95 protein-coding genes and 1 tRNA gene (1 of these 96 cut by a window edge) are annotated in these 115,343 nt (G+C 55.2%); 34 read left to right on the top strand and 62 right to left on the bottom strand.

Annotation, left to right across the window (positions count from 1 at the left end):
* A protein-coding gene (locus tag C5Y96_RS06905; RefSeq protein WP_105351302.1) for a sigma-70 family RNA polymerase sigma factor crosses the window boundary here: on the top strand, positions 1–543 show its 3' portion. The gene continues 87 nt to the left of window position 1, outside the view; the window shows 543 of its 630 coding nt (coding positions 88–630); its start codon lies off the left edge, out of view; the stop codon is at positions 541–543.
* Positions 544–568: 25 nt separating this feature from the next.
* Complete coding sequence (locus C5Y96_RS06900) at positions 569–2,257, top strand: serine/threonine-protein kinase (protein ID WP_105351299.1); 1,689 nt, start codon at positions 569–571, stop codon at positions 2,255–2,257.
* On the opposite strand, the gene hemP is transcribed toward C5Y96_RS06900, so the two are convergent.
* Positions 2,241–2,423, bottom strand: coding sequence for a hemin uptake protein HemP (gene hemP, locus C5Y96_RS06895; RefSeq protein ID WP_105351297.1), 183 nt, complete (start codon positions 2,421–2,423; stop codon positions 2,241–2,243). The genes C5Y96_RS06900 and hemP overlap by 17 nt on opposite strands.
* Positions 2,424–2,797: 374 nt before the next feature.
* On the opposite strand from hemP, the gene C5Y96_RS06885 reads away from it, so the two are divergent.
* Positions 2,798–3,259 carry a hypothetical protein gene (locus C5Y96_RS06885; protein WP_105351292.1) on the top strand — a complete coding sequence of 154 codons (462 nt, stop codon included), beginning with the start codon at positions 2,798–2,800 and terminating at the stop codon, positions 3,257–3,259.
* Between the two features lie 109 nt (positions 3,260–3,368).
* On the opposite strand, the gene C5Y96_RS06880 is transcribed toward C5Y96_RS06885, so the two are convergent.
* The 5 genes from C5Y96_RS06880 to C5Y96_RS06860 are packed head-to-tail and all read right to left on the bottom strand — an operon-like array spanning position 3,369 to position 10,684.
* On the bottom strand, positions 3,369–4,133 hold the full coding sequence (locus tag C5Y96_RS06880; RefSeq protein ID WP_105351290.1) for a DUF695 domain-containing protein: 765 nt from the start codon (positions 4,131–4,133) through the stop codon (positions 3,369–3,371).
* A 55-nt stretch (positions 4,134–4,188) separates the two neighbouring features.
* A complete protein-coding gene (locus tag C5Y96_RS06875; protein ID WP_105351288.1) occupies positions 4,189–6,456 on the bottom strand; it encodes a glutamine amidotransferase in 2,268 nt (755 codons plus the stop codon).
* A 19-nt stretch (positions 6,457–6,475) separates the two neighbouring features.
* Entirely contained in the window at positions 6,476–8,830 is a 2,355-nt protein-coding gene (locus C5Y96_RS06870) for a BatA domain-containing protein (protein ID WP_105351286.1), read from the bottom strand.
* Between the two features lie 4 nt (positions 8,831–8,834).
* Positions 8,835–9,731 (bottom strand): DUF58 domain-containing protein, encoded by an 897-nt coding sequence (locus C5Y96_RS06865; RefSeq protein ID WP_105351284.1) that lies wholly within the window; start codon positions 9,729–9,731, stop codon positions 8,835–8,837.
* Entirely contained in the window at positions 9,728–10,684 is a 957-nt protein-coding gene (locus C5Y96_RS06860; RefSeq protein ID WP_105351824.1) for an AAA family ATPase, read from the bottom strand. The genes C5Y96_RS06865 and C5Y96_RS06860 overlap by 4 nt, the downstream gene beginning before the upstream one ends.
* Before the next feature lie 433 nt (positions 10,685–11,117).
* On the opposite strand from C5Y96_RS06860, the gene C5Y96_RS06855 reads away from it, so the two are divergent.
* Together C5Y96_RS06855 and C5Y96_RS06850 are read left to right on the top strand one after the other, a co-directional pair.
* Positions 11,118–13,481 carry a DUF4159 domain-containing protein gene (locus C5Y96_RS06855; RefSeq protein ID WP_158261124.1) on the top strand — a complete coding sequence of 788 codons (2,364 nt, stop codon included), beginning with the start codon at positions 11,118–11,120 and terminating at the stop codon, positions 13,479–13,481.
* A gap of 181 nt (positions 13,482–13,662) precedes the next feature.
* On the top strand, positions 13,663–16,020 hold the full coding sequence (locus C5Y96_RS06850) for an arylsulfatase (RefSeq protein WP_105351279.1): 2,358 nt from the start codon (positions 13,663–13,665) through the stop codon (positions 16,018–16,020).
* A gap of 79 nt (positions 16,021–16,099) precedes the next feature.
* Here C5Y96_RS06850 and pilM read toward each other — a convergent pair whose 3' ends face one another.
* From pilM to C5Y96_RS27275, 4 genes are all read right to left on the bottom strand, one after another.
* Entirely contained in the window at positions 16,100–18,694 is a 2,595-nt protein-coding gene (gene pilM / locus C5Y96_RS06845) for a pilus assembly protein PilM (RefSeq protein WP_158261123.1), read from the bottom strand.
* Positions 18,695–18,753: 59 nt separating this feature from the next.
* Positions 18,754–20,070, bottom strand: coding sequence for a DUF1573 domain-containing protein (locus C5Y96_RS06840; RefSeq protein WP_158261122.1), 1,317 nt, complete (start codon positions 20,068–20,070; stop codon positions 18,754–18,756).
* Positions 20,071–20,179: 109 nt separating this feature from the next.
* Entirely contained in the window at positions 20,180–21,502 is a 1,323-nt protein-coding gene (locus C5Y96_RS06835; protein ID WP_105351274.1) for a DUF1559 domain-containing protein, read from the bottom strand.
* 344 nt (positions 21,503–21,846) lie between these two features.
* Positions 21,847–23,073: a DUF1559 domain-containing protein gene (locus tag C5Y96_RS27275; protein WP_105351821.1), complete on the bottom strand. Its 1,227-nt coding sequence runs from the start codon at positions 23,071–23,073 to the stop codon at positions 21,847–21,849.
* Between the two features lie 685 nt (positions 23,074–23,758).
* On the opposite strand from C5Y96_RS27275, the gene C5Y96_RS06825 reads away from it, so the two are divergent.
* On the top strand, positions 23,759–24,445 hold the full coding sequence (locus tag C5Y96_RS06825) for an MOSC domain-containing protein (RefSeq protein ID WP_233198844.1): 687 nt from the start codon (positions 23,759–23,761) through the stop codon (positions 24,443–24,445).
* 429 nt (positions 24,446–24,874) lie between these two features.
* Entirely contained in the window at positions 24,875–25,390 is a 516-nt protein-coding gene (locus tag C5Y96_RS06820) for a hypothetical protein (protein WP_105351272.1), read from the top strand.
* Here the strand turns inward: C5Y96_RS06820 and rlmN are convergent.
* Positions 25,387–26,448, bottom strand: coding sequence for a 23S rRNA (adenine(2503)-C(2))-methyltransferase RlmN (gene rlmN, locus C5Y96_RS06815; protein ID WP_233198843.1), 1,062 nt, complete (start codon positions 26,446–26,448; stop codon positions 25,387–25,389). The genes C5Y96_RS06820 and rlmN overlap by 4 nt on opposite strands.
* A gap of 194 nt (positions 26,449–26,642) precedes the next feature.
* On the opposite strand from rlmN, the gene C5Y96_RS06810 reads away from it, so the two are divergent.
* From C5Y96_RS06810 to C5Y96_RS06795, 4 genes are all read left to right on the top strand, one after another.
* Positions 26,643–26,951 carry a hypothetical protein gene (locus C5Y96_RS06810; RefSeq protein WP_105351268.1) on the top strand — a complete coding sequence of 103 codons (309 nt, stop codon included), beginning with the start codon at positions 26,643–26,645 and terminating at the stop codon, positions 26,949–26,951.
* Positions 26,952–27,056: 105 nt separating this feature from the next.
* Positions 27,057–27,782, top strand: coding sequence for a hypothetical protein (locus C5Y96_RS06805; RefSeq protein ID WP_146115550.1), 726 nt, complete (start codon positions 27,057–27,059; stop codon positions 27,780–27,782).
* Between the two features lie 289 nt (positions 27,783–28,071).
* On the top strand, positions 28,072–29,490 hold the full coding sequence (locus C5Y96_RS06800; protein WP_146115549.1) for a tetratricopeptide repeat protein: 1,419 nt from the start codon (positions 28,072–28,074) through the stop codon (positions 29,488–29,490).
* 140 nt (positions 29,491–29,630) lie between these two features.
* Positions 29,631–30,305, top strand: coding sequence for a family 16 glycoside hydrolase (locus tag C5Y96_RS06795; protein ID WP_146115548.1), 675 nt, complete (start codon positions 29,631–29,633; stop codon positions 30,303–30,305).
* An 84-nt stretch (positions 30,306–30,389) separates the two neighbouring features.
* Here C5Y96_RS06795 and C5Y96_RS06790 read toward each other — a convergent pair whose 3' ends face one another.
* Complete coding sequence (locus tag C5Y96_RS06790; RefSeq protein ID WP_105351259.1) at positions 30,390–31,829, bottom strand: nicotinate-nucleotide adenylyltransferase; 1,440 nt, start codon at positions 31,827–31,829, stop codon at positions 30,390–30,392.
* A 512-nt stretch (positions 31,830–32,341) separates the two neighbouring features.
* Between C5Y96_RS06790 and katG the strand changes: the two genes are divergently transcribed.
* Entirely contained in the window at positions 32,342–34,729 is a 2,388-nt protein-coding gene (gene katG, locus C5Y96_RS06785; protein WP_105351257.1) for a catalase/peroxidase HPI, read from the top strand.
* Positions 34,730–34,907: 178 nt separating this feature from the next.
* On the opposite strand, the gene C5Y96_RS06780 is transcribed toward katG, so the two are convergent.
* Positions 34,908–36,383: a DUF1501 domain-containing protein gene (locus tag C5Y96_RS06780; RefSeq protein WP_105351254.1), complete on the bottom strand. Its 1,476-nt coding sequence runs from the start codon at positions 36,381–36,383 to the stop codon at positions 34,908–34,910.
* 397 nt (positions 36,384–36,780) lie between these two features.
* On the opposite strand from C5Y96_RS06780, the gene C5Y96_RS06775 reads away from it, so the two are divergent.
* Positions 36,781–37,113, top strand: coding sequence for a hypothetical protein (locus C5Y96_RS06775; protein WP_146115547.1), 333 nt, complete (start codon positions 36,781–36,783; stop codon positions 37,111–37,113).
* A gap of 920 nt (positions 37,114–38,033) precedes the next feature.
* Here the strand turns inward: C5Y96_RS06775 and C5Y96_RS06765 are convergent.
* The 4 genes from C5Y96_RS06765 to C5Y96_RS06750 all read right to left on the bottom strand — a co-directional run bounded on the left by C5Y96_RS06765 (position 38,034) and on the right by C5Y96_RS06750 (position 41,668).
* A complete protein-coding gene (locus C5Y96_RS06765; RefSeq protein WP_105351247.1) occupies positions 38,034–38,639 on the bottom strand; it encodes a lactate utilization protein C in 606 nt (201 codons plus the stop codon).
* Positions 38,639–40,033: a lactate utilization protein B gene (locus C5Y96_RS06760; RefSeq protein WP_105351245.1), complete on the bottom strand. Its 1,395-nt coding sequence runs from the start codon at positions 40,031–40,033 to the stop codon at positions 38,639–38,641. Before C5Y96_RS06760 ends, C5Y96_RS06765 begins: the two co-directional genes overlap by 1 nt.
* Entirely contained in the window at positions 40,030–40,779 is a 750-nt protein-coding gene (locus C5Y96_RS06755; protein ID WP_105351243.1) for a (Fe-S)-binding protein, read from the bottom strand. The genes C5Y96_RS06760 and C5Y96_RS06755 overlap by 4 nt, the downstream gene beginning before the upstream one ends.
* A 91-nt stretch (positions 40,780–40,870) precedes the next feature.
* Entirely contained in the window at positions 40,871–41,668 is a 798-nt protein-coding gene (locus C5Y96_RS06750) for a sensor histidine kinase (protein WP_105351240.1), read from the bottom strand.
* 597 nt (positions 41,669–42,265) lie between these two features.
* Between C5Y96_RS06750 and C5Y96_RS06745 the strand changes: the two genes are divergently transcribed.
* Complete coding sequence (locus tag C5Y96_RS06745) at positions 42,266–43,687, top strand: hypothetical protein (RefSeq protein WP_158261121.1); 1,422 nt, start codon at positions 42,266–42,268, stop codon at positions 43,685–43,687.
* Positions 43,688–43,807: 120 nt separating this feature from the next.
* Here C5Y96_RS06745 and C5Y96_RS06740 read toward each other — a convergent pair whose 3' ends face one another.
* From C5Y96_RS06740 to C5Y96_RS06720, 5 genes are all read right to left on the bottom strand, one after another.
* Positions 43,808–44,047 (bottom strand): DUF1653 domain-containing protein, encoded by a 240-nt coding sequence (locus tag C5Y96_RS06740; RefSeq protein WP_105351236.1) that lies wholly within the window; start codon positions 44,045–44,047, stop codon positions 43,808–43,810.
* A 67-nt stretch (positions 44,048–44,114) separates the two neighbouring features.
* A tRNA-His gene (locus tag C5Y96_RS06735) sits at positions 44,115–44,188 on the bottom strand.
* A 97-nt stretch (positions 44,189–44,285) separates the two neighbouring features.
* The gene (locus C5Y96_RS06730) at positions 44,286–45,089 is read right to left on the bottom strand and encodes a creatininase family protein (RefSeq protein WP_105351234.1); all 804 of its coding nucleotides are present in this window, start codon (positions 45,087–45,089) and stop codon (positions 44,286–44,288) included.
* A 59-nt stretch (positions 45,090–45,148) separates the two neighbouring features.
* Complete coding sequence (locus tag C5Y96_RS06725; protein WP_105351231.1) at positions 45,149–46,969, bottom strand: leucine-rich repeat domain-containing protein; 1,821 nt, start codon at positions 46,967–46,969, stop codon at positions 45,149–45,151.
* A 238-nt stretch (positions 46,970–47,207) separates the two neighbouring features.
* Positions 47,208–48,212 carry a sugar phosphate isomerase/epimerase family protein gene (locus C5Y96_RS06720; RefSeq protein ID WP_105351229.1) on the bottom strand — a complete coding sequence of 335 codons (1,005 nt, stop codon included), beginning with the start codon at positions 48,210–48,212 and terminating at the stop codon, positions 47,208–47,210.
* Positions 48,213–48,434: 222 nt separating this feature from the next.
* On the opposite strand from C5Y96_RS06720, the gene C5Y96_RS06715 reads away from it, so the two are divergent.
* Together C5Y96_RS06715 and C5Y96_RS06710 are read left to right on the top strand one after the other, a co-directional pair.
* Complete coding sequence (locus tag C5Y96_RS06715; RefSeq protein ID WP_105351226.1) at positions 48,435–49,463, top strand: hypothetical protein; 1,029 nt, start codon at positions 48,435–48,437, stop codon at positions 49,461–49,463.
* 138 nt (positions 49,464–49,601) lie between these two features.
* Entirely contained in the window at positions 49,602–51,014 is a 1,413-nt protein-coding gene (locus C5Y96_RS06710; protein WP_158261120.1) for a hypothetical protein, read from the top strand.
* Here C5Y96_RS06710 and C5Y96_RS27035 read toward each other — a convergent pair whose 3' ends face one another.
* From C5Y96_RS27035 to C5Y96_RS06665, 11 genes are all read right to left on the bottom strand, one after another.
* Positions 51,015–51,260: a hypothetical protein gene (locus C5Y96_RS27035; RefSeq protein ID WP_146115545.1), complete on the bottom strand. Its 246-nt coding sequence runs from the start codon at positions 51,258–51,260 to the stop codon at positions 51,015–51,017.
* Positions 51,261–51,356: 96 nt separating this feature from the next.
* On the bottom strand, positions 51,357–51,689 hold the full coding sequence (locus tag C5Y96_RS06705) for a hypothetical protein (protein ID WP_105351222.1): 333 nt from the start codon (positions 51,687–51,689) through the stop codon (positions 51,357–51,359).
* 181 nt (positions 51,690–51,870) lie between these two features.
* Positions 51,871–52,122 carry a hypothetical protein gene (locus C5Y96_RS27030; protein WP_146115544.1) on the bottom strand — a complete coding sequence of 84 codons (252 nt, stop codon included), beginning with the start codon at positions 52,120–52,122 and terminating at the stop codon, positions 51,871–51,873.
* A gap of 237 nt (positions 52,123–52,359) precedes the next feature.
* Positions 52,360–52,863 carry a hypothetical protein gene (locus tag C5Y96_RS06700; RefSeq protein WP_105351219.1) on the bottom strand — a complete coding sequence of 168 codons (504 nt, stop codon included), beginning with the start codon at positions 52,861–52,863 and terminating at the stop codon, positions 52,360–52,362.
* A 55-nt stretch (positions 52,864–52,918) separates the two neighbouring features.
* Positions 52,919–53,827, bottom strand: coding sequence for a M28 family peptidase (locus tag C5Y96_RS06695; protein WP_409994412.1), 909 nt, complete (start codon positions 53,825–53,827; stop codon positions 52,919–52,921).
* Positions 53,828–54,403 carry a hypothetical protein gene (locus tag C5Y96_RS06690; RefSeq protein ID WP_105351217.1) on the bottom strand — a complete coding sequence of 192 codons (576 nt, stop codon included), beginning with the start codon at positions 54,401–54,403 and terminating at the stop codon, positions 53,828–53,830.
* A 92-nt stretch (positions 54,404–54,495) separates the two neighbouring features.
* On the bottom strand, positions 54,496–55,269 hold the full coding sequence (locus C5Y96_RS06685; RefSeq protein WP_105351214.1) for a hypothetical protein: 774 nt from the start codon (positions 55,267–55,269) through the stop codon (positions 54,496–54,498).
* 21 nt (positions 55,270–55,290) lie between these two features.
* On the bottom strand, positions 55,291–55,797 hold the full coding sequence (locus C5Y96_RS06680; protein WP_105351212.1) for a hypothetical protein: 507 nt from the start codon (positions 55,795–55,797) through the stop codon (positions 55,291–55,293).
* A 19-nt stretch (positions 55,798–55,816) separates the two neighbouring features.
* Complete coding sequence (pepF, locus tag C5Y96_RS06675) at positions 55,817–57,646, bottom strand: oligoendopeptidase F (protein ID WP_105351209.1); 1,830 nt, start codon at positions 57,644–57,646, stop codon at positions 55,817–55,819.
* Positions 57,647–57,905: 259 nt separating this feature from the next.
* Positions 57,906–58,964, bottom strand: a complete 1,059-nt coding sequence (locus C5Y96_RS06670; RefSeq protein ID WP_105351207.1) for a beta-ketoacyl-ACP synthase III — start codon at positions 58,962–58,964, stop codon at positions 57,906–57,908.
* Positions 58,965–59,085: 121 nt separating this feature from the next.
* Complete coding sequence (locus C5Y96_RS06665) at positions 59,086–59,445, bottom strand: DUF2750 domain-containing protein (RefSeq protein ID WP_158261119.1); 360 nt, start codon at positions 59,443–59,445, stop codon at positions 59,086–59,088.
* 838 nt (positions 59,446–60,283) lie between these two features.
* Between C5Y96_RS06665 and C5Y96_RS06660 the strand changes: the two genes are divergently transcribed.
* Together C5Y96_RS06660 and epmA are read left to right on the top strand one after the other, a co-directional pair.
* Positions 60,284–61,060, top strand: coding sequence for an NRDE family protein (locus C5Y96_RS06660; protein WP_105351202.1), 777 nt, complete (start codon positions 60,284–60,286; stop codon positions 61,058–61,060).
* Positions 61,061–61,162: 102 nt separating this feature from the next.
* Positions 61,163–62,146, top strand: a complete 984-nt coding sequence (gene epmA / locus C5Y96_RS06655) for an EF-P lysine aminoacylase EpmA (protein ID WP_105351200.1) — start codon at positions 61,163–61,165, stop codon at positions 62,144–62,146.
* A gap of 42 nt (positions 62,147–62,188) precedes the next feature.
* Here the strand turns inward: epmA and C5Y96_RS06650 are convergent, their stop codons facing one another.
* The gene (locus C5Y96_RS06650) at positions 62,189–63,679 is read right to left on the bottom strand and encodes a WD40 repeat domain-containing protein (protein WP_105351198.1); all 1,491 of its coding nucleotides are present in this window, start codon (positions 63,677–63,679) and stop codon (positions 62,189–62,191) included.
* 18 nt (positions 63,680–63,697) lie between these two features.
* Here C5Y96_RS06650 and C5Y96_RS27270 point away from each other — a divergent pair, with 18 nt between their 5' ends.
* Positions 63,698–63,946: a hypothetical protein gene (locus C5Y96_RS27270; protein ID WP_105351196.1), complete on the top strand. Its 249-nt coding sequence runs from the start codon at positions 63,698–63,700 to the stop codon at positions 63,944–63,946.
* A 33-nt stretch (positions 63,947–63,979) separates the two neighbouring features.
* Positions 63,980–64,492: a hypothetical protein gene (locus C5Y96_RS06640; RefSeq protein ID WP_105351194.1), complete on the top strand. Its 513-nt coding sequence runs from the start codon at positions 63,980–63,982 to the stop codon at positions 64,490–64,492.
* A gap of 20 nt (positions 64,493–64,512) precedes the next feature.
* Here the strand turns inward: C5Y96_RS06640 and C5Y96_RS06635 are convergent, their stop codons facing one another.
* The 12 genes from C5Y96_RS06635 to C5Y96_RS06580 form a co-directional block, all read right to left on the bottom strand.
* Complete coding sequence (locus tag C5Y96_RS06635; protein ID WP_105351192.1) at positions 64,513–65,409, bottom strand: hypothetical protein; 897 nt, start codon at positions 65,407–65,409, stop codon at positions 64,513–64,515.
* A complete protein-coding gene (locus C5Y96_RS06630; protein ID WP_105351190.1) occupies positions 65,399–66,310 on the bottom strand; it encodes a hypothetical protein in 912 nt (303 codons plus the stop codon). Before C5Y96_RS06630 ends, C5Y96_RS06635 begins: the two co-directional genes overlap by 11 nt.
* 391 nt (positions 66,311–66,701) lie before the next feature.
* On the bottom strand, positions 66,702–67,196 hold the full coding sequence (locus C5Y96_RS06625; RefSeq protein ID WP_105351188.1) for a hypothetical protein: 495 nt from the start codon (positions 67,194–67,196) through the stop codon (positions 66,702–66,704).
* Between the two features lie 57 nt (positions 67,197–67,253).
* Positions 67,254–68,210, bottom strand: coding sequence for a DUF1559 domain-containing protein (locus C5Y96_RS06620; protein WP_105351186.1), 957 nt, complete (start codon positions 68,208–68,210; stop codon positions 67,254–67,256).
* Positions 68,211–68,641: 431 nt separating this feature from the next.
* The gene (locus C5Y96_RS06615; RefSeq protein ID WP_105351184.1) at positions 68,642–69,649 is read right to left on the bottom strand and encodes a Gfo/Idh/MocA family protein; all 1,008 of its coding nucleotides are present in this window, start codon (positions 69,647–69,649) and stop codon (positions 68,642–68,644) included.
* A 172-nt stretch (positions 69,650–69,821) separates the two neighbouring features.
* Entirely contained in the window at positions 69,822–71,027 is a 1,206-nt protein-coding gene (locus C5Y96_RS06610; protein WP_105351182.1) for an FG-GAP repeat domain-containing protein, read from the bottom strand.
* Between the two features lie 74 nt (positions 71,028–71,101).
* Complete coding sequence (locus C5Y96_RS06605; protein WP_105351180.1) at positions 71,102–71,491, bottom strand: VOC family protein; 390 nt, start codon at positions 71,489–71,491, stop codon at positions 71,102–71,104.
* Positions 71,492–71,521: 30 nt separating this feature from the next.
* Positions 71,522–72,463, bottom strand: coding sequence for a hypothetical protein (locus C5Y96_RS06600; RefSeq protein ID WP_105351178.1), 942 nt, complete (start codon positions 72,461–72,463; stop codon positions 71,522–71,524).
* A 138-nt stretch (positions 72,464–72,601) separates the two neighbouring features.
* Positions 72,602–73,798, bottom strand: coding sequence for a Gfo/Idh/MocA family protein (locus C5Y96_RS06595; RefSeq protein ID WP_199188642.1), 1,197 nt, complete (start codon positions 73,796–73,798; stop codon positions 72,602–72,604).
* A gap of 90 nt (positions 73,799–73,888) precedes the next feature.
* On the bottom strand, positions 73,889–74,623 hold the full coding sequence (locus C5Y96_RS06590; RefSeq protein ID WP_105351175.1) for a hypothetical protein: 735 nt from the start codon (positions 74,621–74,623) through the stop codon (positions 73,889–73,891).
* A gap of 32 nt (positions 74,624–74,655) precedes the next feature.
* A complete protein-coding gene (locus C5Y96_RS06585) occupies positions 74,656–75,378 on the bottom strand; it encodes a hypothetical protein (protein WP_105351173.1) in 723 nt (240 codons plus the stop codon).
* A gap of 62 nt (positions 75,379–75,440) precedes the next feature.
* Complete coding sequence (locus C5Y96_RS06580) at positions 75,441–76,130, bottom strand: hypothetical protein (RefSeq protein ID WP_105351171.1); 690 nt, start codon at positions 76,128–76,130, stop codon at positions 75,441–75,443.
* 201 nt (positions 76,131–76,331) lie between these two features.
* Between C5Y96_RS06580 and C5Y96_RS06575 the strand changes: the two genes are divergently transcribed.
* The gene (locus C5Y96_RS06575) at positions 76,332–78,356 is read left to right on the top strand and encodes an ATP-dependent DNA helicase (RefSeq protein ID WP_233198842.1); all 2,025 of its coding nucleotides are present in this window, start codon (positions 76,332–76,334) and stop codon (positions 78,354–78,356) included.
* A gap of 10 nt (positions 78,357–78,366) precedes the next feature.
* On the opposite strand, the gene C5Y96_RS06570 is transcribed toward C5Y96_RS06575, so the two are convergent.
* Positions 78,367–78,720: a hypothetical protein gene (locus C5Y96_RS06570; protein ID WP_105351169.1), complete on the bottom strand. Its 354-nt coding sequence runs from the start codon at positions 78,718–78,720 to the stop codon at positions 78,367–78,369.
* A gap of 481 nt (positions 78,721–79,201) precedes the next feature.
* Here C5Y96_RS06570 and hisF point away from each other — a divergent pair, with 481 nt between their 5' ends.
* From hisF to C5Y96_RS06535, 5 genes are all read left to right on the top strand, one after another.
* Entirely contained in the window at positions 79,202–79,969 is a 768-nt protein-coding gene (hisF, locus tag C5Y96_RS06560) for an imidazole glycerol phosphate synthase subunit HisF (RefSeq protein ID WP_105351165.1), read from the top strand.
* A 70-nt stretch (positions 79,970–80,039) separates the two neighbouring features.
* The gene (locus C5Y96_RS06555) at positions 80,040–81,188 is read left to right on the top strand and encodes a type IV pilus twitching motility protein PilT (RefSeq protein WP_105351163.1); all 1,149 of its coding nucleotides are present in this window, start codon (positions 80,040–80,042) and stop codon (positions 81,186–81,188) included.
* Positions 81,188–83,002, top strand: a complete 1,815-nt coding sequence (locus tag C5Y96_RS06550; RefSeq protein ID WP_105351160.1) for a GspE/PulE family protein — start codon at positions 81,188–81,190, stop codon at positions 83,000–83,002. The genes C5Y96_RS06555 and C5Y96_RS06550 overlap by 1 nt, the downstream gene beginning before the upstream one ends.
* A 276-nt stretch (positions 83,003–83,278) precedes the next feature.
* Positions 83,279–83,635: a hypothetical protein gene (locus tag C5Y96_RS06540; RefSeq protein ID WP_105351155.1), complete on the top strand. Its 357-nt coding sequence runs from the start codon at positions 83,279–83,281 to the stop codon at positions 83,633–83,635.
* Between the two features lie 49 nt (positions 83,636–83,684).
* Positions 83,685–84,434, top strand: a complete 750-nt coding sequence (locus tag C5Y96_RS06535) for a DUF4190 domain-containing protein (protein WP_105351152.1) — start codon at positions 83,685–83,687, stop codon at positions 84,432–84,434.
* On the opposite strand, the gene C5Y96_RS06530 is transcribed toward C5Y96_RS06535, so the two are convergent.
* Positions 84,431–85,384: a sugar phosphate isomerase/epimerase family protein gene (locus C5Y96_RS06530; protein ID WP_105351149.1), complete on the bottom strand. Its 954-nt coding sequence runs from the start codon at positions 85,382–85,384 to the stop codon at positions 84,431–84,433. The two genes, C5Y96_RS06535 and C5Y96_RS06530, sit on opposite strands and share 4 nt — an antisense overlap.
* A gap of 213 nt (positions 85,385–85,597) precedes the next feature.
* On the opposite strand from C5Y96_RS06530, the gene C5Y96_RS06525 reads away from it, so the two are divergent.
* From C5Y96_RS06525 to C5Y96_RS06510, 4 genes are all read left to right on the top strand, one after another.
* Positions 85,598–86,428, top strand: coding sequence for a TerC family protein (locus tag C5Y96_RS06525; protein WP_105351147.1), 831 nt, complete (start codon positions 85,598–85,600; stop codon positions 86,426–86,428).
* 155 nt (positions 86,429–86,583) lie between these two features.
* On the top strand, positions 86,584–89,352 hold the full coding sequence (locus C5Y96_RS06520) for a PSD1 and planctomycete cytochrome C domain-containing protein (protein ID WP_105351144.1): 2,769 nt from the start codon (positions 86,584–86,586) through the stop codon (positions 89,350–89,352).
* Between the two features lie 85 nt (positions 89,353–89,437).
* A complete protein-coding gene (locus C5Y96_RS06515) occupies positions 89,438–90,871 on the top strand; it encodes a DUF1501 domain-containing protein (RefSeq protein ID WP_233198841.1) in 1,434 nt (477 codons plus the stop codon).
* A 69-nt stretch (positions 90,872–90,940) separates the two neighbouring features.
* Positions 90,941–91,213, top strand: coding sequence for a hypothetical protein (locus C5Y96_RS06510; RefSeq protein WP_105351142.1), 273 nt, complete (start codon positions 90,941–90,943; stop codon positions 91,211–91,213).
* Positions 91,214–91,265: 52 nt separating this feature from the next.
* On the opposite strand, the gene C5Y96_RS06505 is transcribed toward C5Y96_RS06510, so the two are convergent.
* From C5Y96_RS06505 to C5Y96_RS06450, 12 genes are all read right to left on the bottom strand, one after another.
* Positions 91,266–92,468: a TlpA family protein disulfide reductase gene (locus tag C5Y96_RS06505; protein ID WP_105351139.1), complete on the bottom strand. Its 1,203-nt coding sequence runs from the start codon at positions 92,466–92,468 to the stop codon at positions 91,266–91,268.
* Positions 92,469–92,706: 238 nt separating this feature from the next.
* Entirely contained in the window at positions 92,707–94,881 is a 2,175-nt protein-coding gene (locus C5Y96_RS06500; protein WP_105351137.1) for an alpha-amylase/4-alpha-glucanotransferase domain-containing protein, read from the bottom strand.
* A 164-nt stretch (positions 94,882–95,045) separates the two neighbouring features.
* Complete coding sequence (locus C5Y96_RS06495; protein ID WP_105351135.1) at positions 95,046–96,065, bottom strand: DUF4921 family protein; 1,020 nt, start codon at positions 96,063–96,065, stop codon at positions 95,046–95,048.
* A gap of 30 nt (positions 96,066–96,095) precedes the next feature.
* A complete protein-coding gene (gene glgA, locus C5Y96_RS06490; protein ID WP_105351133.1) occupies positions 96,096–97,577 on the bottom strand; it encodes a glycogen synthase GlgA in 1,482 nt (493 codons plus the stop codon).
* 407 nt (positions 97,578–97,984) lie between these two features.
* Positions 97,985–98,650 carry a potassium channel family protein gene (locus C5Y96_RS06485; RefSeq protein WP_105351130.1) on the bottom strand — a complete coding sequence of 222 codons (666 nt, stop codon included), beginning with the start codon at positions 98,648–98,650 and terminating at the stop codon, positions 97,985–97,987.
* Between the two features lie 5 nt (positions 98,651–98,655).
* On the bottom strand, positions 98,656–100,032 hold the full coding sequence (locus C5Y96_RS06480) for a TrkH family potassium uptake protein (protein WP_105351128.1): 1,377 nt from the start codon (positions 100,030–100,032) through the stop codon (positions 98,656–98,658).
* 101 nt (positions 100,033–100,133) lie between these two features.
* Positions 100,134–100,790 carry a DUF6580 family putative transport protein gene (locus C5Y96_RS06475; RefSeq protein ID WP_105351125.1) on the bottom strand — a complete coding sequence of 219 codons (657 nt, stop codon included), beginning with the start codon at positions 100,788–100,790 and terminating at the stop codon, positions 100,134–100,136.
* A 95-nt stretch (positions 100,791–100,885) separates the two neighbouring features.
* The gene (gene pgsW, locus C5Y96_RS06470; RefSeq protein ID WP_158261118.1) at positions 100,886–102,028 is read right to left on the bottom strand and encodes a poly-gamma-glutamate system protein; all 1,143 of its coding nucleotides are present in this window, start codon (positions 102,026–102,028) and stop codon (positions 100,886–100,888) included.
* On the bottom strand, positions 102,025–102,516 hold the full coding sequence (gene pgsC / locus C5Y96_RS06465; protein WP_105351120.1) for a poly-gamma-glutamate biosynthesis protein PgsC: 492 nt from the start codon (positions 102,514–102,516) through the stop codon (positions 102,025–102,027). Before pgsC ends, pgsW begins: the two co-directional genes overlap by 4 nt.
* The gene (gene pgsB / locus C5Y96_RS06460; RefSeq protein WP_105351118.1) at positions 102,513–103,706 is read right to left on the bottom strand and encodes a poly-gamma-glutamate synthase PgsB; all 1,194 of its coding nucleotides are present in this window, start codon (positions 103,704–103,706) and stop codon (positions 102,513–102,515) included. The genes pgsC and pgsB overlap by 4 nt, the downstream gene beginning before the upstream one ends.
* Positions 103,707–104,080: 374 nt before the next feature.
* On the bottom strand, positions 104,081–106,423 hold the full coding sequence (locus C5Y96_RS06455; protein WP_105351116.1) for a VIT domain-containing protein: 2,343 nt from the start codon (positions 106,421–106,423) through the stop codon (positions 104,081–104,083).
* Positions 106,424–106,514: 91 nt separating this feature from the next.
* On the bottom strand, positions 106,515–107,204 hold the full coding sequence (locus C5Y96_RS06450; RefSeq protein WP_105351114.1) for a hypothetical protein: 690 nt from the start codon (positions 107,202–107,204) through the stop codon (positions 106,515–106,517).
* Between the two features lie 139 nt (positions 107,205–107,343).
* On the opposite strand from C5Y96_RS06450, the gene C5Y96_RS06445 reads away from it, so the two are divergent.
* Positions 107,344–109,266, top strand: coding sequence for a P-loop NTPase fold protein (locus tag C5Y96_RS06445; protein WP_158261117.1), 1,923 nt, complete (start codon positions 107,344–107,346; stop codon positions 109,264–109,266).
* 241 nt (positions 109,267–109,507) lie between these two features.
* Here C5Y96_RS06445 and C5Y96_RS06440 read toward each other — a convergent pair whose 3' ends face one another.
* Together C5Y96_RS06440 and C5Y96_RS06435 are read right to left on the bottom strand one after the other, a co-directional pair.
* A complete protein-coding gene (locus C5Y96_RS06440; RefSeq protein ID WP_105351109.1) occupies positions 109,508–110,293 on the bottom strand; it encodes a hypothetical protein in 786 nt (261 codons plus the stop codon).
* 74 nt (positions 110,294–110,367) lie between these two features.
* Positions 110,368–112,377: a tetratricopeptide repeat protein gene (locus C5Y96_RS06435; RefSeq protein WP_146115542.1), complete on the bottom strand. Its 2,010-nt coding sequence runs from the start codon at positions 112,375–112,377 to the stop codon at positions 110,368–110,370.
* Between the two features lie 312 nt (positions 112,378–112,689).
* Between C5Y96_RS06435 and C5Y96_RS06430 the strand changes: the two genes are divergently transcribed.
* The 3 genes from C5Y96_RS06430 to C5Y96_RS06420 all read left to right on the top strand — a co-directional run bounded on the left by C5Y96_RS06430 (position 112,690) and on the right by C5Y96_RS06420 (position 115,177).
* Positions 112,690–113,211, top strand: a complete 522-nt coding sequence (locus tag C5Y96_RS06430) for a hypothetical protein (RefSeq protein WP_105351103.1) — start codon at positions 112,690–112,692, stop codon at positions 113,209–113,211.
* A gap of 398 nt (positions 113,212–113,609) precedes the next feature.
* A complete protein-coding gene (locus C5Y96_RS06425; RefSeq protein WP_105351101.1) occupies positions 113,610–114,608 on the top strand; it encodes a DUF1559 domain-containing protein in 999 nt (332 codons plus the stop codon).
* 116 nt (positions 114,609–114,724) lie between these two features.
* Positions 114,725–115,177: a carboxypeptidase regulatory-like domain-containing protein gene (locus tag C5Y96_RS06420; protein ID WP_105351099.1), complete on the top strand. Its 453-nt coding sequence runs from the start codon at positions 114,725–114,727 to the stop codon at positions 115,175–115,177.
* Positions 115,178–115,343: the final 166 nt, after the last annotated feature.

The following is a 115,343-nucleotide window of genomic DNA, read 5'->3' as shown; positions in this document are numbered from 1 at the left end:
CATCGCGACTCGCTGCGGCGCATGATTGAAATGCGTCTGGATAAGCGTATTCAACAGCGTGTCGACGCTAGTGATATTGTCCAAGAGGTTCTGGTCGATGCCAATCGCCGCTTGGCCGATTATCTCGAAAACCCGAAAATGCCATTTCATTTATGGCTGCGACACATGGCGAAAGATCGAATTATCGACGCCCATCGCCGTCATCGGGTCAGTGGAAAACGAAGTGTCGACCGCGAACAGAACATGAACGTCGGATTCAATATGGATCAGTCGTCGGTCGATCTGGCTGCCCAGTTGTGCGATCAGAATACAACGCCGGGGGCGGCCGCTACCATGCAGGAGCTGCACATACGCTTTCAAGCGGCCATCGATCAGTTGGACGAGCAAGACCGTGAAGTCGTCATCATGCGACACTTCGAGCAGCTCTCGAATCAGGACGTCGCTGCGGCGCTCGAACTGACTCCGGCAGCGGCCAGTATGCGTTACTTGCGGGCCATTCGCCGCCTGCGATCACTATTGGGTCCGACGGCTGTCGATGAGTAATTCTTTCTGAAGTCAACGCTTAAGCATGGCCACCGACCGAGATGAAATCGACGAACAACTGGCCGAGCTTCTGGATGATTTGACCCAGCGCGTGCAGCGCGGCGAAGCGGTGAATCTGGAAGAAGTCACCCAGGAATATCCTCACCTGGCAGAAGATCTGAAGGAAGTATGGGGCGCAGTGATGCTGGCCGACGCGGTCGCGCTCAACATTTCGATTACCAGCCCCGGCTCTGGCGAAGCGCCCATTCCTGAAAAGCTCTCGCAGCTGAAACTGCCGCTGCGCTTTGGCGATTACGAACTATTGGAGGAGATCGGCCGCGGCGGTATGGGGGTCGTTTACCGGGCTCGACAGGTGAGCCTGAACCGCATTGTGGCGGTGAAGATGATCCTCAAGGCACAGCTTGCTTCCGAGGACGAACTGAGCCGCTTTCTCGCCGAAGCGGAATCGGCCGCGCGACTGAGCCACCCGGGAATTGTTCCGGTGTACGAAGTGGGGCAGCGCGACGGACGGTATTACTTCAGCATGAAGTACGTCGAAGGAGAGACACTTTCGCAGCGACTGGCCCGCGGCCCGATGCCGGCGAAGGAAGCCGCACGGATGATGCAAATCATCTCGAGCGCCGTTCACGAAGCGCATCAGCACGGCATTTTGCACCGCGATTTGAAGCCTTCGAACATCTTGATCGACAAGAACGGTAGCCCTGTCGTGACCGACTTTGGCCTGGCCAAGCAGGTTACCAGCGATGTCGACAGCATCACGCGGAGCGGGGCTATTATCGGGACGCCTGCGTTTATGGCCCCAGAGCAGGCCAGCGGCGATCGTGGGGCGGTTGGCATTTGTAGCGACGTATATGGCCTGGGCACGATTCTGTTTGCCATGATCACCGGACAGCCTCCTTTTCAGGGAAGGACGCCGGTCGACGTGCTGCTGAAGGTCTTGGAACAAGATCCGCCGCTACCGCACGAAGTGAACCCGAAAGTTGATCGCGACCTGGAGATGATTACGCTGCGTTGCTTGCAGAAGCCGATGGATCTGCGTTATCCCAGTGCCGATATGCTTTGCCAGGACTTTGAAGCGTACTTGAACGACGAAGCGATCTCGGCTCGCAGTGGCCAGTTCTTTCAAGTCGTCTCGCGCTTGTTTCGCGAAACGCATAACGCCCAGGTGCTGGAAAACTGGGGACTGTTATGGATGTGGCACAGCCTGGTGTTGTTTATCTGCTGTGTGATGACGCAGTTTCTGCAGTGGAACAATGACGGCCATCGCTGGCATTACATCGCCATCTGGACGGTGATTTCAGGAATCTGGGCCGCGTGCTTCTGGTACTTACGCCGTCGTATGGGGCCGGTCACGTTCGTCGAGCGCCAGATCGCGCATGTGTGGGGGGCAGGCATGATCGGCGTGGCATGTCTCTTTCCGATAGAATGGTTGCTAGGGCTAAAACCGCTCGAGTTGTCGCCATTGCTGGCGGTCATCTCGGGAATGGTCTTCCTCATCAAGGGCGGCATTCTGACCGGCTGGTTTTACTTTCAGGCGATGGCCCTTTTTGCGTGCAGTGTGCCCATGGCGTTGTACCCAAGTGCTGCCCATTTAATTTTTGGCGTCGTCTCGGCCGCCAGTTTCTTCATCCCAGGTCTGCAGTATTACCGGCAACGGTTACGCGTGCAGCGAGAACTTCCTTACCGCCCCGCAGGCTCTACTTTTGGAGAATGAGCTTGCCAGATTTGGTCTCGCACAAGCGATAGATCGCGTCGCCATGCTGAATCCAGACTTCTTTCTCCCCGGCTAAGATCTCTTCGGACGGGATGGTGCGTTTCAACATGTTGATTGGGTCGCTGGTCGGCGCAGGTGTCTTTTGTTCTTGATCCGAGGTATTCATGCGAAAGCTTTTCGAGGCATACGAAGCGGGGAGGGTACCGAAGGAAATTCGCTGATGTCGTTGACACTGGCTAACGCTCTGTTAGGTTATAGCGATATTGATACTCGGTATCAACCTCTGGGTGTGAAAACGCTCATATGCGAACTGTTTGCCCTATTGTCCGCCAGCGACTTCCGTCGGCCAGCTGTCATTGCACCACTTCAAGCGGAAGTAATTCCGCAATGCGAGGGGATTTTGGCTGGAAAAAGATGTGGGTTAGCTGCGGCCTTTAACTTCCTGTTAAGGGGGACGGCGATTGGTCCTCGTGACACCGTCGCAATTCTAAAATCGATTCCTGGATCGCGGCACTTGGCCGTGAATGAGGTGACTCAGCCATGATCGATCGAGGATTGCAACTGATGACGCGGAACCCGGTGGAAGCGAGTGTGGTGTTGGCGCTGGGGATGGCCCTGACACTGATGTTGTGTTCGGGTTGCGGCGGTTCGGTCGGCGAAATCACGGGACGAGTGACGCTGGATGGACGTCCGCTGGACGGTGCGATGATCACGTTCAAGCCTGTGGGAAATCCCGAGGCGAAGGAATTCTCGACCGAGGTGAACCGTGGCTCGTTTACGATTGCCAGCGGCCGTATCGCTCCGGGAGACTATTACGTGATGTTGGAATCGCAGCAGCCAGGGGCTGGTGCGATGATTGAAGGGGTGCAGCGTGGCGAAGGAATCCCACCACCGAGTGCTTTCGTTCCCAAGATATACGAGAAGAAGGGTGCGCTGAGAGCCAAGATATCTGCCAACGGCGAAAACTACTTGACGTTTCAGCTGACCTCAGGCGGCTATTAGCCGTACCAAGTTTAAGAATCCAAGCGATGTGCGCATCGTCACCAATTCTCTCCAGCAGAAGCCGTGAGCGGACTGCTTGTCGCAGAGCAGTCCGCCGCGGTTATTTGCCTTACTCTTCATCACTTCTGACGACAAACGTTTCCCAGCCGTCGTAGGTTCCTTCGAGCGACTGAGCCAATTCAAATAATTCGATCGTGATCTGATCGATCGAGGCCTGGTCGACATGATCGACGCGATCGATCTGAACGCCAAAGGGATTGGGTGGTTCTGCGTTGGTGTCTAAGCTCTCCTGATCGACCTCGTACCCTTTTTCCTGAACCGAGACGATGAACTGAGCTCGCGCTTGTTCACTCGGGAAATAGGCCCAGTGCGAAACGACTCGCTCTTGCTCTAAGCTATCTCCCGCTTCAAGTAGGCCTTGCAGCACTGAGCTGTTGGACATCGACTGCATCTCGTACGGCGATGGGAACATGATTTCAAAGTAGAACCCCCATTCCGCATCTTCCTGGCAGCTACTTCTCAACTCGTAGGTGGAATATGCTTGCATGACTGGGCCTAAAGCGACATCAACCCCTTCAAAGGTCGGGCTGTAGAAAACCACGGCGCGTTGCCCGTCGTGCGTCATGCAGCCAACATGGACGGCATCTAATCCTTGTTCGATCGCCTCGACGATGGCTTCTTCAAGGGGATTGATGGCGTCGAACTCTTCATTGGTCGTCATCCCGTATTCATCAGGGTTTTGCAGTGCAATGGATACCCTGACAAGCCATGTCCGCTGTGGGTCAGGTGCATCGTCGACAATGCCCATGTCCAAAAGAATGGAGGTGATCGAATCTTCGATTCGCGTGATGTAAGCATTCCAATCGTCTGACACGTTCTTGCCTCCTGACGGCGAAAGAAAAGGGTGGAGGCCACAATATAACCGTGCGTCAGACCATGCTCCACCGTTTTCTTAGATACCATTCCCAGCCCAACAGGCCCACGATCAGTAGCAGGTTGATCCAGCTATCACGGCTCGATTCGGGCCAGGTCCATTTGGTTTGCACTTCGACTTCCGTTTCGGGAGGGCGGTTCTTGATTTGGTCGAGCAGTTGTGGAAGTTCTTCCGGCGTCCATGTTCGCCCGCCAACGTCTTTGGTAATTGCCGAGAGCGCCGCTAACTGGGAAGGCCGGGCTGATGGGTCGCTCAATTCCAGGTCCTGATCGTAGACAAAGAAGCGTCCCAGGCCGGTGCCGACGCTGGTGCCGTTTTGCTTAGCGACCACTTCGATCGTGTAGTCTCCCATCGCCTGGCCAGCGTCGAGTGTTCCTTCGATGACGTCATTGCCAGGCAGCGTACGCAGCAGGGTTCGGCTTCCATCCGGGGCGATCAGCGTCGATTCGAAGGTCACGCCTCGCAGGGGATCGCCACTTTGTGAGTTCGCCCCGGCTGTGAAGGTGATCGGTGCACCAGGTACATAACGTCGCTGTCCCAGTTGAACCCAGACATCACGCGTTTCAATGCCATCCTTCTTGGCCAGCCATAAGAGGATTTGCCGCCAGAAGCGTTTGTGGATGTCGCTCTTGCCGGCCATGACCCAACGCCAGGTGCTATCGGCGGTGAAGGCCAGCGTTCGGCCGAGACCATATTCGCCAGCCACCAGCAGCGGCTGGCCATTTTGCGTTTCCAGGATCGTCATACCGCGCTGCGTCGGTCCGGTGACTTTGTTCGCCCCGGATAGACCCGGTACGGCGGTGAGTGCCGGGACGCCTTCGCTGTCGGTGCCGAGGGAAGAGAGAAAATGGTTTTCGCTGGCCACGATGGTGATCGGTCCGGGCACGTGCATATCGGTGCGGATCGGGGCATCGAAGTCCTGGCGATCGAAACGGCTCATTTCAACCGGTAACACGTTTTGGAAGATGGTCGTTTGATAGCCACCGGCACCGAAGGAATGAAAGCCGCCGAGCATGATCAGGCCTTTGCCATCTTCGACCTGCTTGGCCAGTAGTTCGAGCGTATCGGGGCTGAGTGCGGAGGAATCTACGTCGCCGATGATGAAAACGTCGTACTTTCCCTTTTCGATCACTTCGGTCAGGTTCACCGGCCATTGATCGCGGCGGCGGCGGTCGATCCAGCGGAAGTCGAGTTCCATGTCGGCCGACTCGGCCACGACCTGTCGCAGCCATTTTTGCTCGGGACGGTCGACCGTGCGTCCTTCCAGGTACAGCAGCTTCAATCCCCCTTCAAGGACATTCAGGTAGGCACTCAGCACGTTGTTCTTGGTGACCAGTTCCCCTTCCTGGTCCGGTACCACAACACTCAGCTTGAACTGCCCCGACGTTTGCGGTGTGTAGCGGAAGATGACGTCGAGCGTTTCCTGAACCTTCGGCGTGGTGATCTCTTGGGTTTCGACAATCGTCTTTTGTCCCTGAGCATCTTCCACGATCAGTTGCACCGGTACCGGCAGGTTGGCCATCCCTTGAATGCGAACCGATGTCTTGACCGCCAGTTCGTTCTTGACGAAGACGGTGTAATGATCGGCTAACGTTTCGACGGCAACGTCGCGGGCCTGAGAAGGATCGATCGCCTTGCCGTAGGTAACGGTGTGCAAGGGGGTCTCGAGCCGGGCCAGGTCTCGCGCCGCTTGCTGCATTTCAACCTGAGGAGAATAAACCCGCTGTGCACCGTCGGAAAGCAGAATCACGCCGGCCAGCTTCTTACCGATGTTCTGCTGCATGACCTCGGCAATCGAGGTGCCGATATCGGTAAAACGACCTTCCGGCGTGTGGGGCAATTGCACTTGTCCGTCGACCGATTCGAGACGCTTGGCGTTTTCGTCAAACTGGTAGATGGCAACGTCAATGTTGTTGCCGAGTGAATTCAATTCCGGAGCCAGTCGTTGGAGCGTTTGTTTCTGGGCTTCGTAGCGTTGGATACCGTCGCCTGCGTCGGGGACCGTCATGCTGCGGCTTGTGTCGAACATGAGCACCAGTAGCGACTTCTGCGTCTCTTTGATCGAACGAACCCAAGTCGGGCGAAGCAGCGTTAGAGCAATCAGCAGAATCACCGCAAAGCGAAGCCCAGTGAGGATCCAATGCCGCTGGGGGGTTAACCCTTGAAACTGAGGCCGCAGTACCAGCAGCGCAACGAGCGCGAAGACCAATATCCCCACCAGGAGATAGCTCTCGCCCAAAGGTTGCAGGTACCAGTAAGACAACGTTTGTTCTCTCTACGAGTTAAGTTTCACTAGGTGCTTGTCGGTAAAAACGATTGGCCAATACATTTTCCAGGCCAAAGACGATCACCACGATCAGCATCAGCCAGGGGAACAGCGGGACGCCGAGGCGGGCCTTGCCTTGTTCGCGAACGATCTGTTCCTGCTGACGAGCCAAGCGGTAACGTCCGGGGCCGAGGATATCGTCCAGGTCGGCTTCGGTCAGCTTGTCCATGCGGGTGGCATATGGGGGAAGGTTGACGCTGAAACCCATCGACTTGCCGCCACCCAAGGGACGCACGCGATATGTTCCCAGGCTGCTGGTAAAGGGAATGGTGATTGTGCCGGCGTCGGGAACGACTTCCTGCGGATCGATGCCATTGGGCGTGAACAGCAAGTGCGTTGCCGTCTCGTTGCCAGGCTCGGTCTTCAAGGTCGCCACGTCGCCAGCGGTGTAGTTGAAGTGATCGTCACCCCCTTGCACGACGTACCTCGCCATCTGATTCCACAGCACAAAGAAGGGCCACGTATCGAGCCCGGTGAACAGCTTGTTCCACGAATCGCCGCGCGGGTCAGAGACCGATGTCGTCAGCGTCAGCACGAGGCCATCGCCGATACGTTGTTCGATCAACGCAGGCACAGCGTTGTTGTAGGGGACAATCGTGTTAGTGTCTTGGTCCATGTCGTCGAACGACCAGAAACGATCGATCGGGTAGTCTCGCCACGGGACCGATGCACCGGTACCGCGGAAGGGGGACAGGACCGAATGTTGATAGTCCGTCGGTGCCAGGAACCACTCGCGATTGCCGGCTCGCCATTGTCGCGATAGTTTCCCGGGCAGAACGCTTTGGGCGGCTTCGGTGTTGAAGTCGTCTTTGATGGCAGCACGGCCTAGTAGCAGCATCAATCCACCGCCACGGTTGACGTAGCTGGAAAGTGCCTGCCAGGTGGCATCAGGCATGGGGGCCGGATCCAACATGGCAATCGCTTGATACTCTTCCATCTTGGCGGGCGTTAGTTCGCTTTGCGAGATGACGTCGATCTTGAACGCTGCTCGGCCAGAGTCGCGGTAGCTAGGTGGTGCCAAGGCATCGACTAGCCGATCGCTGACCGCTTTATCTGACTTGACGACTAACAACGACCATGGCGTGCGGGCCTGGATCGTGAACCAGCGTTTGTTATCGGCACCCAAGCCATCTTCGCCGAGCATTTGAATCCAGCCATGATGCGTGCCGGCTTCGAGCCCTGTGAGGCGAAAGCTGACACTGCGAGGCTGGTCATCGGCTAGTTCGATCGTCTGGCGATTTCGGCGTTCTGCTTTGGGGACGATCAGCTCGCCGTTCTCGACGATCGGCAGCTTGTCGTCGATCTGTTCGACGAATAATTCCAGCGTTTGCGGCTGACTGCTTCCGTCGGAGACGACTTCGACTTGCAGCGTGACGTCGTGGTTCTCTGGCGTGCTCTCGGCGGAAAGGACCAGGTCGCTGATGGCTACGTTCTGCACGTCGTCGGCACCGACGTCGACGATATACAGGGGAATGTCCGGCTGCTCGGCGAGAGCTGTTTTCAGTCGTTGGGCATCGGTGGCATCCCAGGCTGGGGCTGCCAGGTCGGTCAGGATGTAGATCTCTTTGCGAGCAAGCTCATTGCTTTCGAGCATCTTGAGCGCGTTCTGTGTCAGTTCGATCAGCGACTGTCCACCGACAGCGATCTCCAAACGCTGCAATGCCTGACGAGCGGCTCCGCGGTCCGGAGCGAAGATGGTCGATTGGGTGCGCTGATCGAGTATGGCCATCTGGCTGTCTTCGGGCAGCTGCGAAGTAAGCCACATTCCCAGCTCTTGGGCTTTCTCCAGTCGCGTTTGATTTTGATGGCGATAGAGCATGCGGGGAGACGTATCGCAGATGATCACCGCGGCAACAGGGGCTTCCTGTTCTCCTACGATCGGTCCGGAACTGCTGGACATGGCCATCAACGCCGAGACGAGCGCGCCAACGCCTACCAACGCCGTAACGCCGGTCAAAATGTAAGCCAGCGTGCGGCTACTGCCGGCCAGCCAGGCCGCCAAGGAAACGAAGACCCCAATCAGCAGAATAACACCCAGCGAACCGGAGAGAACCCACCGCCCAAGTGCCGCCGACGCAACGCCAGGGCGGGCCAGTGCGGCGACCAACGCCAACACGGCCAGACACCTAAGGGCCAGCAGGACCCAGTGCTTTAGTTGCAGGCGGCGCGTATTCTGAACGCTGCGTTGTCGTACGAAACGCAGGGCAGGGAATTCCAGTTGTTTCGGCTGCTGCCGCATCACCAAGTGCAAGATGATCGGCACGGCTACGAGCAGGCCTCCCAGCAGCAGGCCGACGTTGGCGAACTGCATGAAATCAGAACCTTGATTGGCGGCTGATGAGGTACTCGGTCAGGGCCTTGTCGAACTGCATACTGGTGTCGAGTTCCACATAGTCGACCCCGGCCTGAAAACAATCTTGGCGATACTTGTCGCGAAAGGCCTTGATCTCTTTTTCGTAATCTTTGCGGTAGTTACTGGCGTCGACCTTCATCCGCTCCTTGGTTTCCGGGTCTTCCAACTCGACCATCCCATCGAACGGAAACGTCACTTCCGCTTCATCGAGAATATGAAAAAGGATGACGTCGTGGTTTCGGTGACGCAGTTGATAGATCGCTCGCATCACTTCTTCCGAATCGGCGAGCAAATCGGAGAAGATCATCACCACGCTGCGGTGCTTGAGCATGGCAGCCAACTGCGAAAGGCTGTGCGCGATGTCCGTCTCACCGGTAGGCTTTAAGTTAGCCAGCAGCGAAAGGACATCCCCCAGTTGCTTGCGTTTTGACTTGGGAGGAAGACTGGCGCGGATCTTGGTATCGAACGTTACCAGGCCGACGGGATCTTGCTGGTGAACCATCAAGTAGCACAGCGCCGCAGCCAGGCTGATCGCATAGTCGAACTTGGTCATCTCCTGACGATAGGTGTACGCCATCGAACGACTCAGGTCCATTGCCAGATAGCCGGTGATGTTCGTTTCCGCTTCAAACTTCTTGATGTAATAGCGATCAGTTTTGGCGTAAACCAGCCAGTCGATGTCCTTCGGATCGTCTCCTTGTTCGTAGCGACGATGCTCGCTGAACTCGACGGAGAACCCATGGTAGGGACTGGCGTGCAAGCCTTGCAGGAACCCTTTGACCACGAACTGAGCGCGCAGATCCAACCGCGAGATCTGGCGGATCACCTCAGGCTTCAAATAACTTTCGGCAGTGGTCAACGTTCAAACTTTTCGATCTTGGGTTCTGGGACTTCTTTGAGCAGACGTTCGATGATATCGACGTTGGTCATCCCTTCGGCCTGGGCCTGGAAGTTGGTGCCGATACGATGCCGCAGCACCGGGATGGCAATCTTCTTGACGTCCTCAATCGCCACCGAGAAGCGGCCTTCCATGGCGGCAATCGCTTTGCCACCGTTGATCAGGTTCTGACCGGCACGCGGACCCGCACCCCAGTCGACCAGTTCCTTGATGAACTGCGGAGCTTCGGCATCGCGCGGACGTGTCGCACGTACGAGTCGCGCCACATACTTGATGACGTATTCGCTGACGGCGACCGACTGCACGAGCTTTTGAATGTTGAGGATGGCTCGGCTGCTGAACACCTTGCGAACTTCGACCTTCTCTTGCCGCGTAGTGGCCATGAGGATCTTCTCTTCCTCGTCCAGCGAAGGGTAGTCGATGATGATGTTGAACATGAATCGGTCGAGCTGGGCTTCCGGCAGTGGGTAGGTCCCTTCCTGCTCGATCGGGTTTTGCGTGGCGATTGTGAAGAAGGGCTCTGGCAGGTCCATCGTTTCGCGGCCGACGGTTACTTCACGTTCCTGCATTGCTTGTAGCAGCGAGGCTTGTGTTTTAGGTGGCGTTCGGTTGATTTCGTCTGCCAGCAGAATGTTGGTGAAGACCGGCCCTTCGACAAAGCGGAAGTTGCGGCGGCCATCTTCGTCTTCTTCCAACACGTTGGTACCGGTGATGTCCGACGGCATCAAGTCTGGTGTGAACTGAATACGTTTGAACTGCATGTCGAGCACTTTGGCCAGCGTGCTGACCATCAGCGTTTTTGCCAGGCCTGGCACCCCTTCCAGCAAGCAGTGCCCGCGCGTAAAAATGGCCGCGAACAATTGTTCGATGACTTCGTCCTGGCCGACGATCACCTTCTGCAGTTCCTGCTGCATGACGATGCGTTGTTGTTTAAATTCTTGTAGAACTTCGCCCAGGTTTCTGGTTTTGCCCACAATAGACGCCTTGTCTCAGAGGGGAATCGTCGATGGTGAATGAGTGACGCTAAGTTTGGTATCGGCATTTTTTCCTGTTCCCTCGCCCCTGCGGGGAGAGGGTTAGGGTGAGGGGGCGAACCGAGAACACGCTTCACCAACCCTCACCCCAGCCCTCGCGAAGGGAGAGGGGACAGAAAAAAGATTAGCCGCATAATTGTAAGTTACGCAGGGGAAAAGGTTTGGTTCCTTCCAACGAAAACCTGTTGCCTTGCCAAGTGATTGTAGAAACGTGCTTCGATGGAAACAACGCACCCGCATTTCGCTTGTGTCCACCGCAGGCAGACCTAAGATGAAAAGAAGCGAACGCGACGTGTCCCGAAGGAACCTCCGCTTGTTCCCACTGAGAATCACTAGCTGCTGTACGCTAATTGTAGCGATCTTTCTGATTGCGCCCCCTGCGATGGCGCAGCGTGCGGCTACGCGCGGTGGGGTTACTCCGCAAAATGTCCGCGACGCGATGGACAAAGCGGTGCGATATCTGAAAGCGGCCCAGCGCCAGGATGGAAGCTGGCAAGATTACGCAGAGTTTAAGGGTGGGGTAACTTCGCTAGTCACCTTGGCACTTCTCGAAGCTGGCGTCCCGAAGGATGATCCAGCGATTCAAAAAGCACTGACTTCGCTTCGCAGTACCCGGGCCGACAAGACCTACGCACTTGCCCTGCAAACGATGGTCTTCTGTGCTGTCGATCCGCAAAAAGATTTGCAGTTGATCAAGTCGAATGCGGCACTTTTAGAAAGTTATCAGATCGAGAGCGGCGAACGCGCCGGGCTTTGGTCGTATGGTTCCCCACGAGAAGGGGGCGGTGGTGGCGACAACAGTAACAGCCAGTTTGCGCTGCTGGCGCTGGATGAAGCGGCCGAGCATGGTGCCACCATCAAAGAGCAAACCTGGCGACGGGCATTCCTCCGCTGGGACTCGATGCAAAACGGAAGCGGCTCGTGGGGGTATCTGCCCAATGCGCCCGGTACGGGAAGCATGACGTGCGCCGGCATCACGTCGATGATCATCACGACCAAACGCCTGGAAAATGGTGACGCCGAAATCAACGGCGACAACGTCAACTGCTGTGTGCCGTTGAAGCAAGACAGTTCGGTCGATCGCGGTTTCGATTGGCTCACGCGGAACATGACCCTGCGTACGAATCCTTCAGAAGGGGGCGGCGGTGGGAACTCGCTGCTCTATTACTTGTATGGTATCGAACGCGTCGGGCGATTGAGTGGTCGTCGCTTTATGGGAACGCACGATTGGTATCGCGAAGGGGCTGAACTGCTGGTCGCCTGGCAGGACTCGCTCGATGGAACCTGGAAGGGTACCGGCGTGGTCGAGCAGAGCAATCCGCTTGTCTCGACTAGCTTCGCGCTGCTGTTTCTGGCCAAGGGCCGCCGCCCGGTACTGGTCTCGAAACTAAGATACACAGCCAACCAAGATTGGAATCCGCATCGGCATGACCTCAACAATTTGAATCGTCACGTCGAGAGTCTCTGGCAGCAGAAGATGACGTGGCAGGTTGTTGATGTGAGTGCGGTTAAGTCGGCCGAAGACTTGCTACAGACGCCGGTCATCTGGATCAGCGGGAAAGATGGTTTTCAGATTACGCCGAAGCAGGAAGAGTTGCTGCGACAGTATATAGAAGGGGGCGGTTTTATCTTCGCGGAAGCTGGCTGCGGTGGTCAGAAGTTCGACACCGATTTCCGCGCGATGTTGAAACGGATTCTGCCCGACAGTTCTTTCCGCCTGCTGCCGCCTGATCATCCGGTGTGGTTCGCTGAACAGGCCGTCAATCCTGACTTCACCGTGCCGCTGTGGGGACTCGATGCGTGCTGCCGCACGAGCGTCGTTTACACGCCTGAGGACTTAAGCTGCTACTGGGAACTATATGGCAGTCGCAGCTTTCTGGACGACGACAAAATCTCGATCAAAGTTCGCAACCAGGTCAAAGCAGCCAATGCGATGGGGGCCAACGTGTTGGCCTACGCCACCGGACGGCAACTGAAAGACAAGCTCGAACGCGTCGAACTGACCACTGACGGCGGCGTGGAGGACGAACTGGGACGCAACGTACTGAAGGTCGCCAAGATCCAGCACCTGGGTGGCTCGGACGATGCTCCAGCAGCGCTAGCCAACATGGTTCGCGTTGCCGGCGAACAGCTTGACCTGCGGTTCGATATCGAAAAGCCGATGGTCACATTGCAGGACGACACTCATCAGTTCTATCCAATTATGTTTATGCATGGCCGTCGCGATTTTGGATTCAACTCCGAGCAGCGGAAGAATCTGAAAGAGTATCTTGAGCGGGGAGGGTTTCTCTTCGCCGACTCGATCTGTGCCAGCAAGCCGTTTACCGTGGCGTTTCGCCGCGAACTGGCAGCGATCTTCCCCGACGCCAAACTGGAGGCGATTCCAATCGACCATCCGCTGTTGTCGACCGGCTACGGTGGTTTCGATATCACGACGGTCACGCTCAACGACCCGCAGACCCGCAACAGCAATGAAGAGGGACTCAAGTCGGTTCGGCGCGAGTCGAGCCCTGAGTTGGAAGGCCTATTCATCAACAATCGCCTGGCGGTGGTTTTCAGCCCGAATGACTTGAGCTGCGCGATGGAAAGCGGAGCCTCTTTACAGTGCAAGGGTTACGTCAAAGAAGATGCTGCCCGGATCGCCACGAACATTCTTCTCTACGCGATGCAGCAGTGAGTAGTCCCGCTTAGCAATACAGCCCAAAGTGCGCCTGGACTCTGGGTTGCGAATCCTTGAAGTTCTCGCGAATGTGCTTTCTTCGCCGCTGAAATAGTACTACCCTGACTCATAGGTCAGTATTGCTTCTCATGCATTCTTAGTCGCGTTTCTGCGTTTCTATCACACGGAGTTCCACGCCATGTTTTCTGGAATGCTGGTTGTACGAGTGACTCGTGCATGTTGTTTCCTGGCGGTAGTCTGGTATGCCGGTTCGGTGATTGCTCAAGAAGTGTTGCCTCGACCAGAAGAGCCCTTTGCGGGAAAGATTGGCCTGACCTACAAAGACTCGGTTGCCGTGAAGCCCAAACTGGATGTTCCGCAAACGTTTGGCTTGGAAGACCCACCGAACGTCTTGATCGTCCTGATCGACGATTGTGGTTTCGGCCAATGCAGTACGTTTGGTGGCGCGGCTCCGACTCCCACGCTTGATCGGATCGCCAAGAATGGAGTCATCTACAATCGCTTTCATACTACGGCACTCTGTTCGCCCACTCGGGCTGCACTGCTTACCGGTCGCAATCATCACTCGGTTGGTTCCGGTGTGATTGGTGAAGCTGGGACTGGCTTCCCCGGGTATACCGGCATCATTCCAGCCTCGGCCGGAACGGTTGCGGAAGTGCTGCGAGAGAACGGTTATATGAACGCCTGGTTCGGCAAGAACCATAACGTGCCTGACTGGGAAACGAGCATCGTTGGTCCGTTTGATCGTTGGGCCGATGGTTTGGGTTTTGATTATTTCTACGGCTTTGTCGGCGGAGATACAGATCAATACACGCCTGCTCTCGTCGAGAACAAGCGACGCATGGAAGCCCCCAAAACCAACGAGGATGGCTCGCTGTATCACCTGACCACCGACTTGGCAGACCATGCGATCCGTACTATTCGTGCATCACAGGCAGTCGCTCCCCAGCGACCGTTCTTTGTTTACTTCGCCCCAGGAGCCACGCATGCTCCGCATCAGGTTCCAGAAGAATGGATCGCCAAGTTCAAAGACAAATTTGATGGCGGTTGGGACAAATACCGCGAAGATACATTCGCTCGACAAAAGAAGCTGGGGATTATTCCAGCAGATACGAAGTTGACACCACGACCAGACTCGCTGCCAGCATGGGATTCGCTGCCGGAAGACCAGCGTAAGGTTTATGCCCGCATGATGGAGATTTTCGCGGCATTTACCGCCCACACCGATAACGAGGTGGGTCGTATTGTCGATGCCATCGACGAGATGGGCGAACTCGAAAACACAATGGTGATCTACATTGCCGGCGACAACGGTTCCAGTGCAGAAGGGGGAATGAGTGGTCTGCTCAATGAAATGACCTTCTTCAACGGCATCGAAGAACCCCTGGAAGCCAAGCTGAAGGCCATCGATACGTTGGGAAGTGCCGAGCACTTTAATCACTTTCCGGCTGCCTGGGCCTGGGCGATGGATACCCCGTTTCAATGGACGAAGCAAATTGCCAGTCACTTTGGAGGAACTCGAAATGGTGTTGCGATTTCGTGGCCGAAAGGGATCAAGGCCCGTGGCGAGGTGCGCGACCAGTTCCATCACGTGATCGATATTTATCCAACGATCCTGGAAGTCGTCGGGGTGCCGTCTCCGGCTCAGTTGAACGGAATCGCCCAGAAACCGGTCGAAGGGGTAAGCATGGTCTATTCGTTTGATGATGCCAATGCCGAAGACCGACGTACCACCCAGTACTTCGAAATGATGGGCAATCAAGGCATCTACCACGACGGCTGGATGGCCAGCGCCCTGCGAGGTGTTCCTTGGGTTTCGGAAAACCCACCGGCGAACCTTCTTGACATGCCGTGGGAGCTTTATCACGTGGACGAAGACTTTAGTCAGGCCAATGATCTTGCGAAACAGGAACCTGAGAAACTGCAAGCGTTGGTCAAGTTATTCTTCGCCGAAGCTTCGCGCTATAACGTGTTGCCGCTGGATGATCGCAAGACAGCGAGACTGGCAGTCGAAAACCGACCTAGCCTGACCGAGGGACGCAATAAGTTCGTCTATCCGAATCTGCTTCGCTTGACCGAAGGTTCGTCTCCGGACCTTAAGTACAAAAGCCATACGATCACCGCGAACGTGGTTGTTCCCGAGGGAGGTGCCGATGGCGTGCTGTTTACGCAGGGAGGAAATTTCTGTGGATACGGCTTCTACGTGAAGGAGGGCAAGCTGACGTACCATTACAACCTGGCTGGGGTCAATCGCTACACGATCGAGTCGGAAGACAAGATCCCGACCGGCAACGTCAAGTTGAAGATGGAATACGTTACCGATGCAGATAAGCCGCTGGCTGGGGCCAATGTCACACTGTACGCGAATGATAAGGTCGTTGGCAAAGGACGCGTCGAGAAGAGTATTCCGAACCGGGTCACGCTCGACGAAACGATGGATATCGGTTTCGATACCGGTACGCCAATCAATGATCAGTACGAGGTGCCGTTCAAGTTCGAGGGGCAATTAAAGACCGTCGTCATTGAACTGAATTAATCAATCGTTGCAATGATTAAAGCGAAAGGCCATCGTTCTGATCGAGCGATGGCCTTTTTTGTTCAACGATGATTTGTTGTTAGACGTCCAGGAACTTTCCGTACTGCAGAAACGTGAGCAGCCCGTGCAGGTACGATCCTCCACCAACCAGCTTGATCTCGGCGAGCTTCAGCTTGTCGAGCCCTGCGTAAGTGTTTACCGAATAGGACGTTTCCTTCGAGATGTTCTTCAGTACCGGTTCGATCACGTCGTACAGCTTGAAGATCTCGTCCGCTGTATCTGGCTTCTTCTTTAGTTCTTCAGCCTTGGTGAACGTGAGGCTCATCTGACGCACGAGGATACGTGTGAAGTTTTCGCCTCCAACTTCCAGGCTGCGGAACCAGATGGCATTGGGGCCGCAGATGATCAGGTGACTCGCATCCGATCCGACATCGAGAATGCCGACGGCTTGCTGGGTCTCTTCCATTTGTTCTCGATACGACTGGTCGGAGAAGAGGTCGAAATCGAAGAAGTTGTAGATCGCCATCTGATCGGTCTGAACCAGGCTCGGTGTGATGCCCAGTCCGCGGAGGAATGCCAGCCGCTCTTGCAGTTTGGTCAACCGGGTAGCGACGACCACGCACGTTCGCTTGGCATCGCTTTCCAGGCTCATCTCTTCCGGTTCGAAGTTGTCATCCCAAACGTGGTAGTCCCACGACAACTCTTCGATCGGGAAGGGGATCTGGTGGCGTACTTCGTATTGAACGGTTTTCGGGATCTTCTTGTCTTCCACCGGTGGCAAGTTCAGGAAGCGTCCCAAAACCTCGGTGGCTGGCAAACTCAAGCATACGACCGGCTTGCCTCGCTTGTCGTTGAAGACATCTCGGCCGACCGTATTGAAAAACTGTTCGACAGCGTCTTGAATCAGGCCGCGACGATCGGCGTCGTCTGCTCGAGAAAGAGGACGCTTGAATTCGATCTTCACCATCTGTTCGATATGGACGATCGTTTCGCCGTCTTTCTTGTCTCCCAGGCGTTCCTTTCGCAGCAACACAGCCTTCATGCCCGAGTTGCTGAGATCGATACCCCACGCAAGATCGCCGGCGGCAGCTTTCTTGCCTGCCCCAATCAAGCCAAACACGCTGCTTGCTTTGTTCGGTAGCAGGTTCGTTTCGATCTTCGCCACGCCGATGCCTTGAAGCGCAAGCCCCACGGCGACAATAAAACCAGAGGAGAAATGGTCGAAGTGTTCGTTGTCGTTGACTGCGGCCGTGTTGAACTTACGGAAGCGGGGATAAAGATCGACCGGAATGCCCAGCGTGGTGTTTTTAGGTGGTTCATTCCAGTAAGAGATCGGAGCATCGCGATTCCGGCGAGCCTGCTCCAGACGCTGGGTAATCTTGTGCAGCCGATCGATGGAATGCTTGTCTTTCGGCATCATCTTGACCAGGCGGCTCGCCATGCCGACCAGAATCGAGTCGGTATACGAGCTTCGACGCAGGTCAGTCGATAGAAAGGCCAGCTCCGAAACTTGATCGAAGAACTTCAGGAAGTTCTCGGTGCGAACCGACTCCGGTACTTCGGAGAGAACCTGGTGAGCCCGCTCGTAGCGAAACTGCTTGATGTACTGCTTGGCCTTTTCGACCAGCTTCTCGCGTTTCAAGCGATCGGCCTGGTCTTGCGACTTGCGGAGCTTCTCGGCTAAACGCTGGGCTGAGATGTCATGCGGCTTGAGTTCGAGTAGTCGTTCGACCTTGGGAAGCAGTCGCGACGTGCGACGCTCTTGAATGGCCGTCTTGATTTCCTGAGCAAGTCGCTTGATTTGTTTCTTGGTCTCGCTGACTTCGTCGTAGAGTTCTCGCAGGGATTCAGGCCACAGGATCTTTGGAATCTCGCGAATCAAAGCGACCGCCTTCTCCGCGTGCTTTCCGTCGCGAAGCTGCTTGGCCTCGGCTTCCACATCCGGCGCGCGATCTATCAGGCGTTCTTTCTCGAGCGTGATCTGCGTGATCATTGTGGCGGCACGCTTGGCGAATTCGACTTCTCCTTCGTGCTGGGCCTTGGTAAGGGTACGCAAGACATCGCAGGCACGATCGTGACGGCCATCTTTGAGCAATGCTTCCGCTTCGTCGAACTTTGATTCGAGCGCCTCTCGTTGAGCGTTGGCCGAAGCTTGCAGGTTCACACCACATTGCCCACAGAACTTTTCGTGAACGGTGTTCATCCCACCGCATTCAGGGCAGGCCAGAAAGAGGGCATCGCCACAGGCAGAGCAAAATCGGCGCGAAGGAGGATTGTGCGTCGAGCACTTGCGGCACGCAATACGATCGCCGGCCTCGGCCGATTTCGCGGCATGATTATGGCTGCTGCCGTTGGTGCCGGCAGCCATCTGGACCGAAGTGCCCGTCTTTTGGATATCCAGCTTTCGGTCGTATTCGGCCTTCTTGTCGTTGTCGGTCAGCGTGGCAATGGCGTCCTCGACATGGTTGAAAACCTGCCGCCATAGACCAGGATCGATTTCGCCGAATTTCGAGTGGAGCTGCTTGCGTGCCTTTTCCCCATAGTTGCGGATGTAATTGATGTCGTCCTCAAAATCTTCGAGTTTAAGTACCTCGTAGAAATTAAGTGACTTCCCTTCGGTTTTTATCCGAAGCAGACGGTCGTACGGATCGATGCTCGATTGAGTGGATGACATTGCATCATTGTATTTGCGAATCATGAAGGATTTGTGAAGGTCAGTCGTGGGTGGGGGTGTTATTCAACATGGAAATCCAGCCATAGGCCTGTTTGTTTGCTCGGAATGCGCGGCAAGAGAGGGTGGTCGCTTGTGATGACGATACGTCCAATCTCCTGACCGTAATAATTGCCGGGTGGAGCGCCTGGGGGAATTTGAATTTGCAGCTGAAACAGACCAATCTCTTGGTCAAGCGTGACGACTTTGGCGTCAACAAATTCGGGCCATGCGTAAATGTCCTTTACCTTCCAAGGCGTGTCCCCTTGGTCGACACGAAAATTGATCAGCAAGGGTTCGCTGCCATCCTTTGAGCTAACAGATCCAAGTTTTACGGCACCAAAGCCATCGATTCGAGGCGAGAAGAACTTGACGCCTGGTTTCTTCACCATGGCTTGGATGTTCAAGCGGGCGACCGCTGAATTCTCAGCTTGCTGAGTCTCGTCGCCTGAAGTGTGAGATTCAGCTGAAGTGGACTTTAGGGCAATTTGCCCGGTGTAATTGCCTTTTTCTAATCCGGCCGGGATGGTAACGATAACTTTCTTGCCGCACCTGGCCTCAAGTGAATCGAGTTCCTCCTGGCTGGCCGGCTCAAGTTCGATGGTCATGCCTGGAATGTCGGCAATGGTTTCCAACTCGATATGATCCATCTCTTTCAGCGTGCGCGAGTAGACAATCGTCTCTTGCGACATGGCTTCTTTGATCGGGGCTAGTCCGTTGAATGTGATCGTGTCGTTGACCAGGGTAAACCGGTTTTCGGTTAACCCTTTCACCACGAATTCCAGTTCTTTGTGGTCGGGATCATTCGTGAGGACCACCGCGGACTGGCGGAAGGGGCCTTCTTTGAACTTCAAGGTCCATTCCAAGCGGATCTCAGCCTTGCCGCCGGGGGGAACTTCCGATTTCTCGAGACCAATGAGCGTGCAGCTGCACGAACTGGGGCCTTGTTCGATCTTAAGCGGAGCGGTCCCTTCGTTGTGAATCACAAACGTGTGATCACCGGTGGTGAACCGTGGAAGCGTCCCGAAATCGAAGACGGTTTCGTCAACGCGGACTTTGGGAATCACGGTACTACCAGGGCGTTCCTCGGATCGGTTTGCTTTGGGAGTTGAAGCCTGGGGCGAAGGCTTTGCGGCAGAGGTACTTTCTCCCTTGGAATCATTCGGCTCCTGGGCCGGAGAGTGATTTGTTTGGCTTGAGGTAAGGGTCAAGTCAACCTTTTCGCCTGGGATGTTGGTGGTGCCCGATTCAGGTACGTTCGATGGCTGGGCGTACCAAATCGAAGCGGCCACGACAAGAATCAGCAGCACAACGGTGAGGGGGGCGAAACGGCTCATCATTAGACTCAGATACTGGTGGGGAAGAATAAGAAAGCGAGCCTTGGAGTTTCCTCCAAGGCTCGACTTTCGAAGGCATTCGTAGTTTTCGGCTCCCATTCAAAGAACGACATTAGTCGTCTTCGAAGGTACCCTTCTGTTGACGCTGCGATTCCAGCGTAACACCGCAGTAGACGTCGAACCAATCGAGTTCAACATCGTTGCTGGTGTAACCGTTGCCGGAAAGCAGAGCTTCTTCGGATTCGCTGGTGTTGTCGACGTCGAAACCTGGGTTGAAGAAGCCGTCACCGTTGACATCGTACAGCGACTTGACCGAACCGTCGGCCATCAGCACGTTGGCGCTACCGCCGGACTTGCCAGTGGAGTGCCAAGCGAACCAGTCGCGAGTGTCCTGAGCCCACTGGAAGGTCTGCGAAGCGTTTTGACCCAGGACAGCAGCCATACGCTGTTCCAGAGTGTTGAACTTCGTTTCAATGTTACCGATAATGGTATCGGTAGGATCGTTCGAGAGTTCTGGGTTCGCGAAAGCTTGTGGATTGTCGTAACCATCCCAAGCACCCGTGCCGGAACCGGAGAAGATAACACCGAAGTCCAGCGAGCTGGTGTTCTTAGGAATCTTCACGCGGTTGTTGTTGAAGTAAGCTGGACCGTCGTTGAACGATTCAGCCAGACGAGCACCGGAGGTCAGGGATGCGTCTTCGCTGATGGTGGTGCCGAGAACGGCTTCGTCAGCGTCGCCAGGAGCAGCACAACCCAGCATTGGAACGGCTTGCGAAGGAACGATGGCCGTACCCAGTTGACGTTGGGTCAGAGGACCGGTCGTACCGCCGAGACCCTTGGTAACGTAGTTGTTGCCGCTGTCGGTGTACAGAGCACGATTATTACCGGTCTTCACGTACTTGACATTGCCACGAGCAGCGAACCAGCTTTGAGCGTAGTTCGTGTTGTAGCCCTGATCGATCAACTGAACTTTCAGGTATTCAGCACGCCCAACCGAGTTGATGCCCGTACCGCTGAAACTACCTTTGCAGGCACCAGCCGTGAGGCGACCGGTTGGAGCACCTTCTTTAGGCGAGGTAGTATCTTGACCACCGAGAAGGTCGTTCAGCTTTTCCAGACCACGCAGTGGCGAGGTTGGGCAGAGCATTTCAGCCGGAGCGGCAGCACCCGTGTTAACAAGGTCAGCAACCCAACCGTAGCTGTCTGGGCAACCATCGCGCTTGTAGTCGTAAGCACCGCTGGTCAGAGCAGCCTTCTTGTTGGCATCGGAGTAGATGTACATACCGATACCGAACTGACGCAGGTTGTTTTTGCATTCTGCGTTACGAGCAGCTTCACGAGCACGCGAAACGGCAGGCAACAGCAGGGCAACGAGGATACCGATGATGGCGATAACCACCAGCAGTTCGATCAACGTGAAACCACGTTTCTTCATTGAAAATCTCCAAGGATTTAGTTACAAGCAATTGTGGAAAGAGTGTCGAAAGACGCTTTTCAGAGGGGGCCGAGGCACGGAGTTCCAAATCTAGTGCTTCGGTCTCTCTTTTTTTGTGCTGTGATGTTCCATCTGGGGTGGAGGTTTTGAAGACGCTGGGCGTGATCAAAACAGGTTGGCAAAACTACGATTGGGAACCGACTTACTACTACGACCTCCCTTCAATAAAGTGATTTGGCTAGATTGTCGCTTTGAATTATCAACGTAATGTGAATCTAGGGGCGAATTTTCGATTAAGGTTGAATCCACTGCTTTTGGCCGGACATGGCCCTCACTAGTGGCATTTATTTGAACTTCAAGGGCTTCAGGTCCCAACGCGAGTAACACTCGGTCTCAGGGACTTCTGCCTCGGTATTGCGGTCGTAGCCGATAAGGTAGTCCTGGCCGGCAATGAAGCCGGGGTTGAGGAAACCATCGCCATCGCTATCGGTGAGTGACCGAACGCTTCCGTCGGCCATCAGGACATTGCAAATGTCGCCGTGATTTACGCCGAACTGACGTAGATCCTGGCGGCATCCTTCCCACCAGGCTTCCTTCCAGACCGGTTCAGGGGCACCTGAGAAAGTAGGGGGCTGCAACAAGGTGGTGGGTGTCCAGCCGGCGATGGAGTCCGCACTACTTGCCGAAACCCGAGGGCCCCACGTGCAGAAGGGAACCATCGGTTCACCTGCCTGAACGTTGCCTGACAATCCGCGAGAAAGCAGACCACCCCCGCCCCCCAAGCCGTCTCCCAACAGGGGAATCAAGCTCGATGAAGTGGCCGAATTGTCGACTATGGCGGTCGTCATCGGACCAAGGGTTGCGGCCAGTGATACCAGCGGGTTCGATGTAGTCGTTGACACCAGGTTGCCAGTGGGGCGACGTGTGGAACTGTCGTACGACATCCGCACTCGTGACCGAATCAGGAACCAGTGAGCCGTATAGTTGGTGTTATAGAGCTTGTCGTAGATTCTTGTTTTGACGTGTTCGTCTCGTAGACTGCCTGGGGTTTGCAGGCCACTGGTTTCACAGATTTCACGGCAAGGGTTCTTACCGGCGAGTCCACTTTCCAGGGCGACGGTTACAGATCCAAGCGAGTCTCCCTGAGGATCAGCAAACGCAGCGTAGTCGTTGGGTGCGGTGCCTGCTTTAGCGACGCTTGTTTCGGAAAGCAAATCTTCATAGGTGTCAGAGAGTTGAGCATTGTTCGACGCACAGAGCATGTCGCCAACACCGATGCCGGAGTTGACCATGTCAGCGACCCAGCCCACCTCGGTAACGGCACCGTCTCGCCGCCAGCTAAATCCGCCGGAATTCAGGCGACGGCCCTTGTCGATGCTGGCGAAGTTGACCATGCCAATGCCGATCTGCTTGAGGTTAGACTGGCATTCCATCCGCCGTGCCGAAGCACGGGCCGTGGCAACCGCTGGCAAGACCAGACCAACAAGAATCCCAATGATCGCGATCACGACCAGCAATTCGACGAGCGTAAACGCAAGCCGTGGTTTAGCAAGCAATTGGTTCGTTGTCATGGAATCTCTGCGTTGCGAGTGGCAATTGGGAAGTGTCGCACTCTGCTGGCGCAAGGCGACCAAGGTGTTGCGTTGCATGAGGTGAATGTCCTCTGACGCGGGTTAGCAACGTTCTGTGAGTAAGTGTTGCGACCAGCACTTACTCACTTGCTGGTCCGCCTTGCCGTTTACATTTCGCGACATTGTCAGGCGGACATGTTAAGAACGGATTTAGCCCTCGTTGTCTTCGCTTAAAGAGAAGCGTGCGGAAGCCCGCAAGAACATACGAAGCCGCGCGGTCGCGTGAGAGACAAGACGCGATTGTTAAGAATTGGTCAGTGAGTGGGTGGTTTGCGAAGTGGAATTCGAAAAGGCAAAAGGCCACCCAAAATCGCTCGTTTTTGAACGAACGTTATTGGATGGCCTTTTCCTGGAACTCACACTTGCTTCGTAACATTCTTGGAGGGAAATGTCTCGATAGGCTTGTTACGATCTCTTAATACTAATGGTTCGTCACCGTAAAAAAAATACCGAGAAATCTCCGCTCGATTTTTCCAGCCGTGGGGAAAACCAGTCGAACGGTTGTTGGATCTTTTGAGTCAAAGAGGCATCTAAACCGAACTCAGGCGTTGGGGTTACCCGATGGGAATGCTTTCGTAGGTCATTGCTAGTTAAGGAGTAAGTGTTGTCTGTTAAAGGAGTTATCGTGCAACTAGCTGTCGGCGTGCCGCAGCAATACGGCAGCGAGGAAGCGACCGATCCGATGGACAAGCCTTGGCAGACCGGCTTCTTTAAGCAGCCTGTTGCTGGTTCGGTTCAATTACATCGCCTAGGTTTCGAGGGAGACGGCGTCGCCGATTTAGTCCATCATGGGGGGGTAGATAAAGCGGTTCTATGCTACTCCGCCCAGCACTACCCCATTTGGCGGAACGAATTCCAGCAGATGGACGCGCTGGCCGAGAGTTTCCCTATCGAGAGCTTTGGCCCAGGGGCATTTGGTGAGAACCTGACCGTCAGCGGGCTTGCGGAAGAGACCGTTTGCCTGGGGGATGTCTACGAGGTAGGAACCGCGAGAATCGAAGTTTCTCAGCCGCGGCAGCCTTGCTGGAAGTTGGGGCGTCGTTGGCGTCTGAAGCAACTCACGGCCCTGGCTGTTTCTACCGGTCGAATGGGCTGGTACGTGCGGATCCTTGAAGAAGGGGTTGTTTCGGCTGATCAAGACATGGTGTTAGTAGATAGAACGCTCCCAGAGTGGCCGATCACCCGCCTGAACGAGTTGTTCTACCACGATCGCAGCAATCTAGAGGACGCCCAGACGATGGCCCAGTGCAAGGTTTTGGCGGAAGCCTGGCGCGGTGAATTTCGAAAGCGGGTCGAAAAAGGGGCGGGCTAGCAAACATTTCTCCTGCGGTATCACCGAAAGAGTTTCTTCGCAAATGAAAATGTCACAGGGATTTAGTGAACCAGATCGGGGTTAGTGGTCGAACTTATTCTTCGTGTTTCCGACCTATCCTCATCGTTGTTATGAGGTAAAATGGGGGAAGCATCATGAACAAAGGATATAAACCTTCGGCCCACATCGGCTGAGGGACCATTTTTTTGCGATTGCCCGTTTCATCAACGGCTAGTGCAAGTGCACGCTCAGAAATGCGCAATTCTCGCAGCGACTCCACTCGTCGCATCTGGCCGAAGGTTTACTTTCAGAAAACGCTCCGCTGACTAAGCGGGGCGTTTTTTTGTTTCTTGGCAATTGAAGGAATCGCAGTGCAAAATAAGGGCGAACGGTTTCCTGGTTGAATCACGAGCTCTCGTTAGGTTCGCTATGTCATACGATGTCTTGTCTTGGCTTACGCCTGGTCTGCTTCTCGTCCTCGTGTTGGTTTCCCAAGGTCGCGCTGATGAGAAACTCACGTGGGACGATCCTCCCTTTCAAGCATTCTCGGAGAACCTGGGGGGCGTCATCGGGAAGTACTACCCAGATGCCAGGCTCGAGCGACCGAAGGCTTCGAGCAAGTCACTTGAGTGGTCTTACAAGACTCGAAAATTCATGGTTCACTTGCCCACGCTGACTGGCCAGTGGCAAGAAGCATCTGAGATGCTTGGGCCTGATCGCAAGGGGATTCTCTGCACGGCAGAAATTCACGAAGGGCCTTATGTGGGGATGGCCGTGGTGCCGCAGACGTTTGATCGACACTATTTCAAAGTGTTGATGATGGCTCCCAACCGTAAAGATGTCGGTGCCCATCTGATCGTGCGTCTCTTTTATCCTTCGGATATCGACAAGGCTGTGGTCTCGGAAATCGCTGAACTGGTACAGCAATTTGATTCCGAGCGTTAGGATGACATCCCTTCCAGTGGCACAAGATTCTCTTTCGAGAGTCGTCGCAACTGCCCGCACGCTGCGTTAATCTTGTCTCCTTTGCGATGCCGGAACTTCACGGTAATCCCGTGGCTTTCCAGGATCTCGCGAAAGCGCTGCTGGGCTTGGACCGTGGGCGTTTCGTACGGCAGGCCAGGCACTGGGTTGTAGGGAATCACGTTCAACAGGGCAGGGCGACCCTTGAGGAGCTTGGCCAATTGCTGGGCGTGCTCTGGGCGGTCGTTCAGCTCGGAAAGCAGCACGTATTCAAAGGTCAGTCGTCGCCCGCTGACCTCGAAGTAGTGATCGGCCGCGTCAAGAATCTTTTGAATGCCGATGGTCTTATTGACCGGCACAATCTGGGTCCGCAACTCGTCGTTGGGGGCGTGTAGTGATACGGCCAGGTGATACCGCGTGTCGAGCTTCGAGAGCTTGTCGATCGCCGGTGGGAGGCCAACCGTGCTGATGGTGATTCGCCGAGCACTGATGCCCAGACCATCTTCCGACGATGCCAGGTCGAGCGCCGGCAGCAGCCGATCGATATTCGCGAGTGGTTCTCCCATGCCCATCACTACGATGTGACTTAAGCGTTCCCCTTCAGGCAGAAGCATCTGCAGCCGCAGCATCTGCTCAGCGATCTCGCCGGCGGTTAGATTGCGTTCGACCCCATCCAGGCCCGAAGCACAGAAGACGCAGCCCATCGCGCAGCCAACCTGCGAGCTGATACAGATCGTCCGTCGGTCCCCATCCCGTAGCAGCACGCACTCGATGCGGCCGCCGTCGTGCAACTGGACCAACAGCTTCTCGGTGCCGTCATCAGCTGTGGTGTGCTTGGCGATGGTGGTTGTCCAAATCCGGCAAGACTCGGCCAGCTTCTCGCGAAAGGCCTTGGGCAGGTTGGTCATTTCTTCGAAGGAATCGACCCGTTTCTGCACGATCCACTCGCGCAGTTGTTTGGCCCGGAATTTGGGTTGCCCCAGTTCTTTGACGGTCTCTTCCAGTTGATGACGGACGATTTGCTCTACAAGATCGATCATGAGTAAGGTCTGCCTAAGAGACCCTATGGCTATTTCGAGGGAAAACGGTCTGCCCATGGTGATTGGCAACGGAATCCGTTATATTAGCTAAATTCAACCCATTGCGAGGGTAGGCCCACTAGGGAACTCGTCTTTTATTAGATTCTCGCCTTCGCAAGTAATTGGTCAACTTCCCACAACGGCAAGATTGCACTATGGCTCGAAAAGTCGCTAATCGTAAAGAGTTGCGCGCTCAAGTGGAGGCTGCAGAAGCCGCCGAAGCTCAGGACGAAGGAGCACCCAAGAAGAAAAAGGCAAAGCGCAAGTCCCGCAGTAAGAAAACCACTGAAGTCCGGATGAAGATGTTCTGGGGGGTTTTCAATCAGTCGATGAAGCGGGTCGCACTTTACGAATTCGATCAGAAGGAAGAGGCCGAAGCCAAAGCTGCCGATCTGAGCAAGTCCGGTAAGCCGCCGCACTTCGTTCAGAAGGTCAAGGAAACGATCGAAGAAACGATCGAGTAACGGCCCCGCTACACCCCAACCCTGGGTGCCGTTTTCGTAGTTGCCTCTTCCTAGTACCAACAACTCACCTGTTTGAGTGCGGGAGTCCCCACGATGATGCTGCGAATGAGTCTAGTAAGTTGCGCCGTACTTCTACTTGCGGCGCTGGGATGCACCAGCGAGCCCGCTCCGGCTCCTGCGGCTGGAGGTGGCAGCGCTACTTCCCCTCAGCCGGCTGCAGGCACGGCCAAGCCAGCGAAGGTATCGCTCGCTCCGGCTGGTGAGGCAACTCCTCCGCTGGACGGTGGGCGTGTTCAATCGAATATGCCAGAGGGCTGGAAGTTCCTGCCGCGATCCAACGATTATCTCTTTGCGGCCTACTACGAAGACAAAGGGGGCATTCCCCGGCTCGTGCTGCGCGAGTCGGATGCTGGTGGTCTGCCAGAAACCACTTCGGCCGAATCTGCCAAGCAGTTGGTTAGCAAGATTACCGAAGAAGTCGGTGCCGACAAAGACGCGGCCATGACGGTGGTCAACATCGGCAATGCCTGGTTCGTCCGTTACGAGAAAGCCATGAAGTTCCGCAGTCTTGCGGCCAGTGGTGTCTTCCTGGAAACGGTTCGCTCGGGCAAGCGGTACTCGATCGAGCTGTTGACTTACAGCGTCGACAAAGAAAAGTTCCTGCCAGGGCTTTATCGGTTTGCTGCGGATCTGAAGGTGGAAGCCTCCGAGCAGTCGGAAGTGAAAGAAGAGCCGAGCGAGTCGGAAGAAGCAAAGCCAGAAGAAGCACCTGCTTCTGAGGAGGCCCCTGCTGCGGAAGAATCGGCAGAGAAGCCGGCTGAAGAAGAGTAGTGGCCCCACCCCGCGACTCAGGCGGGACAGAAGGTTGCGAAAAAGGACTTTGGAAGCCCGTGTCAGAAATGTTACTCTTAGGATGCAAACTTTACCCACTTGGTAGCCTTTGCTGACTCGGAGCAAATCATTGAGTTCTTCCTCGTTCAATCCTGTTTATTCGTGCTTGCTAGTCTTTTCCCTTGTTTTGCTGCCGTTCGCTTCCGGCACCCTACATGCATGTCTCGACGAAATTGAGCCACAGGCTTAGGACCGAGTTGCCTTTCTTCCTGATCGCAGTAGTCTGGATTTGCCCAAGATTGATCGAACCGAGATGCGGCAGGCTCGCATCAAAGCTAAGATCGTCGATCTGACCAAAAAAATCGCGACCGAAGGGAAAACGGCTGAACGCTTCGCTGAGCGGGCCGAGTTACACGTGCTGCTGGATCAGAAGCACTGGGCCGTGGTCGACTACGACGACGCCATCAAGCTAGAGCCAAAGAATTATGCTTTGCGAGATCGACGGCTGGAATTGAATCGGGAGTTGGAGAATGTTGACCTGATAGAGGTCGATCTGACTGCCTTGATCGAGCTTGATAAAAGTGCGATCCGGTATTTCGAACGGGGCAAATTCTATGTCGAGCAGCGCGAGAACAAGAAGGCTATCAAGGATTTTACATCGGCCATTCAATTGGATCCGAAGTTGGCAGAAGCTTACGTGGGGCGGGGACGCCTTATCCATGATCGGCCATCGCAAATCAAAGCAATCTATGGCATTGACCGAGAGTTGATCGCCGAAGCAGCTGTCGACTTCGCTAAAGCAGTCCAGTTAAAGCCTGAACTGATTGAGCCGAGACGAACCTTGATCATTACTTATTTGAATTTGGAAAGGTACGCGGATGCTGTTGATCAAGCAACTGCGATTCTCGAGCGAATTCCGGACGACCCATGCGCCAAGTACTACCGAGCCAAGTCGTACAAACAACAGAAAAAGTATGATCTCGCTCTAGCGGATATCAATGAGTTGATCGAGCAGAGGCCGAAAGCCTCGAAGTTCGTTGGATTGCGTGCTGAAATATATCGCGAAACCAATCAAGTTGATAAAGCGATTGCCGACTATCGACACAACATTGATATCGACGGTGACAACTACGCGACACATGGCAATCTTGCTCGATACCTGGTCAATAGCAAGCGTTTTGAGGAAGCCATCGAGGCGTATTCCAAGGCTATCGAGCTAAATAAGTACGACCAAGAAATTCAGTCAGTGTTCTATGGTGACCGAGCCACGGCCTACCTTGAGCTTGAAAAGCATGATAACGCCCTAAAGGATTTCGGTAAGGCTGCGGAACTTGCCAAGTATCCAAGTTACTACAAGCGTCAATTGGCTAGGGGCCTTGCGCATGCCAAACGGTATGAAGAAGCAAACGCCGTTTACGAAGACATGATGGATGACAATCCCAGGGACAACAGTTGCTTTGAAGAGCGGGCTCGCATGTTCATTGTCATGGGGAAATATGACAAGGCCATGCAGGACATTAACACCTACCTAAAGCATGGCAAGCATGACCAGCAGGGATTCATGCTGCGGGCAGTCATTTGGGCTAGATTGGGGAACGAAGACGAGGTCCAGGAAGACCTGAGACGGGCAAGGGAAGCAAAGAAGTACTGGGAAGACATCCGGCAGAAGCACCAGGCCGAACAACGAGAGAAAGAGAAGCAAAACTAGGGTCCGCCTAACTCAGGAATTCTATGGGCATGCTACTAGAGCAAACGGCTATCGCTTGTGCTATTCTAAAGTTACCCATTCAAGGCGGTTGAATTTCGCGGCCGCCTTTTCTCCGATCCCTGTATAGGTAGTCCCACCCCGTGAAACGTCTTCTAGTTCTCTTGGCTGTCGTTGGTTTTGCTCGCACGGTACTGGCCGAGGCACCGGTTGCTCCGGAAACCAAGATCTGTAAGGTCGGCAAGTTGGTCGCGTTCGAGAAGTTCGACAAGCCGGATGTCATGGTGGCCAAAGGAAAGGTCGAGGCCGGCCAGTGGCGCGATGGGCTGGGTGATTGGAAGACCATCGACGGCGCTGCTTACGCCATTCAGGAAGCACCCAGCGAGCAGCGTCCCAACGGCCACGAAGCCGTTTGCGAGTACGTGACCGACATGGGTGACTTTGTCCTAACGGCCGAGTTCAAGATGAACCAGTCGCCACAGGTTGCTTTCGTCTTTCGCGATACCAATCAGCCGAATCTGCACCAGGGCCGCGTAATGATCAAGCCTGATGCGTTTTGGATTCAGAAGATGAGCGGCATCTCGAAGGAAACCCGCCGTGAAGAACTGAAACGCATCAAGCAGGACACCGACCCCGAGAAGTGGCACAAGATCACCATCGAAGTGTGCGGCGATCGCATGCGGGCAACGCTCGATGGCCAGGAAATCGAAGCGTCTCACGAACGCTTCCTGGAACACAAGGGCCGCATTGGCTTCGTGGCTCGCGGCGAAGGAGCCCTGTTCCGCAACGTTGCCATCTGGGAAGCCTCGGCCAAGTAAGCCTGGCTGGATGATCGACTAGCGCAAAAAAGCTCCTTGCATTGGCAAGGAGCTTTTTTTGTATCTCGGTTGTGCGGATGACGGTTACGAAACCGCACACGAATCGTCGTCGGGACATTGGTAGTCGAAGAACTTCCGTTCCTTGATCACCTTGGCCACCGATGCCGGCACCATCGCTTCCCACGACGAATCGCATTCGCCGATCTTTTTGAGCACGTCGCGAGAGAAGATACCCAGGCAATCGGGATTGTAATTGTCGAGATCGCTGATCCCGTCCCGCTCAAGCAGGTAGCGGTACAGCTTCTGAAGTTCCGGCTTGATGTTTAGTGTTTCGCAGGTCAAAAGCTCGTCGGAGTCGCGATCTCTCAGCGGATAGCAATAGATCTTCAGATCGTTCTTGAACAGTCGTCCGAACGATTCCAGAATGCCGCCATCGAGCGTCGTGTAGTACTTTTCGTCAAACAGTTCGCGCAGGCTCGCTGCTCCCATCACCACGCCGATATGCTCGTTCGTGCAGCGGGCCAGATAAGCACCCAGGCGATAGTACTCGAAGTAATCGGAAATCAGCACGTTCATACCGCAAGCCGCCATAATGTCGGCACGTGCCAGGAAGTCGCGGCGGTCGATCTCACCTTCAGCCTTCAGGTTCCGCATGGTGATCTCCATGATCTGAGCCACCTCTTTCCCTTTGACGTCGGGAAGCTGCGAGAACTTCTCGTGGGCGCAGTTGAGCATGTCCAGGTTGACGTTGCAAACCGGACGGAAGCTACCTCGCTCGACCAGGATTGGTTTCTTATAGAGGAACTCGGATGGCTGCAGCACTTCGCCGTTGGCTGCGAACATGGCTGCGCCGCTGAGCCCCAGTTCGACCAGCTTCAGGCTCATCAGACGGTTGTCGACTCGGCGGAACGCGATTCCGGAGAACTCAATCATGTCGATCTCGATACGCGAGGTCGAAAGACCATCCAGCAGCGAATCGACCAGCAGTTCCGGTTCGTGATGGTAGTTGAACGCGGCATAGACCAGGTTCACGCCCACGATGCCCAGCGCTTCCTGTTGCAAGGCCATCTCGTTGTCCAGCATGCGGACGTGGATGATGATCTGGCTGTCGTCATCGCGGGGGTGGGCTTGGAACTTGATGCCCATCCAGCCGTGGCATTCCGAGCCCCCTTTGTAGCCGCGGGCCTTCACCGTATCGGCGAACGCGAAGAAAGTGCTCGTCTCACCTCGCATATCGGTCAAGCGTTCCAGGTTCAACGCATGCTCTTGATCAAGCATCGCTTGCAGGCGTTCGCGGCAGACGTAGCGTTTCGCACGCCCGTAGATCGCGTCGCTGACCTGCATGTCGTAGGCCGACATGCTTTTGGCGATCGTTCCGGCTGCACCCCCAACGCGGAAGAACCAACGGACAACTTCCTGTCCGGCACCAATCTCGGCAAACGTGCCGTATCGGCGATTGTCCAAGTTGATGCTGAGCGCCTTCTGGTGAGTATCCAGGGGCTTTCCGGATGAATTTTGGAGCATGCGACTTCCGCTCGGTAAACGTTGAATTGGTTGAAAGAACTACGCGGCGTGTTACCTGTCGCACGCCGACATTTCGCCACGCGTGTTTCATGACGCACTCGAACAAACGTTTCGAATGCGCCTCTAGCGATCAAGATAACAATTGGCGCAGTTCGTGCCACAGTCATCTATCGGGCAAGTGTCGACGCGAGTCGAGCGGGAGGGGCAACTTTTCTGTGTTTAGGGGATATGAGCACGCTAACGGCTGTTAGGGGCGACTCTCATTCCCCTGAGTATCTACGAGAATTTGTCGTATTCTCGCTCCTCCAATCCGGAAAATTGTTGTGACCCGACCATTTCGGCTCTAGATTCCCAGGTAGGGTGTCAGAAGTTGTCTATGCGTTTTGTGCATGGTAGCCATAGAGAGAATTCATTGGATGAATTACTCTCCATACGGCAGAATCTAGTGAAGTTGACTGGCCGGTGCCCCACAGCGGGCCATTTCAAATAATTTTCAACCCACCGGAGAGATCATGACACGAACCATTCCCATCACGGCTTATTTAGCGAGCTGTGCGGTGATGTGCTTCACCGCATCCGCCGTCGCTCAGCAGCCAACCGCTCCTGCCGGACATCCGAATATCGGATCGGCGGAACCTGCAAGTAAGTGCCCTATTACCGGGGCGATGAACGCTCTATTCACCGCGGCTCATGCCAAGACGGGGGATACCGACAAAATCCCCGAAGGCTACATGGACTCGGGGCCTGTGATGTCCGTCAAGGATTGGTGGCCCAATCAGATCGATTTGAACATCCTTCATCAGAACTCGGTTCGCAGCAATCCCCTCGGTCCTGATTTCGACTATGCCGAAGAGTACCAGAAGCTCGACATCGATGCTGTGAAGGGGGACATCAAGAAGTTGATGACCACTTCCCAGGATTGGTGGCCGGCTGACTATGGTCACTACGGCCCGCTGTTCATTCGCATGGCCTGGCACAGTGCCGGTACCTACCGCGTGACCGATGGTCGCGGGGGTGCTTCCGACGGTACCCAGCGTTTCGCTCCTCTGAACAGTTGGCCCGACAACGCCAGCTTGGACAAGGCTCGCCGCTTGCTCTGGCCGATCAAGCAGAAGTACGGCAATAAGATCTCGTGGGCCGACTTGATGATCTTGGCCGGTAACTGCGCGTTGGAAGACATGGGCTTTGAAACGTTCGGTTTCGCTGGCGGTCGTGAAGACGTTTGGGAACCGCAGATGGACGTTTACTGGGGGCCAGAAAATGAATGGCTTGGTCGCAATCGTTTTGATAGTGAAGGCCAACTCGACAATCCACTGGGCGCGACTCAAATGGGTTTGATTTACGTCAACCCAGAAGGTCCCGGCGGAAAGCCGAACCCGCTGGAAGCCGCTAAGGCGATTCGTGTTGCTTTCGGTCGGATGGCGATGAACGATGAGGAAACGGTCGCATTGATTGCCGGTGGTCACACGTTCGGCAAGGCTCACGGGGCTGCTACCCCAAAGGGTAACGTCGGGCCAGAGCCGGAAGCTGCCAGCATCGAAGAACAAGGTCTCGGCTGGAAGAATACTTTTGGCAAAGGTAACGCGGAAGACACCATCACCAGTGGTTTAGAAGGTGCCTGGACCACCACGCCAGCCGAGTGGTCGCACGACTACTTTGACAACATGTTCAAGTACGAATGGGAATTGACCACGAGCCCTGCCGGTGCCCATCAATGGAAGCCGAAGAATGGTGGTGGCGAAGGGACGGTTCCCGATGCACACGTCAAAGGCAAATCGCATGCCCCAATGATGTTCACCACCGACCTGGCTTTGAAGATGGATCCGGAATACGCCAAGATCTCAAAGCGTTTCCACGAGAATCCGAAAGAGTTTGAAAAGGCGTTTGCCAAAGCCTGGTACAAATTGACCCACCGCGACATGGGCCCCCATGCTCGATTGTTGGGTACCACTGTGCCAGAACCACAGCTGTGGCAAGACCCGGTTCCCGTGGCTGACTACGCGACGATCAATGATGCCGATGTGACTTCGTTGAAGAAAAAGATCCTCGCCGCCAATCTGACGATTCCTGAATTGGTCGAAACTGCTTGGGCTTCGGCTAGCACGTTCCGCGGTTCCGATATGCGTGGTGGTGCTAACGGCGCTCGCATTCGTCTGGCTCCGCAGAAGGATTGGAGTGTGAACAACCCTGAGCAAACCGGCAAGGTGATTGCGACACTAGAAAAGATTCAGCAGGATTTCAATGCTTCGCAGTCAGGCAACAAGCAGGTTTCGTTGGCCGACCTGATCGTGCTGGGTGGTTGTGCCGCCGTGGAAGCTGCCGCCAAGGAGGCAGGGCACGACGTGCAGGTTCCGTTCACGCCAGGACGTACGGATGCAACTCAGGAAATGACCGATGTGGAATCGGTCGCTTACCTCGAGCCAACTTCGGACGGTTTCCGCAACTATATCGGTGCGAATGATCGTGACCGTCGCAAGCCAGAAGAAAAGCTCGTCGACAAAGCCAACTTGCTGACGTTGTCGGCTCCTGAGATGGCTGCTTTGGTCGGTGGATTGCGGGCCTTGGACGCCAATACAGGCGAGTCGAAGGCTGGCGTCCTGACCAGCAAGCCTGGTACGTTGACCAACGACTTCTTCGTTAACCTGTTGGATATGGACACCACATGGCACAAGACCGGCGACAACACGTATGAAGGTCGCGATTATAAGTCGGGTGAGGTTAAGTGGACGGCAACTCGCGTTGATTTGATCTTCGGGTCGAACTCGCAATTGCGAGCCATCGCCGAAGTCTACGCCACCGAAGGTGCGGAAGCACGGTTTGTTGATGATTTCGTCAAAGCTTGGAGCAAGGTGATGGATCTCGATCGCTTTGATGTCGATCGAGCCGATCCAGAACAGTAATCGCTTTCAGGTTGAAATGGGTTTCCCCCGTAACGCGTTCCGCTGCCTAAAGTGGCGGGACGCGTTTATTTTATGGGGGTGCCAATAAAAAAACGGCCTCGGTGGGATGGGTATCACCGAGGCCGTTTCATGAAAAGCTAAAGGGGGGAACGAAGAAAAGAGTGGGGTGGAGTTCGCTCTAGCCGAAGAGTGCCGTAACGGCTTCGGCCTTCACTAGCTCGCGGGGCTGATTCAAATGGTTGTAAACGATCGTTTGGGGATCGATGCCGATCGCATGATACATCGTGGCCAACAGCTCAGTCGGATGAACCGGATCGTTCTTAGGTGCGGAAGCAGTATCGTCCGATTCACCGTAGACCTTACCTCGACCGATCCCGGCACCGGCAAGGCAAGCGGTATAGCAGTAAGGCCAGTGGTCTCGGCCATCGGCGCTGTTGTTGTTGCCTGAGGTGCTTACGCCGCGCTGAGGGCTTCGACCGAACTCACCGACGGCAACCACCAGGGTTTCGTCCAGCATGCCACGGTCGTCCAGGTCGGCAATCAAGGAAGAGAGGCCTGCGTCGAGCATCGGTGCCGACTTGTTCTTCATGCGATTGCTCAAGTCGACGTGATGATCCCAGCTGTGATTGTCGCTGTTGGCGACTTTCGGCCAGATCACTTCCACGACGCGGGTACCAGCTTCAACCAGGCGTCTGGCCAGCAGCAAGCTTTGGCCAAACGTGTTGCGGCCGTAGCGATCGCGCGTTTTGTCGGTTTCTTTGGAAAGATCGAACGCGTCACGAGCCCGGCCGCTGGATATCAGGTTCAGGGCCGTCTCGTAGTATTTGTCCAGGTCGTACGATTCGACTGCTTTGTCGAGGGCTGGCATGCCGGCATTGATCATGTCTCGCAGGCGGGCGCGGCGTCCCAGACGCGTACTGGTTATTTCGGGACGCAGCTTCAGGTCGTCGACGTTGATGCGGTCCATCTTGTTCATGTCCATATCATCTCCCGAGGGGAAGAGATAATACGGATCGTAAGCACGTCCCAGGAAGCCGGCTGTGCCTGACTTGTTGACGACGTTGCTTTCCTGCAGCGGACGCGGCATCATCACGAAGGGAAGCATTGGAACTTCCGGCGGCTTAAACTTGATGATGTTACAGCCGAAATTCGGGAAGTCTTTCGGGGTGGGCGGTTCTAACTGTCCACTCGGGCTGACTTTGTCGGCCGTGTAGCCGGTGTGCATCTGGTAGATGGCCGCTGTGTGATTGAACAGGCCAACCGGGGTGTAGCTCATCGAGCGGATAAGCGTCAGCTTGTCGGTCTCTTGGGCAAGCTTGGGCATGTTCTCGGTCAGGTCCATGCCAGGCACTTTGCTGCCGATACGTTTGAACACGCTTTTTACATTGTCCGGCACATCGTCTTTCGGGTCCCACAAATCCAAGTGACTGGGGCCGCCTTGCAAGTAGACGAGGATGATGCTTTTGGCTTTGCCGAAGTTCGGGCCGTGCGCGCTCGACTCGGCAGCGAGTGCCTGACCAGACTGCAGGTTCAGCATTTGTCCGAGCGACAGCCCAAGCATGGCAGAACCACCCACGCGCAGCAGATCGCGGCGAGTTGGTCCCAAGTGGGAATCGCAAACGTCCTTCGCTTTTCTTCCAGGAATGACCAGCATGGGAATGCTCCTTGGTCAAATTGGGACGTATACCACCACATGTGTGCTGGTAAGCGAGCGGAGGTAGGACAACCCAAAGCTGTCACCAAGTGGGAGATGACATACGAGAGACGAGGTTCTCTCTAACTGGGTAGCCAGCGCTTGCGGGGATAGCGCGGTCCTCAAACCGGAGGCCTGTTAGGATAAACCCCTCAATAACAAGCCTTTCACGGCAGTATGACGCTTTCAAATTGTAATGTCAAGCTTTGCCACTTTTGCATCAAATAGTGGTGGATAAACTTGCATTGTCAGGCCGCAAGCGTTTGCTAGCGGAATTCTATTGGCTGTTGGTCTTGCCAGGGGAGCCGAAGATTTGGTACGTATCGCGCCCGAATTTTTTCGATGCCAAAGGAGGCGGATGATGCGACGTCGAATGCTGAAATGGATTGCCGGTAGTTTTGCTCTGGGTGGTGCCTATGCGCTTGGACAAACGTGGCTCGCACCGTCTCGGCTCGACGCAGCCGATGTGCCCAATTTACAGGAGACGCTTGAAAAGGGCCTATATGCTCGCCTTCCTGAGCACTTCGACTTTATTGAACGTATTGTCCTGCTCGTTCAGCTGGATCGGATCTCGCTGAAGCTGGTCTATTCGACCTTTCAGTGGGCTCTCCGGTTCGAAAAAGGACGCCGTTTCTACTATTTCGAGGCCGCTATGAAAAAGCGTGCTGGCGATTTAGGCGTTGCACTTTAGCCTCATCTATATTCGTAAGCATACGAATTACTTGACCAGTTTGCAGATTCCGCGAAAATCGTGACGAGAAGAGCGATACCTGCACGCTTGTGCGCGGTTGATTCTTTTAGAGCGGCCCCAAAATCCTACCTTTGCCGTTCTCACCCCGGAACAGAACAGACAGAGAGAGTACGAGTATGATCCTTAAGGAATCGACCTGGACCAGAATTACGCAAGTGATTTTGCCTGGGTTAGTTCTCTTTAGTGCGTTGGCTTACATGCACGGCCCTGGTTATCTGGCTTACTTCCAGAAGCAGTACCTTGCTTATAGCATGCCGCGAGATTCGCTGTGGGGGCCGATCAAATACAATGTGCGGCTCAAAGCCGATTTCGTTTCCGAATACGGAGACGATTGCCAAGTGTACGTGCTGACCAATCTCGAACAATCAAAAGACAAGTCAACCAATCGCCAGGAACTGGTCCTGGTCGACAAGTGGAACCGTATCGTCGACCGCCAGGTCGCAACCGATGTGGGAGCTATCCGCAGCACCCATTTGAGCCCTCAAGACGGTTACGCGATGTTGGAAGTGATTCGCAGTGTTCCCGACAACCGCCGCCAGTCCGAGATTTTGCACTATCAGGTGACGGCCGAGCAGATCGCGATGGTCGATAGTGAAACATTTGAGAATGCTCCGGAGTGGGATTGGCACGATGGTTCTCCGCGCCCACGCCATGCCGACGATCGAGGACGCGGTTGGGATGGTCGACGACATTTGACGCCAGAGCAGTTGGAAGAGTGGAATCGTCGTCGTCAGCGGTGGGAAGAGCGGCGTCGTGAGCCTTCTGACGTGGCGCTCACCAAGCAAAAGCGAGACGAAAAGGTCGACCAAGAGCGTGCGCCACGGAAGAAGCGTACTGAAGACGTCAGCGAGGCCGCACGTTCAGATAACAAAAAAGACGTGAAGCGAACGCGCACCATGGGCTCCGATAACGAGCGATTGCTCGATGTCAGCCGTCTTGGAAGGACCGGAGATAAAGCAGCCGAACTCGTTTCGGCTCCACGTTAGCCGCTGATAGGCCTCGGCCATGTTATGCACCACAGCCTTCTCTACGTTGCCATCGGGGCAGTGAATGACCAGGCAGATGTGCTGTGGGATGAATGCGATTACGCGGTGACGCAACTTAGTATCAGTCACCCAAACGGCTGCATTCTCCGCCACGGCGAACTCGCCTGGCAGAACCGCGTAGTCGATATCTTCCAGTTCGTGCGGATCTTCCACGCGATCAAGGTCCACGGTACCAACGAGGCCGTCAATGCAGCTGACAGTCTTCTTGGCTGCGGTATATGCCGGGATCTTGGCAAGCTCTTCGGTCAGGCCGTCGATCCCTTCCACGGCGATCGCCGTTCCGCCGACTGCCTGCAGAACATCACCGAAGTGGGCCACGGCATCGTCGTATTGAATCCAGTCCTGATCCAGGCTCGGCAAGTCGGCCGAAGGGACCAACTGGTTGCGGACCGATTTCAAGATTTGATCTTTGCTGCTCATCACTTGTCGCTTTTCTTCTTCACGCGCTGGGCGTACTGCTTACGAAAGCTTTCCGGCGGAGCTTCCGGCATCTCGCGGTTGCGTCCCCATGGGTTCATCGCGTTGTAGATCAGGAATCGAGGCATCGTTCGCAGGAAGAACTTGCCGACACCTCCGAGCCACGCAAATAACTTGGGACGCTGAAACACGAAAGACGCAATCTGCATCGGCAACGTCTTCGATATCGGTAACTGCTTCTGGTTTTTCACTTCGGTGCGAAGCGTCAGGAGCTGTTCGTGCAGGTTGATTTTCACTGGACAGACATCGCTGCAGCTGCCACAAAGCGTGCATGCAAACGGCAGGGTCTTGTGGTGCTTCGCGTCACGCAGGGGATTGAGAATGGAACCAATCGGTCCGGGAACGGTGGCCGCGTAACTATGGCCGCCGCTACGTCGATAGACCGGGCACGTGTTCATGCACGCACCACAGCGAATGCACTTCAGCGAGTTGCGATAGTCGTCGCTGTTCATCAGCTTGCTGCGGCCGTTGTCGACCAAAACGATATGCAGTTCACCACCTTCAATCGGGCCATGGAAGTGCGAAGAGTAGGTCGTGATCGGTTGCCCCGTCGCGCTACGAGCCAACAGTCGCAGGAAGATGCTGAGGTGATCGACCTTGGGAATAAGCTTTTCGATACCCATGCAGGCAATGTGCACTTTCGGCAGCGAAACACCCAGGTCAGCGTTTCCTTCGTTGGTGCAAACGACAAAGCCGCCTGTCTCGGCGATGGCAAAGTTCACGCCGGTAATGCCGGCATCGGCCTGGCAGAACTTTTGTCGCAGGTGCTGGCGTGCCGATTCGGTCAGGTAGTTCGGATCGTAGTTGCCTTGTTCGGTTTGAAGGTGCTCATGGAACGTATTGCTGACATCTTCCTTCTTCAAGTGAATGGCCGGCATCACGATGTGCGACGGGGGCTCGTTCCGCAGTTGAACGATACGTTCTCCCAAGTCGGTATCGACCACCTCGATGCCGTGCTTCTCGAGCCACGGATTTAAGTGGCATTCTTCGGTGAGCATCGATTTCGATTTGACGATCCGTTTGGTCTGGTGCTTCTGCAGGATCTCCAGCACGATGCGATTGTGCTCTTCTGCATCTTTCGCCCAGTGGACGGTTGCACCACGGGCCGTGGCGTTTTTCTCGAATTCTTCCAGGTAGTCGGCCAGCTTGCTGACGGTGTGGGCCTTGATCTGCGAAGCACACGTACGCAACGTTTCCCACTCCGGCAAGCTTTTGGACATGCGGTCCCGTTTCTCACGGATGAACCACAACGACGAGTCATGCCAATGGGTGCGAGCCTGGTCCTTGTTGAACTGATCGGCGTTGGTCGGGTGATCGTAGCTTTTAATAGCGCTCATTGGGGTACCTCGTATCCGGCGAGGATCTCGGCGATATGCATGACGCGGATGGGCTGCTTGTCGCGTTTAATAAGTCCGGCCAGGTGCATCAAACACGACATGTCGCCGGCAGTCAGAACTTGTGTGCCGGCTTGCAAGTGGTCGGCGATTCGGTCGCGCCCCATGGTGCAGCTCACCGCTTCTTCTGAAACCGCAAACGTGCCGCCAAAGCCACAGCATTCGTCCTTACGTTTCAACTCGGCGAACTCAACTCCTTCGAGCAGGGCGAGTAGTTGTTTAGGCTTGTTGAATTCGGGGATGTTCAATTCGCTGTCGCTGGCCAGACGAAGTTCACGCAAGCCATGGCAGCTGGAATGGAGCCCTACTTTGTATGGAAACTTTACCGGCAGTGCGTCGACCTTCAGCACATCCACCAGGAACTCGCACAATTCGTAAACTTGAGTGCGGAGGGTTTCGTACCTGGCATTGTCGTGCAGCAGATGATGGTAGTGATTCTTCACCATCGACACACAGCTGCCACTGGGGCAGACGACGGCATCGAAGCCAGAGAAGATCTCGACAAACCGCTCGGCCAGCGGTAACGCATCGGTGTCGCAGCCGCTGTTGAGCATCGGCTGCCCACAGCATGTTTGCGCTTCCGGAAAATCAACATCGACTCCGAGTTGCTCTAACAGATCTAAGGTGGCCATCGCCACACGCGGGTAGAGTTGATCGATGTAGCAAGGAACGAAAAGGGCGACGCGCATGATAACTAAAGAGCAGGGGACTCGAAGGAGCTAAACCGGGGCAGGCAGATGCTTAACAGTATAACCGCTTAGCCGATCTTTCCGACGCGGATCAACTGAATGCTCGCGATTTTTCCTTGATCGTGTCCGATTGAGTCAAATCGGTGACGGAAAAATCTACCCGCAACACGTTCCCTGTGGCCGATTGATGAGGTGGGGTTGGATGCCCCGACAGAATCTCCAGGCACTGTTGGAGCCGGGTGCTGTCAACCAGGTTGCCATGGCCGTCATCCGAGATCGACAAGCGTAGCAGGTCGTCCTCTTGAATGAGTTCCAGTTCAATATTCTGGGCGAAGCGGTTACGGCGTGTTTGATCGAGTACCTCGCGAACCAATTGAATCAGCGCGCACTCGCTCAAAGGGGTGAGCCGGTCGAATTCGACATCGTGATGAAAGTGGACGCGGTCGACCGATGCCTCTAAGCGATCGGCCAGGCGTTGCATGCTGGCGATGACTCCTTCATCTTGAACTAACGATGGTGACAGGCAGTTCATGACGCGTCGAGTCTGATACAGGCTGTCCCGAATCAGGTCGATCGTTCCGTCCAGCGTGTCCCCGTCTGTGTCCAGTCGTTGATTGAGGGTTTCCAATTGGAAAAGGGCGGACGTCAAATTCGGCAAACTTAAGTCGTGCAGGTCGAGGGCCAGTAATTGCTGTTCGTGGTCCTGGTCGGCCCTCATGAACTGTAGAAAAGCTTTATCTTCCAGCAACTCGGCATGCAGATGACGGAGTGTATCGAGCTCGATCTTCAGCTGTAAATTCTCGGAAGGGACATCGATTTGTCCTTGGGCCTGGCCATCGCTGCCAGGGCGTAAGGCCAGTAACATGGCCGCCGTAATAGCGATCGCCAATAGTGCAAAAATCGTTGTGAATACTAGACTTGGGAGCAGTGTTGGCACGACGGATGCAGTGATCCCACAGGCCACGGCGAGGAGTCCTAACGCGGAGATGATGACGCAACATGTTCGTTTGGCACGCACAGTAGGATGTCCTCAACCGGGCAGTTTGCGAGGGAGAAATCTTCTGTGTTGTTGATAACACTCGGCAACCAAGGAATCAGCCCCTCCCTCAGGTTGCTTGTCCAGGTTGCTTATATATTTTGCCTAAAATACACAAGAACCTAATTCAACCTGGGTAGTGCAACCGTTAGAATCGAACTTTGCCAGTTAAAGCTGATGAATGACCTACTGTTAAAGAGGCGTCGGGTGAGACGCCCTTAAAGCCCACTTGTTTTCAGAAAGTTTCTGGGGGAAAGATTGATGATGCTCCGTGTTGTGTTAGTTCTTACGATGACCTTCTTGAGCATTCCGCAGTTTGCGGAAGCCGGTCGGCGCCACTGCAATGCGTGTGCGGCGCCATGTGCAACCAGCTGTGACACTGGGTGTGGCACGGCCTCTTGTTCTTCGTGCGGTGAAGCCGCACCTGTAACGATGGTCGAAAAGACCGTCATGGTACCGACGACGGTGATGGAAACTCGCACCGTGACCAAGACTGTTTGCACGCCCGAAACTCGGGAGCAAACCTACAAGGTCTGCAAGCGCGTTCCAGAAACCAGCTACGTCACCAAAGAGTACACCGTGACTGTTCCGACTTGGGAAACCAAGCTCGTTGAATACACGGTGAACAAGCCTGTATACGAAACCAAGACCGGCACGAAAACGGTCATGGTCCCCGTAACCAAGACGAAGATGGTCGACTACTGCGTCCAGAAGCCCGTCTACGAAACCAAGACCGGTACCAAAACGGTTATGGTTCCTGTGACCAAGACGAAGATGGTTGACTACTGCGTTAAGAAGCCAGTCTACGAAACCAAGACCGGTACTAAGACGGTTATGGTTCCAACCTGGGAAACCAAGACGGTTGAATACACCGTTTGCAAGCCAGTCTATGAAACCAAGACCGGTACCAAGACCGTGATGGTTCAAGATTGGGAAACCAAGGTTGTCGACTACACGGTTAGCAAGCCAGTTTGGGAAACCAAGACCAAGACTTGCACCGTGATGGTTCCTCACCAGGAAGAACGCACCGGTACCAAGACCGTGTGCAAGATGGTTCCAGAAACCGTTACCAAGACCCGCTGCGTTGATCGTGGTTGCTGGCAAACCAAGTGCAGCACCGACTGCTGCGGTTGCCCAACTGCCTGCAAGGTTTGGGTTCCTAACGTTGTCGAAGAAGCCTACGAATGCACGGTCATGAAGCAAGTTACGGAAGAAGTTCCGTACACCTACACCGTGTGCGTTATGAAGCCAGAAGAACGTACTTCGACTTACAAGGTCTGCAACATGGTCACCGAGACCAAGCAGAAGGAAGTCAAGCACATGGTTTGCCGTCCAGAAACTCAAGAGTACACCTACCAGGTGTGCAAGATGGTTCCTGAAACGCTGACCAAGGAAGTCAAGCACAAGGTTTGTGTTCCCGAAACTCGTGAATACACCTACCAGGTCTGCAACTACGTGACCGAGACCAAGCAGAAAGAAGTCTCGTACACCGAATGTGTTCCGGAAACGCGTGAGTACACCTACCAGGTGTGCAACATGGTTACCGAAACCAAGCAGAAGGAAGTTTCGTACACCGAGTGCGTTCCAACGGCAAAAGAGTACACCTACCAGGTGTGCAAGATGGTTCCGGAAACCATGACCAAGGAAGTGAAGTACATGGTCTGCAATACCGAAACCCGCACGAAGGAAGTTCCGGTTACGACCTACAAGACCGTGTACGAAGACAAGGTTCGCACGTACACCGTTATGGTTCCACACACCGTAACTGAAGAAGTTCAGGTTCCGGTTTGCAAGATGGTTCCTAAGACCATCCAGGTTCCAGCTTGCGGCACCAGCTCGTGTGCTCCTGCTTGCAGCAGCTGCGGTACCTAAGCTTCGGCTTACGCCTGATTAGATCGAAATCCAAAAGCCTGAGATCGAAAGGTCTCAGGCTTTTTTCATGCGCCGATCCATGGATCCACAACAAAAAATGGTTCCGCTATTAAGGGATGCTTAGAACGCGGCAGGTCCCAGGTATTTAAACCGAGGCTCTTCCTGGCCTTCGATGATCACGGATTCAACAAACATGGCCAGCGGCCTCACCCACAGGCTCTGATCGCCGTAATCCTTGCGATAAACGACCATGGGCTCCTCGGTCTCGCTATGCCGGGCAATGCCCAGCACGACGTACTCAGGGCCTTTGTAATGACGATAACGGCCAGCAGGTACTTGTTGCTGCGAAGAATCCGACATGGGCTAAGAAAGCCTCTCGAAGAACTTGGGAGGGCAACCAATCGGCCCTCGACCAAAGAAAAGAAAGGGTGGGTAGAGGGATTCGAACCCACGACCCCTGGAACCACAATCCAGTGCTCTAACCAGCTGAGCTATACCCACCACAATCGAAGCGACTTATCTTAAATGCCGCCCCGGGTTTCGTCAATTGGCCGGTTCGGCTGATTTCTGCAAAACCAACCGATTTCATGATTTACGACTATCCGTCGACGATGAACGGGAAGTTTTCGTCTGCATCTGCCTGGGAAAGTTGTACCAGAAACGGGGCCAGGCGGCTGACCAGCAGCTCCATAAGTCGCTCCCCTTTTTCGGCCGTCGCCTCGTGAGGATTGCCAGATCCGCTGTTGGTCGTCAGTAAGTGCCAGGGGCGAGTGATCGAAACCCAGCCATGCTCGAGTGCCTTCATCTGCATCGACCTGGTTGCTCCGGAGTCGGCGTCGAACGATCCGTCTGGTCGTCTGGCGACCAACTCTGGCCGATAAGCCAGGATCATTGAGGTTTCCATCTCGCCAGCGTGGTCTTCCTTGTGCGTGAAGATCTCGTGGTATTCCTGGTCGCTAAAGGATTTAAACCAGTTGCATAGAAATACGTGGGCTTCTGTCTTCCCGTATAGTTGGCGCAGCAATGGTTTCATCTCGTTTCCGCCGTGGCTGTTCAGCAGCACCACCTTCTTGATCCCGCTTTGCACCAGTGATTGGATCAGGTCGGTAACGACGGCAAAAAGGGTTGACGGATCAAGATTCATCGCCAGCGGAAACTGCCGCATGTTGGTTTCGGTGCCATAGGGAACGGTTGGCAAAAGAATGACTTTGGCTCCCTGGTTGTGGGCTGCCTCGCAGATCCGTTCTCCTATCTGGGTTCCTTCGTAATCGTCCGTTCCGTAAGGCAAGTGCAGGTTGTGCGGTTCGGTGGCACCCAGGGGAAGCACGGCCACTTCGTACTGGGTGTTCTTCACGTGGCCGTAGTTAACTTCAGAGAGTTTCCAAGGGCGAGGGGCAGACATCGGTGAGGCTCCAACAGGAAGGAAGGGAAGTGGAGGAGCCTTCGATTTTAAAGTCTCGCTTACAGGTGAACCACTACCTTAGGCAGCGATTGCTTGAGTCGCTCGACACCCTGCGGTGTGATTTGCGTTTGCCGGGCATCGATCATCTCGAGGTCTTTCAGTTCGGCAAGTTTCAGCAGACCTGCATCGGTAATCTGCGTGGCAGCGATTCGAAGGACCTTCAGGTGTTGCAGGTAGCTGATCTCTTTCAGGCCGCTATCGGTGATCCGGCTGCCACTGATATCGAGCTCTTCCAACGCGGTCAGTTGACCCACAGTTCGCAAGGCTGTGTCGTCCACCGTGGGTGTCGCAATGCCCAAGTCTCTCAGTTCTTTGCAGTCCTTCAGGTACGAAACGCCGCGACTGGAAACATTCGTCATCGATACATCAAGCCACCGCAACTTGGTAAACGTTCCGATATGCGGCATCACTTCATCGTTGAACGCAGTGAACATGGATAGGAACAAATCGGTCGTTGGTCCTCCTGCCGGCAACGCATAAACGTCTTCCGGAGAAATTCCCAGCGAGAGCTTATAGATCCTGTCTAGCTCCTGCAAACCGCTGACTCCCAGCTTCTGCGGCAACGTGTTCAGGCTGTCATCCTGCTTGTAGATACTGACTAGATAGCCGATGAACCCTTCGCGATACTTGCCGTCACTCGAGTCGAGGAACGTATGTGCCATGCCGGCCGACTGGCTGTAGATCGCGGCGATATCGGGGCTTTTTTGGATATCTTCACGCCCCATTGCAACCATGTTGGCAATCGGAACATAGAACTCACCAATCAGAAGGCGGTTCCGGGCATATTGCAGCCGCGTTGCATCGACACCGCCCAGCGTGACATACCCGTCAAAGATCCGTAGCGATTCCATGTACATCGCTACCCCTTCGATTGTCCAGAAGTTGAAGTTCAGTCCAACATCTTTCGAGGCTGAGCGATACTCCTGAAACAACTGATGTGTCACTTCATGATGCCAAGTCGCGTGAGCCGCTTCGCTTTCGTCGTGGAAGAGGTACACCTTTTCTTCGTCGAACTGGTAGATGCCCAGCGTGATGCCAATTCGCGGCTGGACCTGTTCCAGGTAATTGACGTACTCGCCGCGTGATTTGAATAGTACGACCTCAAACTTCTTTCGTACCGGACTCGGAGTTCCCCCGTCGAAGTAACCAGCCAGTTGGAGCTCGTTACTCCAGTAGCTGAAGAACATTTGCTCCCAGGCCGAATAGACAACCTCCAGCCGCTCACCCAGCTTCAGGCCTTCCGACTCGCTGAGATTGGTCATGATTTGAAAATGGGGTGTATCAATCTGCCAGAACGTCTTTGCTGGCCAGCCGAATTTGGGATGTTCGTACCGCGGTTGCTTGGCCCGCGTCACCACGCCAGGGCGACGCCACGTACCGTTGACGTTGGTATACCCCAGGATTCGCCGCGCGTCGGCGTGATCGGGGTTCTCGCGAAGCACTTCATGCAGTGTCTGATATGACTTGGCTCCCTGCTTGGCGATCAATAGTTCCTGAGCATGCTTGTACAAAGCATTGGCGTGCTCATTGCGGATTGTACGGAACTTCTGATACCAAAACTGCACCAACTGCGAGGCCTCGTCGTCCGGCTGAAGTGGGTCGGTTTCCGGTACCAGGTAAAAAACGTTTGCCCTGCCGTAGGTGGGAACGATCCACTTGCGAGTTGCTTCGGCTTGGGCCGGCAGCTTGACCTCGTCGCACTTGGCTGCCAACTCGTTCAGCTGCGTCTGAAACCGCGCATCGGTCTCGACCCGCGACGGCGCTTCGGCTTGCATCGTCACGGCGGAGAGAATCAGGATGGCGGCGGTGGTAAGTTGCACAGGATTGCCAGGGAAATAGTGAGGGACTGCTTGCTAATACTCTAGTGTGATGTCAAACGGGCAATCTTGCCAACTTCTGGCCCCGGCGCACGAAAAAACCGAGCCGGAATATACGTCTAGCTCGGTTTGTTTCGTTTGTAGCGATTAGCGGGAAAGCCCCTCTTCCTAACCCTGTCCCCTCAGAGGAGAGGGGGCAGGAATTGGTCGAAGCTCTCTCCATTGAGAGGGCTTATTGGGCTTATTGCTTTTCTTTGTCGAAAGCGGAGTCGAATGCCACGTCGCTGGGTGAGAAGTCGATGCTGCGGACGAACTCGCACGACTCTTCCGCACCGTGCAGGCGATCCATGCCGCTGTCTTCCCATTCGATGCTTAGCGGGCCACTGTACTTGATGTCGTTCAGGGCACGGATGATTTCTTCAAAGTTCACGCCGCCATGGCCTGGGCTGCGGAAGTTCCAACCACGGCGATGATCGCCGAAGTCGATGTGGCTGCCCAGGATACCACTACGACCGTTGAGCGTCGTGATGGCGTCCTTGATGTGCACATGGTAGATGCGATCGGGGAAGTAGCGAATGAATTCCACTGGGTCGATCCCTTGCCACAGCAGGTGGCTAGGATCGAAGTTAAAGCCGAATTCTTCGCGGTGGCCGATCGCGTCGAGGGCCTTTTCAGCGCTGTAAATGTCGAACGCGATTTCGGTCGGGTGGACTTCCAGGCCGAACTTAACCCCGCATTCGCCGAAGACATCCATGATCGGGTTCCAGCGATCGGCGAACAGCTTAAAGCCGTCTTCGATCATCTTCGGAGGAACCGGTGGGAAGCTGTACAGCAGGTGCCAGATGCTGCTGCCGGTGAAACCGTTGACGACCGGTACACCAAACTTCTGGGCAGCACGGGCAGCGTTCTTTACCGCCTCGGCAGCACGATCGTTCACGCTGGCCGGATCGCCATCGCCCCAAACCGAGTCAGGCAGAATCGACTTGTGGCGTTCGTCGATGATGTCGCACACCGCCTGGCCGCAGAGGTGGGTGCTGATCGACCAGCAGCCCAGGTCGAATTTGTCCAACTGCTCCCGCTTCTTGTCGCAGTAGTCATCTTCGGTCACGGCGCGGTCCACTTCAAAGTGGTCCCCCCAGCAAGCTAGTTCGAGACCGTCAAAGCCAAAACCCTTCATGGTCTTGGCCAAATCGTCCAGTTTCATATCGGCCCATTGGCCGGTGAACATCGTGACTGCGCGAGCCATGCTGTGCTCCTTTGCGGGGGTGAAAAACGCGTCGGTGGATTGTCAGTGGAAAATCATGGGAAACGACAGAACCGGTATTTTGTCCCTTTGGGTAGTTCGTTGCAACCACTCAGAGAGCGCCGGTAAGGGAATTCCAAGGGTAGCGATTCTGCCAATTCCCCGGCTGCGCACTTAGCGGGTGCTACAATTGAAGCGTGGACGAGAACCGAAAGGGAACCTGGCATGACACAACTGCGCACGCTTTTAACCACCTTGATCCTCTTTGCGATTCCGGCGGCAGCCTTGGCCGACCATCGCGTATCTCTGGAAGTAATCACCGAGAAAGGTCTGTCGATCACGGCCCTGCAAGAGTGGACACGCCTGCTGGACAGCAAAGGGGCCGACTCGGTCAAACTACGCACCGGCCGCGAAGGGGAAGGGGTGGGCATCGAGGAAGTCAATCTCGGTCGAAGTCAATCGTATCGCGTGACGGCCATCCTCGGCCGCGATCAAACGCTGCACATGCCTGACGGCAAACGTTTTACCAAACGCAACTTGGGGGAATTGCCGCAGTGGTTCCGACGCATCAAAGTGGGGGGCGAAGATGAACTAATGCGCCAGCCAGAAAGCGATGGAATGACGCGTGCCGAACGCAGTGAAGTCCTGGCGAAGCTTTCCAAGCCGCTCGATTTCAACACAAAAGACCAACCCTTGGCCGAAACGCTAGCCGCGGTCCGCGAACGGACTGGACTCAACTTCGATGCTTCTCCGGCGACAATTGCTCGCGTGAAAACCCTCAAAGCGAAGGACGAGCTCAATGGGTTTTGTGCTGGGACTGCGATGGCGATCCTGCTTCGCGAGCATGGATTGATCGTTGTGCCCAAACGAGAAGTGGGGGGAACCGTCAATCTACACGTGCTGCCGATGGGTGTCAGTAACGATGCCTGGCCAATCGGTCAACCACTGACCAAGAGCCCGGCCGATACGTGTCCGGTCCTGTTTCAATTCATCGAGGTCGAAATCAATCGAACGCCGCTCGAGAAAGCCCTCGGGGCGATCGGGCCTCGTCTGAAGACCGCTATCTTCTTCGATCACTACAAGATCGAACAGGATAACATCGATACCAGTGTCGACGTTCGCTTTCCGAAAGACAAAACGTTCTACAAGAAGATTCTCGACCACATCCTCTACCAGGCGTTTCTAGGAGTTGACCTGAAAGTCGACGAAGCTGGGCAGCCGTTTCTGTGGATTACTTCTGCCAAGCGTGGCTAAGTCAGTCGAAAAGCCTGGCAGGCTCTCCAGGTGCGCGTATAAAATGACGCAGTAGTGCGGTCGGAACTTTTCGTCGGTCGCTGGATGTACATCCTCTATCTTTCAACGTGTGTGCTCATGACTTGCCGGCTTTCCTCGATGTTTCGCTTTTCCTGGTTCCTGTTGCTGGTGGGCCTTGGCTGGCAAACGCTATGTGCTGCCGAACTTTCTGCCTGGAAGAAACAGGGGGACAACGAGAGCTACTTCATCGATAGTGGCAGTGGAAAGTGGTTGGAGGTCGATGCCAAGGGAGGCTCGATTCGCTTTGAAGAGTTGCAGCGTAAAGAGAACGGCGTCGAGATTATCGACCGTAGACGGCAAATCAAAATCTGGCTCAAGCCGAACCAGGCCGAACTATCGGTTGGCGGAGGTCCCTATCAACGTTGGGTAACCGGTGATTGGGCCAAAGCCGATACCTTGCCGGAGTTCGCCAAGATCTCGCCAATCGATCACAAGGTACGTCTGATCTACTTCGTTCCAACCGATCGCGAGCCCAAGCCAGGCTACCGCGAAAAGATCAATACACTAATGCATTTCGTGAACGAGACGTACAAGTACGAGTTCCGCCGCCGTGGTCTGCCAGATCGTGGCCTCGTCTTTCAAACTGACGACGAAGGAACCCCGATCGTACACCTGGTACGGGGTAAGCATCCGGCAAAGTATTACAACGGCGCGCCAAACTACGATCCTTACTTCCAACTAAGGCAGTTGAAACCAGAGATCCCGCGGAGCATCGGCTCGGAGTCGACCCATCTGGTGATCACCTTCGCCGAAACGTACGATGACGGCCCGCACATATTTGAATGGCCAGGTGGTATCGCGCTGGGTGGCTGGCGTTCGGCCGATGGGGGCACGGCCAATTTCTCGGCCTGGGTGCTGCAAGATATGTTCTGCGCGACAACTATTGCCGAGCAGGAAAAGCTTTTTCAAGATCCCACACCCATCGAAGGTCGCACGGCCTTGGGTAATGGACGCCCGAACTCTCCGCGATATGAATTCATCGAAGATGGCTTCGGTGCCGTAATTCATGAAGTGGGGCACGCGCTAGGGCTGCCGCACGATCAGCGCGACGATCGTCACTATATTATGGGGAACGGATTTCGAAAGATGAAAGAGAACCTCAGCCCGGACACACCGGTCTCGGGCCGAGCCCGTTTCTCCGACGCCAATACCGGCATCCTGGCCTCGTCGCGGCTTTTGAATCCTGAGGTCGACTTGGCCGACAACGCTGGGCCACAGTTGGAAGTGAAGCTGGAACCAACCGACAAGCCGAGCATCTACCAGGTAAGCATCCAGGCCAAAGACGATCGCGGCGTGAAGGCCGTCCTCTACTACGACGACGTTCGCGGAAGCGTTGTCGACGGGAAGCCACTGGAAGGAGTCGAGGACGAAGACCAACGCACGTTGGAACTAAGGGCGGACGACCAAAAGAAAGAAGTTCGCCTGCAGGTCAAAGTGATCGACCAAGGGGGAAACATCATCACGGTTCAAGCCGTCCGGCCGACATCCTGACTACCATCGACCGGGACGAAAGTCAGGACCGAAGCCCGAACCGTATCCGTATCCGCCGAAGCCAAATCCTCGGAATTCACTGCGTGGAAGTGCCGAGCGATCGTGCCGTGTGTAAACGTTCTGTGTAGCTGGTACGGTTTGCTGGACACTGCGTCCTCGCCATGCACGCCGCCAGGCAGCTTCGGTATTGGATACTAACAAGACGCTCGCGATCAAGGTGGCGAAAGCAAGAGGGGTGCGGATCAACGTAAATCTCCTCAAAGGTGAGATGCTTCGTATGGAAAAAGAGCGGCACTCTCCCGAAGGAAAGCGTCGCCCTGAGTGAGGTCTGATTCGCGTCACTTAGAAGCCTACGCGGAAGCTCACGCCGGGCCCGTAGCTGTAACCATAGCTATAGCCGTATCCTGGATAACCGTAGTAGCCATAAGTGCTTACAGGGCGGTAGTAATAACGTGGTGCGTAGTTGTAACCTGGGGCACCGTAGGCCGGGCCATAGTAATGGCTCCGGTAGTAGGGACCACCGTAGTAAGTGGTCACGCGACCGGGGTAATTGTAGTAGCCGTAATTCGCGACGTAGGGTCGGTAGTAGCGGCGACCACCGGCATCGGCCTGCGAGGTCGAGACAAACATCATTCCGCCGATCAGAACAGCGGCCAACAGCAGAGTACGGAACATGGCTTTATTCCTCTGAGAAGCCAGGAAGATGATTGGAAACTCCCTCTCTGCCATTGTTACGCTCATCGCATCGAGAGCCAAGAAGCAACTTTTCAAATCGACTTGAATCACAACGAAAAAAAGACACCGCGCTGCCACATGGTCAACGCGGTGTCTTCTCAGTTTTCAATAGGCGGTTGGCTTAACGGCAAACACCATTGGCGCAACCGGTGCTTTGGCTGGGGTAGCTGGTAGTGCCGCACGACGTCGAGGTGCAGCCGCTTGAGTAACCACTGCTATAGCAGCCGCCTTGGTTACAGCTTCCGTAATTGGTCGTTGCACATCCACGATAGTGGTGATTGCCACAACGGCGATGACGCCAACCAGCTTCGCTCACCGAAACCAGCGACAAACAAACCAACAACGCGACGGTCATAAGCAACGCTCGGACCATAAAATCCCTCCGTAGGTGCATGAAAAAAGGTGGGTCGTGAAGCATCATCACGGGCGACATTCCATAAGCCGACCGGCGATGCTTGGGGTAAGGTGAATTCCTTTAAGCCAACAGTATGCGCGACTGGTGGAAAGGAAAGTGCCCTCACTAACATTTGCCAATCAATTGCGCGATTGACGCCGGAGGATGCGGTAAGCCGATCGCCCCTCTATTGACCTCTGTGAGTGGTAATTGGGGTCAAGGACAGAGATAGGGGGAACCCCGTTGAGGAATGTCGGGCAGTTCTTCCACCCGTTGGAAATAGAAGTCGATCAGTTGGTTGTCCCCTAGCACGCCAGAAGGAGGCGTATTCGAGCGTACCATCACCCGGTAGGCCCCATCGCGCAATAGCAGTGTCTGCTCTTCGGGACACTCGACATTCCAGTCCAGCAAGTCGTAAAGGTCGCGGAAGCAAACCTTTCCGCCAATGCAGCGAAATGGCAGCGTCAGGCTGAACTCGTGTTGCTCGGCACACATCGCCGGTTTTCCACGCTGCACACGCAACCGAAAAGTACCAGGCGTCCCGGTGCAGAAGCCCACGATCGACCCAGCACGCACGTGCCGTCGCACGTCGGGGACGTTCGTATAGTGGACACTTAAGTAGTCGTCCCCCGGTTCGATGTGCGCAGCATTGTGGGGGGAATAGAAAATGATGCCCAGTCCAGCCGTTTCTAGCTGAATGGACTTAACGGTCGAATCCACGAAATTGCCGCCCCCGATGGTCTTGCCTGATATTACTGACTGGCCGAAACGTTCTCTATTTTAAAAGCCGCTTCATGGCTGACGCAACGCCGAGGGCCACTTCGGCCATGCGCGCGTAATCGAGCGTATCCGGAGTATCGCTGGCCTGGTGATAGTTCGGGTTCCGCACGAACGCTGTATCGGTGAGCATCAGGGCAGGATAACCTTGTTCCCAGAAGGCCCGGTTGTCGCTCATAAAGATGAATTCAAATCGATCCGGCAATGGCAGCGCCCACACTGGTAATCGTGAGCCCCGTTTGAATCCGCGATGAAACTGATACGCGAGTTTCCACGAATCCAGATTCCCAAGTGCCGCCAGGAAGTTGCCTCGCTTGGGCAATGGCCAGGTCAGCCACTTGGGGATCTCCTCGGGGTAGGGCTGCGACCCAGGCTCATCCTTGAAGTACCCTACCATCTCCAGGCATAGCATTCCGACGATATCGTCTCCGCGCTGTTTCGCCGTGCGAGCATGATGCTGACTCCCCATCGAATCGACATTAAAGTAGGGAGGCTCTTCACAGGCAAACGCAACATACCGCGCCGTCCGTTTTCCGACATGGTCTTTCAACAGTCGACTTACCTCCAGCAGAACTGCTACCGCAGAAGCATTGTCGTCAGCGCCAGGCGTCGCCAGAACCGTATCGTAATGTGCCCCCAGCACGACGATCTCTTCCGCGCGAGAAGTTCCTGGTGTTTCGACGACGAAGTTCGTGGCGATGTCGGACAATGCATTGAAAGGTTCCTCTTGGATGTCGTAACCCATCTGAGACCATTGCTGACGCAAGTAACCCGTGGTGGCATCCATCGAGCCAGCTTTGCGAAAGCATCGCGGACCGATTAGGCTTGCCAGGCAGTCGACATGTCGAAACAGCCGCTGCTGCAGGGCCTGTTTGTCTTCGTGGTTCATCTTGCTGCTACGAAACATCTATCGCCGCCAGAATTGCCACCACTTGCTCGTTGCCCGGTCATGGTCCAAATGATGAAACCGTTCTTTCCCTTCACCGGGTAGCGCGTCGTGAAACGAGAACCCGGTGATCCTCCGAGCCGTTTCGATGGGAACTTCCATAGTGCAGTCGACCAGTTGGTTCGATTGATCCATCGCGGCTTGTTCGCCAGCGTACCACTGGCGGATTTCATCGACCATCGTAGGCAGCTTGCCCGACGCTTCTAAGTGATGACGCCCTGCTTGAAGCTGGCTGTCGTGGGTCACTTCCCACGCCAGCTTGCCGTTGGTCCAGAAAGAAGTGCTAGCGTACATGATGTTCTCTTCTACGGCGCACGTCACCAGTTCGCACCGCTTCGATAGCCTCCGCAGGCGACGCGTGTTGGCATAGTCGCATCGCTCGGAGACGACCAGATACCAGCCGGCAGGAAGCAAGATGCCAGAGAGATTGCCGTCAGGGAATCCTTCATACGTTTCTCCCGAAGTCAATCCCAGGTCGCGCCGCGTATCGTCAGGCGACCTACCTGAAACAGCCAACCACGAATAGGCAGAACTCACGGTGCCGACTCCCTTCCAAGCGTTGTGAATATAGCTCACGCGTTTGATGATAGAGAAAGCCAACGTAAATGGGAATCAGAGAAAACGAAACTTCACTCTGGCGACTCTTCCGGCACAGGGAACGCTCCAATGGCGCGCACTCCGCTGTCGTCGATGCGGAAGACTTCGGTCGTGATCGAATACGGACTGCGGGTATATTCCCGCACCACCACGTGGCCTACGCGTTGGGTGAGTCCCTGATGCTGGGCACCCCACATGTAAAGGAAGTCGCGGTCCGGTAGCACGGCCATGACGGGCCAGCCGAGTTTCTCTTCGACGAGCTGACGCAGGTTCGGCGCTAGGATCAGAGCGGCTTTGAAGGGCAGCGCCGTTACCAGGTAACCCAATGCCGCGTCATCAACGCTTTGGGCTTCCAGAGTCGCCTCTTCCACCTCGCGGGCAAGATTGGCAAACGCCCGCTCGCCAGCTTCTTCTAGAGACAGGCCAAGTGTTTCCAGGATGCTCGGCGTGACCCAAGTGATCATCGTGCCGCACTCGGAAAGATGAACGAGCACGCGGTCGACTACGTCGCTGACCGCCACGCAATAGTCGGCCTTCTCCTGGTAGTCGTTCGGTTCGAGCGTCCAGTAAAGACGCTCGGCCGCATAGTCCCTATCGGTGGTCTGGGCCGATGCGAGCATCGTATCAACAAAGCGGGCCACGCGATCGGCATCGACACCGTCGGCTAGTTCCAGCTCGAGATTCGCGAGGCTGATCGTCAATTGGTTTTCGTCAACCGAAAACAGGTAACAGCCAGAATCGGGATCAATTTCAAATGAGAACCCACGCTCAGTGAGTTCCCGTTCAAATTGTTCGCGGACGCTCATATTCTAAATCGAACAATAGAGTTAATAGCCAATGATAAGAATCCCTTTTAGCGGAAGAGAGAGGCGATTGCTCGCATACAGCGTATTAAAAAAACGCACAACGCGTTCGAAATCTTTCATTCCCCTATATTGATTTCGAACCGCGATTGCGAGGTAGAGCACATCATGCATCATGCATGCTTGGAACAGGTCTTTCAGGAACTGGTTGTTTACCACGGCGCGACCAGCTTCAACTTCAATCACAAAACCTTCAGGCTGATGATATGCATCGGCATCAAATGACTTTTCAAGGCGGCCGTTGTACCCAAAAAGAACCGGGACCTGAATTTTCTCGGAACTCTTCTTACCGGTTTCAACTTTGAATCCAAGTGAAACAAGCCTTGGAGCAACGATTTCGAGTACCTCGTTGCTTTTGAGTTCATTGTTCGTCGAATCAATCTCGGTAGCAACTGATTCAAACGCGGAGACAACTGAAACGATCAGCTTATCTGGCTTGCTGGATTTTGGGAAATACAACCAGTTAATCATTGAGCACCGAGTGGTTCGCTTACAGCAAGTCGTCCAGTTGATCGACCAGGCTCTCGAAATGACTCAGGGCCATATCGACCGGCTTGGGGCTTTCCATGTCGACGCCTGCATCTCGCAGGAGGTCCAGCGGATACTTCGAGCAGCCACCCTTGAGGAACGATAGGTAATCGTCCAGTTCGGCCTTGCCGCCGTTGAGCACCCGCATGCTTAGGGCGATCGCCGCCGACAAGCCGGTCGCGTACTTGTAAACGTAGAACGCGCGGTAGAAGTGTGGGATGCGGAGGCATTCCAGCTTCAGTTGCGGGTCGATCACGAAGTCCGGACCGAAGTAACGTTCCAAGAGGCCTTGGTAGACTTCCTGCAGCGACTTCGAGGTAAGGGGTTCGCCTGCTTCGCACATTGCATGGGTGATCTTCTCGAACTCGGCGAACATCGTCTGGCGAATGATCGTGCCGCGGATGGCGTCGATATCGCGATTGATGAGATAGGCCCGTTCAAGATCGGTGTTGGCGTTCTCTTGCAGGTGCTGGCTGAGCAGCTGCTCGTTGAACGTACTGGCCACTTCCGCCACGAAGATTACGTAGTTGTAGTACTGATACGGCTGGCTCTTCGACGAGTAGTAGCTATGCATTGAGTGCCCGGCCTCGTGAGCGAGGGTGAACACGTCGTCCAGCACGTCTGGCTTATAGTTCATCAGGATGAACGGAGCCGCATCGAAGCTACCGCAGCTGAACGCACCACTCTGCTTGCCGGCGTTGGGGTAACGATCGCACCAGCGAGCCTTGGTAAGGCCATCGTGCAGCACGTCGCAGTATTCAGGACCGAGGGGAATCATGGCATTCATGATCACCTCGACTGCCTGGTCCCAGGTATGCTTCGTCTTGACGTTGCTCAAGATCGGCACGTAGGTATCGTAGTGGCGGATGTCCTTCAGCTTCATCTTCCGGCGACGCAGTTCGAAGTAGCGATGCACGGCTGGCAGATGATTGTGGACCGAATTGATCAGGTTATCGTAAACCGACTCGGGAATGTTGTCGGCATAGAGGGCTTGGCCGCGAGCGCTGTCGTAGCCGCGAACCTTGGCGTAGTAGACGTCTTTCTGGATCGAACCGGAAAGGGTCGCGGCAAGGGTGTTCTCGTGCCCCTCGAATTGTGCGTAGTACTGCTCGAAGGCCTTCTTGCGAACCTTGCGATCGGGACTAAGCAGGAATTCCATCAACGTCGAGTTGGTCAGTTCCTGCTCTTCCCCATTTTCGTTCTTAACGGTACCGAACTTCATGTCGGCATCCAGCAGTTGACGGAACGCTTTGCCAGCGGCTCCGGCCATTTCGCTTTGCATGGCCAGGATGCGTTCTTCCTTCTTGCCGAGCGTGTACTTCTTGTAACGCGTCATGCGTTCCAGGACCAGGCGATACCCTTTAAGGACCGGATCGTCCATCAGTTCCTGAAGACGCTTGCCGGGAATCGCTTGGATCTCGGGAGCGATGTAGCTGGCGGCTTGGGCAAGCTTGCTGGCCACCGCTTGAAAGCGAGCCATGCGGCGTTGGCTTTCGTCGTTGGCCTGATCTTCGGTCGTACGAAGGAACGCATAAACGCCCAGCTTCTCGCCGAGGCGATCGACTTCCGAATCGAACTTCAAACAGGCCAGCAGTTCCTTGGCTCCCTTGGCGAGCGTGCCGCGGAACTTGTCGAAGCCTTCTTCCTTCTTGGCCAGCTTTTTGAAGTCCTTCTCCCACGCTTCGCTATCGGGATACAGGCTGCTCAAATCCCAGGTATCGTTGGTGGCGACCTCGTCGCGCGTGAGGAGCTTTTTGACAGACTTCTTAGCTGCTTTGGCAGTCGTAGCCATATTGGTTCCTTCTCCGGTTTCTCTAGTCGCTAATCTCGAAGGCAATCGTACCGCGTAGAAGCGTACGGATAAAGATTAGGTTGGGGTTGAGTAAGAAGTGTGAAGTGGTCAGTTTTCAGTGACAGAGAGGGGAGAAACGACCGTGGATTACGCGGATGGGTGCGGATAAGAAGTCTAATGGGTGGTAAGTGACGACAAGAAAACGGGCATCAATGATGCCCGATCCTTTTCCGCAATCATCCGCGGTTGATCAACATGCCTACCACTGGAAGACGGTCGTACCCCAGGACAACCCGGCACCGAAGCCGCATAGCAGGATTTTTTCGCCACGGTGGATCAATCCTTTTTGCATGGCTTCGTCGAGCACCAGCGGGACACTGCCGGCCGACGTGTTGCCGTATTGGTCTAAGTTGACCACCATTTTCTCGCGTGGGAAGCCGAGGTTTTCGCAGGCCGCGTCGATGATGCGGACGTTGGCCTGATGCAGCAGAACAAGTGAGATGTCGTCAGGAGTGAGGTGGGCGTCGTACAGGACGTCGCGGATCGAATCTTCGATCACCCGCACAGCCCACTTAAAGACGCTGCGGCCATCCATGTAGAGGTACTGTTTGCCTTCAGCGATGCCTTGCTGGGTAAGTGGTTCACGCGAGCCACCCCCCGGCACGCATAGCAGTGGACCACCGTCCCCTTCGCTTCCCAGGGTGTAGGAAAGCATGCCGTGGTCTTCACTGGCCGGGCCGAGGATGACGGCACCCGCTCCGTCGCCGAACAGCGGGTAGGTCTTCTTGTCTTCAGGATTCGAGATCCGCGACAGCAGATCGGCCCCGACGACCAGTGCCCGGCGGCTGGTCCCCGTTTTGATGAACTGGGCGGCGGTAATCATCGCGTACAGAAAGCCCGCACAGGCCGCACTCACGTCCATGGCCGCGGCGCGAATGCCCAGGCGTTCCTGCAAGCGGCAGGCGGTGGACGGAGTGGCCGAGTCTGGCGTGAACGTACCGACCACGATCAGGTCGATCTCATCGGTTTCGATACCGGCCGACTTGATCGCCGCGATGGCCGCTTCGTAGGCCATGTCGCTGGTAGCGATATTGGCCGGAGCGTGACGACGTTCGCGAATCCCGGTGCGCTGAATGATCCATTCAGGATCGCACCCGAGCGACGAGAGGTCTTCGTTAGGAACGACCTTCTCAGGAACGTAGCTACCGGTACCGAGAATCTGAAAGCCCATCAACGAACGAAGATGACTGCGTCCAGAGGGAACTGGGCGAGATGTCGTTTCGGTGCGGGGAGAGGAATTGGGTTGCGCCGTCGCCATGCTTTCGTTTCGTGAGGGAAGCTCGTACCAGGAAAAGGATTAATGTAGCAGAAATCCCCCAGGTTCTCATGCCTATTTCAGTTGCCAGATGAGTGAATCTGTGGGAACTACTGTCTAGCAATTATAGAAGTTCCGCTCGCAAGGCCACCGGGTCGACGAACACAGGCCCATCGAATGGGGTAGGGAACACGGCTACTTTCAATCGCATCCGCACCAGCTTGTCGACCCAGCGTTCGTTGAAACTGGAGAGCTTGATCATTTTAGGGGAGTGTTGTCGCCATTTATCCGTAGCGCAAAGGCGGGCATGTTGTTCATCGGGCCAGACGACCAGCCCTTTTTTTCCGTCGCCGTCGGTTTCTTCCGCCCAACCATCGACGTACAGCCCCCACATCTCTTGCGATTCGCTGACCTTGTTGATGAACATCTGCAGACGATCTGGACCACTTAAATCGACCGCTCCGGCAAATCTGCCTGAGGACATAAGACCACTCCCGAATGACTGTTCCGATTGGCAATGAAAAGAGAGGCGGAAGGAACCAATGTACTGCCGATGGCGACTCGTTCGAATGACTCGAACCGCGATCTGCATGAAGGTGTCCTTCTGTTGATTCAGCGCAACTGGAACCTCTTCACGGTTGGCCGAAGCAAACTGCCTGACTGAAATGATAACGAAAATCTGTCGTGAATTCACCCATGTCGGTGGTACAGAGATCCCTGCTAGGGCCAGGATCCATGTTGCTCAGGTGGCTATTCGCGACGTAGGAGTTTTCCTTGGCTCAAAACCTCAAACGAGCTCGCCGAGCGTGGATTGCTGTGGCGTCGGAATAGGATTCGGACTACGCGTTGCGTTGTGTCTGAGCCCATGCAGATGTTTGACGATCGCGTTGACCATAAGACCTGATTTCATCACGGTGTGTTGCCGCGATGAGCGAGGGGAAACCAAGATCAGGCTGTCCGCAGTTACCGAGCTTGATGCCAGGCAGCCGACTTGGGTGATGACGAGACCAGTGAGACGAAGTGCCGATTTTGCGGAGTTTTTTTTGATACATGACCCCCGACAGGAGGTCATAGAGCATTGGCCCCACCTGCCGATGGCGTACCTTAAAGGTGGGGATAGTGGGCCATTTTGTGTCCCAGATTTCACACAACCAGCAAGGGCCCGCGAGGGAAACTTGTTTTAACAAAAATTTAGGTACTCGACCCCCATTAAAGGGTGTCCGAATGGGGAAAAAAGAATAGACTCAAGAGAATTAGTTCGACCTTGGGGCGTGACCAGGGCACTTGCTTTTTTCAATCCTCTAGCCCCGCTCTTTAACAATATGTGCCTATTGGCAATCCAATACCGAAGCGTTCCTGAGGCCCCGATTCTCGTCGCGGCTAATCGGGAAGAATTTTATGATCGTCCCACGTTGGCTCCCTCGATTCAATCCGGGAAGCCTCGAGCATTGTGCGGAATTGATCAGCAAGCTGGGGGAACCTGGCTGGGCGTCAATCAGCACGGACTCGTCGTTGGCTGCACCAATCGCCGCAAGATGAAGCGTCCCGCGGTGCCTCGTTCGCGAGGACTTTTGTGCCGTGAATTGCTCAGGGCCAGCAGTGCTCAGGCTGCCGTAGAAGTGGCGATGGAAGGCTTGATGTCCGAGCAGTACGACGGTGTCAACTTCGTCATGGCCGACGCCGACAGTGGCTGGGTCGTGCATGGTGGTGATGACGTCAATGCTCAGCGTCTGGAAGACGGCCTGAACCTGATCGGTGGTCACGACCTGAACGATTCGCGCGACGAACGCGTTCAGCTGGCTCATCGCTTGATGACCCTGCAGACGCTCGATTCGGCTGTGAAGTTCCTCGCTGTTTCCAGCAAGGTCTTCGCTCGCCCACCAGCAGCTCAAGGTCGTCCTGGCATGGTCATCGAAGGTAAGGAATGGGGTACGGTCAGCAGCACGCTGATCTCGCTGGGCAAAAAGCCCCGCGATGCCATCTTCCAATACACCGAAGGTGCACCAACCAAGGTTGGCTATGAAGATTACTCGCCACTGCTGCGAGATATCCTCAGCCGTGGACTCCGCGAATCGCGAGCTTCCCGAGCTGAAGCCTAGTCGGCGGCGAGAAACCAATAACACTCGAAAGAGCACATTGCATGCGTGATGTGCTCTTTTTTTATGGATGGAAGCTTAGTAACTCTGGCAGACATATCCAGCATGGACATCCGCAACTGGCGCCCGACGGCGTCGATCGACAATCTGAAACGTCGTCACGAGATCACCCAGGCGGTGCGGGGCTTCTTTCTGGCCCAGGGGTTCTGGGAAGTCGAAACGCCGCTCCTGTCGCGGGACTCGGTCGTCGATACGCACCTCGATCCCGTGCCGGTGGCTTTGTCTTGGGATCCGGCTAGGCCGAACGATGGGGAGCGGTACTATCTGCAGACATCGCCAGAGTTTGCCATGAAGCGGCTGGTAGCTGCCGGGGCGGATGCCATTTTTCAAATCACCAAGGCGTTTCGCCTAGCCGAGGCTGGCTCGCAGCACAACGTCGAGTTCACGCTAATCGAGTGGTACCGGGTTTGCGACGACCAGGCAGCCGGGATGCAGCTGCTATCCAACTTGGCAGAAGCCACGCTCAAGCGAGGTCCTGCTTTACAGGTCAGTTACTCCCAGCTCTTTCAATCCCACTTAGGCATCGACCCACTAACGGTAACAAGCCAGCAGCTGCGAGATATAGCCCAGCAGTACGCGGTGAGCGTGCCGGAGTCATTCGCCGAGGAGGATGTCGACGGCCTCTTGGAACTGCTGCTTTCCGAGTTGATCCAGCCGAAGCTTGGTTTCGATCGACCAGCGATCCTGTTTCACTACCCAGCTTCGCAAGCCGCACTGGCTCGACTTGATGAAGTCGATCCACGGGTAGCGTGTCGTTTCGAGTTATTCGTCGATGGGATGGAGCTTGCCAACGGCTACGATGAGTTGCTCGACGCCGAGATTCTGGTCCAACGAAATCGAACCAACAACGCGGCGAGAGAAGCCCTGGGCAAGCCGCCGCTGCCGGAGGAGAGCCAACTGATCGAGGCAATGCGAGCAGGGCTGCCGGCCTGCAGCGGATGTGCACTGGGACTCGACCGCTTGGTGATGGCCGCCATCGGGGCAAATTCGATCGACGAAGTGATTCCGTTTCCCACACGCCAGGCTTGAATCGTGCCCCTCTCGCTCTCGCTGCGAGGGAGAAATGAATGACTAATGCACAACGAGCGGCAATGGCAGGAAGTCGGCCGTGCGGGGCATGAAGTAGGGGATTTGCACTTGGCTGATTTCCCCGGCGACCGCTGCAGCGGAGGTGTCGGTAATGTCCCCCTTGTCCAATCCTTGTAGGAAGCCGCTGGCGCTTGTCGAGGAGAACGTATGGGACCAGAGGGGGTCATCCGAACCTTTGAGCAGCAGTTCCAGTTTTAGTTGCCCGTATTGATGCTCGGTGGAGGCTGGTTCCGCGTTGAAGCGGAAGTAGGCATCCTGGTCAGGGGCGTAAAGCATCTTGTCCACTTTCAGGCGAGACACAATGGCATCGCCGATCGTTGCCCGGGCTTTGTCGATCGATTCGCTGCGTTGGCCACGCATGTAAACGTAAAGGGAAAGCTTCACGCCAGGGCCAATAATCGCGTTCTCGACCGTGTTCATCGCTTCCAAGGAACGCTCGACTTCTTCCCAGGGAAGCCCGATCATGGTGAGCGACTCGGCTTCTTCCCCGAAGCGTCCCAGCAGGAAGTACTTGTCCAGCACGGCGATCTCGTCAGTGTCGTTGCGCGAGCGTTTAAACTGCACCGTGATCTTCTTCGTTTCGCGATCGATGACGTTGCCGTCGATGACCCACCCCTTATGATCAGGCAGCCACGACAAGCAGTAAGCGTTCAGGCGGCCGTAAGGGATATTCAATGGAATGTCGTGCGTGATCTGCCCTTGACCGTTCCATACCACCAGTCGCTGCTTGTTGAGGCTGCTGTAACTGCTATAGATCGCGGCCATCTCCTGGCCATCCGGCGAGAACTCGAGGTCTTTGACGTCGCGGGCACCCAGCGTCCAGGTGCTGCGGCTGGTTGGATCGCGCAAGGGAGCAGCCAGGTTGCCAGCGTAACGGCCATCGGCCAGGGTCATGACCGAGACCTTGTCTCCTTCGCATAAAGCCAGGTATTTACCATCAGGTGAAACGGTGAGCTGGCCTTCTTCGATCCGGTCGGTTCTTACGAAGACGTCGCGCGTCTTTTTGTCTTGTTCCAGGTCCCAGATCGTCAGCGTCTCGCCGGTGTTGGGGGCCGCCAGCAGGTAGCGGTTGTACATGATCTTCATCACCGGGTAGATGCTGCTCGACTTGCCGGGGATGGTGGCGACGATCTCGCCGGTGACCAAGTTCCAGACATTGATGTCTTTGCCCCGATCGAACGTGCCCCCCTCGAACGCCGCGAAATACTTGCCGTTGGCGCTTAAACAGCGATAGTCGCCAATCTCCCAGCCATCTTGGATCGTCTGGACGACCTTCTTCGACTTGATGTGCCAGGCCTGACGATCGACCATCACCACCGGGCAGCCAGGGGGCCCCACAGTGATTTTCGCTTTTTGATCAGCAGGAATGTTGATGTCCGAGGCTAGCATCCACGGAGAATCGCTGATCTGGGCAACTACCAGGCGGGCAGGAAGCAGCAAAACAACGATGGCAATCGCAAGTGTTCGAATCATTCGAGACATGGGAAGGTTATGAAGGAAAGCGGGCAGAAGCGAGTCGATATTTTTGATTATGCACAGCCACCTGGGGGAGGGGAATGCGAAAATCGTGAGGGACAAGACTTTCACCAAGGTTTGATCCGTCTCCCCTGGAATGTTCGACGATTTAGCCAGGAAATCGTTCATGTTTTTCTGAAAGTGAAAATTGCTCACGGGCTGATTTCGGGTAAGTTACAACAAATCAAGCGTTGTGATGGAAAGAGTTTATGTCGAATCGACTAATTGCAAACACTCGCCATAAGTAAGGACGGATCGATGAGCGAAAAGGCCGGGCTCTTTCTCAAAAAGGCCAATGATGATTTGGTTTCTCACTGCAAGTGCGAACCGTTCTGGATCTCGGCACCGGCGCAGATGGATTGTCCGTGGTGTGGCTGCGGTTGGCTATTCGCCTGCCCGAAATGTCGTCGCGCCTACACCTTTGCGGTGGCTGCAGCTTGCGACCTGACCTGGGAGGAACTGGCTCATCTCGATCTGGATACACGCTATAGCGAGCCACCCAGCGATGAGGATGTCGATCTCTGGATCGAGTACATGAAACAGATGACTGAAGACCTGGAAGAAGGTCAGCAGTACGTTTATCTGGATGGATGGGCGATACCCGTCGATGCCGAGGAATTCGACCTGGAAGGGGTTTACGCGGATCACCAATTAGAATGCGTTCCCCAGGCAGCCGCGCTACATGAGCCCTCGATTATCGAGGAAGTTCTGGCCAATGAAGATTACTGGCACGAGCGGCACGTTGAATACGACGACGAAGACGAAGAGTAGACTCGCCTGCCGATTCACAATCAATCTTCCATCAGCACGTCGACTTCTTTCTCTGCGACCTCGGCCGCCGGCTTCGTGGCATGACCAGATCCGAATTTCCAACCGGGATCGATCAAGGTCCATCCCAACGCGTAGAAGCCGAACCAGAGCGGGTAAAGGAGCATCCACATGAAAAATACCATCGTCCATACAGGGATCAAGACATCGCCGGCCTCTGGCGGAGACCGGTCGATGTAATGAAAGAGCAGGTGAATGCTCAACGAGGAAGGGATGCCCATCAAGCAGGCTGTCAGGCCGACGACCAGCCCTTCTCGCTTGGTGTGGCTCCAAGCGGAAGCACATTGTGCCGTCAGGGCAAACCCGATGATGATCAGGGCAGCAATGATGACGAGGACGGACGGGCCACTCTCCGAATCGAGAGAGATGTTGAGAGCGACTAGGCAGACCGCGGTAATTGCTGTGACAATCATCAAGCCGAAGATGGTGAATCGCTGCCGGGGGCTCGACTCACGGCGAAAAGCCGAAATGACCATCCGCCCGGCAAAGGTGAATCCCGCCGAGATCATCGCCAGAACACTAAAGTATGTGACTCCTTCCAGCATGCTGGAGTTGTAGTTGGCCAAAGTGATCAGCTGTATCGCCAAGCTAACCAGCAGCCATCGCACCCACCACCGGGCGTTGCCACAAGCCAGATAGAAGCCAGCAAACGCGGTCAGGCTGTAGCTAAGAAACATGGTGATCTCGATGATTCGGCTTCTCCAGCCGAACAGGAAATACAAGATCGCCAGTGCCCAGGCAACCAGCGAGATGACACCTAGTGTCCGTAAACGCTTACTCGATGGCGATTGTCTGGTTGAGGCAACGTCTGCTGCCGGGCAGTTCGGTTCTTCGATCGCGATGTCGGATTCAGTTTCCATCACCATATTCGCCCATCAGTACGTCGACGTCCGTTTCGGTCTTGGCAGGTCGAACAGCGAGTTCGTGGCGAGGCTTGAGTTTCCAACTGGGATTGATCAGCGAGCCTCCCATGCCATAGAAGACGAACACTAATGGATACAGCGTAACCCAGGTCGTGAGGACCATCAGCCAGCATGGCACGAGCACTCTCGACATCGGCGGCATACGATCTTGAGACAGGAAGATTACCCCGTAAATGGCAAACGGCATGATGAACGCCAGCGACAAGGCGCTTCCACCAAAAGCAATAGCCTGACGCCGGGTTGTCGTCCACAGCAGCGCGCACTGTACGATCAGCGACAGTCCGAAAAACGCCATCATGATCACCATCGATGCCCCGCGAGCCGGCTCTTGAAATTCAGCGAGGTTGCTCATCCCCATCGCGCACACGGCGACAATGGCCGTCACGATCATCAGACCGAATATCGTGAAACGCTGCGTCGGATTCGACTCGCCGCGGATGACGGCCACGATCATGCGGACCAGGTAAGTGAAGCCGGCGGAGATCATGATCAGTACACCAAACATGATAAAGGCGACCGGGTCTAGTAGTTCGAGCATGGTCAGCGAGAAGGCCAGAACTGCGGCAAAAGCGGTCAGCCAGCGAACCCACCACTTGGCCCAGCCGCACGCCAGGTAGAAGCCTACGATGCCTGCCTGGCCGAAGCGAATGAAGACGCCTGTTTCGCCGGGGCTACGCCAGGCAAACAGCACGACGATCTCCAGCAGCAACATGGCAAACAGAACCAAGGCTGCCGGAACCAACCACTTGGTCGCTTCCAGGTCGTATGGATCGGTGGAAGCAGATTCGTCCGCATAAGCTGCGGTCGAGGTAAATGCTTCGTCGTGATCAGCTACCATTCGGTTCGGCTTTGGCGAATCTTAAGAAAAGGGTAAGCAGCAACTTACCCCCACCGTAACAGGTGGCCGGAGCGAAGGCTATGATACGGAAGAGTTTCTTGGTGGGAGCATATCAAACGTTGTAGATCTTCAGGACGAAAGGGGTAGCACACCAGTGCAAACCCCTTGTTGTTTCGCCACCATTTATGCGTACTAGTCGCACAGCCTACAGGCGGGAAGAGATGTCCGCTATTAAGGCACCCCGAAAGAGGCTTTTAGCCATGAATAACACTGTTCGGGCAAAAGGGATCAATGGTACAGGTACCCCTTGGAATTTACTCAGATTATTAACGTCCATAATAATCTTTGGGCCTATCCGCGGAATCCATGGCTTCCTTCTTAAGTTCGCATTCTAGGGAGCAAGATCCAATTCGACAACGTTCTTGCCAGGTTGAATGGTAACTTGGAGGTCGCTGGTCGCCGGGTTGCTGTATTTCGCCGGGATAAGGCTTTTGCCCACGACCATACGACTAGCCCCTCCGGGAGCATTTTGCCCATCAGGGGATGCTTGCTGAACGCTCGCTCCGCCGTCATCGTATGAGTTCACGGCGACTCTAGCTTCTCCTGTTGGGGCACCATCCCCACTCTTGAATGTAGAAACATCTACAATTTGTCCGTTCTCGATTGTCCCGAATGCCGATCGCGTTCCAGAGACCTCGAAAACGATGGTTCCTTTATCGAGCGGCTTCCCTTGGTACGTCACCGTGCCGGTGACTTGAGCGAGGGAGGGGCCGCTATCGCATCCCAGCATAGCAACCGCAATGCCTAAGGCGAGTGTGGTAAATACTCGACTTGGTCGCGGAACTGGCCAGCCACTGGTACGGAGTAACTCGACTGAAAAGCTCATGAAACACTTCCTGCCAATGATGGAAAATGAATGACAAAGCTGAGGACGGATTCCGTTTTAAGGAAGTTGGGGAACTTCGCCCCCGGCTTTGGACGCTCCGGCACGATAGGCGGCACCGTCAATGGTTTCCGGCAGGAAGGTCACCGAACCGTCACACAATAGGAAGTTCGCCCCGCCTGGGTGGAAGCTGCGGAACGCGATGTTCTCTCTCCAGTGGGTAACCGTTGGTCCCAGAGTCCCATTCATGAAATCTCGATTGCGATGGTTGATCGGATAGGCCGTGCTCGAGAAACAGGCCGAACCCCAGTTCTGCCAGTGGCTCCACGCACCAATACACTCCCCAAGCAAATAGGTATGACTCAGACCGTCAGTGATATCCGAAAATTTCGCCGAGTAGTCTCGCGTGCCAATCACGCCACGAACAATTTCTTCTGAGTTACCTGCCCCGGTGTGGGTGACACCCACGCCAGCGACGCCGGTGCCGTTGGGGTAATCGCCGATGCTCGCGGCATAGTCGCACTGCGAGATCTCCCAGCTGGCGCTGAAGTGGTCTTCAACGGCGGCCTCGCCCCCTTGGGAGTTGGAAGGGCAAAGAAACTGTTCGTGCACCATGCGAATGAACTTGTAGTTACACACAACCGATGAATCGTCCATCATCGCGTTGTTCCATCCACTGGGGCGATCGTACGAGGGCTTCTGGAACTCAATTTGATCGTAAATGGCCGTTTGTTCCATGAAAGCCAGAATTCGAGGAGCCCAACCCCATTCTCGTCGCGGTTTGCCGAGTGATTCTATCTCAGAATTGCCCGGAGGAAGCTTTTGGAACGTGTCGTGATAATTGTGCATTGCCAGCCCAAGCTGCTTCATCTGGTTGGTGCACTGCATCCGCCGAGCGGCCTCGCGTGCCTGCTGGACAGCCGGAAGAAGTAGGGCGATCAAGACACCAATAATTGCAATCACAACAAGAAGTTCGACGAGCGTGAAACCACGCAATTGGTACGAGAACCTGGACATAAGCGCGTTCCTATCGAAAGAAAGAAATAGTGATAAGGGGTTGGTCTGGTGAATCGCAGATTTAATGATGGAAACTGCCCACGAGACCCCCTCTAATTCCGATAGCCTTGCCATCTGTAAGGGCTGGTTGTCTATCGTGGTTTGCCCGATATGACATATGACTAAGTCATTAAATGCCGCGGATTACCGTGAAATTTTGCGAGATATCTTTTTGGTGGCCATGATTGTGCCCGAATTGCGATCTATGAACAAGCCTTATTTTGGAGGAAGTGTGATTAAAAGTAGGGATTTCGGTTGCACTTTCGCGAGAGTCCATGGTGTTGAAAAAAGAAAAGACAACGCCCTAGAAAGTTGTCCTTCCAGGGCGTTGTCTTCTGAAGTGATCGCTCGAGAATATGGCTTTCCCTGCTAGGAAGAGGGTGCCTGAGAGTTTACTTCACGACCATATGACTGACCGATTCCCAGCGGCCGGAGCGTTCGCTACGGAAGACGGCTTCGATGACTTCCATGTTGGCCACGGCGTCGGAGATTGGCGTCGGGACTTCGGTGTCTTCCAGGATGGCCTGCGACATGAGGTCCCCCTGGACCGTGTACTGATCGGCGATCGGTAGTTCGATCTCGGTGATCTCTTCCCCTTGTTGATGCCACAAGATGCATGGCTTGTCTGGGGGGGCATTGAAGGGGATTTGAATCTCGACGCGGCCTTCGGTGCCGAAGATGTTGACCCGCTGGTATGGGGCGATCTTCGTGCCGCAGGTAAACGTGCTCATCAGGCCGCCGAAGTCGATCATCACCGACGAGACGACGTCGGTCTTGAATTCTTCGTCACGCGTGACCGAAGCGATGACCTTTTCCGGTTCCCCTTCGAGGATGAACCGCGACAGGGAGATCGGGTAGCAGCCGATATCCATAATGCCGCCGCCACCCCATTCCGGATTGTTGCGGATATCGGTCGGATTGTTGTTGTAGTACGAGAAGAAGCACTGAATGGTCACCGGCGTGCCGATGCCTCCTTCGCGTACGATCTGCCGGGCTTTTTGCCACTGTGGATGGTGGCGGTACATGAACGCTTCCATCACCTTCAAGTTGGGGTGCTGGTAGGCGATGTCGGCCAGGTGCCGGGCTTCTTCCACGCTCAGGCCAATCGGCTTTTCGCACAGCACGTGCTTGCCAGCCTGCATCGCTTTGATGGCCCACGGCACATGCATGTGATTGGGGAGCGGGATGTAGACCGCGTCGATATCAGGGTCTTCCAATAGGGCTTCGTACGAACCGTAAGCCTTGGGGATATTGAGCTGACTGGCGGCTGCCTGAGCGTTTTCCAAAGAGCGCGAGGCGATCCCGGTCACTTCGCAGTATTGCCCTTTCTGCATCCCAGGGATGACTTTGACCGTACCGATCTTTGCGGTGCTAAGCACACCCCAACGAACTTTACTCATCGGGCCTGTTCCTATTTCGTTCTTCATGATGTGGGGAGATTAGATTTCGCGTTGGCAGGTGAAATCCAGTGTAACGGTCCGTTCGTAATTCACCCAGCGATATTGAAATTTTGCGATAAAAATAGTAGGAACCACCCGGTAAATAGGCAATAGTTGAGATTTATGACGTCAGCTATTGAGTTTTATTCCAATAGATCTTCACGTTGTGCGTTTGCCGTCCAACCGCAACGACATCCGCCTTACCGTCCCCGTTCAGGTCCCCGACGGCTAAATCTTCGATGGCAACCGCCCCAGGGTCAATGACCGTCCGCTTGAATTGGGATCCCTTAGCATCCTGAGGGTCGAAAATCCGTAGCCCACGGCGGGTACTGTTGGTTTGATCGTCCCGAACTCCGATGACCAGCTCTTCATCGGCGTCGTCGTCCAGGTTGGCACACCAGACGGCGTGCCCCCACTTTAGCTGATCGTCCAGAACGTGCCGCGTCCACAGGCTCCGTAGCGGCTGATCTTCCGGCTTGGTGTACACGACAATTTGGTTACCGTGCCAAGGTTCGATGGTGGCGATGTACCGATCTCCATTTGCCAAACGCCCCACTTTCACTTCGCTGGCACCCCGGCTGGGGCTCGATTCTTGGTCTCCGCTACCCAACTGCGACTTCTGCCAGGTACCGTCTTCCTGAAGCTCGTGCAAGAAGACTCCCTCGTAGCTGGCCGAGATGATATCGGTCTTGCCGTTGCCGGTGAAATCGATCGGCAGGAAGTTATGCATCACGTGTAGAGAGTTATCGATCATGTGCAGCGGCCACTCGTCGGTGGTTGGATTCTTAGGTATCTCTAGTGCGATCAGCCGCACGCCACTTTCGGCGAAGTGAGGGCCGGTGGTACCAGGGCCGAACAGAGGGCCAATGATCAGCTCAGGCTTCTCGTCGCCGATGACGTTGGCAAAGCGGATGCGATGCGTGCTGTGCTCGTTGCGGATGGGATAGACGTTCCAGTGATCACCCTTGGCGTCTGCCGAGGTGATCCACTGGATGGTGCCACGCTGCGTCTTGCCGCCACCCCAGCCGGCCGCCACGGCGAAGTCGAGCTGGCCGTCGCCGTTGATATCAGCCGGCGCGAAGGCCACGTTGTCAGCGTTGGTCTGGCCAGGGCCCAGGATTTCGTGCTCGGTCCAACTGGGGTTTTCCAGCCAGACGATCCGCTCTTGGTCGACGATGCAGATGTCGAGCTTGTCGTCCCCGTTCATATCGAGCAAACGGACGGCGTATCCCACGCCAAGCTTCGTTTTCAGCTCTTCCGGCTCAAACGAAAGCCCATCGGCCAGAAGGGGGCAGGGGAGTAGCAGCAGGATCGTCAGCAGGGCGGGCAGCATTCGCATGGGGAGCACCTTCAAGGGAAAGAGGGAAGATGCTCTCGATTATCAGCGAAATAGCACGCCGAAACAAACAGGCGTTACGCCAAAAGCTTTTCTACCCGCGAGACCAACTGCAGCGTCAGGCCCCAGGGATCGCGGAGGAAGCAGACCAGGTCGCCGTTGGGCTGAGTGTTGATAGGCCCTTCTTCCTTGGCCCCGGCTTCGATCAGCCGCGTACGATCCTGCTCGATGTCTTCACTGGCAAATGCCAAGTGAAAATGAGCCGGCGGTACCAGGGACTGATCTGGCACATCGAACTGATCGTTGAAGTAAAGCTCGATCAGCATCTGCCCCCCGTCATCAGCCAGAAAGTGGGCATACGGCGGCTTGTTGCTTCCCCGCTGAATGGTCATCCCCAAGTGAACGACATACCAGCGAGCAACAGCGATCGGGTCGGCAACCTGGAGTGCGAAGTGTTCGATTTTCATGGGGGAGTGGCTCAGGGTCTATCAATGAGTTCAGAATCGGGTCCGTGCTTCGAGCTGCTGTCGCACGTCTTGTGGGTAATGGCCCAGTTTTTCGCGATAGGTCTGCAGGACCTGGTTTGCGCGAGGGTGTTCCCAATAAAGATACCAGCCGATAGGCACCGTCGCGAAGAGCCCCGCCATGACGATTCCGGCAATGTAGCTAATAAACTCCTCGTGCTTAACGTCGGCGAACGTGAAGATCGGTTGTCCATTCTGTGAGAGTTCGACGATCACTTTGTCATCGATCAGTGCCGTGACGAAGTCCCCTTGTTGGAGGTTTTTCTCTTTGGCTTTTTGACGCAGATCGACGTCGCCAGGCAGGTAGAGAGAGACCTCTTGCTTGTTATAGATGGCGACGAGCATGCGATCTCCGTGTTCGAAACGGAGGACCTGGAGTTCCGCTTCTACCAGCCCTTGTCGCGAAGGTTCCGGCAAAGGGGTAAATAGCGAGAAAGCAATATTGGCGAGGCATGCCAGGGAGAAGAGAAGAAATAAGGGGAGCACACCTCGATGGATGGCTTTCTGCTGCTCTTCCCAGGAAGCTTGCATGAACACGATCTCGCGACATCGCTGGCACAGTTCTTGAAAGTGCTTGTCTGGAAAACGCTCGAGCGTGCGCTGACGCTGACGATATTTGATCACGCGATGACAGATTTCGCAGTAATACTGCTCGTCTTCCGGAATTCTTTTGCGGCGGCGGTGGCCGGTAAAGAAATAAAGGAGCGTGGCGATACCCAGGAGGGTGAACGTTGCACCATAATATGCGGAACTCGAAATGAGTTGGCGTTCCAAGAGCCCTGAGGCAATGGTGATGATCGCGATGGCCATCCCACAAACAAGAAACCAGTGGATGATAGAGATCAGCGGCGCGCGATCAATCCAGCTATCGCTCGTATCAGTTTTGCGTGGTTTTCGCTTGGGTTTTGGGGACATTGCTTCGTTGTTCGATGAGTGCCGAGTTCAACTTGCTGGCTCATGTGATAACGGCTCCAATCCGACGAAGCAATAAAAAAAGCGTCGCTGCTCAGTTAAGCAGCGACGCTCTTCGTGTTTTAGATTCTGCCTGCGGAATTAACGCCGCGCCGCTTCGTGCTTCAGCGGCAGCCAGGCACCATCTTGCTGGCTGCTGGCAACGCACTGTTGGATGAAGTACATCCCTTCGACGCCGTCGTGGATGTTCGGGTAAACGGTGTCCTTCTTCTCGAAGTCCTTACCCAGAGCACGCAGGGCCATGGCATCGAATGCGGCGCGGTAGATGTTCGCGAACGCTTCGAAGAACCCTTCGGGATGACCACCGGGGATGCGGCAAGCGGCATCGCCCATCGGGGTCATGAATGGGGCACCGGGGTTGCGAGTGTAGATCTTGTGAGGTTCGCCGTTCTGGCGGAAGATCATTTCGTTCGGGTTTTCCTGACGCCACTGGATGGCGGCCTTGGTGCCGTCGATTTCGATCGCCAGGTCGTTCTCACGGCCGTGGCTGATCTGCGAGGCGGTCAGCGTGCAGAGGGCACCGTTTTCGTAACGAATCACCGTGGTACCGTAGTCGTCCAGGGTGCGGCCGTTGACGAAGGTGGCCAGGTTCGTGCTGACCTTATCGGGCAGCAGGCCGGTCATGTAGCGGCCGAGGTTGTAGGCGTGGGTACCGATGTCGCCGTAGGCACCGGCCGCACCACTCTTGGCTGGGTCGCTACGCCAGGCAGCTTGCTTTTGATCGGTGTCTTCCAGCTTTTCTCGCAGCCAGCCTTGGATGTACTGCACGCGAATGGCGTTGATCTCGCCCAGATCACCACGCAGGATCATCTCGCGAGCCTGGCGAATGAGCGGATAGCCGGTGTAGTTGTGCGTGACCGCGAAGACGGCACCTGACTTCTGCACGACTTCGTACAGTTCTTCGGCTTCGGCCAGGGTCAGCGTCATGGGCTTGTCGCACATGACATTGAAGCCAGCTTCCAGAGCGGCCTTAGCCACGGGGAAGTGCATGTGGTTGGGGGTGGCGACCGAAACGAAGTCGATCCGCTTGTCCTCTGGTAGGGCGTTTTCCTTATCCAGCATCTCTTGGTAGCTGGTGTAGGCGCGCTCTTCCGGGATGTCGTAATCGGCAGCAGAAGCTTTGGCTCGTTCGGGGTTCGAGCTGAGTGCTCCGGCGACCAGTGTGGCGCGGTTATCGAGGACGGCTGCGGTGGCATGGACACGTCCGATGAACGAGCCGGAACCGCCACCGACCAAAGCCATTCGCAATTTACGATTCAGATCACCGTTGGTAGCCATGGGGCGAATCTCCTCAGAGAATTAAGACAGGCAAAGCTTGGGGATTGTTTCAACAGGGAACGCTTGTTTTAGCACACCTAGGGGGGCGTGTCAGTCAGGCGTATATCCTCGCTCACTTTCGAAGGCGTCTCGAACTTGGGGGGCATGGATGAGTAACACTCCCCAAATCGCTAACCCAAGTGGGATAATCAAAAGAGTTGCGGGGTTGGAACAAGGGATTAGAGCCAAAACCATGCCAGTGCGTGCCGTGGAGTAATTCCTGAGCGTTCGGGCCTCATTCAAGGCAATGATCGTCAGGATTTGAAGAACAAATACCGTAATCATGCCTGCGAGAGATCCCACTTGTTCGGGATTACCCATGCCGATATCGTCCAACGCGATGACATTAGCGCCGATGCTCAGCAGGCTAGGTATCAGCATGATTAATGAGAGGAGCATCAAGATCGTAGCCAAAAGTGAAACGGTCGATGCTTGGCTGGGTATGGACTTATGCTTATTTGGGGCAGGTTGCTTTGGCAGCACGGCCGTTGCTGGAGCAGAAGCTGGCAGGTCAGGCTGGTCGGCAAAGGGGTTGATCGAAGGCTGTTGGGTTGGTTGATCCCAGCGCGACTCGGTCTTGCCGACAATGCCCAGCGGGTCATCATCCACCAGCGGAGCAAATTCGGACTCCTTAGGCACCTCTGTCATTGTCGACAGCTTGGGGCTGCCACTGAAGGGGATTTGGACGATCGAATAGCAGTTCGGACAGCGCGTCTTTTTGCCTTCCGAGCCGTCGGGAACGCAGATAGACCGCCGACAGGTTTCGCAGTGAAAGCTGATCGGCATCGCGGGGCTTTCTCAAATAGGTAAGGGCTTAGCTAGGGCAGGCGAAACGCGGCTTTGACGGAATCATCGTTCATCATCACGATACCCCAGATGCCAAAAAACATCCCGATAAAACAGCCGCAACCTCCGCCGAAGGGGGTCAACGCCAGAATAAAGCCTGTCATTACTAACGCATAGTTGCGGACGTAAAACGCACGTATCATGGCCACGATGCACAATAGGCTCAAGAGAAATGGCAGGCCAAACATGATGAATAGCGCAATGCTGGCCCCAACGATCTCAGGCGTGTCTTTGAGCTCGCCGCCGTCTTGAATCTCGACAATCGTAGCGATGGCCCACACGGCCAGCAAAAGCAGTCCCATGCCGTTGCATAACAAAACGCCAATCGCAGGCCCCATGAGCTTCGAACGGGCTTCGGCACGCGAGGCTGGCCGCTGGGCATAAGAAGATGAATGGGCAGGGGACGAATAAGGGTTGCTCGACGGAGGACCGAACGGATCGGGGGCATCGCCGAAGGGATTACTGGATGCTGGGGCAGGCGTCGACTCGGGAGTCAGGTCGTCCCAGAGCGATTCCTGCTTGGGGGGCTGCTGGGCTGGAGGAGGGGTTGCCGGTGTCGGCGACGATCCAAATGTGTTCTTATCGGGAATGACCTGTACCTGTTGGCACTTGGGGCACTTGGTCTTTTTGCCTTCAGTGCCATCAGGCACGCGAACCGTTTGGTGGCAATTCGAGCAGGGAAAGTCGATCGACATGATTAGGCACCTGATCGGTCTAGGGTAATTTCAACGTGGTATGCAGATGTGCCGATGACTGGCTAGGAATTGAATTGACGCTGGACGCTATTGTCGGACAGAACCATCATTCCCCAGATACTAATAGGAAGGGAAAGCGGAAACAAACACGAGCACGGAAGTAAGGTGATAATGAAGCCGGCCCAGGCCAGGCCGTAGCTCTTGAGGTCGCGGGCCTGCATCAGCCCGAAACTGGCAAACCCCAACAGGCCAATCGCGAAGCCAAAGCCGATCGCATACATGGCCAATTGGATCACCACATCCGTGCCGCGGGCCCCCTCGCCGATGATACCGATCGCCGAGATGACCAACGTCACCAGGTTCGAGGCGATCCCCAGTCCTGCTAGAATCAGGCAGATGAGAGCCGGCGTTTGAATCTTCTCCATGGCCTCCATATGCTCGGAACTGACCTTCACCGCATCTTCGCCATAGGTGGGGGCGTAGGGGTTTTCGGCTTCGTTAGAATCAAAGTCACTGAAAGAGCTTTTCGCCGGTTTGGTAGGCTCGGGCTTGGTTGGTTGAAAGGCGTCTCGCACGCTTGGACGACGCGGCGGTTCCACTTCTGCCGGAGAGTCCTTGAGTTGCAATTCGTCCGATTCGGATGGCACCGGCTGAATCGCACTGCACTTGGGGCACTTGGTTCGCTTCCCTTCGGCTCCGTCCGGGACGCGAATTCTATGTTTGCAAACGGCGCAATCGAAGTCGATCGGCATCGTGGATGACTTTCTCAACGCAGAAGGACGTAACGAAAAGGTTGGCCGGAAAGGGCCGGTCCTTAGTCTATTCCAAATCGAGTCCCTGCTCTAGCTTACGACGCGACTTTTACCCATCGTGGTGGGCAGTTCGGGGCATTCGCGATAGAGTAAGCAATAGCCGACCCTGTAAAGCAGTAACAATCAGTCAAGCAGACACGGATGGATAACCTGTCAATCGAGGACGTTCTGGGCCCCCAGGGGTTGATCGCTCGTCGATTAAAGCAATACGAAGAACGCCCCGAGCAAATGGCCATGGCCCAGGCCGTGGGCAAGGCCCTGGCCAAAAGCCGCCACCTGGTGGTCGAGGCCGGCACCGGCGTCGGCAAGAGCTTTGCCTACCTGGTGCCGTCGATCCTGTGGGCTTGTGGGCAGCAGGGGAGCGGCGAAAAGTCTCGCCGGGTGGTGATCTCGACCCACACGATCAGCTTGCAGGAGCAGTTACTGGAAAAGGATATCCCGCTGATCAACGCGGCGATTCCTTTAGAGTTCACGGCCGTGCTAGCCAAAGGACGCGGCAACTACGTGAGCCTCCGCCGGCTGGGGGCCGCTTCACTGCGAAGTGCCAGCTTGTTTGACAAAGACGAAGAGACCGCTCAGCTTCGCACGCTGAAAGATTGGTCGAAGAAGACAGGCGACGGCTCGCTGAGCGACTTGGACTTTCGCCCGGCGATTCGGGTCTGGGACGAAATCGCCAGCGACAGCGGCAACTGCCTGGGACGCAAGTGCCCGACGTACGACGACTGCTTCTATTACCGGGCTCGCCGCCGGATGCAGAACGCCCAGCTGCTGATCGTGAACCACGCGTTGTTCTTCAGCGATCTGGCCCTGCGGAGAGGGGGCGTCAGTTTGTTGCCGTCATACGATGCGGTAATCTTCGATGAAGCCCACACGCTGGAAGGTGTCGCCGGCGATCACCTGGGGATGTCGGTCACGTCGACACAGATCGACTTCGCCCTGAACAAGCTGTTCAACGAACGCACCCAGAAAGGTCTGCTGGTTCACCACGAGTGCACCGATGCGATGAACCAAGTGGTTCATACCCGCTATCGTGCACAGCAGTTTTTCAATGAACTGGATAGCTGGCTGGAAGAAAACCCTGGTGGCAACGGCCGCGTAACGGTGCCTGAGCTGATCCCCAACGTCCTATCGCCAGCACTGGCTAAGCTGGCCCAGATGGTGAAATCGGAAGGGGATCGTTTTGAAGAGGAAGGAACCCGGCAAGACTTTCATTCGCTGTCGGACCGGATCTTCTTGATGGGGGACTCGATCGAAGCATGGCGCATGCAGAAGATGGATCATACCGTCTACTGGGTCGAGAGCAGCCAGCAGCGAGGTCCTTACCGCCGCGTGAAGCTATTTGCGACGCCCATCGAAGTAGGGCCAGTGCTGCGGGAAGAGCTGTTTCAAAAGGTGGATAGCGTCATCCTGACCAGCGCGACGCTGTCGTCTTCACCAGATCAAGGCTTCGATTTCTTTAAAGAACGCATCGGTATTACGCGGAACGACGAGGTCACCTCGGGCAGTCCGTTCGATTACAAGAAGAACGTCAAGCTGGTGCTGGTTAAAGGAATGCCAGACCCGAGCAACCGACGCGACTACGACCAGGCCCTGGCCGACATGGTGAAGCGGTACGTCGAGCAAACCCAGGGGCACGCGTTCGTGCTGTTCACCAGCTACGACATGTTGCGTAATTGTGCCTCGCGCGTGAGCCGCTGGATGAGCCGGAACGGGTACACCCTTTTCAGCCAGTCCGACGGCATGCCTCGCGGGCAGATGGTGCAGAAGTTCAAAGAGACGCCAGGCTCCGTACTGTTCGGGACTGATAGCTTTTGGCAGGGGGTCGACGTGCCTGGGGACGCCCTGCAAAACGTGATCATCACCAAGCTGCCGTTTAGCGTGCCGGATCATCCGCTGCTGCAGGCTCGGCTGAATCAAATCAAAGAACGTGGCGGCCAGCCGTTCTCGGAGTACCAACTGCCCGAGGCGATCATCAAGCTGCGGCAAGGATTCGGCCGATTGATTCGCGGGCACTCGGATAAGGGGATCGTGGTTATTCTTGACCCAAGAGTGCAGACGAAGGGATATGGCCGGGCCTTTTTGAAGGCGCTGCCCGAGTGTCACCTGGTGGAAGATAGCTTCGCCCAGGCAGGCTCGGCGGGGCCGACTTGGGATGACTCTATCTAAGTCTCAGGCTTCAGATTCCCGCCAGCCAAACCGTAATGTAGTAGACCGGAAGCGATGCCATCAATCCAGTGAGCGTGATTGCCAAAGCGGGAGTTCTAATCGACCATTTCTTTCGCTTGACAAACGGGTCGCTCAGGAGATTGATCGTAACCAGCAGTCCCGCGAGCGAGAGAAAGCTCAAGCAGTTCGCGAAAACTCCGGCCATACCCAAGGCAAATGCCGCCGCATTCGAGAGCCCTGCGTCGGTTACACGGCTACCGGTCGTGTCATACACAACGATGCTCATACCAAGCATCGTGATGAACCACATCGCTTCCCAATCGGGGCCAAACCCGTTTCGACGACACAAGGGCTTGAATGTCATGACTGCTTGTTCTCTAGCCACAAGGCAATTCTGAAGAAAACCATCACAACGGTTGCAAACGCTATCCAGAACAGGGCGACCGGGACCAAACCCAGCAGAATGGATAGCCACCAGCTAAAACCAAGATCCTGCAATCTCTTTACCGTGGGAAGGAGTAGCCCAAGGGAAAGTCCTAAGACAGCGATGGTTACGAGGAATTCGCTGTCGGCGAATCCGGAAGTAGGTTGACGGGGTTGGATCATGGTAACTCGTGCAAAGAGGAGCCTCTCAATTCGATCTTCGGCTTCCTATCGGTTGAGGTCAACGATTTGGCCTGATCCAAACGGAGATGTTAAAAGCTAGCCGAAAACCATTCCACACTCAGGTGGGGTTAGTTGACCCTGACTCCTGTCCCGCTTACAGTAGATTTGCCTTTCTACGGACCCTTTTCTGGGTTCGGTTTAGTTTATGCAACCCTTTCTGAAAGCTGCGGTTAGCATCGATGTTGGCCAGCCGTGTCATTCCGTGTTTGGACGTCAACCAAGGGCGTGTCGTTAAAGGAACGAACTTCGTTCAGCTGCGCGACGCTGGTGACCCGGTTGAAGTTGCTGCGCGCTACGAGCGTGAGGGAGCCGACGAGTTGGTGTTTTTGGACATCACGGCCAGCCACGAAGAACGCGACATCATCCTGGATGTGGTGCGTCGGACGGCCGAAGAGGTGTTCATGCCGCTAACGGTTGGGGGTGGCATCCGAACGATGGAAGATATTCGCTCGCTACTGAATGCTGGGGCCGATAAGGTCTCGATCAATTCAGCGGCTTGCAAAGATCCGGAGTTCGTCCGCCAAGCGGCCAAGCGATTTGGCAGCCAGTGCATTGTGGTGAACATCGACCCCAAACGTGTGCAGAAAGATGGCCAGGAAGTGTGGGAAGTCCACATTAACGGTGGCCGCAAGCCCACCGGCTTAGAGGCAGTCAGCTGGGCGAAGAAGGTCGAAGAACTGGGTGCCGGCGAGATCGTGCTGACGAGTATGGATCGGGACGGAACTAAAGATGGCTACGATCTGGAAGTCACCCGAGCGGTCAGCGAGGCGGTAACGATCCCAGTGGTGGCCAGCGGTGGGGCGGGGCACCCCGAGCATTTGGCCGATGCCATCCTCGAAGGCAAAGCCGATGCTGCGCTGGCAGCGAGCATTTTTCACTTCGGCCAGTTTACAATTCATGAGACAAAAGAATTGATGCGCGACCGGGGAATTTGTGTGAGGCTTTGATTTCACGCCCGCCGCGAATCAAAATGAGGGGCTTGTCCTCGAACTTTTCAGGAACTGAGGTAGAAGAGTCATGGCAGAGATCGATAAAGCGATAGCTGAGAAGTTTCTCTCAGGGGACAAAGAGTACGAAGTCGACAAGATCTTCCGCGCCCTGGTGAAGCTGGAAGGTTCTGACTTGCACATGAAGGTGGGCCGTCCGCCGATCGTCCGTGTCAATGGTACGCTGAAGACCCTCAACCGTGGGCCGATTGACGCGGAAGAAATGCTGCGGCTCTTGTGGCCGCTGCTGGATGAACGCAATACGCGAATCTTCAAAGAAAATGGCGGTGCCGACTTTGCCCACGTGGTGGACGTCGATGGCGAGAAGTGGCGATTCCGTGTGAACATGTTCACCCAACTGGGCAACGTCGGGCTGGTTGCTCGTCGTATTAACAACTGGATTCCCAACTTTGAAGGGCTGAATATTCCCCCAGTGATGGAAGAACTGTGTAAGTTCGACCAGGGAATGGTTCTGCTGGCCGGGGTGACGGGTTCCGGTAAATCAACGACGATCGCGTCGATGCTCAACTGGATCAACCGGCACTACTCCAAGCACATTTTGACGCTGGAAGACCCGATCGAATTTGTCTACACCGAAGACAAGTGCCTGATCAATCAGCGCGAGATCGGACAGGATGTGAAGGACTTCGAGATTGCCATGGCGCATGCCGTGCGTGAAGACCCCGACATCATCCTGATTGGTGAAATGCGTGATCAGGAAACGTTCCTCACGGCTATTCACGCGGCGGAAACGGGTCACTTGGTGTTCGGAACGATCCACGCCTCGAGTGCCTCCAGCACGATTGGTCGTATTCTCGACTTGTTCCCCGAAGAAATGCATGGCTCGATTCGTAGTGCCATCGCGTTCAATATGAAGGGGATCGTTGCGCAGAAACTTCTCAAGTCGATCAAGCCGGGCGTGGGCCGTGTGCCGACGGTCGAGATCATGACGATGAATCCAACCGTCCAGAAGTTGATTCTGGAAGGGAAGGATAGCAAGCTACCCGATGCGATTCGTATCGGTAAAGACGACGGTATGCAAGACTTCACGATGAGCCTCAAGTCGTTGATCGATAAAGAACTGATCGATCGCGAAACCGCTTTCGCCGTAGCACCAAACGTCGAAGCGCTGAAGATGGCACTCAAAGGCATCAATGTGGCACAACCTGGGATGGTTTAATGCGAAGAATCGCTTTTTTGATTTTGGCCCTTTTGTTTGTTGGCCTGGCTACTGCTTCGCTGGGATTCGAGTCTCCGTTGCTCGCTCAAGATGAAGGAGCGGCTGCACCGGTTCCGGCCGCTGCGCCGGCGGCTCCCGCTGCAACTCCCGCGGTGGCAACGAATCCCACAGATGAGGGTTTTTTCGTTAACCCGTTTCTGCTGTTGCTGGTCATCTTCTTGTTTTGCGCGTGGGTCTACTCGACCGACTGGATCGGACAAGACTGCCCCGAGCGGAAGCTGCCGCAGGGAACATGGGTGACGATGAATGTCTTTGCCTTCGGCCTGACGTACTGGCTGTTTTGCGCTGCGATTCCTTATTTTGCCGGGTTCCTGCTGGCAATTCTGGCATGGGCCATTCCCCTGGGGATGTACATCAAGACGCGCAATAACCTGTTGGATCCGCACGAACGCGTGATGACGAAAGATCATATCCGCTACGTGATGGGAACATGGTCAGGCGGTAAGGTCAAACGGGAACTGAAAGAGGCCTGGGACCAGGGTCCTGCTATTCAGATCGCGGCAATGGGTGGCGACCCGGCCAAGAACACCGAGAACCTGTACACGGCTCGTAAGATGCCGGATGCCTACGTCTGGGTGAAAGAGCTGATCTACGAAATGATCGCGCGTCGTGCGTCCAAAGTGATGATGGACTACACCAAGGAAACCGTCGCGATGCGGTACCTGATCGATGGGGTGTGGCTTGCCGGGGAAAACCGCGATCGAGAATCGAGCGACCAGATGCTGGCGGTCTTGAAGGTAATCTGTAACTTGAACCCCAACGAGCGGCGCGCGCGTCAATCGGGCGAGTTCGAGATTAAGTACGATGTCAAAAAGAAGGTGCTGTGCTCGCTGAACTCGCAAGGGACACAAACCGGCGAACGAGCGATTCTCGCTGTTCCTGCTGTGACCGCCAAACTAGAGACGTTTGAAGATCTGGGGATGCGGGAAGGTATGATTCAGGAGGTCAAGGGACTGATGGGAGCCCCGAACGGCCTGTTCGTCTTTACTGCCCGCCCTGAAGGAGGCTTTACCACTTTGTGGCACACCGGCTTGTCTTCGACCGACCGCCTGATGCGTGACTTCGCGGGGATCGAGTTGAAGAACAGTCGCGAGCCGGAAGTTATGAACATCGCTCTGAAGTATTACGATCCCGACGCAGGTGAAGCGCCCGAAGCTGTGTTGACGTCGGTGATCCGCAATCAGCCGGATGCGTTGTTCGTTCGTCGTATCGACAGTCCGGAAGTATTCGGCATATTGCTGGATCAAGCGAACTCGAAACGCATGTGCTTCACGACGGTAAATGCGAAGGACGATTGTGCCGAGGCAGTCTTGCGGCTTCTTTCGCTGAAAGTTCCCGCTGACGAATACGCAAGTGCACTCAACGGCGTGTTGTATACACGCCTGTGTCGCAGGTTGTGTAAGGGATGCCGCGAAGAATTTCAGCCTAGCGCGGCCCTGCTCAAGCGGTTGGGAATCCCGCCGAGCAAGGTGGACAAACTCTATAAGACACCGACGCCTCCGGGACCGGATGATCCGAAGAAACCACCATGCGAGCATTGTGGCGGCATTGGCTACTACGGAAGAGTCGGCATATTTGAATTGATGAAGGTCGACGATGGCATTCGTCGCGCTATAACGAAAACGCCCAAGCTGGAAGCGATTCGAGCTGCTTCCAAGCAAGCCGGCAACAAGACGCTTCAAGAGGAAGCGATTCGGCTGGTGGCGACCGGGGTGACTTCGATCGAAGAAATCAGTCGTGTGCTTAAAGAGTAGTTTGCCGCTCTCACTTGTTTCGATTTATTGCTGTTTGATTGCCTTCATTGTTGTTACTCGTATCCAGGACTTTTGACTGTGTACTTTTTTGTCTTTACTGTCGTCCTGTTGTTGGCACTGTTCGCGGTATTTTGGAACCAATGTTTCTGGACCAATTTCCTTAATTGCCAGATGGTGGTTTTGTGCAGCGTGATCGCCGTTAACATCGCGCCGGTCTCAGCGGCGAAACTTAACGAAAGGGCACCGGAATGGAGCGGGTTCACGGAATTCATTTTCATGTGGTTCTTGTTCTGGTGCTTTTATGGCTCGCTGAGAAAGTACGTGAACTGGCTGTCGAAATACCCGGTACGTTTCGGTAAGAAAGTCGATCACATCTTCGATTGGGTTGGCTGCGGCATGATTACGATCGTCATGTACTGCTGGATTAGCTTTACCCTGTTTGCTTCTCCGGTTGGGGATCCTAATTTCGTCAACATGATGAATGGCCCCAGCCCCCCATCGCTTGCCGGCAGTACGTATGGTTATGTCGTCTTTCAGCTTCCTTCGAATTTGGGGATGCCTGGAAAGCGATTCAACATGGTCGAGTTCGCCACCACTCGGCTGAAACGTGCCCAGGCTGAAGCGGATCGGTAAGTCGTAGTTGTCGTTTATTGCTCCCTAGAATTTAAGTTTTCGTTCACGTATGACTGATACCGCCAACCACGCTTCGAGTGCTGGATTTTCCGCTGAAAACGAAGACCTGCTTGAATATCGAGAGTTAAGCCGTCTCGCGATTGGCGGGATGGTGCTGGGTGTCTTTTCGGTGCTCGCCATTTTTACGTCGGTGCTGTGGATTATCCCGATATTGGCCATCATTCTGTCGTTGGTGGCCTATTACAAAATCAGTAAGTCAGACGTGCTGACCGGTAAAGGGATGGCACTGATCGGCATGGCCTTGGCAGCCATCTGGTTGGGGATTGGAGTTACACAAGGAAAAGTCCGTGATCGCGTGATGATGAATACCTCGCGCGAAATGGCCAAAAGCTGGCTCGATCTGCTGTTGGAAAAGAAGACGATGGAAGCCCACCAGCTGACGCGGCGTTCAAACAGTCGCCAGCCAGCAACGGTCTCGCTGGAAGGCTATTACCAGACCGATGAAATGGCCCGCGAAGATCTCATCTCCTTTGAAACGCAAGACGCCTTAAAGGCCGTGCGTGAATGGGAAGGCGGACCGCTCGCAGCGAAGTTCGACCACGACGTCTCGACCAGCGTCTACGAAGGGGTCGACTACGGACGCCACGCGTTTCAAATATTCGACAAAGAGTCAGGCAAACCGCTGTGGGATGTCCAGGTGCTCATGAAACGTGAGCGTGGCTACGGCGAAGCGCAAGACGAATTCTTCTGGATCGCCGATTCTATCTCACTGGAAAAAACCTACCCGGACGCTCGCTAACCGATCGCGTCTTGAACGCTGGCTTTCATTTTGTCGAGACCTTCCTTGGCGACTTCCAGGGCGTCTCGCTTCCAGTACTCGGGATTGAATAATTCCAGCGAGAAGACGCCAGCGAATCCATTGCCCACCAAGGTTTGGATCATGGTCTTCAGGGGAGCGATACCATCGCCTGGGAAGACGCGGGCACTGTCGTTAATCTGTTCGCGTGGCGGCTGGGCGGGATAGTCGTTCATGTGAAACACGGGAATCACGTTGCCGCTGATCGCTTTGAGTCCGCTGAAGTCGGAACCACCTTTGTAGATGTGATACACGTCTGGCATCATGCACGCGTCAGGATGATTGGCTTCGACGACAACCATGGCCACTTCCCCCAGGCGGTTCAGATTCGTCGAGAATCCCCATAGCTCCAGTTCGGGAACGACGCCTGCTTGCCGGCCGACTTCCAGCAAGGCGTGATACCGTTTGGCGACTTCCAACAGGTCCAACTTCGGTCCGTTGGTGGCACCGGCCGGAGGAGCCGCGATACGGGTTCCTCCAATCTGAGCGACTAGGTCCATATCGCGTTTGGCGTGTTCCAGACCTGCGGCGCGTTTCTCTGGGTCGTCGACAATCCACTGGGCGAAACCAATCGCGCTTTCAACCTTCAGGCCAGAATCGGCTATGCGTTTGCCCAGGTCATGGAGGCTTTTGCCTGAGTCTTTGTACTCTTGAATCTTCGAGATCCATGGCTCGATGCCGTCGTAGCCTGCCTTGGCGGCGATGTCGACTTCCTGCTCGATGTTCAGCTTCTGGCCGCGGATCGTACTGGTGTTGAAGCAGTAGCGAATCGCCGGCTTGGTCTTCTGGGCTGCGGCCAGGGCAGGAGATGTGCCTGCGGCGAGTCCCATGCAGCCAAGGGCCGTAGCGCCCGAGAGAGAAAGCATTTGACGACGATCCAATAGCGCGCTCATGAGCCAGTATCCTTAGGTGGGAATTTCTTCGCAGGTCGCTTTATTGTGGTTGGGTGGCACACGACATGCAACGGCGGAGATAGGGATCTTCGCCGAGAAAGCGGCATGGTGAGTGAGTTCTACGTGAGTTATGATGCCACTGACCAAATCGTGGGGATCAAATGAGGTTGGTGGCTGCTTGCGGCCATTCTAGGGGACGTTGAAAGAAACACCATGTGGGAAGCACTGATCGCGGTCATCGCCCTGGCCGCCATGGAAATCGTTCTGGGCATCGACAATATTGTCTTCATTGCGATCGTGTCGGCGCGACTTCCGCAAGAGCAACGTCCTAATGCCCGCCGCGTGGGGTTAATGGCCGCGCTGATCATGCGCATTCTGTTGTTGTTCACCATTTCGTGGGTGATGCAGGCAAAAGAGCCGTTCTTCCACTGGAGTTGGATCTTTGGCGATCTCGAGTTCTTCCATCATCACGAAGAACTTGAAGGGGTTTCAGTGAAAGACATGATCCTCTTCTTTGGTGGCTTATTTCTGATCTGGAAGAGTGTGTTCGAGATTCACGAGAAGCTCGAGCATGATCCACATAGTGAAGAGGGGCAGAAGAGGCCCCCGGCAACGTTTTCCGGTGTCATCTTTCAGATCATGGCGCTAGACGTAATCTTTTCGCTCGATTCGGTGATTACTGCCGTAGGGATGGTGAAAGAAACGGTCACGATTGGCAGTATGGAAGTCGGTGGAATCTGGCTGATGGTGACAGCCGTTTTGATCTCGGTGGGGGTGATGATTACGTTTGCTAATCCCATTTCGGAGTTTGTCGAGCGGCATCCGACTTTAAAGATGCTGGCTCTCAGCTTCCTGATTCTGATTGGTGTGATGCTGGTCGCCGAAGGGGCAGGCACGCATTTCAACAAGGGATACATTTACTTTGCGATGGCATTTGCACTGGGGGTCGAGTTCCTCAACATGCGGGTACGTATGAAGGGGCGCAGACCGGCCGCCGATGGGGCAGAAGGCGAGCCGCATGCCCATCCTGCGGAGGGCTCGTAATCGGACCTTTTCCCGCAAATGAGGGGTAATTTGCTCCTGCAAGGACGCAAATAGACTTGGACCGATGCCAGGCGGTGCGGTAGAATAGGGGGAGCATGGAATTTCCATGTTCCCACCCTTTGTCCATCCCCACCTAACCTCAGTGGCTAAGCTCTATGCGGACGTTCGCACTGCCGCTTGTCCTGTTCGTGTTGTTCATTCTCACGGCACAGGTATCGGCTGAAGATAAATTCTCTCCTGAGCACATCGAGTTCTTCGAGAAGTCGGTTCGACCGGTCTTGATGAAACGATGTGTCGAGTGCCATGGCCCTGAAAAGCAGGAAAGTGGCCTCCGTCTCGACGCGCGATCGGCCGTTGTCAAAGGTGGCGATTCCGGAGCTTCGGTTGTCGTCGGTAAGCCTGAAGAAAGCGATTTGATCCAGGCCATTCGCTACGAAACGTTGGAGATGCCTCCCAGCGGTCAGATGCCAGCCGAGGAAATCGCGGCGATCGAACAGTGGGTCAAGCTGGGCTTGCCGTGGCCGGAAGAGTCTGAACCGCTTCAGCCTGCTTCGTTCGACCAGCGATTGGTCGACGACAAGCAGCATCACTGGGCCTACCAACCGATCGAAAATCCGCCTGCCCCAAAGGTCGAAGGGGATTGGGCTGCCAACGATATCGATCACTTCGTTCAAAATCGACTTGCTGAAAAAGGGATCGTCCCGAGCGAAAAGACCGACCGTCGCACGCTAATCCGTCGTGCCACATTCGACTTGACTGGTCTCCCTCCGACGCCTGAAGAGGTAGAAGCGTTCGTCAACGACAAAGACCCCAACGCCTTCGAGAAAGTTATTGACCGGTTGTTGGCTTCTGATCAGTACGGCGTGAAGTGGGGGCGAGTCTGGTTGGACGTCGCTCGGTACTCGGATACCCGCGGCTACTTGAACGATGGCCAGGATCGCCGATTCCCGTATGCCCACGCCTATCGCGACTATGTAATTGATTCGTTCAACCGCGATACCCCGTACGACGAGTTCCTGAAGGAACAGATCGCCGCCGACTACTTCGCCGAAGAAGGGGACCGTCGTTTGGCAGGGCTAGGGTTGATTCGGATTGGTCGCCAGTTCCTCAAGCACCAAGACACCATCGACGACCGCATCGACGTCGTCACGCGTGGCGTTCTCGGTTTGACGGTCACGTGTGCCCGCTGTCACGATCACAAGTACGATGCCATCAACATGGCCGACTACTATGGGCTTTACGGTGTTTTCGATCAGTTGAACGAAACCATGCCGCTGGTTGGACCGATTGATGCCGACCCGAAGTACCCTGAGTTCAAGAAGAAGCTCGACGAGCTACAGGCTGAATTAGATCAACATATGGCCAAGGTCGATCGCGCCGTCCAACTGGAAGCGTCGACTAACTTCTTTGATTTGATCGTCCGGGCCGTCTCGAAGAAGCAAGACGTCGAGATCGCCAAGTTCGAACAGAACGAACTCGACAGCAAGAACATTCGTCCGCACCTGGTGAATCAGTGGAAGACGTTCGCCGATCGCGAGTGGAAGCCAGATCATCCGATATGGGGGCCATTGTTTAAAGCACGCGAATTAGGAGATGACGAATACGCTTCGCAGGCTGAGGCCCTTCTGGCCGATTGGACTGGCGAACAAAGCAAGTTGAATCCGGCGATCCGCGATGCCCTGAAAGCTTCGCAGCCGAAGACACTACCGGCCCTGGTCGATGCGTACGATGAAGTGCTCAAGCCGATTGGGCAGGTTTATCGCGATGCCGACTTCAACAAGGAAGCCGTCAACAAGCTGGAAGGCCCCCAGGAAGAGATCGCCAAGTCGCTGTTCGGCCGGTTCTCGCCGGTGGCTCTCAACGCGAATGACATTGCTCGCTCGTACTTCACCAGCGATCGTAATCATCAGAAAAAGCTTGAAGGCAAGATTCGCGGACACGAGATCGATGCGGCAGGGTCTCCGCCGCGGGCCATGGCAGTTGTCGATCGCGACAACATCCACGATCCGCAGATCTTTCTGCGTGGTGACCCGGGCCGGCGTGGCGATCGTGTCCCGCGTCAGTTCATTCGCGTACTGAACGATGAGTCAGATGATGCGTATAAGAATGGTAGCGGACGATTGGAACTGGCCGAAGACATTGTCGCCGACGATAATCCCCTCACATCGCGCGTGATGGTCAATCGCGTCTGGATGGGGCACTTCGATCAGCCGCTGGTACTGACGCCAGGAGACTTTGGTATCCGCAGTGATGCACCGGCGCTTCCGCTGCTGCTGGATCATCTGGCAACTTACCTGCGAACCAACGATTGGTCGATCAAAAAGCTGCACAAGTACATCATGCTTTCCTCGACCTATCAGCAGTCGAGCAAAGATCGCCCCGATGCCCGTGCCAAGGACCCGGAAAACCGGTTGTTCTGGCGAATGAATCGACGCCGTTTGAGCTTCGAGGAAATGCGCGACGGCATGTTGAAAGTGAGTGGCGCGCTCGATGACTCCCTTGGTGGCCGAGCCGTGAAAATATTGGAAGTCCCCAACCCGCCGCGACGTACGGTTTACGGGTTTGTGGATCGACAAGACCTGCCGAACCTGTATCGGGCATTCGACTACCCGAGCCCCGATGCAATGAGCCCGGAACGCTCGAAGACGAGTGTTCCTCAACAGGCCCTGTACCTGCTCAACAGCCCCTTCGTGCAGCGTCAGGCACAGTGGCTGACCGAAAAGTGGAAAGAAGACAAGTCGCTTTCCGACCAACAGCGTCTCGAGCGACTCTTCCAGGCCGTGCTGCAGCGTAATCCTACCGAGCACGAGTCGGAAATGTTTTTGAAGTATGTCGAATCATCGACCGACGAAGAGAAGTGGAACAAGTGGGACAGTGTCGCCCAGGTGGTGATGGTCTCGAATGATTTCATGTTCGTAGATTAACCCTTTCGTTGCCGCTGACCCTTCGTGAATTAAGAACCGGAACAAGACTATGAATAGCCAATACCCACATCGCCCTGAAGGTTGTATGAACCGTCGTGATATGCTTTCACGCATGGGAACGGGGCTTGGTATGTTAGGCTTGGCCGGCCTGTTGGGTGACGAAAAGCTACTGGCAGCCGATGCCCAGTCGGCAGCTCAGGCGATGTCGTACCAAAACCCGCTCGCCCCTAAGGAGCCGCACTTTCCGGCCAAGGCAAAGCACGTGATCCACTTGTTCATGACCGGTGGTCCGTCGCACGTTGATACGTTCGACCCTAAGCCGCTGCTGACCAAGTACGATGGCAAGCCGCTGCCAGGAGGCGATAACCTCCGGACCGAACGCAAGACCGGTGCTGCCATGGCATCGCCGTTTAAGTTTCAGAAGTACGGCGAAAGCGGTATCGAGGTCAGCGAACTATTTCAGCACACGGCCAAGCACATCGATGACATCGCGGTCATTCGTTCGATGCAGGCTGAAGTCCCCAACCACGAGCCTTCGCTGGGGCTGATGAACTGCGGTGCTTCGGTGGCCGTTCGTCCAGCGTTTGGTAGCTGGCTGACCTACGGCATGGGAACGGATAACCAAAACCTGCCAGGCTACATCGTGATGTGTCCCCACGGCTATCCGACGAAGCAAACACAGAACTGGCAGTCCGCTTTCTTGCCAGGCGTTTACCAGGGAACCTACGTCGATACTCGGCATACCGAAGTCGAGAAGCTGATCGAGAACGTGAAGAACTCGACGCTGTCGTTGGAACAACAACGCAGCCAGATCGACCTGTTGCAGCAAATGAACCAGGCTCATCGCGAGCAGCGCGGGTTCGATCCGGCGCTCGAGTCGCGTGTCCAGTCGTTCGAGTTGGCCTATCGCATGCAGATGGAAGCGACCGATGCGTTCGACGTTTCCCGCGAGCCCAAGAACGTGTTGGAAGCCTACGGTGAAGGTATCCAGGCCCGTCAGATCCTCATCGCTCGGCGTCTGGTCGAACGCGGCGTTCGCTTCGTGCAGGTCTTCCACGATCAAGGTCAGCCGTGGGACAGCCACGACGACCTTGAGAAGTCGCACCGCCGCCTGGCTGGTCAGTGCGATAAGGCGATCGGTGCATTGATTGCCGACCTCAAGCGTTTGGGGCTGTTTGAAGAGACCTTGATTCTCTGGGGTGGCGAGTTCGGCCGAACCCCGACCGTCGAGTTGCCTAAGCCTGGCTCCAACGCGGGTAAGGTGAACGGCCGCGACCATAATCACTACGGTTTTACTTGCTGGCTGGCCGGCGGTGGGATCAAGGGTGGGCAGGTTTACGGATCGACTGACGAGACCGGTTTCAAGGCCGAAGAGAATCCGGTTCACGTACATGACCTGCATGCCACCATGCTGCACGCGTTGGGCTTCGATCACAAGAAACTCACTTATCGTTATGCCGGCCGTGATTACCGGCTGACCGACGTTCACGGAAACGTTGTTCACAAGTTGCTTTCTTAGTGAACCCTCAGCAAGCGTTGGTGTCTGACGGGGATTGATTTTGCCCGTTTCAACCGAAGGACCACCACGATGGCTCGCTGCGAATTATGCGGAGATGAAGCTTTTAACGAGCATCATCTGATCCCGCGACATTGCCATCGTAAGGCATGGTTTAAAAGCCGTTATTCCAAGCAGCAAATGCAGCACACTATCGATGTGTGCAAGATGTGTCACCAGATGATCCATCATCTCATTCCGGATGAGAAAGAACTCGGTCGCCGCTACAACACGGTCGAGCTTTTGACGGCCCATCCTGAACTGGATAACTACCTAAACTGGAAAAGAAAACGGGTCCGCACCTGAGTCGGACCCGCTTCGATTCTGCGGTATAGCAATATGGAACAGGTCGAGAGGATTACTTCGACTCGACCGCAGGTTCTGAGGTTTCTTGCGCGGGTACTTCGACATCGGGATAAGCTTCCGCCAAGAGCTGGCCGAGATTGTGCCCACGAGCCGAGAGGGAGATGACGTTGCCATCTTTTCCCACGAGGATCATTGTCGGGATGCCGCTGATGCCGTAGCGCTCAGCGTTCGGATCGATCCAGCCGCTTTCACCTTCTTCACGCTGGTTCCATACGATGGGCCAGGGGATCTCGCGTGTTTGAACAAACTCGTCGAGTTGCTCTCTTTCGCTATCCAGACTGATACCGACGATCTCGAAACCGTGCGGGTGGTAGACCTCGTATAGCTTTTTCATGTTCGGAATCTCGGCAACGCATGGGCCGCACCAGGTTGCCCAGAAATCGACCAGCACGACTTTGCCTTCGTAGGCGGCGGGGAAGTTCAGGTCCTTACCATCGAGCATGGTGCCGTTGATTTCGATCGGCTTGCCCACCAGGTTCAAGCGATTCGAGAGTCCGAACAATCGGCTGGCGGCTTCCTGAACGGCTTCATCTTGAACTGAGCTGAAGTGTTTGGCCAATTCCGAGATTTTCTGAGTGTCTTTCTGCTCTTCTGGGAGGTAGGAAATAGCATTGGCGATATTCGTGGCCAACGTCGCCGTGCGAACGGTTGGTTCCGACTCGAGGATCTCAGCTTGCAGTTCATCGAGCTTAGCGGCTTGTTCTTCGGCTGGAAGAGAACTCAGTTGGCTTAGCTTAAGCGACAGGAGCATTGATTCTGCTAGGAACGCGACTTCCGGATCGTTGTCTTGAAGCAAACCGTTAAGGTACTGCTTGGCATTTTCTTTGAGCTCATCACTGTTTCGACCGATCGCCATCAGCAAAGAGAACTTCATGCGAATGGCCTGCTTGGTTTCATCCGCAGTGCGATCCATCTGCCAGGCCTCGTCGATCAATTCAACCGCTTTCGCGTATCGATCTGGAGTCGGGAGCTTGGCATCGCCACCAGTTCTGGCAACATCCATGGCCGCTTTAAACTTGGCCTCAAACGTCTCAGGGTTAGTTTCGTCTGTATTTTTCCCCTCTTCACCGACGGTAAGGGCTTTGGCTGGGGCCGCTACTTTAGTGTCCGATTCGTTAGCAAACAGTGTGGCACCTGCTGCAATCTGCCCGCCTGCCAGCATCGCGGAAAGTGCAAATTTCCAAGCAAATTTCATCGTAAACTTCCCCTGTGATTTAGAGTTTTTCTTGCGGATTTCGCTATGCGCGAATTCGTACGCATTGGAATACTCATAGTACGAAAGTTGAAGATGAATAGTTTTGCGCAGAGGAGCTTTTGGGAGAGAAATTACAACAGTTTCGCGAAAAAAAAGAACTCTCTGTGGTTAACCACAGAGAGTTCCGATGATTGGTCGATCGAATTGTGAAGCCGGTCACGCAGGACCGACGTGCTGCTTAACCAGCACTGACGCTTTCACGAGCTTCCTGCGGCATGCGGCTTTCCGCAAGCGACGTGTCGATGTCCAATTGCATGACCACACTCCAGCGGCCTTCGGCATCCCCTTGGACCCACCAGTGAGGCATCATGCAGACACTCTGATGAACCATTTCGAAACCGCCTTCCGATTGGCTAACCGTCGAGATGGGGAACGTCCATAGGCTAGTCGGACGATCAGCATTCCAGCGGCAATCGATGCCCAGCCACTCGTCCTTCACGCCGAGGTCTTGCACTTCGTGCAGGTCGAGCTGCGACCCGAGGTGACCCAGCTTGCGGCCGTCGGCCTGGTGGAAGTAACGATCGTCGGCACCAGCAGGCAGGCCGGCCAGATTCATTTCCACGGCAAAGTGCAGCACTTGATCCTGCGGCAGGCCTTCCAGCATATAGGCAATTTCCAGGCTGCTGCTGCCGGCGTTCATGGTGACGCCCTTGGTGATTTTCAGAGGAATTCCCCAGGCGTTGCCCGTTCGCGACATTTGAATCTGAATGCGGTCAGGATTGCGTCGGACTTTGGCTTCGAAGGGAGAACCGACGAAGTCGCCGCGTTCCATGGCGTTGTTCAGGGCCACTTGTTCCAGAGAGGCGTTGTTGTCGAAGAAGTGATCGACCAGCGCCTTTCGCTGGTAGCTGTCGTACTGCAGCATCTTATCAAGGCCTTCCTGCTTGAAGACCACGCGATCATGAATCGAAGCGACTTCACCGCCTGAGGCCGAAGGACCGGCGAGCACCTTGCGGTGATAAGCTTCCGGACGACGCGACAAGGTCGCCAGCAAGTTGTGGCAGATCGATCGCACGTCGAGTTCGTAAATTGTACCACCGTTGGCTGGAGCCATCAGGGCAACCAGTTTGTCGTCTTCCAGGCGAACTTCTTTGCGGCCATCGAGATTGAAGTCGGCGACTTCGGCTTCGATGAAACTGGAAGACTTGTGCTCGGCCTTGTCCAGCAAATTATCCGCTGCGATCAAGTGCTTGTAGACGGCATTGCGAAGGTGTGGCAGGTAAGTTCCGCCGAACGCACCGTGCCAGTAGCTGCAGTTGCACTGACCGCGGTATAGTTCCTTTTTGGCCTGAGCCAGCAGCTTGGCATCGCCACCGTTTTGCTCGGCAGCGTGCAGGCGGTTGCTGATACCCAGAGCACGGCAGTACATCTCATCCGTTTCAGGATAGCGAACCTTGAAGTTGCGCCAGTAGCCACCACGGATGTACTTTTTGATTTGTGGCCAGTGTTCTTGGTGTTCGAGTTCGTGAACCATGTCCTCGAACTCGACTTGCTGCTGAGCTGGCATCGCCCATTCGGTCATCTCGCGATAACTGCCTTCGGGGATGTAGGTCTTGCCGACAGGAAGTAGCGCTTCGGTAGCTTCGGCCAGTGTAGTGGTTAGCAGCCAATCTTTGTTGGCGGTGAGCAGTTCGAAGAACTGAGCCAGCCAGCCGCGATCGTAAACGTGAGCTTTGGTGTCGGGCCAGGTACCGAACTTTTCGCCGTCGTCGCCGAAGACCAGGACCGAGCCTGGATACTGATCGGCAATCGATCGCATGTAGTCGATGGTGTCTTGGGCCGGGGCGAATGGCAGCAGGTAGCGAAGTCGTTCACTGCCTGGGAAGACATTGAGCAGCTTGCCGCACTCTTCGGTCACGTAGTAGCCGTAGAGATCTTCCTGTGGGATGCCGGCGTTCTTGAAGTGGAAGTCGTCTAGAATGGTGTACTGGATGCCGGCATCGGCGATGTCGGAAGTAAGTGGTTGTTCCCACACACGTTCTGGCATCCACATGCCTTGGATCTTGGCTCCCAGGCGGTCGGTCAGCCACTTGGTGTAGGTTTCGATCTGGCCGACGCGATCGCGTGGCGGAATCATCGGCAGGATGGCTTCGTAGAAGACGCCGCCGATGATTTCGATGCGGCCATTCTTCACGTGAGCGGCTAGGCGATCGAGGTATTCAGGGTGATGCTCGTCGAGCCATTCCATCAACGGGCCGCTGGTGTGCAGGCCGATCTTGATATCGGGATAGCAGTCAAACACGTCCAGGAAAGGGAGGTAGCTGTCCTGATAGGCCTGCTCGAAGACTCCATCGAAGTTGCCGATGGGTTGGTGATTGTGCAGGACCAAGCAAAGACGGATCGTGTTGCTCATGTTTTTCTCGGGGGGAGTTACTGGGAGTTGGGGAGGTTATGCGGCGGAGTCCGCCTGGATAGATACAGGACGAATCGGCCGATCCGGCACCCTTTAGCTAGCTTTTCCAATCGGGTTTGATCGAAGGTCTGCGGTGACCTTTCAGGTTGTGCGGACCTTGCCGATCACAGCGACTCTCGGAGGATTCGAGCGGCCCTCTCCGGCGAGAGTGGGTTCACATATAGACCCGTCCCCCACTCGAAACCTGCTCTGACCGTCATGCGCGGCAAAACCTCTACATGCCAGTGATAGTGATCTGTCGAGAATGTGTCAAACGGCAACGTGTGAATCAGGTAGTTATATGCCGGGAAATTTAATGCCTTTTCCACTCGCACCAGGATCGAGCGTAACAACAAGGCAAGCTGCTCTAATAGCGTTGAGTTTGCCTGCCCAAAATCAGCCTGGCTTGCACGCGGCAATATGGTGACTTCGAATGGCATACGCGACGCATAGGGACAGAACGCGACCAGCTGGTCGTCGGCATGCACAATGCGTTTTCCCTCGGCCAGTTCACTCTCAATGAGATCGCTCCAGAACGAGCGTTGCGTCCTCTGAAAGTATTCGCTGCTGGCCGCCAGTTCCTGCTCGATAATCGGCGGAATGTAGCGTGTGGCCATCAGCTGACTGTGTGAATGCTCGAGCGAAGCACCGGCTGCTGGGCCGTTGTTTTTAAACAGCTGAACGTAGCGGCAACGGCCTTCCTCACGGATCGCATTTAGCCGCATCTGATAGGCTTGGAATGTCAGAATCGCGTTCTGTTCGGGAAGCTGGGCAAACGAGCGAACGTGCTGAGGGGACTCGACGATGACTTCCTGGATGCCACTAGCCGCGACTGACTCGAAGAAGGGGCTGGCCACTGGCGGGGCACTATCAGGAAAGTGAGGGGAGAGGGAAGGATAGATGTTCGGCAGTACCCGGACTTCCCACGGCTGTTTGTCGTGCTGGCGATGGAGATTTTGTGGCAGAACTAGCCGTTCGTGCGGGGTGGCATCTTCGTGACCACCACAGAAAGGGCAACGCATGGCCGATGGGGCCGGTATGGTCGATTTCCACTGTTGGGGGCGGCTCTCGCGTCCTTCAGCGACAACGACTTGAAACCCAAGCAGCGGGTCTCTGCGGAGCTCATTTCCAGAATTAGGACTCACGGCGACATCCTTGTCGGCGAGGGATCAGCACTAACCGTTACGGCGTGCTTCGATCGTTTTCTGATAGAGTTCAATGTATTGCTGAGCACTGCGATCCCAGGACCAGTCTTGTGCCATACCGGTCTCTACGATCTGCTTCCAGGTTTCAGGCTGTTCTCGATACGTAGTAATGGCGATTTCCAGGATATCCTGCAACGCCTCGGCGGTGTACTCGCGGAAACTGAAGCCGTTGGCTGTGCCTGATTCAAGCGTTGCTGGCGACATATTTGTGATCGTGTCGGCCAAGCCACCGGTCTCGCGAACGACGGGAACGGTGCCGTACTTCAGGCTGTAAAGCTGATTGAGTCCGCATGGCTCGTACAAGCTGGGCATCAGGAACATGTCAGCCCCGGCTTCCACGCGGCGAGCTTTCCCTTCGCAGAACTCGACTTTGACACCGATCTTGTTCGGGTACAACGCGCTCAGTTCTTTCAGCATCGCTTCGTGATGCGGTTCGCCAGTTCCCAGGATCACCCACTGGCAATCGCATGACTTGGCACGATCGCGAATCACCTTGGCGACCAGGTCAAAGCCTTTTTGATCGGCCATACGACCCACCATGCCAATGACAGGTGCCTTGGGATTGGTAGGCAGGTGGAATTCTCTCTGCAGTGCTTCTTTGCACAGTGGCTTGTTCTTCTGCCAATTGCTAACGTCGTACTGCGAGGCGATGTCGTCGTCGGTTGCTGGGTTCCAGCGGGTGTAGTCGACGCCGTTGACAATCCCCTCAAGCACCGAGCGGCGTTCTCGCAAGGCACCTTCCAGGCCACAGCCCATGGGCTGCGATTGAATCTCTTCGGCATATCGTGGGCTGACGGTCGTGATCGCGTCGGCGAACACGATACCGGTCTTCAGGAAGTTCAGATGGCCGTAGAACTCCATCTGATGCATGTTGAAGTATTTCCAGTCGAGCCCTGTCAGCAGCATGTCCCAGTGCCAGAAGTTGCCCTGGTAGGCCATGTTATGAATGGTCAGCACACTGGCGATATCTTCGTAGCCGTGCGTGGCTCGGTACTCGATATTCAAGTAAGCGGGAATCAGGCCGGTTTGCCAATCGTTGCAGTGCAGAAGATCGATCTTCAGATCGAGTAAACGAATCGCTTCCAGTACGCTGCGGCAGAAGAAGACGAATCGTTCGCAGTTGTCTTGGTAGTCGGTGCCTGCTTCACGGTACAGCTCAGGCCGATCGAAATACTCGTCATTCTTGACAAAGTAGATCGGAACATCTGAATTGGGCAAATAGGACTTCAGGAGCTGGCCCGAGGCGATTTGGCCTCCGACAGGGACGTCGAAGTAAATCGGTAGCTCTTCGATGGGTAGCCCGGACTTATAGATATGGCGGAATGCCGGCAGGATCACGGTGACGTTGTCGACCATGCCTTGCAATGCTATTGGCAATGCACCGCCTACATCCGCCAGACCCCCGGTTTTGGCAAATGGATAGACCTCACTGCTGGCAAAAAGAACGTTCAAGGGGGCTCGGCTCCGTGGCGTGGCTATCTTCCGGTTAACAGCGAGGTTGCGTCAAATAATAACACACGAAAACTGCCAAAGGGATAGGCTTGTGAAAAAAGGAGGTTTTCGTTGATTATGGCGATTAGGCTCTCTTGGCGATTGGGGCGCAGGCTCCATTATTAAGACGCATTGGGGGAATTTGCTTTCCCACAACAGCCAGAACTGTCAATTAAAAAAATTTGGGAAGGAGACCGAAGGGAGGTGATGCCTACCATTCGGGTGGGGGAGAGGCAAGCGAATATTCACATAAAGATATGCGTTTAGTAGTTATGGCCGCACTACTTACGTACGTCCAGAACCTCTATTCTACATGCCCAGTTCCAGAGCGGCAATTCGCTAAATTGCCGCGAGCCAACACGAAGATATTACGTCTTATTGCGTAATTGCTCGAGCGAAGATTGCTTTCCGACCACCAGGATGAGTTGATCGCAGCCGAGCGAGTAAGCACCATCGGGGAACATTTCCAGTTTACCCGTCATCGAATCCTTGATGCCCACAACCCACACACCGAACTGCTGACGAAGATTCAGCTGCATCAATGATTTGCCGACCATATCATCGGGGACGGCCACTTCCATGAAACTGTATTCCGGGTCGATTGGCAGAAAGTCGATGATGTTGGGCCAGGTTACGCGGTCGGCCAGCGTAGCGGCGATTTCTGCTTCCGGAAAAATTACCCGCTCCACACCCAGGCTCTTCAGCAACTTGCCGTGATCTTTGCTTACCCCTTTGACGATGATCCGCTTGGCACCTAGCTCCTTCACGTGCAGGGTTGCCAGAAGGGAAGGACTGATGTCCTCGCCCATGCTGATGAATACCCCGTTGGCGTCTTTCAAGTTGAGATGCTGCAGGGTATCGAAGTCGGTCGCGTCAGCGATGATCGCTTCGTAGAGTTCGTCTTTGATATCCTCGACATGCTCGCGATGGCTATCGATACCGGTCACGCGGCAGCCGTTCTTGTTCAGCTGCCGAGCCAATGCTCCACCAAACGTGCCGAGACCCAGGACATAAAAGTGCTTTACAGCTGCCATACGGCTTATCCTATCAAAGGTTCTTCTTTAGGGTATTCGACAAGCGTTTTCCGCTCGGTCATTGATAGAGCCGCGAACACCGAGATCGGTCCGATACGCCCTAGGAACATCAAAACGATAATAATCATCTTTCCCATGTTCGAGAGGGTTCCGGTAAAGCCGGTCGATAAGCCGACCGTTCCCAGTGCTGAAACCACCTCGAAAGCCGCATCGAGAAACAGCCCCTGGCTCTTGGGGTGGGGCGTGCCAGACTGCTCGATGACCAACAGCAACGTCAGCGCTGCGATGGCCACGACCGAGAACAATAGCGCAGTGGCCGTGGCGGCTTGAATTACTTCCCCAGGAATTGTGCGGCGGGCAACGTTGATGCGGCTGGCACCATGAAAGGTTTTCCATGCATGAAGAGCCATGACCATCACGGTTGAGACCTTGAAGCCACCCCCGGTTGAACAGGAGCCGGCACCAATCAGCATCAGCATCATCGAGATGAAGAGCGTCGCGTTGGTAAGGGAAGCTAGATCAATGGTATTGAAGCCAGCCGTCCGGCATGTAACCGAGTGAAAGGCCGAGACAAGAAGCTTCTTGCCCAACGGCATCTCGTACAGAATCCCGTCCCACTCTAACAGCAAAAAGCCGAAGAACCCGGCCAGCAGAAGGAACGCCGTTCCAAAGAGCATGAACTTGGAGTGAATATGCAGGTTTATCCAACCTTCGACGGGTCCTCGCCGCCAGTTCTTGTTCAGGTCCAACAGAACCGGAAAACCAATTCCACCGACGATAATCAGTGCCGAGATCGTGACGTTGACGACGACGTCACCTTGGAAACTCACCAGGCTGTCATCATGCAGCGCGAAACCTGCATTGCAGAACGCTGAAATCGAATGAAACAGGGCGTGCCAAGCGGCCTTGCCGGGATCGTATAGAAACAGATTTCGTGCCAATAGGATCACAAAGCCGATCCCTTCGCTGACAGCCGTGACAATCAAAACGTGCTGCAGAATCCATCTCAGGTCGGCACCGTCACTCGCTCCGAGCGTTTCGGTGAGAATTGCCCGAGCTCGGAGGCTTGGTCTGTTACCCAGGTTGAACATCGTGAAGGTAGTGATCGTCATGATCCCGATTCCGCCGACCTGGATCAAAAACAAAATTGCCAATTGCCCGATGAAGCTGAAATCGTGCGGGGTAGAGCGAACGGCCAGGCCTGTCACGCAACTGGCACTGGTCGCCGTGAAGATGGCATCGATCAGAGTGATCGATTCGGCACCGGATCCGCGCGACATCGACAATGTCAGCACAAAGGTTCCAGCGGCGATTAATCCCAGGTACCAAACGACCAGGTTTCGCGCTGGGTATTTGACGATCGAGCCGGTCAGTTGAGCCATGGCAGCGGTGCCGTTGAAAAACAGTTCAGCCCGACAAAGTGGAAGTGGGTGCTCTCTTTATGCAGCAACACCTATCCGTCGTCAACTTGCGTGGTGGTCTCTTACCTTGTCGTGGAAGAGCCGGTCTGCTCGAGCTGGCCGCCTTGCTCTTGGATCGGAGCAACCGCATTCAAAAGCAGCGGGCAAAACAGCACAACGCTCCCCAGGCACGTTCCAGCCAGAAGATTGCGAAAGAACGGTAAGGCACTGACATAACATTGGATCAGGCCGCTGACGTCCTTGGTGTATTCTGCCAGCGTCAACCAACTGCCGAAATTCGAGACCAGGAAATAAGCCACACTGGCCAGCACGCCCATGCCAATCGGTTTGATCCAGCTGCGATCGTTTCGCAATACGTAACCCAACAGGATCGTACCCAGCAGGCAAAGGTAGTTGAAGGGAGTTCCTGGATAGAACGCCCAGTCGATGTGCCCGGAAGCCAGCCAGATTCCAACGTCACTGGCAATTAAAGCTGCCAACAAAAGGCCGGCCGCTGCGTAGCGATTAGTAAATAACGCCCCTGCGAACATGCCCACTGCCAGGATCGGGGTTAGCGACCAGGGGAAGTTCTGCGAGAACCAGTCATTCTGGGCCCCGATAGCCGTCAAAGCGTAGGGGAGTACCCGCAGCAGGACACAGTAAATCAAGCAGGCACCCACCACGAGCCAGATTCGCAGATGGTGGGTTTGCTTCGCAGGAGATTGGGTGGCCTGAGACATGCCGCAACTCTTGGGTCGTCAACTTAGGGGGAACTTCAATCCCCTAAGTATCAACAACAAACCCCCTTAACGTCAACCTCGCTACGCCTGTTGGCTTACACCATCGGCTCAGGTGGGCCGCTGGTCTTCTTGGGGGAAGCGACTCGCAACAGCCGAAAACCGATGTCCGAGCGAATAAAGCCGTAGAGCCCACCTACGATCAGCACCAATAAAATTGCCGTCAGGACGCGGTTATAGTCGTTTACGATAAAGACCGGCCCTGCGCCAATTTCGGGAAAGGTGGTTGGCGGTACAGGCAAGCCATTCTGCTCGGCAATCTTTGCAGCGTTGACGATGTGAATGACCGGAACCCCTTCCTTGATGAATCGGGGGGCTACGCCGTCAAGCTGGTCGATATTGGGAGGTGGCAATAGGTTGACACCAGTCAGGAACGATTCCTTGCCGAGCGCACGCCCAGTCGAGACAACCCCACCGCCGATGTTGATGTAGCAAGTGATTGGCTTTTGGGCGGCGTATTCGCGGTAAAGCTTCATCCGTTCGTCGGCACTATCCTTCACTCGCTTCTCGATCAGCGGCAGTTTGTTCCTTTCGATCGACTTGCGAATGATCTCGATACCATTATCTGGCAGCCCTAGACCGCGATCGTTGTCGCCGCCGAGCGAAGCTGCGACGCTTCGAGTCTTGATAATCCCTTCTTCGTGCAGGATTCGCTCCATGTCGATCCACAGCAGTTCGGGGATGTTGGCACCCCACTGCGAACTACTACCAGATGCGATCACGATCGGTTTTGCTCCCACGGTTTCCAGGGCAGCAAACATGCAGAGGTTCAGCGCGGGGAACGAGCCGCTAATGCCCACAGCCACGACGTCTCCTTCTTGGACGCCGGTCTCTTTGAGCATGTCGACGAAGATCGCCGCAAAGTTCGGGTTGGCCGAAGCCAGCTTGGATGGCAAGTCGCCCACCATGCTGGTCACCGGCGAGTTGGTTAGCCCCACCATACCGCTGCGGCCTGGGTCGAGCGTCGGATCGATCGCGTATCCCAGTTCAACGCGGGTCAGATACAGCTTTTCCATGCCGCGGGCAGCCAGTTCGGTGGCAGCCAGCTTTTCTTCGTAGTAGCGTGTCTTGCGTTCGACGCGGACATTCTCGACGATCGCCAGCCCGGCCACGGCGACCGAAGCGATCAGCGTGAGAGCCGTACGGGAAACTGTTTTAGGACGCCAGTAAATCTTCTTCACAGATGGAGTTCCGTACCGAAAGCGAGAATAAGGATCAAACGAATCGCGGTCGAAGCAATGAACAGGGCGCTTAGCGTTTCCACCACCCCTTGCCGATCGAGCCAGATGGCGATCAGGCCGGGGATGATATAGCCGATCACCTGGACAGGCTCGGCCGCTTCCAGCGGCTGTTGCACTTGCAGCGCTTGCAGCGGAGCGAGGGCCCAGACCGGCAGGGCATCGAATAGCGAACGCACCAAAAAGCCAACCAGAATCATCAGCACCGTGCGGCGTTTGCCGTACACGATGACGATGTTAGATAGCAGGTGAATCAGGAAGAACGTCAGCAGCGCGGCGACGACCGTCATGCTGACATTCACTGGCTGATCCAAGAACAACGCAAAGTAGCCTGGCACCACCATACCACCGGCGGCCAGTCCGAAGAGCTCGGAAAATATGAGGCTGACCGCCAGGCCAACCCCGATCGCAACTGTAATAATCCCCGTCATTTAAAAGTCTTCTGTGTACTGCGATTTGCGAAGTAGCGAACGACGTCGAGGCCGACGCCACCAATGTTTGCGATCCCCATGATCAGCGATGTCTTGCCTGAGTATTCCAAGAGGGTCTCGAAAATGTCAGGTGCCGGCAGGTCTTCGGCGAACACCAGCTTCAGCGGATCGATACCCGCTTCGGTGGCTGTTTTGGCGAAGATATACGTCCCGGTACCGATCAGCACGTAAAAGTCAGCCGGCGGCCACTTGGTGACCGACTGCCCTAATTGCTGCGAGCGGTCTGGCCGGTCTTGGCGGCAGTTGACCACCATCACGCGACGTTCCACTTCCGGATAGCGTTCCAGAGCCATCTTCCAGATACGTTCGGTCGACTCTGGATCGTTTGCGGCAAAACCGTTGACGAAGTGGATCTTGCGACCGAAGAAGTCCATCTCGTGGGCGGTCATCGCGCCTGGATCTGGCTTGGCTTCCCACATACCCCGCAGCGCCGTTGCCCGGTCGACACCCAGGTCGGCACATACACGCAGGGCCAGTGCCACGTTCTCGGCATGTTCCACATACATGAAGCCGGCCAGGTCCAGCGGAGTGATCTGTTCGACATCTTGTTCGGTGATGGCGATCAACTGCGTGCCGCGGTCTTTGCTGGCGTGGGCGAAGACATCCAGGTGGTCGCGCTCGGCGGTGAACAGCTTGGTTTTTACCGGCACCATGCCAGCCAGCGCCCAGGCCACGTCCTTTTCGGTCGGCCCCATCACGTCGAGGTGGTCTTCGCGAGCGTTGGTAATCACGCCGTGGGTTGCCCGCACCAGCTTGTTTTCGCACAGCCACTGCAAGTTGGGACGCAGGGCCATGCACTCGATGACCAAGGCCTCTGCTTCAAATTCGACGGCCATGTCGACAATGCGGACCTGTTCGATGACGTTGGCCTTCGAGGGGCGAAACACCGGGTACTCGGTCCCACTGGGAACAATCATCCGGGGAAGCGTGCCGGTTGTTTTGCAGCATGTTCGCATGCCGGAAGCACGCAGGCCGGCCGCTATCAGTCGGGCCACGCTTGACTTGCCGCGGGTGCCGTTCACGTGCACGCGAATGGGGATCTTGGCGAGCTTCTGCCGATGTCGGTACAGCTCCCAGATCCCGTACCCGATCAATAGACCGGTGGTGATCAATAGAACAATCGTTGCCATGGGGCCTAGGCGATGGGGTGCCTAAAGGTCCTCGGAGAGTCACGGTTCGCGATAAGGGGCATCCCGAGGACCGCCCTACCACTAAGCACTGGTGTGTGCTGGAAATCACCGCGAGAACGATCGACCCGTTCCGCCTGAAACGCGCCTGAACCGGACTGATTTGGGGGAGGGGAGAAGCCCTCTTAGAAATACAGTCCGCTGTCGATTTCGGAAGTATGTATCGTTTTTCGTAGGCGTCAACTGGAGGAAATCTCCCTGGCCTGAAAAATAACCAACAATGTGACCTTCCGCAGGAACGCTTCCTACGCGAAGAGCCCCAGATGGTTCACCACCTGGGGCTCTTGCTCGGTTTTTTTGAAATTGTTAACCGAAGATTATTTGATCAGGTAGTTCTTCCCCCGCAGCCAGACCATCAGTGTCTCGTTGGCCCGCTGCTGTGATAGCACCTGGTTCTCCTCCTTGGTGTTCTTGGCCACCAGGTCGAAGTACTCTTTGCTGAACCGCTTGATCTCGACGATCTCAGACTTGTTCCTGGTCAGCTTGACCGCTGACTCTTCGTCCATCCACATATTTTCGCGGAAGAAGAGGGTCTTGTTGCCGACGTTCCGAACCGAATCGACCACCTTGTATTCATCCGTTTCCGTATCCTGAACGGCCATGCCCAGGCCTCCATAACCACCGGCACCAGTTGCCAGTCCGCTGGCCGAACTTGCTTGGTCTGCTGCCGCCTTTAAAGCAGGGGCAGACTCCGCCGCCGGAGCATTCTGAGCGTTCTGGAATCGCTGCTTGAAGCCGCGCTGCAGGAACGCGGACCGTCCCGACGTTTCGGCCAGCTTCTCGGTTTCGGCTCGCAACCGGCTCAGGCTGTTCGCTCCGCCGAAGCGAGCGTCGGCCAGCTCTCGGACCGATTGGTTCTCGTCAGCCAGGAAGCTGGTGTATGGCGTCAAGATACCGTGATCGGTGGAAAGCTTCACCAGTTCCGTCATCAACTCGTCGTTCTGGCCGTGCAGGTCCATCTCGTCGATGATCTCACCGATCCGGCGAATGGCCCACAGCTTCTCGACGAATGCGTTCGACTGGTCGTTGCTCTCGCTGACGAATTCTGCTGGGAAGTCGAACTTCTCCTGCTCGCCGTTCACTGTCCCAGTAATGGTGATCTTGGCCTTGCCTGCCTTCTTGTACCGTCCCACTTGAACCAACTGCTCGCCGTCAAACAGATCGACCACTTCCTTGGGCAGCAGGCGATTGACAAAGTTCTGTCCGCCCTCTTCCAGGTCGAACTTGATCTTCACGTTGGTCATCACCGGGGCGTTGATCTTGCGGTACAGCCGAGCGACGTGTTCTTCCAAATCTTCATCAGGACGCACGTACTGGCTTTGTCCTTTGATCTCACGTGAAAGCCGGTCCATCAGGCGGCTGTTGACGTCGAAGCCAACTCCGAAGTTAATCATCCGCGCATCGTAGTTGTTGTGGCTCTTGGCGTTCTCGACAATCTTCATCTCATTCGTTTCGCCATGCGTTGGGCGACCGTCGGAGAGGAACAAGATATAGCATGGCCGGTCGTCCTCTTGCACCATTTTCATGGCCGCTGATAGCGCGCCGTCGATGTTCGTGCTTCCGCCTGCGTACAAACCATCGACAAAGCCAATTGCTTCCGAGATGCTCTCTTTGCCGGCGCTCTGAAGTTCCGGCTTGAAGCTCTCGACATCGCTGTCGTAGGCGATGATGTTGAACAGGTCTTTCTCGTTCAAATGGTTCAGCACGTACTTAGCGGCCTCGCGTGCCTGGTCCATCTTTTCGCCGCTCATACTGCCAGAGCGATCGACCACAAATAGCACCGTCTTCTTCACCGCTTCTGCCGCGTCGTCACGCGGAGGTGGCGATGCGAGCATCAGGAAGAAGCCTTCCCCGTGCTTGTCAGGGCGGTAGCTAAGCACGCTGGCCGAGAGCTTCTGATTGTTGCTCTCGAAGAACAAACGGAAGTCGTTGCTGGGGATGTAGTTCTCTTTCTCGAACTTGACGACGGCCCGCTTGTTGCCGTTCCGCTGGATGTCGACCTCGTGCGTGGGGCTGTAGATACTCTTCAGCTTCTGGCTCGCTTCAATGGCCAGGCGAACCTTGACCTTCTCGACCGGTCGGTCGGTGTACTTGGCCGTCGACAGTGGGAAGAGGAAGTCGGTCAGCCGGCCATCCTTCTTTAGCAGCTGCGTATAGGTGATGTTCACTTCCCGGCTCGCCCCGGCCGGAACTGGGAAGACGCTTGTCTGGAACATACCGGTACCGGTCCATTCCAACAGGGCCGGGTCTTTGTTCGAGCGAACGATCGATTCGTAAACCTCGCGGGCCTTATCCTTGGGAAGCAGCTTCGCCGGGAATTCCTTGCCGTCGACCATCAGCGTCAGGCTGTCGATCGCCCCGTCGTACGGTAGAGGAAAGAGGAACGAGACCTCCATCTGGCGGCTGCCGGTGTTGGTAAACTCCTGGGCCACTTGCACTTGCGCGACTTGGTCTTTAATGTTCGCGTTCAATTCCAGCTTCGAGATCTTGTACGAAAGCTCAGGCTGGGGTGTCGGCATCGGCCTTGGAATCGGGCGCGGCAACGGATGCGGGTGCGGGTGATGGATCACGATCACCCCCTGAGCCGACGCGATGCTGGCCGAAAATGCGAGACAAAGTACTGTCAGAAAAGAAGTTGCGAGAAGTGCTGTCCGAGTCATGGGGGAGTCTCCCAAGCGAAGAAGTACATAGCCTGTTCTTCAGTGAGACGAAGCTCCCAGCAGTCCGGTTTTAAAGAACTGGCAGCTTTTCTTAGGCGGCCTTCTTACCAGCTTTGGCCGACTGCTTCTGATAGAGGATCGCATTGCCTTCCTTGCCGACGATACCCAAAGCGCCGGTCTTTCGCAGCGTGTAGACCATCTTCTGGGCGATCCACCGTGGTCGCTGCAGGCCAGCCGCTACGTCGCCGGTGTGGAACTGCTTCGGCAGGCCAGCCGGCAGCAGTTTCAGCAGGTCGGACGCCTTGCGGAAGCGATGGGCCGAGACGATCTCGGTCAGGGTTTGATCTTCGACGACGAAATCGTTCTCGCGTTTTCGGCGGCGTTTACCGTGCCCGGGGTAGCGGATCTCTTCAATTTCGACCAGCGGAATCTCAAGGGTCAGGTTCTCGTGCGGGAACACATTGGTGAAGTGAACCAGTTCCTCGAACACGCTATACACATCGCACCGCTTGGGGCTGTAGCGAGCCGAAACGATCTGGCCCCCTTTCTTATCGCGGCGAACGACCTTCTTCCGAGCCACGATCGGCTTTACGACCCGCACTTTGTGGTTGTCGCACAGCTCGCGAATCTTATCCCGAATGGCCGCCAGGCCAGACCACTGCACCTCGATCAATTGCCCGCGAGCCACCGCATCGATGATATACCGCCCCAACCGAACCTCCGTCTCGGCCTTCTTGCCGGCATAGTGAGCCTTCAGAGCTTTATGAAGTGAGGTTTCCATCCGTGGAAGCATTTTGGCTAAATGAGAATATCCGCCCGACTGTATCATGTCGCAATTAATCTGGTTACGATCCTATAACCAAAATCGGAATGCAAGCATAGGCGTATTCTGCAAGAGTCACCGAAAGGGATCAAATTGGATGCCAGAAAACCAGATATCGAAATTCGAAGAGTTTGCGAAGAAGCATCCGCAAACGACGGCACTGTCGGATCATCCTCTTGGGGCGGAGCATGAATGGCTAGATCGCTTTAACTTCCCATTTCAGCTTGGCGCAATCTACGACATTATTCGAAGTAACGACACCAAGACGCCGCTGTCTATCGGGATTTACGGAGACTGGGGAACAGGCAAGACATCGGCAATGAAGTGGCTCGATGGTCTTTTGGGTGTTTGGAACGAGAACCTCCCTAATGGACAGGCCAAGGTAATTCCGGTTTGGTTTTATCCGTGGAAGTATCAAACACGTGATGACGTATGGCGAGGAATAGTTGCCGAAGTCATCATTGCGACGATGAATGTTGAGCATGCTTCGCCGGAGCGAGTGTTCTTTGCGGTCAAGCGATTTGGTGCCTTTCTGGGAAGGTCGTTTGTACGTGCACTCTCAACGCTGAAAGTCAAGGCAAAGGATCCAACGGGTGTATTCGAGGGTGAAGCAGCATGTCAGCCGCTCGAAAAGATATTGGAAGATTATCAAGACTTGAATCATCCCGAGCGTGCTTTGCTCAATCGTTTCGAGCAGATGCTCACGAACTGGGTTAGAGAGAGTCTTGCTAACAATGAGCGAATCGTTTTATTTGTCGATGATCTAGACCGTTGTCTTCCTGAGGTTACGCTTGAAGTCTTGGAAGCGATAAAGCTTTACCTCAATATTCCTGGCCTGATATTTGTTGTTGGTCTTGATCGGTCGGTTGTTGAGTCGGTAGTCGTAAGGCATTACGACACTCAAGGGGTCGGAGAAGAAAAGGCCCGAGAATACTTGGCTAAAATGTTCCAGGTTGATGTCAATCTTTTCAGAATGCAACATGACATCGAAAACTTTCTTAGTGAGTTGCTCGAGCGGTTTTCGGCTTACAAGGAGCATGTTTCATCGGATGCAAAAAACATATTCAGCAAATGCTTTGTGCAGTTTTCAGGCGATAGTCCGCGTGAGGTAAAAAGGGTGATTAATGCGGCGATGATTGCTGCTCGCGGTTGGACAATTTTTGACATGGGTGAAGGTGAGGATTCATTGACCTTCGAGGAGGGGCTGCAGCGGCATTTCATAAGGCTGCAACTTACCAAGAACGGGGAAGGTCGGTTGCTATCGAGAAGTGACGGTAACGAATTCCTACATGCCTGGTCTGTAATTGTGTCGAATCCGGCGTTCCCGAAAGGTTTGACGGAAGAGAATTTTCAGTCGTCGTCTGACTCGCTTGATGTTGCCGATCGTGAGGAATTCGTGGAGCAAGGGATTCCCGGTGAAAGGGAGTATGCGGAGCTGTGGGTTAAGTACGCAAGTTATCGCTGCCTTCTGAAGGATAAGTTTCTCGGAGATATCCTAAGCGTATGCGAGTTCCGGACAACGGGAGAACTAATTTCCCAAGAATCACGCACGCCTTCCGTTCGCGTGAGTGGCAGGCAACATGTAATGATCTTGTGTTCGTCCAGCAACATAAGTCAAGCCAAGGAGATCGACGCCTACTTACATCGGCGAGGTTGTTCAACTTACGGAATGAAGTTTGAGTTGGATAGGAAGTATGAATCTCGCAAAGAATTTGCGGAGAGGGTCAGTGTTATAATTGAGCAGATCAAAGCAAAGAGAAAGGGACGTCCTGTTCATGAGTTTGGCATGGTGTTGATCGTTGACCGAGAGTTAGCAAGAGATGAGAATTGGGAACTTGTGAAGAAGGTCGTAGATGACTGCTCGTTGATGAATATTCGAATGGTCGGCGTCATAAATGATGATGTAGATGATGAGTGTATAGCGGACCTTCAAGGGAATTGTGTTGGTTTGTACATTGGTTTTGATAATGACTCCGCTGCATTCGAGGCGGGGGTGGACCTATTCGATATGGGTAGATGATTACTCATTGCCTTAATATTTGGTTGGTTTTTGGGAGTTCGCGAATTTTCGAATGCCATGTCGTTGGCAATTTGGTGTGAGAAAAAATGAAGATCGTCTTGCCACTGAGGACGTTGTCCCCGGTACGGTGTTTGAGTCTTTTTCTTGTTGATTTGGCTCTTGTCGATGCCAGACGGCAACAGGCAGCCACTATAGTGGCGGTCAATTGCTATGGACGATTACCTGCCATCGGTACCAACACCTACCCCCGAGTAAACTCCCCCTTCGCAATAAACTCCCACTCTTCGTAATCGAAAGAGCGTTTGGCTTGGTCGGGTTCCAGACGCATCCAGATTCCGCGCGTCAGGTCGTACATCTCGATGTACTGGGGCGTGCGACGGGTTTCGCGGAAGCGGTAGATGTTGTCGCCGGTGATGCGCTGGGTCCAGTCGAGTCCGGTGTGGTTGAACTCGCGGCGTCGCCCTCGCTGGTCGTTCTCGATGACGAACTGCTCGAACGGTAAGCTGCCTGGTGGACGGGCTTTCGTTTTCGGGTCGTTGGCAACCTGAAGCACTCCGAGCCCTTGGGCCAGCGTGTTGGCTTCGAACTTGAGGGAGTTGGGGTGATCGCCCCCTGCGAACTTCTTGATGGCGTCGACGGCGATCTTGGTTTCCGCTGGTGGGATTGGGTTGTCCTGCATGTTGTCGACGAACTGGCGAAAGCCTCGCACGCCTAGCTTCTGCGTCTCGACATCGTTACTGGTGACCAGCGAGGTTAGCCCTTCGAGCCAATATCGTCCCCAGGCCGGATGTTTTTCATGCGGCCGGAATGTTTGATCCCCAGTTAGTCTCTTGCCGTTTTGCAACTGGACGAGTTGCTGCTCGATGTGGTTGATCAGTTGTTCTTCTTCGTCGACGACGTTCTCTGCGTACTGATTGGGGAAATCATCGGCCCAAGCCCTCTCGGCGGTGATGCCAACGTGAATGGATATTCCAACCAACAGTCCCAGCGCAAGAGACGACGTGCTCGTCCAGATTCGTTTTGTCATAGTCAGTTGCAAATGAGATCGAAGAGAAGAGGAGGAGGCGAGTGTTCCCACTGACTTGCTATCGGTAATAACGCCTACCGCTGAGTAATCTCTCCCTTGCCGATCAGCTTCCAATTCTCGCGATCGAAAGACCACTTGGCCTGATCGACTTCCAGGCGGACCCAAAGGGCTCGATCGAGGGCATACATTTCGATGAACTGGGGCGTGCGGCGAATTTCGCGGAAGCGATTCTCGCCGCTTCCTTTCTTGCGTTCAAGCCACCCCATGTCGAATTGTCGGAACTCGGTGGAACGACCTTGTTCATCCTTCTCAATCGTAAACGTTTTGAAGTACAAGCTACCTGGCTGCCAGGCTTCGGTTTGAGGGTCGTTGGCGACCTGCAATACGGCCAGGTCTTTGGCCAGGATGCTGGCCTCTTTCTTGATTGGCTCGGGTTGATCACCCGCAGCAAGCTTGTTTAACGCATCGACTGCGGTCTGGGTCTCTTCCGGTGGGAGGGGGCAGGCCCGCAAGTTATCGACAAAATCGCGAAAGCCTTGGACGCCAAGCTTCTGCGTCTCAGCATTATCGCTGGTGACCAGCGAGGTGAGCCCGCGGAGCCAATACCCTCCCCAGGCCGAATGCTTGTTGTGCGGCCAGAGCGATTTGCTTCGCGTTAGTCGCTTGCCTGTTTGCAGCAGGTTGATTTGCTGCTCGACAAGGGCGGCAAGCACTTTTTCTTCGTCAGCCAGTTCCTGTTCGTACTCTATTGTTTTACCTACGAATGCTTTTACGGCGTACGTCTGATAGACACGATCCGCCCAGGCCTTGGCGTATTCTCCCATATCGTCGTAGATGTTGGCCCGATTGTCGTAGTTGTTGCCACCCATTTCGATGGAGGTTGTCAGGTCGGCGAGCGCTCCTTGGAAGTCGCCGACGTCCCCTTTCAGCATCCCGCGGAAACGTGGCCAGTCGGAGTTGTTGGGCTCGAGTTCCATGACCTTGTCGTAGACAGCCAGCGCATCGTCGTAGCGCTTGAGCGCCTTGTACGACTCGATCAGGTTGTCATACCCGTCAACGCTGTTGGGTTTGATTTTCAGGTAGGTCTTCCAGTCGTCAATCGCCTTTTCGTGCTCGCCCATCCGCGTGTAGATCGCCGCTCTCATACCGATTCGCGATTCCGCGCGAGGGTTGAATTCCATGTACTTGGTCGCGTCGCTCAAGGCCAGGTCGAACTTGTCGAGAAATCGATAAGCCGCACTTCGATATGAATACATGCACTCGGAGTCGGGTTCGTGCCACAATACGAAGGTTGCGTGGCGAATGACCTCCTCGCTCTTACCAAGGGAGTGCAGCACTCGCACGTAGTGATAGCGGGCTAGAACCCAGTCGGGATCGATGTCGACCACGATTTTCAAATCCTCGAGGGCTTGGCGATAATTTCCGTAAGACCCTTTCACGCCCATCAGCAAATAGCCACGGTTAAAGCGGGCCATCTTGTGGCGAGGCTCTATGGCAATGACCTTCGAGAAATCACGGTACGCTTCCTGGGTCTTCCATTGATCGATATACAGCTTGCCTCGCGCGTACAACATTTCCGTGTTATCTGGTTCCAACTGTACTGCTTCGTTCAAATCCGCTTCGGCTTCGTCGAACTGATTCAGGCTGTAATACAGCTTGCCCCGCTGGGCCAGTTGTTCGGCCGATTTCCCTTTCCGCTTCATGAACTGCGTCAGGTCGCTGATTGCTCCTTCGCGCTGGTCGATCTCGGCTCGGATTCTGGCCCGTGTCAGCCACAAGTTCGGATCGTCGAGCGAGGTCTGCAATTTGGCCGTCAGGCGATCGATCTCGGCCTGGCGAAGTTCGCGAACCTGCTTTTCTCGCCGCTGGGCGTCCGTTTGCTCTTGTTCTGCTTTGACTTCATCCGGCGTTTTCTCTTGCGGATTCTTGTCCAGCGGCCCGACCAGCTCTTCAATCGAAGGCCGATTCTCGCCATCGGTCGGTTCGCAATTGGCTGCCCAGGCCTGGCGAGTGTTGCTGCCAATAAGACCAATAAGAAGAGTGAAGGAAAGAAACGGTGCAATAATCCAGAAGCGTTTCGTCATGGTCAGTGGCAAATGGAATCAGAAAAAAGAAGAGGGGGGGCAATGCTCCCAGGGTAGGGGGGCTGGGCATCGATTGCAAGTAAAACGTCCCTGGCTTTCTCCTGCGGACAGACGGCTGATTTCTGGGAAGTTCGCGTCGCGCAATTTCAGTCGATATGATTTCATCGATATCAGTCTTATCTGGCCTGTCATATGAGAGGGCCCTACTGGTATCCGACATCCGTTATCGCTTGCAGCTTGGGGCAATAATTCCGGCTCGGCGACGAATACCTGGGTGGAAGTTTCATTCCCTTGTTCCTTGAGTCTCTATCGATGAATCTCATTCCCCTTAACTGCCGCAACTGTGGTGCTCCGCTTCAGGTGCCAAGCGACCTGAAGCATGTTACCTGCATGCACTGCGGGACACAGTTGGCCGTCGTGCATGAAGGGGGAGCGGCCTATACCGAGAAACTCGATGCGCTGACCGAGCGGACGGACCAGATCGAGGACAAACTGGCCGTGCTGCATCGCGAGCAAAAGCTGGCGGCTCTTGATCGGGAATGGGACAAGGCCCAAGAGGGATTCAAAGTCCGGCGAAAAGATGGTTCGACTTACCTGCCATCCAAAGCAGGCAGCGTCCTGGCTGGCGTTCTTGGGGTAGGTGTCGGGCTGTTCATCATAATGATCGGAATCGGGATGCCAGGGGGCAGTCCTGGTGGGATGTTTGTGCTGTTTGGCTTCGTGGCCATGTTCCTCGGCGTGGGAGGTACCGTCTGGCAGTACCACCGTGCCGATGCCTACGAACAGGCCAAAAGCCGCTATGAGCAACGCCGCCAACAAATCAGACGCGGCTAAAGCACGATAAGCCGAAGTCACGTTGCTGGTTTCCATTCGGAAAAAACTTAGAAAGCGGCAATTTGAATTTACCAAAAGGGGGGAGCTCTTGGTGGTGGATTGATTGACTCTATTCAGGTGATATGGTTTTGTGGTGTATTGAGGAATGTTGCGCATTTCGCCATAGCATTTGAGGTGTTTTGTTATTATGCCTTAAGGCTTGTTTATGGGTGTTCGTTTTCCGCAATAGTTGAAAATAAGCATTCACAAAGGAGATCCCGTCTAAACTGGGGGTTTCTTATCTCAACAAAATAGAGAATCATTGCCGATATCTGTTCTATGCCTTGCTGGTTATTGGAACGGACCAGCCAAACCTCGTCCTTTTCTTCTCTTCCTAATATGTGCTGGAGGCTCTTCTGATGTTCCGTTACGCGCTTCGGAAACGTGGTTTTACTCTCGTGGAGCTCTTGGTGGTGATCGCCATTATCGGTGTGCTGATTGCCCTGTTGTTACCGGCCGTGCAGCAGGCTCGCGAAGCCGCTCGGCGAATGCAGTGCACCAACAATCTGAAACAGATTGGCATCGCGATGCACAACTTCCACGATACCTACAAGAAAATCGTCCCCATGAGTACAGAAGACTACGGGACTGAGGATACCCACGGTAACTGGGGCTGGGCCGTCGACCTGATGCCGTTTTTAGAGTTGAGCAACAACTACGATGCTTTGAATCCGTCCTATGGCAACGACAAGAACAGCTACTGGCCGTACAACAACACTTCCCCCAAAAACATTCTGCACAATGCGGTGACCAACGCGACGCTGCTGGCGATCATGCAGCAACCGGTCGACGCGTTCATGTGCCCCTCGACGGCTGGGCCAGAGCTGAACGAATCGAAGCCGATTCCTTACAACAGCGGCAACGGCACGACCTACCTGGCTCGCTCCGACTATCTGGTTGCCAACGATGCCGACCAAATCACGCGCGACAAGTGTGACGGTACGTTTGTTTGGACGCGGTACGATGCGCCAATTACCTTCGCCAGCGTGACCGACGGTTTGTCGAATACGATTTTCGTAGGCGAACGCTGCTATACTCTGGGGGGAGAACTGATTGGTAGTGGGGTCGTTTATGGCCACGCCGGAAACAACGACGGTTCCGGTAGTGGAGCCACGACGACCGGGTTCTTCTACGTCGCGGGTAGTGGTTTGCTGCCGATCAACTCGACCACTGGTGCTTCCAATGGGCATCGCCAAGGCTTCGCCTCGAATCACCCAGGGGGTGCTAATTTCGTGTTGGGGGATGGCTCGGTTCGTTTTATCGCTGAGACGATAGATCACAACACCGACGATGCCGCCAACAGCACGTTCGAGAACCTACTTCAACGCAACGACGGCGTGCCGCTGAGCAACTTCTAATCGCCGGTATCGGTTTGGGTTTTTGGGAGACAACCTGCGCGGTCGGCAACGCGCGCCACGCAAGGTTCGCCGTTCGCATCGCCCCCATCGCATCTGCTTGAATCGAGGTAACTCCTATGAGTAAGACCATCAACCGCAGCCAGGCTGCGTTCGCGTTTTCACTGCTGCTGGCCACCGTGGGCTGTATGGGTGGCAGTAGCGAGCATGGTCACGTGACGGGAACGTTGACCATCAACGGAAGTCCTGTCCAAGACGCGGTAGTCACGTTCGCGCCTGCGGAAGGAGGACGTTCGGCCATCGCTGTCACCCAGAGTGATGGCACCTACGAACTCAACTACACCCCAGGTGTGAAGGGTGCCAAGGTAGGCGTCAACAACGTACGAATCACCACCTACGTTGCGCCTGAACTCGACGATAACAAACGCGTGGTGAACCCAGGCGTGGCTGAGCGTCTGCCGCCGAAGTACAGTCGCGGACAAGAGATATCGGTCGAGGTCAAGCCAGGCGATAATACGTTCGATTTCGCTGTCGAAGCGGACAAAGACAAGTACCCGCCGCCACCGCAATAAGACTGCACCGCCCCCATCGAACCAGCACGAGGGCAGGGCTTATCCTTGTTGAAGGAGGAGCTCTGTCCTTTTTCATTGCATCCCGCGTGGCAAATCTTCACGCATATGGTGCCCACTGGAATCAGGGCTCAGCGGTTTGGTAAAACGGCACCGAGCGTTTTCCCCT

Source organism: Blastopirellula marina (genome assembly GCF_002967715.1).
GTDB classification, from domain to species: Bacteria; Planctomycetota; Planctomycetia; order Pirellulales; family Pirellulaceae; genus Bremerella; species Bremerella marina_B.
Note: the sequence above shows the minus strand (reverse complement) of the source record. Positions and strands in the feature narration are given on the sequence as shown.

Coding starts and splice junctions, on each gene's coding strand:
- C5Y96_RS06450 (WP_105351114.1), bottom strand. CDS start 107,204: ATGGAAACCTCACTTCATAAAGCTCTGAAGGCTCACTATGCCGGCAAG.
- C5Y96_RS06640 (WP_105351194.1), top strand. CDS start 63,980: ATGAGCGAAAAGGCCGGGCTCTTTCTCAAAAAGGCCAATGATGATTTG.
- C5Y96_RS06670 (WP_105351207.1), bottom strand. CDS start 58,964: ATGGCGACGGCGCAACCCAATTCCTCTCCCCGCACCGAAACGACATCT.
- pepF (WP_105351209.1), bottom strand. CDS start 57,646: ATGGCTACGACTGCCAAAGCAGCTAAGAAGTCTGTCAAAAAGCTCCTC.
- C5Y96_RS27030 (WP_146115544.1), bottom strand. CDS start 52,122: ATGGTCCGAGCGTTGCTTATGACCGTCGCGTTGTTGGTTTGTTTGTCG.
- C5Y96_RS06530 (WP_105351149.1), bottom strand. CDS start 85,384: ATGAGCGCGCTATTGGATCGTCGTCAAATGCTTTCTCTCTCGGGCGCT.
- C5Y96_RS06425 (WP_105351101.1), top strand. CDS start 113,610: ATGTTCCGTTACGCGCTTCGGAAACGTGGTTTTACTCTCGTGGAGCTC.
- C5Y96_RS06500 (WP_105351137.1), bottom strand. CDS start 94,881: ATGAGCAACACGATCCGTCTTTGCTTGGTCCTGCACAATCACCAACCC.
- pgsC (WP_105351120.1), bottom strand. CDS start 102,516: ATGACGGGGATTATTACAGTTGCGATCGGGGTTGGCCTGGCGGTCAGC.
- C5Y96_RS06850 (WP_105351279.1), top strand. CDS start 13,663: ATGTTTTCTGGAATGCTGGTTGTACGAGTGACTCGTGCATGTTGTTTC.
- pgsB (WP_105351118.1), bottom strand. CDS start 103,706: ATGGCAACGATTGTTCTATTGATCACCACCGGTCTATTGATCGGGTAC.
- C5Y96_RS06540 (WP_105351155.1), top strand. CDS start 83,279: ATGTGGTTCTTGTTCTGGTGCTTTTATGGCTCGCTGAGAAAGTACGTG.
- C5Y96_RS06505 (WP_105351139.1), bottom strand. CDS start 92,468: ATGAAATTTGCTTGGAAATTTGCACTTTCCGCGATGCTGGCAGGCGGG.
- C5Y96_RS06440 (WP_105351109.1), bottom strand. CDS start 110,293: ATGACAAAACGAATCTGGACGAGCACGTCGTCTCTTGCGCTGGGACTG.
- hemP (WP_105351297.1), bottom strand. CDS start 2,423: ATGAATACCTCGGATCAAGAACAAAAGACACCTGCGCCGACCAGCGAC.
- C5Y96_RS06600 (WP_105351178.1), bottom strand. CDS start 72,463: ATGTCCCCAAAACCCAAGCGAAAACCACGCAAAACTGATACGAGCGAT.
- C5Y96_RS06680 (WP_105351212.1), bottom strand. CDS start 55,797: ATGATTAACTGGTTGTATTTCCCAAAATCCAGCAAGCCAGATAAGCTG.
- C5Y96_RS06595 (WP_199188642.1), bottom strand. CDS start 73,798: ATGGCTACCAACGGTGATCTGAATCGTAAATTGCGAATGGCTTTGGTC.
- C5Y96_RS06555 (WP_105351163.1), top strand. CDS start 80,040: ATGGCAGAGATCGATAAAGCGATAGCTGAGAAGTTTCTCTCAGGGGAC.
- C5Y96_RS06805 (WP_146115550.1), top strand. CDS start 27,057: ATGAGTCTAGTAAGTTGCGCCGTACTTCTACTTGCGGCGCTGGGATGC.
- C5Y96_RS06635 (WP_105351192.1), bottom strand. CDS start 65,409: ATGGAAACTGAATCCGACATCGCGATCGAAGAACCGAACTGCCCGGCA.
- C5Y96_RS06575 (WP_233198842.1), top strand. CDS start 76,332: ATGGATAACCTGTCAATCGAGGACGTTCTGGGCCCCCAGGGGTTGATC.
- C5Y96_RS06430 (WP_105351103.1), top strand. CDS start 112,690: ATGAATCTCATTCCCCTTAACTGCCGCAACTGTGGTGCTCCGCTTCAG.
- pilM (WP_158261123.1), bottom strand. CDS start 18,694: ATGTCATCCACTCAATCGAGCATCGATCCGTACGACCGTCTGCTTCGG.
- C5Y96_RS06485 (WP_105351130.1), bottom strand. CDS start 98,650: ATGGCAGCTGTAAAGCACTTTTATGTCCTGGGTCTCGGCACGTTTGGT.
- C5Y96_RS06715 (WP_105351226.1), top strand. CDS start 48,435: ATGACACAACTGCGCACGCTTTTAACCACCTTGATCCTCTTTGCGATT.
- C5Y96_RS06685 (WP_105351214.1), bottom strand. CDS start 55,269: ATGAGCGTCCGCGAACAATTTGAACGGGAACTCACTGAGCGTGGGTTC.
- C5Y96_RS06820 (WP_105351272.1), top strand. CDS start 24,875: ATGTCATACGATGTCTTGTCTTGGCTTACGCCTGGTCTGCTTCTCGTC.
- C5Y96_RS06605 (WP_105351180.1), bottom strand. CDS start 71,491: ATGAAAATCGAACACTTCGCACTCCAGGTTGCCGACCCGATCGCTGTT.
- C5Y96_RS06455 (WP_105351116.1), bottom strand. CDS start 106,423: ATGACTCGGACAGCACTTCTCGCAACTTCTTTTCTGACAGTACTTTGT.
- C5Y96_RS06625 (WP_105351188.1), bottom strand. CDS start 67,196: ATGAGCTTTTCAGTCGAGTTACTCCGTACCAGTGGCTGGCCAGTTCCG.
- C5Y96_RS06695 (WP_409994412.1), bottom strand. CDS start 53,827: ATGTTTCGTAGCAGCAAGATGAACCACGAAGACAAACAGGCCCTGCAG.
- C5Y96_RS06765 (WP_105351247.1), bottom strand. CDS start 38,639: ATGAGCAGCAAAGATCAAATCTTGAAATCGGTCCGCAACCAGTTGGTC.
- C5Y96_RS06615 (WP_105351184.1), bottom strand. CDS start 69,649: ATGAGTAAAGTTCGTTGGGGTGTGCTTAGCACCGCAAAGATCGGTACG.
- C5Y96_RS06580 (WP_105351171.1), bottom strand. CDS start 76,130: ATGCCGATCGACTTCGATTGCGCCGTTTGCAAACATAGAATTCGCGTC.
- C5Y96_RS06525 (WP_105351147.1), top strand. CDS start 85,598: ATGTGGGAAGCACTGATCGCGGTCATCGCCCTGGCCGCCATGGAAATC.
- C5Y96_RS06835 (WP_105351274.1), bottom strand. CDS start 21,502: ATGAAGAAACGTGGTTTCACGTTGATCGAACTGCTGGTGGTTATCGCC.
- epmA (WP_105351200.1), top strand. CDS start 61,163: ATGGACATCCGCAACTGGCGCCCGACGGCGTCGATCGACAATCTGAAA.
- C5Y96_RS06520 (WP_105351144.1), top strand. CDS start 86,584: ATGCGGACGTTCGCACTGCCGCTTGTCCTGTTCGTGTTGTTCATTCTC.
- C5Y96_RS06475 (WP_105351125.1), bottom strand. CDS start 100,790: ATGTCTCAGGCCACCCAATCTCCTGCGAAGCAAACCCACCATCTGCGA.
- hisF (WP_105351165.1), top strand. CDS start 79,202: ATGTTGGCCAGCCGTGTCATTCCGTGTTTGGACGTCAACCAAGGGCGT.
- C5Y96_RS06900 (WP_105351299.1), top strand. CDS start 569: ATGGCCACCGACCGAGATGAAATCGACGAACAACTGGCCGAGCTTCTG.
- C5Y96_RS06535 (WP_105351152.1), top strand. CDS start 83,685: ATGACTGATACCGCCAACCACGCTTCGAGTGCTGGATTTTCCGCTGAA.
- C5Y96_RS27275 (WP_105351821.1), bottom strand. CDS start 23,073: ATGACAACGAACCAATTGCTTGCTAAACCACGGCTTGCGTTTACGCTC.
- C5Y96_RS06740 (WP_105351236.1), bottom strand. CDS start 44,047: ATGTCGGATTCTTCGCAGCAACAAGTACCTGCTGGCCGTTATCGTCAT.
- C5Y96_RS06775 (WP_146115547.1), top strand. CDS start 36,781: ATGATGCGACGTCGAATGCTGAAATGGATTGCCGGTAGTTTTGCTCTG.
- C5Y96_RS06590 (WP_105351175.1), bottom strand. CDS start 74,623: ATGCCGATCAGCTTTCACTGCGAAACCTGTCGGCGGTCTATCTGCGTT.
- C5Y96_RS06730 (WP_105351234.1), bottom strand. CDS start 45,089: ATGTCTGCCCCTCGCCCTTGGAAACTCTCTGAAGTTAACTACGGCCAC.
- C5Y96_RS06435 (WP_146115542.1), bottom strand. CDS start 112,377: ATGACGAAACGCTTCTGGATTATTGCACCGTTTCTTTCCTTCACTCTT.
- C5Y96_RS06660 (WP_105351202.1), top strand. CDS start 60,284: ATGTGCCTATTGGCAATCCAATACCGAAGCGTTCCTGAGGCCCCGATT.
- C5Y96_RS06720 (WP_105351229.1), bottom strand. CDS start 48,212: ATGGCTCGCGCAGTCACGATGTTCACCGGCCAATGGGCCGATATGAAA.
- C5Y96_RS06745 (WP_158261121.1), top strand. CDS start 42,266: ATGGTACCGACGACGGTGATGGAAACTCGCACCGTGACCAAGACTGTT.
- katG (WP_105351257.1), top strand. CDS start 32,342: ATGACACGAACCATTCCCATCACGGCTTATTTAGCGAGCTGTGCGGTG.
- C5Y96_RS06510 (WP_105351142.1), top strand. CDS start 90,941: ATGGCTCGCTGCGAATTATGCGGAGATGAAGCTTTTAACGAGCATCAT.
- C5Y96_RS06620 (WP_105351186.1), bottom strand. CDS start 68,210: ATGTCCAGGTTCTCGTACCAATTGCGTGGTTTCACGCTCGTCGAACTT.
- C5Y96_RS06420 (WP_105351099.1), top strand. CDS start 114,725: ATGAGTAAGACCATCAACCGCAGCCAGGCTGCGTTCGCGTTTTCACTG.
- C5Y96_RS06780 (WP_105351254.1), bottom strand. CDS start 36,383: ATGCTGGTCATTCCTGGAAGAAAAGCGAAGGACGTTTGCGATTCCCAC.
- C5Y96_RS06515 (WP_233198841.1), top strand. CDS start 89,438: ATGAACCGTCGTGATATGCTTTCACGCATGGGAACGGGGCTTGGTATG.
- C5Y96_RS06665 (WP_158261119.1), bottom strand. CDS start 59,445: ATGTCCTCAGGCAGATTTGCCGGAGCGGTCGATTTAAGTGGTCCAGAT.
- rlmN (WP_233198843.1), bottom strand. CDS start 26,448: ATGATCGATCTTGTAGAGCAAATCGTCCGTCATCAACTGGAAGAGACC.
- C5Y96_RS06870 (WP_105351286.1), bottom strand. CDS start 8,830: ATGCAGTTCGCCAACGTCGGCCTGCTGCTGGGAGGCCTGCTCGTAGCC.
- C5Y96_RS06480 (WP_105351128.1), bottom strand. CDS start 100,032: ATGGCTCAACTGACCGGCTCGATCGTCAAATACCCAGCGCGAAACCTG.
- C5Y96_RS06840 (WP_158261122.1), bottom strand. CDS start 20,070: ATGATGAGCCGTTTCGCCCCCCTCACCGTTGTGCTGCTGATTCTTGTC.
- C5Y96_RS06710 (WP_158261120.1), top strand. CDS start 49,602: ATGTTTCGCTTTTCCTGGTTCCTGTTGCTGGTGGGCCTTGGCTGGCAA.
- C5Y96_RS06570 (WP_105351169.1), bottom strand. CDS start 78,720: ATGACATTCAAGCCCTTGTGTCGTCGAAACGGGTTTGGCCCCGATTGG.
- C5Y96_RS06445 (WP_158261117.1), top strand. CDS start 107,344: ATGCCAGAAAACCAGATATCGAAATTCGAAGAGTTTGCGAAGAAGCAT.
- C5Y96_RS06810 (WP_105351268.1), top strand. CDS start 26,643: ATGGCTCGAAAAGTCGCTAATCGTAAAGAGTTGCGCGCTCAAGTGGAG.
- C5Y96_RS27270 (WP_105351196.1), top strand. CDS start 63,698: ATGAAGGAAAGCGGGCAGAAGCGAGTCGATATTTTTGATTATGCACAG.
- C5Y96_RS06860 (WP_105351824.1), bottom strand. CDS start 10,684: ATGCAGCAGGAACTGCAGAAGGTGATCGTCGGCCAGGACGAAGTCATC.
- C5Y96_RS06585 (WP_105351173.1), bottom strand. CDS start 75,378: ATGTCGATCGACTTTCCCTGCTCGAATTGCCACCAAACGGTTCGCGTG.
- C5Y96_RS06885 (WP_105351292.1), top strand. CDS start 2,798: ATGATCGATCGAGGATTGCAACTGATGACGCGGAACCCGGTGGAAGCG.
- C5Y96_RS06630 (WP_105351190.1), bottom strand. CDS start 66,310: ATGGTAGCTGATCACGACGAAGCATTTACCTCGACCGCAGCTTATGCG.
- C5Y96_RS06790 (WP_105351259.1), bottom strand. CDS start 31,829: ATGCTCCAAAATTCATCCGGAAAGCCCCTGGATACTCACCAGAAGGCG.
- C5Y96_RS06755 (WP_105351243.1), bottom strand. CDS start 40,779: ATGCGCGTCGCCCTTTTCGTTCCTTGCTACATCGATCAACTCTACCCG.
- C5Y96_RS06650 (WP_105351198.1), bottom strand. CDS start 63,679: ATGATTCGAACACTTGCGATTGCCATCGTTGTTTTGCTGCTTCCTGCC.
- C5Y96_RS06550 (WP_105351160.1), top strand. CDS start 81,188: ATGCGAAGAATCGCTTTTTTGATTTTGGCCCTTTTGTTTGTTGGCCTG.
- C5Y96_RS06760 (WP_105351245.1), bottom strand. CDS start 40,033: ATGAGCGCTATTAAAAGCTACGATCACCCGACCAACGCCGATCAGTTC.
- C5Y96_RS06705 (WP_105351222.1), bottom strand. CDS start 51,689: ATGTTCCGTACTCTGCTGTTGGCCGCTGTTCTGATCGGCGGAATGATG.
- C5Y96_RS06610 (WP_105351182.1), bottom strand. CDS start 71,027: ATGCGAATGCTGCCCGCCCTGCTGACGATCCTGCTGCTACTCCCCTGC.